This is a genomic window from uncultured Winogradskyella sp., from assembly GCF_947498345.1.
Lineage (GTDB): Bacteria > Bacteroidota > Bacteroidia > Flavobacteriales > Flavobacteriaceae > Winogradskyella.
Map to the genome: position 1 here is coordinate 1 of NZ_CANMJY010000008.1, position 115343 is coordinate 115343.

Below are 115343 nucleotides of genomic sequence, written 5' to 3' on the forward strand. Positions count from 1 at the left end.
TATCTCTGTTAAACCATCGGGTACTCCATCGTCACAAACCTCTAATACCGTAGGTACTACGACTGTGGGGAGGGGGTGAGCCATAAATTCAACAATACTGCTATTTGAGCATATTCCTGAAGTTACATACTCTATAAAATAGGTCTCACCTGGCGTTCCGTTGGTGACATCTCCTGTATTAGGATCTATAACGGCAGCATCAACAGGTGCTGGATTAAAACTAAATGTACCGCCTATAGTGCCTGTTATAGTTACCAGACCTCCATCACAAGTTGGCGCTACTGAGAAACTTGCATCGTCAATTGGTAAGGCATTAAAGGTTACTATTTGTGTATCTGAACATACCCCTACTGTAGTGTAGGAAATAGAATAAGAAGCCCCTGGACTACCACCTGTTACTTCACCTGTAGTTACATCAATAACAGCACCATCACCTGGGTCTGGGTTAAAACTAAATGTACCACCTGTAGTACCTGTGATTGTCGCTGTACCACCATCACAAGTTGGTGTTATTGTAAAAGATGCATCATCCGAGGTAAGTACAGTCACATTTTGTGTTGATGATTGTGGACAATTGCCTGCTGTGGTATATTCTACCGTATAAGTCGTACCTGAAACGCCATTGGTTATCGTCCCCGTAGCTGGATCTATTGTCGCACCATCCCCTAAATCAGGATTTAAAACAAATGTACCGCCTGCATCACCTGTTATTATTGCTGTCGCTCCGTCACATGTCGCTGTTAATGTAAAACCTGGGTCATCTAATGTTAATACTGTTAAAACCTGAGTGCTTGATGCAGGACATGTGCCTGAGGTAAGATACTCTATCGTATAACTATCACCTGGGGTTGCATTGGTAACCTCACCTGTAGTAGGGTCTATAACTGCCCCATCTGTTGGAACAGGATTAAAACTAAAGATACCTCCTGTATCACCTGTTATTGTGACTGTACCACCATCACAGGTAGGTGTTACTGTGAATGATGGGTTGTCAATATCAATGACATTAAAAGTTTGAGCATTTGTTGAAGGACACACACCATTTGTAGTATACTCAATTGTATAGGTTGCACCAGAAGTACCACCAGTAACTAAGCCCGTATTAGGGTCAATTACCGCACCATCAGTTGGTGCAGGGTTAAATGTAAATGTCCCGCCTGCTACTCCAGTTACGTTTACAGTAGCTCCATCACAAGTTGGTGTTACAGTAAAAGACGCATCATCTCTTGGGTTAACTACAAGGTTAAATAAAGGGTTTGCAGTAGCATTGTAACAATTAGAATCTCCAGCACTTTCGACTCTAACATAAATTGGTTCAGGATTTATACTATTAGTGTATAAATTTGGGAGTACTCCCGTACCAACATCAGCATCAGCAAAACTTAAATGATAAGTAACATTAAAATCTGTAGCTGCTTGTGATCCTAAAATCCCTAATGTTTGTAAGCTTAAATCAAACTCCTCAAAGCCATCGTTAGAAGGGTCATCGCATAATACTAAATCTGGCACAGCATTAATATCTGGTTGCCCCGCGACATTTAATGTAAATGAAAGTACTTCGTAGCAATTAGAATTTAAATATTCTACTCTTATATATATGATTTCACCATCAGTACCTGAGTAATTATTCAACCCAGCAATGGCTCCTGTATCTGCATCTGCATCTGCTAATGAATTATGGTAGGTCACTACCATATCAGCAGGAATCGTTGAGCTGGCTAATACAACAGCTGTATTTGTTTCTAAATCAAAAATATAGGGAGGCATACCTGTATCGCACACAAATAAATTACTTGGTGTTTCCGTCACAATTTCTGGCAGTACATCTATACACACTTCTTCAGTGTACTCACAACCAAAATCATCCGTAACCCTATATGTATAACAATATTGACCTGCATCTGGTGGCGTTACCGTAATAATATTACCTGCTGTATTTGTAATCGTAGGATCAGCATCCCAAGCTTCATTATCTATAATAGGAGTAAACGATAGCTCAGGAGGTTGAATTGTAGGATCAAAATTTAAAAACCATTCAAAAATATAACCATTATCAATAGCTAAATTGTCAACAATTCTAATACACCAATCGCCATTCAAAGGACTTCCAACAAGACCATTAAAATCTTCGAAAGGTAAATATGTTCCTGGAACCCATGAATTACCAGGAGGGTTTGTACCATTAGTTTCGGTAGGAGCATTAGCTAATAATACCGCTGCACTCATAGAAAAACAATACAACTCACCTGTTCCAGGTGTATTAGTTCCGTCATCGTTTGCACCACCAAAATATGTACCGCCTCCTGCTTGATCAAATAATCGTACTTCCTGTCCATTAGGGCTTTGAATAAAAATATCTAAATCCCCAGAAAACGAGTGCTCCATATTAACACATACCTCAATTAGCTGATTAGGGTCTGTAAGTGTTTGCATAGAATCAAAACAATCTACAGTAATACATGTCTCATATTGAGCACCTGAACCATCAGGCAAAAAGGTAGTTCCACTAACTGGCGGTGTACAATCATTTATAAAAGGTACTGGATTTACTATACCTTCAATAGTGGTTGACTCACCGAAACATATAGTAGATTCAGCAGCAGCAGTACCAGTAAAGTCTGGTTCTGTAGCCACTTGAATAACCTGATTTATTAAATTGGTATTTGAGCACCCATCAGGATCTATGGATGTATTTGTATCACGTATATTTAAGTTAACAATATATACACCAGGATCAGGGTATGAAAATGTAGCAGTTTGTCCAGCTACGGTATTACCATCACCTAAATCCCATTCGTAAGTAGCGCCTGTACCATCAATTTCAAAAATTCCACTTCCATTTAGTGTAATCTCTTCATTAGGGCATACTCGAATATAACCATCACCATTGGGAACAGGCGAGGAAGAATCTATTTGAGAATTTATAACTTGACAGGGCGTTCTACATGAAATGTCTGCAGCCCAGCCTGTAGAATTACCAGTACCGTTTGAAGTAAACTCTAGTGTAAGACATCCACTTGTATTGGCTTCAGTTGCAGATACAAAACCTGGGCTAGTTACTCCTGAAAATTGACCAAATGCTTCTGCAGGATCATTAGTATCACTATTATAAATGGTTAAAACATCAGCGTTAAGCTGTGTTGTAAATTCAGTAAAATCTAATTGAACTCTTTGTCCTGGGTTCTCAGGACATATAGTAAGAATGAAAGTTTCGTCGTTGCCATAATTTCCAAACTCTCCTCCCGAATCGTACAAAACACCACCACATTGATTAAACGTTCCATTTTGCATACTGATATCTTGTGCTATCAATACCGATGAAAATACTATTGAAATTATTGTAAATAAATTCTTCATGCTTAAGTTTTTATTGATATTGAGATTTGATGATGATATAATAATTAGTGCCATCAACTTGGTACATTGAGGCATTTATAGAATGAAATTCAAAATTATACTTTAAAGGATTAAAAGTATTTGGATTAAATTCAGTATCTCGTTTTAAATCTGAGACAAAACTGGTAAATAGAGGGATTTCAGATAGTTTTGGGCAAACTTTTCTTTCGTTCTCATCAGTTATTTGTTTAATTACAACCCTATTCCTAAGAAGTTGTTTCATACTTTTTAACTGAAATGGTTTACTAAAAACATACTTCTCTGCATGTTCACCATATACTTCTGTAATCTGGGCTCGTTCTTTTGAACTAAGTGGTAGTTTAACATTATCATTAAACTTTGCCAAAGGTAGAGGTTGCTTTTGTTTTGTTTGTTGCCCAAATACAGACATAGGCAATAGTAATACAACAAGAATAGTTAGTAATTTGTTCATAGCTTAACCGTAATTTTTAAAGTTTCGAAAATTAAGAAAATTTTGGTAAAACCGCTGTTAATTCGTCAATGTAATTAGCATTTTAACGGTTTTACACATATAACAAGTTCATTTATAAATCTCCTACCCCTTACATGCTATTTTTATTACGTATCTTTGCGCTTTGATTTTTAGAATTTGATTCATAATTTTTATTATAATGAAAATCGATAGTGATTTTAATGATATAGATGCTTTAGGTGATGACCATATTGGTTCTGCAAGTGATACACCTTTAAGGGATGATGCTTTTAAACTAACTAATAGCGAAAAAGTAGAAATTATACAAGATGATGTGAGACACATCATGGAAACTTTGGGACTTGATCTTAATGATGATAGCCTTAATGGCACACCAAATCGTGTCGCTAAGATGTTTGTAAATGAAATTTTTGGCGGTTTAGACCCTAATAAAAAGCCAAATGCTTCAACCTTTGAGAATAAGTACAAGTATGGTGAAATGTTGGTGGAAAAAAATATTACAGTGTATTCTACTTGTGAGCATCACTTATTACCTATTGTAGGCCGTGCCCACGTAGCTTATATTTCTAATGGTACAGTAGTAGGCTTATCTAAAATGAATCGTATTGTAGATTATTTTGCTAAACGTCCTCAAGTGCAGGAACGTTTAACGATTCAGATTGTAAAAGAACTTCAAAGTGTATTGAATACTGAAGATGTTGCCTGTGTCATTGACGCTAAACATTTGTGTGTTAATTCTCGTGGAATTAGAGATATTGAAAGTAGTACTGTAACCTCGGAATTTGGCGGGAAATTCAAAGAAAAAGAAACACGAAGAGAATTTTTAGATTACATTCAATTAGACACTCAATTTTAATTTTATTTTCTCAGACTAGTATTAATTTTATTTTAGATTTTTCATATTTACAATATGCCATTATACAACGATCAAACCCTAAGGATATACAACTCACTTTCTGGCGAAAAAGAAGTTTTTAAACCTATAAGCGATGGCTATGTTGGTATGTATGTTTGCGGCCCTACCGTATACAGCAATGTACATTTAGGTAACGTAAGAACCTTTATGTCTTTTGATATGATTTTTCGTTACTTTAAGCATTTAGGGTATAAAGTACGGTATGTGCGTAATATTACCGATGCTGGTCATTTAGAAAATGATGGTGATGTTGGAGAAGATAAAATAACTAAAAAAGCTAAGTTAGAAGCCATAGAACCGATGGAAATTGTACAACGCTATACTGTAGATTTTCACAATGTATTAAATACTTTTAATTTTTTACCGCCAAGCATTGAACCAACTGCAACAGGTCATATCATTGAACAAATAGAGCTTATTGAAACTATTATTGAGAATGGATTTGCTTATGTTACTAATGGCTCAGTATATTTTGATGTGCATAAATACAACACATCTAATACTTATGGCATTTTAAGTAAGCGAAAACTTGAAGACCTAATACACAATACACGTTCATTAGACGGACAGAGTGATAAAAAGAATCCTCAAGATTTTGCCCTTTGGAAAAAGGCAGAACCTACACACATTATGCGATGGCCTTCTCCATGGAGTGACGGTTTCCCTGGCTGGCATTTAGAATGTACGGCTATGAGCACAAAGTATCTTGGTGAACGTTTTGATATCCATGGTGGTGGAATGGATTTAAAATTTCCTCATCACGAATGTGAAATTGCACAAAACCAAGCTGCTAAGGGAAAAGACCCTGTGAAATATTGGATGCATGCTAATATGCTTGAGCTTAATGGTGCCCGAATGAGTAAATCAACCGGTAATTATATTAACCCTGCAGAATTATTATCTGGTGACAATGATAAAATGTCTAAAGGTTATAATCCTATGGTTGTTCGTTTTTTTATGATGCAGGCCTCGTACAAAAGTATTTTAGATTTGACTGATGCAGGATTAAAAGCAGCTGAAAAAGGTTTTAATAGATTAATGGATTCTATTAATCTAATTGAAAAATTAAAAACTAGTGATTATACTTCGTCTTTTGATGTTAATGTATGGAAACAGAAATGCTATGACGCCATGAATGACGATTTTAATACTCCAATTTTAATCGCCACACTTTTTGATGCTGCTAAATTTATTAACCAAGTTAAAGACGAAAGTGCTAGTATAACTAAAGAAGATTTAGAATTGCTAAAGCAAACCATAGAGACCTTTACTTTTGACATTTTAGGTTTGGTTAATGTCTCAAAAGAAAATTTCGGGACTGATAAATTATCTGGTGCTGTAGAAATTTTAATTAACCTTAGAAAAGAAGCAAGGTTAAATAAAGATTTTGCTTTATCTGATAAAATCAGGGATGAGCTAGCTGAAGTTGGTATTCAATTAAATGATAGTAGGGAAGGCACAACATTTACGACGAATTAGAAGCCAACCCTAAAACCCTATGCTAAGGAAGATTTTACCATTGCTATGAAAAAAATTCTGATTGCGCCTTTTCTATTTTTAATTAAAGTCTATCAAACCTTAATTTCCCCAATTACTCCAGCAACATGTAGATATGAACCCACTTGTTCACATTATACAAAAGAAGCCTTGGAGGTACATGGGCTTTTTAAAGGTGGAAAATTGGCTGTAAAACGTATTTTTAGCTGTCATCCCTTCGGCGGAAAGGGTTATGATCCGGTTCCTCCAAAAGAAGATTAATATTACGTTAATCTCAATTTCAATCATATTCAAAATATTATATTTACAGCATAAATAGAATATATATATGCATCTATTAAAAATATACTGGGATCCTATAAAGTCTATTGATTTAGGTTTTTTTGAACTTCATTTCTACAGTGTTATGTGGATTGTAGCCTTTGTTTTAGGCTTTCAAGTTATAAAGCGTGTTTGGAAAAACGAAAGAGAATCTAATGACTCTTTAGATTCTTTATTTATATATTCTGTTATAGGAATTATGTTAGGTGCAAGATTGGGGCATGTAATCTTTTATCAATCAGAATTAATCTCAGAAGATTTCTTTAGTATCTTTTTGCCTTTTAGTTTTAAAGACGGTATACGGTTTACAGGTTTTCAAGGGTTGGCAAGTCATGGAGCTGCTATTGGTATGATTATTTCAATGTACCTATACAATAAAAAAGTCTTGAAAAAATCTGTGATGTGGATTTTAGATCGCGTTGTAATACCTGTAGCTTTAGGTGCTGTGTTTGTTAGAATAGGTAACTTTATCAATTCAGAAATTATTGGTAAATATACGGGTAGCGATTTTGGTGTCGTCTTTAGACAATTGAGTGAAACAGAACCTAGACATCCTGCACAATTGTATGAAGCATTCTGTTATATTTTTGTGTTTTTAATCCTTTTATATTTCTATTGGAAAACTAAAAAATCTGAACAGCAAGGCTTTTTATTTGGATTGTTTCTTGTTTTACTTTGGACTGTTAGATTCTTTGTAGAATATGTAAAAGAAGCTCAAAATATTGAACGCGCAGATTGGTTGCTAAATACAGGTCAGTTATTAAGTATTCCTTTTATCTTAATTGGTTTGTATTTTATGTTTTTATATAAACCAAAAACCGAATTGAGTTAATGCAGTTAAAAGCTATATTAAGGTATCCTTTATTATTTATTACTCTTGCAACACTTTTTGGTTGTAATGAGAGTAAAACTAATAAAACTGAAGATAAAGTCATTGTCAGTTTTAAAAAGGAAGGTGTATTACATCTTAAAAAAGCAGAATCGGATTCTATTATTAAAACTTTAGATATTGAAATAGCAGATAATGATTATGAGACTCAAACTGGTTTAATGTACAGAACCCAACTAAAGACTAACCATGGTATGCTATTTATATTTCCAGATATGGATTATAGAAGTTTCTATATGAAGAATACTAAAATTCCTTTAGATATTATTTATATAGACGAAAACTATAAAATTGTAAGTTTTCAAAAGAATGCAAAACCTTTTAACGAGGCGTCTCTCCCTTCTGAAGCTCCTGCCCAATATGTATTAGAAATCAATGCCGGGCTTTGTGATGAATGGCAGTTAGAAATAGGTGACCGAATTGCGTTTCTGACTTTAGAGTAATCTAAAATTAATCATTCTATTTTTTAATGATCTTTTTTATGGTTTTTAGACCTATATCTTCATTGTAGATTTCTAAAAAATAATATGCATCTTCCAGTTCATCAATTGAACTTATTGTGATTAGATTATTAGTATTAGAATAAGTTTCCTGAAAAACTAATCGACCGCTTAAATCATAAATATTCACATTTAAGTTTCTACCCAACATTGCTTCTGGCATATCAATTTTTATTAAACTTGTAAATGGATTCGGCAATACTTTTATTTGGTTAGTATTAACATCAACTATACTAAGAAGGTTTCCATCTACTCCATCACAATTTTCATCGATTCCATTACCTTCAGAATCACTAGCATCAGGATTTATTTGATTATTTGAATCGTTACAATCTAAACCATTAGTAACATACCCAAAAGGCGGATTATCAGAACAATCCTCGATAGTATTATCGGAATCACCATAGCCGTCACCATCTAAATCTTCGTAAAATGTTGTAGGTGGTTGACCTTCAGCTGTCATTATTACGCATACCTCCTGAGTATATTCACAACCAAATTCATCTATGGTTCTAAATGTGTAACAATGTTCACCCGCAAAAGATGGTGCAACAGTAATGCTATTACCATTTACTTCAGTAATACTTGGATTAGAATCCCAACTTTGAGAAGCAAAAGTAGGGACATACTCAAAATCTTCTTGTGGTACACTAGAATCAAAATTGAGCTCCCATGAAAAAATATAACCATTATCTATGCCTAGGTTATCTATAATTCTAATGCACCATTCACCATTTAATGGACTACCTATTAATGCATTAAAACTTTCATAAGGAAGATAAGTTCCAGGCACCCAGGAATCACTCGGTGGATTGATTCCATTTATTTCTGTAGGTGCATCAGCTAATAATGTAGTAGCACTCATGGAAAAACAATAATCTTCACCTTCACCTGGCGTAAGCGATTCATCGTCATTTGCACCACCAAAATATGTACCACCTCCAGCTTGATCAAACAATTTAATCTCTTGACCACTAGGACTTTGTATATAAATATCTAAGTCCCCAGAATAAGAGTGCTCAATGTTCATACAAATATCTAGTATTTGCGAAACATCTGTTAATACAGCATCATCCTCAAAACAAGTAACATTTATGCATGTACTATATGCCACTCCGCTTCCATCTGGTAAAAATGTTTCTTCACTTTCTGGTGGTGGACAATTATAAAATAGCAACAAAGGTGTAACAACACCTTCTATTGTAGTTGTATCACCAAAGCATAATGTACTATCAACTGCTTGAGTACCTGTAAAATCTGGTCGCCCAGAAACTCTAATAATTTGATTTATTGTATTTGTATTAGGACAACCATACATAAAATTATCCATGTTAGCATCTCTAATATCTAAGTTTACTAAATATACTCCAGGTTGATTATATGAAATACTAACATTCTCACCTGATGCCGTATTTCCGTCTCCTAAATCCCATGTATAGCTGGCACCAGTTCCGTCAACTTCAAAAATTCCGCTTCCATTTAAATTTATGATATCATCAACACAAACTTCAATTATCCCTTCAGCATTATCTACAGGCATTGTTGAATTTAAAACTGCTGTTATATCTTGGCATGGAGTTGCACAAGAAATATTAGCAGACCATCCTGCAGCATTTCCAGAGTCATTAGAAGTAAATTCTATAGTAAGACAGCCCGTAGGGTTATCAAAACTTGCAAAGGCTAATCCAGGCGATACTGCTCCAGAAAATATACCAATAAGGTCTGCTGTTGTATCATCTCCATCATAAACAGCCATTATATCGGTATCAAGTTGAATTAAAAAATCTTGAAATTCTAACCTAACACGCTGACCAGCTTCTTCAAGGCAAATTGTTAAGATATAGCTTTCGTTATCACTATAATTAGAAAATTCACCACCTGAATCATAGAATATCCCTGAACAAGTAGTAATAGTACCATTTTGCATTAGCACATCCTGACTATAACAATAAGTAAACACAAATGAGAATACAAAGAGTAATACTTTTTTCATATAAAAGTTGATGATTTAGATATTCCCTAATATAGCTCTTTTTTGTATTACTTTTCTTAATGATAGATAAAATGTAAAAAAGGTTTGTTGAGTAACAAAAAATGCCTTTCTTTTCAGAAAGGCATTTTTTATTTTAAACCAGAAAACGATACTTATTCTTGGTCATCTTCTTTAACTTTTTTCTTTAAAGACTCGGCTGCATCTCCTTTCTTAGCTGTATCATACATTAATGGTGTAGCAATAAACATCGATGAATATGTACCCACAATTACACCTACAATTAAAGCAAACAATAAACCTCTTAATGAATCTGCTCCGAATATAAACATAGCTAACAATACCACTAAGGTTGTTACAGATGTATTTAAAGTTCTGCTTAATGTACTGTTCAATGAAGCGTTAATCGTTTTACCAAACTCCCAAGACGTGTGTTCATTTAAGAATTCTCTAATTCTATCAAACACTACAACCGTATCATTAAGCGAGTAACCAATTACAGTTAAAATTGCAGCAATAAAGGCTTGATCGATTTCCATACTAAATGGCATAAACTTCCAGGTTAACGAGAAGATACCCAATACGATCAATACATCATGGAAAACAGCAGCTACTGCACCTAATGAAAATTGCCATTTCTTAAATCTAAATAAGATATAAAGGAATACAACCACTAAAGATCCTAAAACAGCCCAGAACGAAGATTTTTTAATGTCATCTGCAATTGTTGGGCTCACTTTACTCGATAGCATTTTACCTATTTTAGCTTCGCCAGAACCATCCTGAAACTGCGCATAGCTCATACCTGAAGGTAAATAAGGCTTTAAAGCTTCAAATAGTTTGGCTTGTACTTCGTCATCTGCTTCAACAGAATTATCTTCAACTTTATACTTAGTAGATATTTTTAACTGATTTGCGGCACCTATAGTTTTTACCTCAGCACTACCAAATACCGCTGGATCATTCAATACATTGGTAATCTCTTCTGTGCTTACAGGCTGCTCAAAACGCACCTGATACGTTCTACCACCAACAAAATCGATACCTTGGTCTAATTTATTTGTAAATAAAGAAACAACACTTGCAGTTAATAATACGCCTGAAATCACATATGCAATTTTACGTTTCTTTAAGAAGTTAATATTTACATTCTTAAACAACCCTTTAGTCATTGCTGTAGAGAAATCTAATGTTCCTCCTCTATTTACCCACCAATCAATTAATAAACGTGTAATAAATATTGCCGTGAATAAAGACGTTAAAATACCTATAATTAAAGTTGTTGCGAAACCTTTAATTGGACCTGTACCAAATACAAATAAAATTAAAGCGGTTAAACCCGTTGTGATATTGGCATCTAAAATAGATGATAAAGCATTAGAGAAACCATCTTTAATAGATTCCTTTTGAGATTTTCCTTTTGCTATCTCTTCTCGTATACGCTCAAAAATAAGCACGTTAGCATCTACCGAAATACCTATTGTAAGTACAATACCTGCGATACCAGGTAAGGTTAATACAGCACCTAAACTTGCTAATACACCAAAGATTAATAAAATGTTTAATAATAAAGCAATATCAGCAAAAATACCAGCCTTGCCATAATAGAAAATCATCCAAAGTAAAACAAAAGCTAATGCAATAAGGAACGATTTCATTCCACTATCAATCGCTTCTTTTCCTAAAGATGGCCCAACTTCATCAGCTTGTACTATCTCCGCAGATGCTGGTAACTTACCAGCTCTTAAAACGTTGGCCAAATCTACTGCCTCTGTTAATGAAAAAGCACCAGAAATTTGAGAGTTTCCACCTGAGATTCCACCTACTTGGGTTACACCAGGAGCAGAATAAACAATATCATCTAAAACGATAGCAATATTACCATCTTCTTCATTAGCTTTTTTAGTTATTTCTTCCCATATTTTAGCTCCTTTAGCATTCATTTGCATGCTTACTGCAGGTCTGCTTATTTGATCGTAATCTTGTCTAGCATCTGTAATCACAGCACCACTAAGTTGTGGTTCTCCATCTCTATTTCCCTCAATTGCGTATAGTTCTGCCAGTTCAGAATCCTTTTGCTGAATTCCCCAAACAAATTTTGCATAACGCATTTCTGCAGGTAGTTTCGATCTATTTTCTGGAGCATTAAGCGCTTCCATAACTTTCTTCTTATCCTTTGCTAAGAAGTAAGCAACTACAGGACCTCTACCAGGACTTTGTATTCCTAACGGATTAATATCAGCAACATTAGTAGTATCTGATTCTATTTGACCTGTTAATTCATCAATAGCACTAGATGTTGAGTCTTGCTCAACTTCATTAACCTCAGCAACTTCGTCTTCAGAACTATCTTTAGCAGCTTCAACCATAGCTTGGTTCACTTGAGCCACATAGCCAAATATCTCTTGTGCTTTATATGTTTCCCAAAATTGTAATTGTGCTGTCTTAGTAATGATATCTACAACACGTTTTTTATCACGTGCTCCTGGTAATTCAATTAAAATACGACCAGAGTTTCCTAAGCGTTGAATATTTGGCGACGATACACCAAAACCATCAATACGATTACGTAACACCTCAAAAGCTGATACTATAGACTCATCTATTTTACGTTCTAAAACAGTTTTTACTGCATCATCAGACATATCAAATGTTATGTCGTCACTTAAATCTCTATTTGCAAAAATATCAGGAGACGCTAATTTGGTATCTCCTTTAATAGCATCAAATGCTCTAAAAAATGATTCTAAATACGATTCTTGAGCATCTTTCTGTAGCTCTTCTGCATCTGCTAATGCTTTATTAAAAACCGGATCCTTACTATTATTAGCTAATCCAAGTAAAATATCTTTAACGGAAATTTGAATGATCGCATTAATACCACCTTTAAGGTCAAGACCTAATTTCATGGCATTATCCTCAACTTCATTGTAAGTATATTGAGAAACACCAAGGTTATAAACCTCAATAGGCTCTAACTTATCATCAACTTCAATTTTAGAAGTTTTTAAAGAATCTAAGTAATTTATTTCGGCTTGTGTTCTTAATTCTTGATAATCCTTTACTGTTTCGTCGTATTTTGCTACAGCAGCCTGCTTTGCATCATCTTCTATTTGGTTGGCCTTAAATGTAAAGGACAATTGGTAAATACTTACCAAACCAAATAAGATTGCAAACAGTTTAATTATTCCTTTGTTTTGCATTTTGTAATTATTTTATGTCGAAATTTAATCGCGCAAATATAGAGTTTACAACGACATTCGACAATTATTTTTTATTGTATAAATGAATTGTTTATTAGTCTTTTGATTGACTGTTAAGCTATTTTGAAAAAAGGGAGTTATTTAATGATTAAGTCTCCCTTAAACATTAGGACCTGCTCTAACCTCTGGTATCTTATAAGACCCATTGTCAATTACTAAAGCAATATTATGGCTATACTTAACACGGACTTTAATAAGATGGTCTAATGTCCTTAATTTGAATTGAGTATTAGCATTATAATCTTTAAGATTATTAAACCTATCGCTCTTATGGTGTAGCTCTATAGTTTTAACACCTTCAAAATCCCAAGTGTTAGTATTGCTATTATTGATCTCAGAAATATTGAGTTCGTAGTCTTTTGTGTGTTTTTGCTCCAGAGGATTATTAGGATAGTCCCTATTAACATTATAGGCAAGCTCAAAATCTTTACCATCAGACAGAACATCTTTGATATGCTGAATATCTGTTTCGCTATAGTAAGTAATTTTAAGTTGTCCTTTTTGATTCTGACCAACTTGAATGTCCTTAACTCCTATAGTTTTGAGCTTTAACTGAATGGCTTCAATAGCCTCTTGAGATTCACTTTTAGTAATTTGTAAATCTGAAAACTGTACAACAATTTGTTGGTTGTGTACAACTGAAGATTCTAAGTACCTCCCTAAAAAGGTCATTAGAATAATTAAAATACCAAAATGCAGTTTGGTTTTCATGCGGCAAATATAGAAAAAATAAAGACCACATCTCTGCAGTCTTTAAATCATTATATATGTAAGCTTAAATTTTACAATTCTAAAAGTCCGTTGGTTTTTTTAACACCCTCAGCACTTTCAGCCATGTGTGCTTTTTCAGCGTCACTTAATGGCACATCAATGATTTTTTCAATACCATTTCTGCCTAAAATTACAGGTACACCAATACAAAGGTCGCTTAATCCGTATTCTCCATCTAACAATGTAGAGCATGGGAACATTTTCTTTTGATCACAAGCAATAGCTTGTACCAATCCACTTACTGCAGCACCTGGAGCATACCAAGCAGAAGTTCCTAATAACTTGGTTAAGGTCGCACCACCAACTTTAGTATCTTCTTTTACTTGATTTAGTCTATCCTCGGATAAAAACTCAGATACTTTAATACTGTTTCTGGTCGCATGCGATGTTAATGGCACCATACCTTTGTCACTATGTCCTCCTATTACCATTCCGTCTACATCACTTATCGGAGCTTCTAAAGCTTCAGCTAATCTATATTTAAAACGTGCTGAGTCTAAAGCTCCTCCCATTCCTATAATCTTATGCTTTGGTAGATCTGTAGTTTTATGAGCCAAATAGGTCATCGTATCCATAGGGTTACTTACTACGATAAGAATTGTATTAGGAGAATGTTCTACTAAACTAGAAGAAACCGTTTTTACAATACCAGCATTGATACCAATTAATTCTTCACGTGTCATACCAGGCTTACGTGGAATACCAGAAGTAATTACACAAATATCACTGTTAGCAGTTTTTGAATAGTCGTTTGTGCTTCCTGTTATTTTTGTGTCAAAACCATTTAAAGATGCGGTTTGCATTAAGTCCATTGCTTTACCTTCTGCATAGCCTTCTTTTATATCTAACAAAACCACTTCTGAAGCAAAATTTTTAATGGCAATATATTCTGCACAACTTGCGCCAACTGCACCTGCACCAACTACTGTTACTTTCATTTTTTATAATTTTTTAATGTGAAACTTAGTATTTTAAAACGATTGCAAAATTACAAATAAAATTACTGTAAATGAAGAAAGCACAGGATTTACTCCTGTGCTTTCTTAGCAGTATAAAAACATTACCTATTTATCTAAAGCTAAATGCAATTCCTACAGTTGCAGTATTAAATTTTTGAAACGTATAATCACCAAATATTTTAAAAAACCCTAAGTTTAATCTTGTACCGATTGTGCCTCTTATACCATTAGCTTCAAAATCTAAATTAATAGGATTACTAATGGTCTCATCTACTGTTCCTATAACATTTCCATTACTATCCTCAATATCGTAAGTTAAAGTATAGTCTCCTTTCATTTTCGCAGTGGTTTTACCATTATTATATCCTAAACCTCCATAGAATGTTATTATTTTAAAATCTAAGGAAGCTAATGCTTGTATGGTCCATGTATTCATTTTAAACTCTGCCTCACCATTATTTACAGCTACGTCATCTGATGAATCTTCGTCTTTAATTGCATAAGTAACTTTCATATTAGTAAATGCGCCAAGAATAGAAATACTCAAAGGTAACTTATCTAAAGGTCCAAGATATTGTGTTAAATCATGCTGTAAACCAAATCCAATCAGGTTGGCTTCTACATCATCATCAAAGTTTAAATTTGGAACAAAACGAGCTTTTATATCTGTTTTAAATGGTAAACCAAATCCTATTTGAACTGTTGGAGCTGGCACAGCATTTACTGGCAAATCATCGGTTATTCCGCCCGGCATATCAAAACTTGCGACTTTAAACGTACCATCTCCGACTGGGACAGAGACATCTACGGTTGTTTCTCTATCATTTTCACTCATAACTGTTTGCAATCTTGTCTCACCATTAGGTAATGACAAAAAAGAATAATCACTTGGCACAAAAGCAAAGGTTTGAGAATCATCTGGTACAAAAGATCCATTAAATCCTATAGTAAGATCGAATCCAAATTTTTTATGGACTTTAGCCGTTGTTGCCCAACCACCATTCATACTATACATTAACCCCTCCATTGCTGGACTGAGATAGTTCTCAGTTAATAAACTTGCATCATCTGAGGCTAATAAAATTGTTTCGAGCTCTTGCGCATTAACTATCTGAAAACTAGAAATAGTAAAAATTACAATTATTAAATTTTTCATCATGTAAAGGGTTAAGATTTAATATAAAACTAAGAAAAATATTTTAAAAAATGCACTTTATCGATTTTTATTGTATTTAAACGACACTCCAATAGTGTTGATTTTTAATAAATCTTAATACATTAATACTATCAATTCTATAACTTTGCAGAAAGATTAATTGCATAATGAACTTAGAAGAATTAAAACCTATAATAAAGTCAATAACGGCTAAAAACAACTTCACTTTCCATGAACGTTTAATGCAGATTTGCGAACTTTTAGAATCCAATGTTCTTTATTATAATTGGGTTGGTTTCTATTTTAAAAATGGGAATAAAAATGAACTAAAACTTGGACCCTATGTTGGTGAACCTACCGATCATATTATCATTCCTTTCGGAAAGGGCATTTGTGGGCAAGTAGCAGTTAGTAATGAAAATTTTGTAGTACCAGATGTATCAGCTCAAGATAACTATATAGCCTGTAGTATAACGGTTAAAGCCGAAATAGTGATACCTATATTTATCAATGGTAAAAATATTGGCCAAATAGATATTGATTCTAACACACCAGATCCTTTTACGGAGGCTGATGAGCAATTTTTAGAGTTCGTATGCTTAGAAGTTGCAGCTATGCTTTCGTAAATTTCACATACCTGTTCGTATGGCTTCTACAGGATCTAATTTAGATGCTGAAATTGCAGGTATAAGTCCAGAAATTAAACCAATAAAGGTTGAAAGCGCAAAGCCTAAAAACATATTACCGAAAGAGAGTACAAAATTAAAATCATCACCAACAACTCCGTTCATAACCTTGGCAATTATATATACAAATAGTAAACCAAATAAACCACCAACAATAGCTAAAATAACTGCTTCGAATAAAAATTGAAACAATATAAATCTATTTTTAGCACCCAGCGACTTTTGTATGCCAATAAGATTAGTCCGTTCTTTTACACTAACAAACATAATATTAGCAATACCAAAACCACCTACAAGAAGTGAAAATCCACTAATTGCCCAACCAATACCATTTAGTACACTGATAATTCCGTCAATAGCATCTTTTAATCCTGAGATCACGCTAATAAAAAAGGTATTTATTTCATCTGGTTTAAGACCTCTTTTGCCTCTAAGAATTTGAACAACTTCGGCTTTTAATCCTTCTATATCTGCATCTTCTTCAGGCTTTATAATAACTACGTTTATAATATTGGGATTGTTATCACCAAAACGGTTTCTAACATAATTTGCTGGTAAAAAAATAGACACGTCATTACTGTCACCAAAAAGCCCTGACCCTTCTTTTTTAACCACACCTATCACAGTAAATTTCTGACCATAAATTCTCACTTTCTTTCCAATTGGCTCTAAGTCACCAAACAAAGATTTAGCAATAGATGAACCAATAACCACTACAGCTTTTCCAGAATTAGACTCAGATTCATTATAGAATCTTCCTTTTTCAAACTCTAACACCTGAATATCAGTAAACTCATGTGAAACGACTACAGTATTAACACTGCTTACCAACTCGGCTTCATATCTAATATTTTCGCGCCTAACAAATAACTGAAAAGCGACATGTTTAGCATCAGAAAGCGTGGATTTTAAATGTTTATATTCATTATAGGATATATCTTCGAATTGCTCACGTTTCCACCTTGGCACATCAGTTGGGGCAAAAGATAGTCGGGAAAGGTACATGGTATTACTGTCTAAGCTTGATAAACTTTCTTTAATATTCCTATCTAAAGAATCTACAGCAGCCAAAACAGCAATGATAGAAAATATACCAACCGTTACTCCTAATAAGGATAGAAAGGTACGAAGTTTATTTTTTCTCAGTGCATTTAAGGCAAACGAAAAGCTCTCCTTGAGTACTCTTAAATAAATTAGCATTGGCTGGTACTATAAAATTAATTTAAAGATAAGACGTTTTCAACAATTTATTGTTACAAAAAACTTAAAGAAACTAAAGTTATCAAGGAAATAATCCTAATGAATATTTTATTTTTGCACCTTAAAATCACAACACAATATTATGAGCACCAAAACCATATCATCAGCCTTAATTTCAGTTTTTAGTAAGGATGGATTAGCACCAATTGTAAAAAAGCTTAATGATCTCAACGTTACCATTTATTCTACAGGCGGTACAGAAAAATTCATCAAAAATTTAGGTATTGATGTTGTACCAGTTGAAGACGTTACATCTTACCCTTCAATTCTGGGTGGACGTGTTAAAACATTGCATCCAAAAGTATTTGGAGGTATTTTAAATCGTCAAAATCATGATGGTGATATTGCTGAGTTGGCTGAGTTTGAAATCCCTCAAATCGATTTAGTAATTGTTGACCTCTACCCTTTTGAAAAAACCGTAGCTTCGGATGCTGATCATCAAGACATAATAGAGAAAATTGATATTGGTGGTATTTCGCTAATTAGAGCAGCAGCAAAAAATTATAGTGATGTTACATGTGTGTCTTCTGTAGTTGATTATACCGAATTCTTGGATTTGCTAGAAACTAAAAATGGAGAAACAACCGAAGACGATAGAAAACGTTTTGCCGCTAAAGCTTTTAATGTTTCTTCGCATTACGACACAGCAATCTTTAATTATTTCAATAAAAATCATGAAGAAGCAGCTCTAAAGATAAGTGAGATTAATGGTAAAGTGTTACGCTATGGTGAAAATCCACATCAAAAAGGATTTTTCTTTGGCGATTTTGACGCTATGTTTACAAAACTTCATGGTAAAGAATTAAGTTACAATAATTTACTCGATGTAGATGCGGCCGTAAATTTAATTTCAGAATTTAAAGGTGAAGATCCAACATTCGCTATTTTAAAGCATAACAATGCTTGTGGTTTTGCACAACGCGGTACAGTTTATCAGGCCTATATAGATGCCTTAGCAGGTGATCCGATTTCTGCTTTTGGTGGTATTTTAATTTCTAATACAGAGATTGATAAAGTTACCGCCGAAGAAATCCATAAGTTATTCTGTGAGGTAGTTATTGCTCCTTCATTTAGTGATGAAGCCGTGGAGATTTTAAAAGGTAAGAAAAATAGAATCCTTTTAATTTTAAATGATATAGAATTACCAAGAACTACTGTAAGAACATGCTTAAATGGCGCTCTGGTTCAAGAACGTGATGCTAAAACAGATAATCTAGACGACCTAAAAACAGTTACAAATACATCACCATCGCAAAGTGAATTAGAAGATTTAATCTTTGCTTCTAAATTGTGTAAGCATACCAAATCTAATACTATAGTTTTAGCAAAAAACAAGCAATTATGCGCAAGCGGAACAGGGCAAACAAGCCGTGTTGATGCATTAAATCAAGCTATACATAAAGCAAAATCATTTAGCTTTAACTTAGACGGAGCCGTTATGGCGAGTGATGCATTCTTTCCTTTTCCGGATTGTGTTGAAATCGCAGATAAGGCAGGTATTAAAGCAGTTATTCAGCCTGGTGGCTCAATAAAAGATGAATTAAGTATTAATTATTGTAATGCTAATGATGTTGCAATGGTATTTACAGGAACGCGTCATTTTAAACATTAAATTTCCTTTATAAAAAGGAATCTGACGTAAAAATTTTATAGAGTTGAAACCAACTTTATAAAAAAGATATAAGAAAACATCTATAACCGCATAAATAACGTATAATTTATTACATTTACGCTTAGTCATAAAAATTGACAAGAATAACCCAAATAATATTAGAATAGCACATGGGATTTTTTGATTTCCTAACAGAAGAAATAGCCATAGATTTAGGAACCGCAAACACCTTAATTATACATAACGATAAAGTAGTTGTTGACAACCCTTCTATAGTAGCCAGAGACCGCATAAGTGGAAAAATCATAGCCGTAGGCAAAGAAGCCAATATGATGCAAGGTAAAACGCACGAAAATATAAAAACCATTCGTCCACTAAAAGATGGTGTTATCGCAGATTTCGATGCTTCGGAACAAATGATTAGTTTGTTCATTAAAAATATTCCTGCATTGAAAAAGAAATTTTTCAATCCGGCATTAAGAATGGTGGTTTGTATTCCTTCAGGAATTACAGAAGTAGAAATGCGTGCTGTAAAAGAATCTTGCGAACGTGTTAATGGTAAAGAGGTATACCTCATCCATGAGCCCATGGCAGCGGCAATTGGTATTGGTGTTGACATAATGCAACCTAAAGGAAATATGATTGTAGATATCGGTGGTGGAACCACTGAAATTGCAGTTATTGCCCTTGGCGGAATTGTTTGTGATAAATCTGTAAAAGTTGCTGGTGATGTGTTTACTAATGACATCATTTATTATATGCGTACACAACATAATTTATATGTTGGAGACCGAACTGCTGAAAAAATTAAAATACAAATAGGTGCTGCTACCGAAGATTTAGAATTGCCCCCAGAAGATATGAGTGTTCAAGGGCGTGATTTATTAACTGGTAAGCCTAAACAAGTTCAGATTTCTTATCGTGAAATTGCTAAAGCATTAGATAAGTCTATACTTCGTATTGAAGACTCTGTTATGGAGACTTTATCTCAAACTCCTCCAGAATTAGCTGCAGATATATACAATACTGGTATTTATCTTGCAGGTGGTGGGTCAATGCTAAGAGGATTAGACAAGCGTTTATCGCAAAAAACCGATTTACCAGTTTACATTGCCGAAGATCCACTAAGAGCTGTAGTTAGAGGTACAGGAATTGTACTTAAAAACTTACCAAAATATAAAAGCGTATTGATTAAATAAAGCGTAAATAATGCAACAAATTTTCAATTTTGTTATAAAGAACAAAACGTTTCTGTTGTTTTTATTGCTTTTTAGTATTGCTCTTACCTTAACTATACAGTCTCATTCTTACCATCGAAGTAAATTCATAAACTCTGCCAACACACTTACAGGAGGTGTTTATGGTACGGTAAATTCTATAAGCAAATATTTTGATCTAGAGCGCAAAAATGATATTCTCTTAGAGGAAAACAAACGCTTAAGAGCACAACTTTTTAACTCTAAAAACAAATTAGATTCCTCATATATAGACTCAACATTTTCTAAGGGACAATACAAGGTCATTAATGCCAAAGTCTATAAAAACAGTTATTCATTAACTCACAACTATCTTACCATAAATAGAGGTGAAAAAGATAGTATAAAGCAAGATTTTGGAGTTATTACATCAAAAGGAATAGTTGGGATTATTGATCAAACTTCTTCTGGTTATGCTACTGTGCTCTCTATTTTAAATAAAAAAAGTAGAATAAATGCAATGCTAAAAACAACTGATCATATTGGCTCTTTAAAATGGAATAGCGCCTCGCCTTTTTATGTTCAACTTGAAGATGTATCAAAATTCGCTCCAGTAAGAGTTGGTGACACCATAATTACAGGAGGGCAATCTGCAATTTTCCCAAAAGGTATTGGTATTGGCGTAATTGAAAGTTTCGAAACTGATATCGGAGGTGACACATATACCATAGAAGTTAAATTGTTTAATGACATGACCAATATAGGATCAGTCTATATTCTCGAAAATCTTGACCGAAATGAAGTAAAAACACTTGAAAGCTTAAGTAATGAATAGTGTTGTTATATCAAATAGTATCCGGTTTATAGTTTTGCTTTTGGCACAAGTTATTATTTGTAACAACATCAATTTTCTTGGTTACATTAATCCATATATATACATCATTTTTATCTTTTTGTTTCCCATTAGAGATAATAGACTTGTACTATTATTAGTAAGTTTTTTATTGGGTATGTTAATAGATATGTTTTCTGATTCTGGCGGAGTACACGCAGCTGCTTCAGTATGCTTAGCCTACGCTCGTCCAGTGTTACTAAAGGCTTCATTTGGTATGTTATACGAACATCAAAGTATAAAGTTTAGCAATACCGATTTAGGTAGCCTAATCACTTATGTTAGCTTTGGCACATTGATACATCATTTTATACTGTTTTCGTTAGAAATTTTTAACGTCTCTAACATACTTTTAATTATTAAGAAGACGTTATTCTCTAGTATTTTTACTGTAATACTCTGTGTACTTATTATCATTTTATTTAGTCGAAAAAAGAAATGAGAAAACTATTACTCTTAACTACTGTTATTCTTGTCGGCCTTGTATTTATAGCACGTTTGTTTTATCTTCAAGTCTATGGTGGTTACGAATATGATATTTTTGAAGACAGCGCCATTAAAAAGGAGTACAATTATCCCAAACGAGGCTACGTCTATGATAGAAATGGAAAGCTTTTAGTGGCTAACCAACCTTCATATGATGTTATGGTGATTCCTAGAGATGTTGAGTTCATGGACTCTATAAAACTCAATGAATTTTGCAAGCTATTAAAAATCACCAAAGAGACGTATTACAAAAGGCTAGAAAAAGCTTCAAATTACTCGCCAAGATTGTCTTCACCATTTGTTCAACAATTATCTAAAAATGATTATGCCGTTCTACAAGAAAAAATGCGAAAGTATACTGGTTTTTATATTCAAAAAAGATCATTACGTTTTTACCAGACCACTATAGGCGCTAATGTTTTAGGAGACATTGGAGAGGTAAATCGTAATATTATTGCTAAAAAACCCTATTATAAGTTAGGTGATTTAATAGGTAAACAAGGTATTGAAAAAACCTATGAAAATATATTAAGAGGAATTAAAGGTATAAAGTTTATACAAAAAGATCGTTTTAATAAAAATATTGGACCCTACAAAAATGGAATTTTTGACACATTACCAAAACCTGGAAAAGACATTACCATAACAATAGACGCTGAGCTTCAAGCTTATGGTGAGCTATTAATGACTAATAAGCGAGGTGGTATTGTAGCTATTGAACCTAGCTCTGGTGAAATTTTAGCTATGGTTTCCGGGCCATCTTATAACCCAAACTTATTGGTAGGTAGAGAACGTTCCAAAAATTTTAATATACTCTACAAAGATAGTATAGCAAAACCATTATTTGATAGAGGTTTGCAAGCTATGTACCCTCCAGGATCCCCTTTTAAAACCCTAAATGCTTTGGTCGCTTTACAAGAAGGAGTAGTGACTACCGAAGAGCGTTTTAGCTGCGCTATGGGATACCGTTATGGCAACAGAAAAATGGGATGTCATGCGCATAGAAGTCCTGCTAATATGAATATAGGCATCTATGAATCATGCAATGCTTATTTTGCAAATGTTTATCGAAGAATTATTGACAAATATGATTCTCCTGCAGAGGGTATGGATAATTGGAGCAAACATATAAAAAGTTTTGGCCTAGGTAATTACCTTAATAACGATTTATCCGTTGGACAACCTGGTAAAGTACCTACAGCTTCAACATACAATCGTGGTTATGGTAAAAACAGATGGTACACTACTTTTACTATTTCTAATGCTATAGGTCAAGGTGAAGTATTAGCTACACCTATACAACTAGCAAATATGGCTGCAGCTATTGGTAATCGTGGTCATTATTACACACCACATATCATTAAAGAAATTGAAGGTGATACAATTCCATCAAAATTCACAACACCTAAATATACCACTATAGATAAGCGTCATTTTGAACCTGTTGTGCAAGGTATGTTTGATGTTTATAATAAAGGAACAGCAGATATGTTGCAAGTTAAAGGTATTGAGATATGTGGCAAAACAGGAACTGCTGAAAATTTTGCCATTATTGATAGTGTTAAAACCCAACTAACCGACCACTCAATTTTCGTAGCATTTGCTCCAAAAGATAATCCCAAAATTGCCTTGGCTGTTTTTGTAGAGAATGGTTATTTTGGAAGCCGATTTGCAGGTCGAATGGCAAGTTTAATGATTGAGTATTATCTAAGAGGTGAAATTACAAGAAAGGATATGGAAAATTTTGTGCTCCGTTATTCTCTAGAACACGAGTACCAAAAACCTTTTTCTAACGAACCCTTTGGAATCAATAGACAAACGACTCTTGAAGCTATTGATGAAAAAGAGTTTCAAAAACTATTACAACTTAAAGCTGAAATCCCTAAGTCGTAATCTATGTTAAGAGAAAACCAAAGACGTTTTAAATTTGACTGGATTACTATTATCCTCTTTTTGTTATTAATAGGTTTTGGTTATCTTAATATTCTCTCTGCTTCTCATGTTGGTGATGTTACCAGTTACTTTGACACTTCTCAACTTTATGGCAAGCAACTTATTTTTATAGGTTTAACTCTTATCTTAATTATTCTCATACTTTCTTTTGAAGCTAAGTTCTATGAGAGATTTGCTAGTATTATATATATAGTTGCAATTTTAGCATTATTGGGTTTATTTCTTTTTGGTAAAGATGTCAATGGCGCACGCTCATGGTATGGGATTGGTAGTATGACAATACAACCTAGTGAGTTTGCAAAATTTGCTACAGCATTGGCAGTAGCAAAATATATAAGTGATTTGCAAACCAATATGCAAACTCTAAAAGATCAAATTCGTGTTGCAGCAATAATATTTATTCCGGCATTACTTATATTACTTCAAAATGATGCTGGTAGTACAATGGTGTATCTAGCTTTTTTCTTTGTATTCTATCGAGAAGGTTTGCAGCAAATTTATCTTATTGTGGCACTTTCATTAATAGTTTTAGCGGTACTATCTTTAAAATACGGTATAGCTATTACAGCGATAGTTGTCACTTTAGTTTTGGCAATACGCTACTTCTTTAGAAAAAAGAAGCGAGCATCAATCCCTCAATATATATTGGTTTTGCTATTGGCTGTTAGCTTTTCTTATGGTGTGAAATTGTTTTATCAACATGGGTTAAAAACACATCAACAAAACAGAATTACCATATTTTTAAGGCTAGAAAAAGATCCTGTTAAGTTAGAACAAATGCGAAAAAGAGAAGCTTATAATCTAATTCAATCTGAACAAGCAATTAGCTCTGGGGGGTTAACAGGCAAAGGCTTCCTACAAGGTACAAGAACAACAGGGAAATTTGTTCCAGAGCAAGAAACAGATTACATTTTTAGTACTGTTGGTGAAGAATGGGGTTTTTTGGGTAGTAGTACTGTTATTATTCTATTCGTTCTTTTGATTATACGAATTCTTTATCTGGCTGAAGCTCAAAAATCACAGTTTAGTCGCGTTTATGGTTATGGTGTGGCTTCTATACTATTTATCCATTTCACTGTGAATATTGGCATGGTTATGGGGCTAATTCCAACAGTGGGTATACCACTACCCTTCTTTAGTTATGGTGGTTCTGGACTTTGGGGATTTACCATTTTACTCTTCATCTTTATAAAACTAGATAGCAATAAAATTAACGAGTGGTAAATAAAAAAAGACTGCCTTTAAAAACAGTCTTTTATTATGACATGTATCATTACCGCTACTAATCAATATATGTCATATTATTTGTTTTAAATGTAATGGACATTATATAAAAAAAGACACCAAGCACAGGTAAAAACAATAACAATACTAACCAAACTATTTTACTCTTAATTTTCCTCTGTGACTTAAGCACAACAATACACAGAAGCAGAATAATTAGTATGTAACAACCTATGAAAAAATTTACCAATTCTGTATCTACCAATGTCATGGTGTCTTTATATTTTAACTTACATCCCTAGACCTTACATTACTAACTTTCTATTTTAGTCCTGGAATGTAAGTTCTTTGAAAACTTTTACTTACTGTCCTTGTCCTAATGAGTAACCCCTTACACCATCGAACGTGTATAAGTTTTCTGTTTTTATCGCATCTATATCGTGCTCCATAGCTGCTTGTAAAACTTCTACTATTTTTCTTTTTGACAATTCTTTCCCATCCTTAGTACTATATCTACATCTCCAATGATCTGTACAAAACGTTTCTTCAAATCCATTTGGCCATACCTTAATACCCCTGTTAGTAATCATTGACAATTCTAATTCATCATTGTTTAGCTTCTTTAATTGTTCTGCAAGAATATTAGCATCATAACCATTCCAGTCTACAAATAAATCTACCCCTACTGCTTTTTTATCTTTAGATGGTTTTCTCTGGTATTTTGGTAATATTAATGGCGTACTATCTTCAAAATGAACTTCTGGCAACTGCTTTGGTTTATTGCCCAAATTAGCTATAACTGCTTCTGCAAATTCTTTTGTACCTACAGGTTTTGTACTCATTACAGAATCATAAATATCGTTGGTATGTATACCATCTTCAATTGTTCTTAACCACGCGTTCTGTATTTTTTCTGCAACTTTACTTTGCCCAACATGATTCAACATCATAACAGCTCCATTAATTAAACCAGATGGGTTAGCTACATTTTTACCGGCTATATCTGGTGCAGAGCCATGAATAGCTTCAAACATAGCACATTCTTGACCTATGTTTGCTGAACCTGCTAAACCTACAGAACCTGTAATCTGAGCAGCTATATCAGACACTACATCACCGTATAAATTTGGCATAACTATGACATCAAAATCTTCTGGAGAATCTGCTAATAATGCAGAGCCAATATCTACAATCCAATGTTCATTTATAATATCTGGATATTGCGAAGCTACCTCATCGAACACTTTATGAAATAAACCATCTGTCTGCTTCATAATATTATCCTTAGTAAAACATGTGACTTTTTTTCTTCCATACTTTTTAGCATATTCAAAAGCGTATGTCACAATTTTTTCACAACCTGGACGGCTAATCAATTTTAAACATTGGACAACTTCATCTGTTTGTTGATGTTCTATACCTGCATACAAGTCTTCTTCGTTCTCTCTTATGATGACGACATCCATGTCCGGGTGCTTAGTTGTTACGAAGGGGTATAGACTACGACAAGGTCTTACATTAGAATATAACCCTAACGTTTTGCGCATCGTTACATTAAGACTTTTGTACCCTCCTCCTTGAGGTGTTGTAATTGGTGCCTTAAGAAGTATTTTATTTTTTCTTATTGTATCCCATGCATCATCTGAAATCCCAGTAGAATTGCCAGACAAATATACTTTCTCACCTACTTCGATTTCCTCAAAAATTAAATCTGCACCTGCAGCAGAGAGTATATTAAGTGTTGCGTCCATTATTTCTGGACCTATGCCATCACCTTTTGCTAATGATACTTTTATCATGATTGTATGTTGTTTTAATTACACCACAAAGATGATATAGATTTTTCATATATTTTTATATATGTTTTTAATAATATGTATAAATGAAAGTTATCGAAAACGTTTTCGCAATAGAGCTGCTTTAGAAATTTGACGTTCTAAATGAATAAACAGAAAGGAAGTTTTTAAGAAATTTTAACTAATTAAGACTATTTAGGCTTGCTTTAATCGTTTCGATTTTTGCTAAAGCATCTGCTTCTTTTTTCTTTTCCGAAGCTACTACTTGCTCTGGTGCATTGCTTACAAAGCGCTCATTAGCAAGTTTTTTCTGTACAGATCTTAAGAAGCCTTCTGTATAGTTTAACTCTTCTATAAGTTTCTTTACTTCAGCTTCGATATCAATGTTACCTTGCATTGGAATAAAGTATTCGTTTGACTTTACGCGAAATGTCAAAGCACCTTCAATAGGACTATCTACATAATTAAATTTATCAATATTTCCTAGTTTAATGATAGTTTCATCAAAATTACCTGTAGTTTTTTCATTATTAATTATCGATAAATCTATAGTATTTTTGTTAGCAATATTTTTCTGCTTTCTAACATTTCTAACCCCAGAAATGACCTCAGAAGCAAAATCAAACTCTGAAATTATAATATCATTAATTAATCTTTTCTCTGGCCATTGGGATATGATTATAGCTTCTTCTGGTGTTCTATTAGTAATGTATTGCCAAATTTCTTCTGTTAAGAATGGCATAAATGGATGAAGAATCTTTAGATTATTTTCCAGCAATTCAATGGCAGAGCTTAGTGTATTTTTGTCAATTGGTTTTTGATATTCTGGTTTAATCATTTCCAAAAACCATCCACAAAAATCATCATAGATCAACTTGTACATAGTCATAAGAGCATCACTAAGTCTATATTTATTAAAGTGATCTTCAATTTCTAATATGGCCTTTTGAAATTTTGATTCAAACCAATCAATAGCTATTTTATTGGAATTAGGTTGTACAATAGACTCATCTATATCCCAACCTTTAATTAATCTAAATGCATTCCAAACTTTGTTAGCAAACTTTTTACCTTGGTCACATAAATCTTCATCAAACATTAAATCGTTTCCAGCAGCGGAGCTCAGTAATAATCCAACTCTGACACCATCTGCACCATACTCTTCAATCAATTTTAATGCATCAGGTGAATTCCCTAACTGTTTAGACATTTTACGACGTTGCTTATCTCTAACCAACCCAGTAAGATATACATTTTCAAAAGGCTTATCGCTTCTATACTCATAACCTGCAATAATCATTCGTGCTACCCAAAAGAACAAAATATCTGGCCCTGTTACTAAATCATTTGTTGGGTAATAATACTTTATCTCTTCGTTCTCTGGATTTCTTATACCATCAAAAACAGACATTGGCCATAGCCATGAGCTAAACCAAGTATCTAGCGCGTCAGAGTCTTGTGTTAAGTCCGAAGCCTGAAGCTTGGAATTTGAAGTCTTAACTTGTGCTAAAGCTACTGCTTTCTCAATGGATTCTGCAACTACAAAATCCTCCTTCCCATCTCCATAATAATAAGCAGGTATTTGTTGTCCCCAAATTAATTGTCGAGAGATATTCCAATCTCTAATATTTTCCATCCAATGACGGTATGTGTTTTCAAACTTTTTCGGAAACAGTTTCACATCTCCATCTTCTAAAACCGCTTTGATAGCTGGTTTTACTAAATCTTGCATTTTTAGAAACCACTGGTCACTTAAACGTGGTTCTATAATCGCTTTAGTACGTTCAGAGATTCCAACACGATTGTTATAATCTTCTATTTTATTGATATGTCCTAATGATTCTAACTCTTTAACAATAGCTTTACGAGCATTAAAACGATCTTGTCCTTGGTAATGTAACCCATAGCTATTAAGTGTTGCATCTTCATTAAAAATGTCAATAACTTCTAAATTATGTTTATCGCCTAAAACTTTATCATTTTCATCATGAGCAGGTGTTACTTTTAAACAACCCGTACCAAACTCAACATCCACATAATCATCTTCTATTATCGGAATCACGCGATTACAAATTGGCACAATCGCCTTTTTACCCTTTAGATTTTGATGTCTTGGATCATTAGGATTAATGCAAATTGCTGTATCACCCAAAATAGTTTCAGGACGTGTGGTAGCAATAGTTATTATTTCCTCAGAGTCTTCAACTTTATAATTTACGTAATAGAGTTTTCCTTGCTTTTCTATATACTCAACTTCTTCATCAGATAATGTCGTTTTGGCTTCGGGGTCCCAATTTACCATTCTATAACCACGATAAATCAATCCTTTATTGTATAAATCGACGAACACCTTAATTACGGACTCAGACATATCAGCATCCAATGTAAACTTAGTACGATTCCAATCGCAAGAACATCCTAATTTTTTTAATTGTTCTAAAATTACCCCTCCATATTTCTCTGTCCAATCCCAGGCATGATTTAAAAATTCTTCTCTGGTTAGGTCATTTTTATCAATGCCTTGATCTTTTAATTTAGCAACAACTTTAGCTTCTGTCGCTATAGAAGCATGATCTGTACCTGGCACCCAACATGCATTCTTACCCAATAAACGCGATCGACGAATCAATACATCTTGTATTGTATTATTAAGCATATGTCCCATATGTAATACACCTGTTACATTTGGAGGAGGTATAACAATAGTATAAGGCTCTCTTTCATCTGGTATAGAGTGAAAATAGTTGTGCTCCATCCAGTAGTCATACCATTTCTTTTCTACTGACAATGCATTATATTTTGATGGGATTTCCATATTTTGGTATCGTTTTTGCTAAGTAACTGACAAAAGTACTTATATTTCTTTTTTTGAAAAATTATTAGGTGATTAATATGGATATAAAACTCTAAATACTGTTAAATGCAGTGTATTACATCTAATTAATTTTGAGGAGAATTAAAAAGTAAGTAATTTTGATAGTATCAATTTAAAAATTTAAATGATGAAAAATTTAATAGCAATTTTATTTGTAGGACTAATTAGTTTTGGATCTTTTGCTCAGGCAAAGATTGAATTTAAAACTAATGTTATAGATTATGGTACCATAGAAAAAGGTGCTGATGGGGTAAGAACATTTGAGTTTACTAATACTGGTGATGCTCCACTAATAATTTCTAGTGTAAAATCAACTTGTGGTTGTACTGTGCCTAAAAAACCTAAAGGGCCAATTATGCCTGGTGAAACAGGTGAAATAGAAGTAAAATACGACACCAAAAGAGTAAACCCAATAAGAAAAACAATCACTGTTATTTCTAATGCCGATACTCCTACAGTCGCACTAAAAATAAAAGGTTTAGTGATAGACCCAAATAAGACAAGTGTTTTAGAAAAAAAAGAAAAAAGTATGATTGAGCAATAAACACTCTAATCAAAACTAGTCTAATAATCAGCCCTCTGTATGAGGGCTTATTTTTTTAAAGGCATTATCAAGCTTAAATTTAAATGTTTTGTCTTCACCATTTCTTTCTACCCTTAACTTAATACTCTTACCAGTTTTTCCATGAAAAATCTCATTGAGTTCAGGTAGTTTGTAATCATAAGCATACCTCCCATTAATACTTATAAGGATATCACCAACTCTTAGACCAGAAGCAAATGCATTTGATGATGATCTTAATTCAACAATTTTATAGACTGGTTTTAATACCATTATATGCTTTACAGAAAAATCTATTCTTACAGCATTAAAATCTGTGTTAGTTTTTTTGTCATTACTAGGTGACATACTAATTTGCTCTCTTACAAACATGGTTCCATGATGCTCTAATACTACACCACTATTATTGTATGTAAAAGGCTCTTTAAAAAACCTATTCTTTTTTAAGTGTAATTTTTTATTATTATAATCAAAGAAGAGATTAAATCGTTTTAAGATATTACCACCTAAACTTCCACTACGCTCTTTGTAAGCTCTTGCGGCTTGGACATAGTTAGAGTCTGGAAATGCAACGTTAACATCATTAAGATTAAAATCACTTAAGCTAAAACTATTAGCTTTAGACCTGCTACCATAAACAGATCCGCTGAGTCCTTTCCCTAGATAATCCTCAAAAAATAAATCTTTTTTTGGCACAAAACCTTCATTTTTATTTTCAAATAACCATAGTGCATCACCACTACCGGTATCTATAAGTAACTTAACTGGTTTTTCGTCCTCGTTAATGGTAATTTTAGCGTCCAGATATGGCTTATTTCTATAAATACTAACTGGTATGGTTCTCCATTTTTTAGACGATTTCGGTTTAAACGTTTGAGTCTTATGCAACCTAATGTACCTAGACATATAATTAATTTCTACAACAAAATCCTTGAAAACATCATACCCTATAATACCATGGACCAAAACCCCTAGACGTGGAGTAAAATTAATTGACTTATCAAAAACAACATACAGATCCTTATTTACACTTACAGCATTACCAATTTTAAACCTATTGTGGCTAGATTTTATAGCTTTAATACGCCCATCACCACCTAGACCATGTAAATAAAAGGATTTTGTGTTTTTTAAATCAAGTGAGTCTCGTTCATCGAGATTGAAAAGAATAGGCTTACTTACACCACTGTCTAAAACAAAAGATAATGTAACCCCATTAATTTCAACAGGTATAATAATAAGATTGCTTGTAAACTCAAAATCTATTTTATGGCTTACTTCACCTTTGAGAAAAAAACTATCTTGAGCAATCAACAAACTACTGTTAACGGCAAAAAAACATAGAATTAAGTATCTTAAAAGCAATCTCAATGTTGGTTAGTTTTAATTGAATTTACAAATCTTTATCTTATAATATATTTTAAACGTTATTTTTTACATAAACTTTAAGAAATTTCAGAACTTAGCACTTTATAATTTACGACCATGCCAAAAATTTCAAAAAAAGGTATAGATATGCCAGAATCACCAATTAGAAAATTGGTGCCTTTTGCTGAAGAAGCAGAAAAACAAGGAAAAACAGTTTACTACCTTAACATAGGCCAGCCAGATATTAAAACACCGCAGGTAGCTTTAGATGCTTTAAAAACACATTCTCTAGACATATTAGCATATTCAAGATCTGAAGGTTCTGAAAATTACAGAATTAAAATTGCCAACTACTATAAGAAAAATGACATTCATGTCACGCATAACAATATTATTGTAACTACAGGAGGAAGCGAAGCTTTATTATTTGCTTTTGGTAGTATTATGGATGAGGAAGATGAAATTATAATTCCAGAACCATTCTATGCCAATTATAATGGTTTTTCAACAGCATCTGGTGTTAAAGTTGTACCTGTAATTTCTAAAATTGAAGACAATTTCGCTTTACCACCAATTGAAGAGTTCGAAAAGTTGATTACATCTAAGACTAAAGCTATTTTAATTTGTAACCCAGGAAATCCAACAGGTTATTTATATTCTAAAGAAGAAATAAAAAAACTATCTTCTATTGTTAAAAAACATGATTTGTTTTTAATCGCTGATGAAGTCTACAGAGAATTTGTCTACGATGGGATAACACACTATTCTATTTTACAAGAACCTAGTTTAGAGGATCATGCTATTGTTATCGATTCGGTATCGAAACGCTATAGTATGTGTGGTGCACGTATCGGTTATTTAGTTTCAAAAAATAATCACGTTATTAAAACAGCACTAAAATTTGCTCAAGCCAGGTTAAGCCCACCAACCTTAGCACAAATTGCAAGCGAAGCTGCCTTAGAAACACCTCAAAGTTATTTTGATGATGTTATCGACGAATATGTTAAACGTAGAAACATATTGATTTCCGGGTTAGAAAACATTGAAGGGGTTAAAGTTGCCAAACCCAATGGTGCATTTTATTGTATTGCAGAATTACCAGTAAAAAACTCTGATGATTTTGCACGTTGGCTACTAGAGTCTTTTAGTTATGAAAACAATACTATTATGGTAGCACCTGCTGCTGGATTTTATTCTACATCTGGCGTAGGTTTAAACCAAATTCGTATTGCTTATGTTCTTAACGAAGACAGTTTAAAACTCGCAATAAAAATATTAGCTGAAGCTTTAAAAGTGTATAAAGACTAAATGGTGATAGAAAAAAATGTTTCATTAAAACCATTTAATACTTTTGGTATAAATACAACGGCTACATTATATTGTGATGTTTCTACCATTGAGCAATTAAAGAATATTTTAGCTGAGCATCATACCAATCCACTTTTTATACTTGGTGGAGGAAGTAATATGTTACTAACAAAAGATATTGAAGCTCTGGTTTTGCACATTAACCTTAAGGGCACCTCAATTTTAAATGAAACTGACGATAAGGTTATAATAAAAGCCATGGCTGGTGAAAATTGGCATGAGTTTGTACTTTGGTGTTTAGAGCATAATTATGGTGGTATAGAAAACCTATCGCTTATTCCTGGTAATTTAGGCACTGCTCCTATTCAAAATATTGGAGCTTACGGAGTTGAATTAAAAGATGTCTTTGTGAGTTGTGAAGCGCTTCATATTAAGAGTCAAAAAGTAAAAACATTCACAAAAGATGATTGTAATTTTGGTTACAGAGAGTCTGTTTTTAAACAAGATTTAAAAGGACAATATATTATCACAAGTGTTAACTTTGAGCTCACTAAAACCAACCATAGATTACATATGGATTACGGAGCTATAAAAGACCAACTAAAGGCCTTTAATATTTTAGAACCTACTATTCAAGATATCTCAAAAGCAGTCATTGCAATTAGACAAAGTAAATTACCAGATCCTAAAGTCATTGGTAATAGTGGTAGTTTCTTTAAAAACCCGATTATTTCAAAAGATGAATTTGATATCTTAAATGATAATTTCCCAAACGCTCCCTCATATCAAATCTCTGACACTGAAGTAAAAATACCAGCGGGTTGGCTTATAGAACAAGCTGGTTTTAAAGGTAAGCGCTTCAACAATTATGGAGTACACAGTAAACAAGCTCTAGTTTTAGTTAATTATGGTAATGCTAAAGGGAAAGATATTTTTGAATTGGCAAAACTCATTCAAAAAACAGTGAAACGTATCTTTAACATAGAAATTGAAATCGAAGTAAATATTATATAAAAACATAAGTCGCAATAAATATTGCGACTTATGAATTGGGATAATTTTTTTTGAAAATGCTATTAATCAACTCTCTAAATGGAAGAAAAATTATACCAATAAATTGTGCTTTTAATCCAATAAAAGTGTATTTGAGTATATTTACGTTTACAAATCCATTTTGGATGTCTTAAAACCAAATAAAACAAGATTTTAACATTTTGAGCATAACACCAACAGAGCAAAAAATAATCGCTTATCTCAAAAAAGGAGATAAACGTGCATTAAATCTACTTTACGAAAATTATTCCGCTAGTCTTTATGGTGTTATTTTAAAGATTACCATTAATGAAGAAATTGCAGAAGATGCTTTGCAAGAGACCTTTATTAAGGTATGGAAGAATGCTCACAAATATGACTCTAGCAAAGCCAAATTATTTACCTGGTTATTCCGCATAGCAAGGAATACTGCTATAGATAAACTTAGAAGTTTTAACAATCGTTATAAAAAGGAAGTCCAAATTGATACTTCTAACGTATATATCTTACCAACAAGTAATTTAAACCAAGATGTTTTGGATATTAAAGCGCATGTTGGGCGACTAGAAGAAAAGTATCAAATTGTGTTAGATGCCCTTTTTTTTCAAGGCATGACGCAACAAGAGGCTAGTGACGAACTAGATATTCCTCTTGGTACAATTAAGTCGAGATTAAAAATAGGGTTGAGAGAATTAAAAAAAGTTTACGACCCTTAAAAGTATTTATTATGGAAACAAAATTACATAGTTTTTTAAATTCTAACCTACTTAATAAATATTTGGTAGGTGAAACTTCTGCTGAAGAAACAACAGAGGTAGAATTTTTCATCAATAACTATCCTGAAGCGGCTATAGCTTACGAAAAGCTTCAGGGTAATTTAGAACTCATTGCTAAAGCTGGTGCTGTTGATGTACCAAATAATGTATTATCAAATATTTTAGAAGCTTTGGAAGAATCTAATGATACTAAAGTGATTCAATTAATACAGAATAAGAAGACTCCTTGGTATAGTATTGCAGCTAGTGCTGCTGCTATTTTATTTGCGGTTACATCGTTTATATTGTATCAGAAAAATCAAATGCTGAATGATGAGAATAATGTTGTCATTGAAGAAATCTTTGATTTAAGGAGTGATATTGAAAACAATAATGCTAAACTAGATGAATTGTCTAGAGAATTAAACAAATTGAATAATCCTGATGCCAGAAAGTATGTCATTAATGGTAATGAGCGTGCAAAAAATTTAAAAACAGTTGCCTACATTAATCCTGTAGAAAAAACATCTATGATAGATGTGATTACATTACCACAACTACCTAAAGAACAGCATTATGAAATTTGGGCAGAACTACAAGATAGAATGGTTAATCTAGGTATAATTGACGAATCTGACCGCAAATTAAAACCAATACCATATATGGAAGATGCATTAGCATTGAGTATTAAAATTGGAACAAGTGGCAAAACTGACGAGAACAATACTGAGGTTGCAGAGATTTCACTGAAAGAAAAATAAGGTACATAAACTTAAATAAATTAAAAGAGGCACATAATATTGCGCCTCTTTTTTATGCTTATTACTTTAATTTCTATTCATTCTCAAAAAGTGCCTTGTGTATAATCCCACCAATAACAGCACCTGCTATTGGGGCAACCCAAAATACCCATACCTGTGATAAGTATGCACCATCAGCAAATAAAGCCTGACTTAAAGATCTTGCAGGGTTTACAGATGTATTTGAAATAGGTATACTGATTAAGTGGATTAACGTTAATGCCAAACCAATAGCTATTGGAGCAAACCCTTTGGGTGCTCTAGTATTTGTACTTCCTAAAATGACGATTAAGAAAAACGCCGTTAAAATAATCTCAGCGACTATTACTGCCATCATGCTGTAATTATCTGGTGACAAATCACCATATCCATTCGCTGCAAATCCACCTAATGTGTCAAATCCAGCTTTGCCAGAAATAATTGTTTTGAGCGCCAATGCAGCAACAATAGCACCAACAACTTGGGCTAGAATATAACCTATTAAATCTTTTGCTTCAAATTTCCCTCCTGCCCATAGGCCTATAGATACAGCAGGATTAAAATGTCCGCCAGATATGTGCCCTACAGCATATGCCATAGTAAGTACAGTTAAACCAAAAGCGAGTGCAACACCTACAAATCCAATACCCAATTCAGGAAATCCTGCAGCGAAAATTGCACTACCGCAACCCCCAAAAACAAGCCAAAACGTTCCAAAAAACTCAGCAAATAATTTTTTCATAATTGATAATTAATTAGTTAGTTAATAAATGTTTAATACTAATGTGACACAAGATTTATTTGTAAAGTCACAATTGAAAAAGGGGCATTAAATAAATGTAAAAGCTTTATCTTTGCATTAAATTTAAGCATTAAAAATGAAATTGTTACTTCTTACACTTGGATTGTTAGCTTTAGCCATTGCAGGAATTGCTATAAAACTTTGGGCAAAAAAGGATGGTGAATTCGCAGGTACTTGCGCTAGCCAAAACCCAATGCTTAACAAAGAAGGTGAAGCTTGTGGTTTTTGTGGTAAGACTCCAGATCAGTTCGAAAACTGTAACGAACCTCAACATTCATAGGTCTTAATGAGCATTACTACAATACTATTTTTTGCTTTTGTAGTAATAGTTGGTATTCAAATTGTATACTACCTCACATTTCTTTTTTCTTTTTCAATTAAAAGATTAGAGTCACGATTAAAAAAGCATATTCCCGTCTCTGTAATTATATGTGCAAAAAACGAGGCAGAAAATTTAAAGCAGAATCTTCCACTTATTTTAAATCAAGACTACACAAACTTTGAAGTTGTTTTGGTCAATGACAGTTCTTCTGATGAAACTTTTGAAGTAATGAAACAGTTTGAAGCTAATCACCAAAACATAAAATTGGTAGACGTTAAAACTATTGAAGTATTTTGGGGAAATAAAAAATATGCACTTACCTTAGGTATAAAAGCGTCTACATATGATTTTTTAGTCTTTACTGATGCTGATTGCAAACCAAAATCCAATAAATGGTTAGCTCATATAAGCAGTAAATTTTCTAATCAAAAAGCTATTGTTTTAGGGTATGGGGCTTATGCTAAAAAACGTTTTTCATTATTAAATCATCTCATTCGGTTTGAGACTGTAATGACAGCTTTGCAATATTTCTCTTATGCTAGTTTGGGAATACCATATATGGGAGTTGGCAGAAATATGGCTTATAGAAAGGAACTATTTTTTAACAATAATGGTTTTAACAATCATATGTCTATAAAGTCTGGTGATGATGACTTATTTATCAATGAAGTTGCTGACAATAAGAACACTATTATTTGTACTTCTACTGAAAGCTTTACAATTTCTGAACCTAAAAGTTCTTTTAAAGACTGGATAATACAAAAACGTAGACATGTTAGCACAGCAAACTTTTACAAAACTAAGCATAAGCTTCTTTTAGGCTTGTTTTACGCCTCGCAGTTTTTATTCTGGGTTTTGGGGACTTTATTATTTGTATTGGTTTATGATTGGATGTGGGTTGTAGCGTTAATTACTTTACGTTTTATTGTTCAACTCATAAGTTTAGGGTTTGCTGCAAAAAAATTAGATGAAGTTAATCTTATCCTCTTAACACCTTTTCTAGAATTATTTTTAATTACTGCACAATTAAGTATCTTTATTGCTAATCTTATATCTACACCTAATCATTGGAAATAAAAGACGCGATTATAAAAGCCAAACAGAATGACCAAATTGCGTTCAATTTCCTTTTGGATACCTTTTGGAATGATGTGTATACATTTCAACTCAAGCGTACAAAAAATGAAAATGATGCTGAAGATATAACCATCCAAACATTTTCCAGAGCTTTTGATAAGATAAACACTTATAACAAAGATTATAAGTTTAAAACGTGGTTGATAACTATTTCAAAAAATATCCATATAGATTTAATTAGAAAGCAGAAAAAAACAATCAGAAATGCATCTAAAGATGATGATGAGCATTATTTTGATATTGTTGACGACTCACCTACTCCTGAGGATAAGATCATAACGGAGCAAAATCTTGCTAATCTCTTAAGAGATATCAAAAAATTAAAACCTCATTACCAGGAAGTCATTAACTTAAGGTATTTTCAGGAATTCAGTTACAAGGAAATATCTCAAGAGCTTAAAGAACCTATTAATAATGTTAAGGTAAAGCTATTAAGAGCAAAAAAACTATTAGCAGCCATTATTACTAAAACTTAATGCTTTCTACCTTTAAAAAATTAGGGCCCGGATTATTATTTGCAGGCGCTGCTATTGGTGTATCACATCTGGTACAATCTACTAGAGCTGGAGCAGATTATGGGCTAGGATTGCTTTGGGCTTTATTACTCGTTAACTTATTTAAATATCCTTTTTTTCAATTTGGTCCCAGATATGCCTCAGCAACTGGTGAAAGTTTACTTGAAGGATATTATAAACTAAATAAAGGTATATTAATTGCTTATTTTATTTTAAGCTTGGCGACAATGTTTACCATTCAAACAGCCGTTACTATTGTTACCGCTGGTTTAGCCTACTCCCTTTTTGGAGATGTTAGTTTTTTAAACTTTGGTGTTGAGAGTATCAGCAGTGTAGAAATTTGGACCGTTATTATATTATTTATCTGCTTATTAATACTTTTCTTAGGTAAGTATAATACTCTAGATAAGTTAATTAAAGTTATCATTATTGCTCTAACCATAAGCACCTTAGTAGCTGTTAGCTTTGCATTTTTGGAGTTTAACACACCCATTTCTTTAGTACAGGTGCTGCCAGAAGACCCTACTGAAATTGCTTTTCTAATTGCTTTTATGGGTTGGATGCCTGCTCCATTAGATATTTCTGTTTGGCACTCTATTTGGGCAATAGAAAAGAAAAAGGACGAAGGTACATTTTCTCCAAAAACTGCATTATTAGATTTTAACATAGGTTATTTTGGCGCTATAATTTTAGGTATCGCTTTTGTTTGTCTTGGTTATTTTGTGATGTTTAATACTGGTAATTCCTTTAGTGAAAAAGCAGCAATTTTTTCAAATCAGCTTATTGATTTATACACCAAAACTTTAGGGAACTGGTCTTATATAATTATTGGTATTGCAGCCTTTACAACCATGTTTAGTACAACCATTACCACTTTAGACGCATCGCCTAGAGCTATGGCTAAAAGCTTAGCGATACTTTCTAATCAACATAAAAAAAACGCCTATTTATATTGGGTTTTGATTTTGACCTTTGGTACTATTTTTATCTTTTTTGCTTTCGCTTCAGAAATGGGGTTATTCATTAAGATAGCAACTATTCTCTCATTCTTAACAGCTCCTTTTTATGCCATTATTAATTATAAGCTAATTTCCAGTAAACACACACCGAAAGATTGGAGACCTAGCTTAAAGCTTCATATTTTATCATGGTTAGGCATTGTATTTTTAATTGGTTTTAGCATCTGGTATCTCACACTGCTGTAGGCTATTTTAATTATTTACTTTGTATCTTTGCTTTCTCGAAATTGAAAATGCATGGAAACCAAAGTAGTTTCAAATATTTTACCAGAACGCAAACCAAAATGGTTGCGTGTTAAGTTACCTACTGGTAAAAAATACACTGAACTTAGAAGTCTTGTAGATAAATACAAACTCAATACAATCTGCACATCAGGAAGTTGTCCAAATATGGGTGAATGTTGGGGAGAAGGAACGGCAACATTTATGATTTTAGGGAATGTATGCACACGTTCTTGTGGGTTCTGCGGAGTAAAAACCGGACGACCTGAAACTGTAGATTGGGATGAGCCTGAGAAAGTAGCACGATCCATTAAAATTATGCAGATTAAACATGCGGTTTTAACAAGTGTGGATAGAGACGATCTTAAAGATATGGGAAGCATTATGTGGGCAGAAACGGTTAAAGCTGTTCGTAGAATGAATCCCGAAACGACACTTGAGACTTTAATCCCTGATTTTCAAGGTATAGAAAAACATATCGACCGTATTATTGATGTAGCTCCAGAAGTGGTTTCACATAATATCGAAACCGTTAGACGATTAACACGCGAAGTCCGTATACAAGCCAAATACGATCGTAGCATGGGAGTCTTAAAATATCTGAAACAGCAAGGACAACGTAGAACCAAATCTGGTATTATGTTAGGTCTGGGAGAAACACGAGAAGAAGTTATCACTACACTTCACGATTTAAGAGATAATGACGTTGATGTGGTTACTATAGGTCAATACCTGCAACCCAGTAAAAAGCACTTACCTGTAAAACGTTTTATCAATCCAGATGAATTTGACGAATATAAAACCATAGGTTTGGAACTTGGTTTTAGACATGTAGAAAGTAGTGCTTTAGTAAGATCTTCTTATAAAGCACAAAAACACATTAATTAATGATTAAAGTCGCCATAAACGGATTTGGTAGAATTGGTCGACGTGTATTTAGATTAGCGCTTCAACACCCGCAAATACAAATTGTTGCCATAAATGATTTGGCAGATGCTAAAACCTTAAGTCATTTATTAAAATACGATAGTATTCATGGAGTGCTAAATGAAACTATTACATATAACCATGATCACATTATCGTTAATGAAGTTTCTATTCCTCTATACAATGAGAACCATCCAAAGTCTATAGATTGGTCAATCGTTCAACCAGAATTTGTCATAGAATCCACTGGAAAATTCAAAACTAGATCAAAATTACAGCATCATATAAATAATGGTTCTAAATGTGTAGTGTTATCAGTTCCTGCTTTAGATGATAATATTAAAACTATAGTTCTGGGTGTCAATGACCATAATATAGATGGCTCAGAAACCATAATATCTAATGCTTCGTGTACAACTAACAATGCCGCTCCAATGATTGATTTAATCAAAACGCACTTTGGTATTAAGCAAGCTTATATCACAACCGTACATTCTTATACTACCGATCAAAGTTTGCACGATCAACCTCATCGCGATTTAAGACGTGCCAGAGCAGCTGGACAATCTATAGTTCCTACCACAACAGGAGCAGCTAAAGCTCTAACTAAGATTTTTTCTGATCTATCTAATGTTATTGGTGGTTGTGGTATAAGAGTACCAGTAGCCAATGGTTCGCTTACAGACATCACCATTAATGTAGAAAAGAGTACAACTATAGAAGAAGTAAATAAGATTTTTGAAACGGCCTCAAAATCTAAATTAAAAGGAGTTTTAGAATATACTGAAGACCCAATTGTCTCTATTGATATTGTTGGTAATACACACTCATGTATTTTCGATGCGCAGATGACTTCCGTCATCGGAAACATGGTTAAAATAGTAGGTTGGTACGATAACGAAACTGGGTATAGCTGTAGAATTTTAGATTTAATTTGCGATTTATCGGATAAAAAAGCACTTTTGTCGAATAAATAATTATATTTGTTCAAATAAAAGTGAGCTGAAATGTCCCGAATCAAATATTACATATTTGTTTTTTTAGCGTGTTTTTGCAGTCTGGTTTTCGCACAAATAGATAGTGTCGAAGATGCAGATATGCTATCTATGAGAATACAAGAGCGTGTTACTCAAGCTAAATTAGAGAGCGATCGCGGTGATTATTACAACGCTTTAGGTAATCTGGAAAAAGCGCTTGCAATTGCCGAAAAAATTAACGATAAGACTAACCAAGGTAAGATTCATACCAAAATTGCAAAAGTTAGATATCTGGTAGGAGAAACAGATAAAGCGAATATTTCTTTAAATAAAGCACTTCAAATTCAGCGAGATATTGATGACTATGGCAACCGGGCTATTAGTTATAATATTAAAGGTGTTATATTAAGTACAAAGGAAGAATATGATAATGCTCTTGATTACTATAAATCGGCAAAAAATTTATTTGAACAAGAAGGCTTAGAAGAATACATCTCTGAAGTTACCTTAAACGAAGCTAAAGTATACATTTCGCTCAAACAATTCGATAAGGCCAAATCCCAACTCGACAAGACCATAATTATTGCTAAAAAGTACGAACAAAGGCGAAGGCTAAGTAGTGCTCTAATAGAAAGTGGTAAAGTTTCTAGTGCTCTTAACAATAATGATTTGGCACTAACCCAAGTCGAAGAAGGGCTTTCTATTGCTAAAGCCTACAACATTTTAGAAAATGTTAATGAAGCCTATTTAACATTAAGTGCTATACATAAAGCGAAGGGAGATTATAAAAGCTCCTACGATTTCATTACCAAACATATTAAGCTGTCTGATTCTATTTTAGATGTTAAACGCGAAAATTTAGCTCCTGGTATTACCGGCAAGTATATATACCAATATAAAGATGCTCAAAACGCACAATTAAAGCAGCAGATAGACGAAGTTAGTGCAGAAAGTAATTTCACAAGAATTACTACCATTCTGAGTATTGCATTAATTACAATCTTATCGCTATTGACCTTATCACTCTACAAGAATAATAACATAAGGTTAAGAACCAATAATATGCTACAAACCAAAAATGATGAGTTTATTGTAGCAAAAGAGAAGGCAGAGTTAGCTTCTAAAACAAAGGCAAATTTTTTGTCTACGGTAACACACGAATTGCGCACACCGTTATATGCAGTTACAGGCCTTACTAATATGTTATTAGAAGAAGACCCTAAAGAACACCAAATACCCCATTTAAAATCATTAAAATTCTCAGGCGATTACTTATTAACCTTCATAAACGACATCCTTCAAATCAATAAAATTGAAGCTAATAAAGTTGAATTAGATCCTGAGGTATTCAACCTTAAAAATAAACTCGAAAATATAATCTCTGCACTTAGTAATTCTGCTAAGGACAATGATACAAACCTACATTTTGACTATGAAGACGGTTTACCAGAATCCTATAATGGTGACCAATTAAAAATTTCCCAAATCTTAATTAACCTGCTTGGAAATGCCATTAAATTTACAAAAGATGGAGACATCTGGGTGAGAGCATACAAAATTGACCATAAGGACAATATGTATACGCTACGCTTCGAAATTGAAGATAATGGTATTGGTATTACAAAAGAAAAACAAGATCAGATGTTTGATAGCTTTTCTCAAGGCTCTGTTCAAATCAACAGAAAATATGGTGGCACTGGTCTTGGTTTATCTATTGTAAAAGGGCTTATCAAAATTCTTAAAGGTAAAATCTATTTAAAGAGTGAGCTAGGTAAAGGCACAACATTCTTTTTTGAAATTCCTTTAGAACATGTTGAAGAAGTTAAAGCTCCACAAGTAGAAGAAATTAAAAAATCTAATAAAATGGAAGATTTGGATTTAAGTGATGTTAAAATTTTGATTGTTGAGGATAACAAGATTAATCAAATGATTACCAAAAAGATTCTTAACAAGATGGGATTAAACTGTGATGTAGTAGATAATGGTGAAGCTGCTGTAGAACAAGTTAAATCTACCGACTATAATATTGTATTGATGGATATCCACATGCCTGGTATTAGCGGCTTAGAGGCCACAAAAATTATTAGAACTTTCGATAAAGATTTAATCATCTTTGCACTTACAGCAGTAACTATAGAAGATAAAATGCAAGAGTTTGGCGAGGCTGGCTTTAACGACATCATTTCCAAACCATTTAAAAAAGAAGATTTTGAGACCAAACTATATGATGTCCTTTCAGGAAAAGAAGTAATCTCCAGCTTCTTTTAATGAACAAAAGATAAAATCGTACTTTCAAAAGCCTCAGCATTATCAATCTTCATTTCTATTGGCAAATAGTACAAACTGTTTTCAAAAACTTCATTATTAGACAACCTCACATAGTCCTTTTCTGTAGTTATAATTAATGCTTTATTTTCTAATTTTTCGATATCTACAGGTCTAAAACTATAATGATCAGGATATTCTAAATGATCAAATTCTAATCCTTTGTTAGTTAAGAAATTAACCAATGGTGTGGCATTAGCAATACCCGTAACCAAAGTAAATTTGGGAAGCGTACTTAAAGCTAACGCATTATGCTTTGAAATTACTTTTTCAGAATACTCAATATGACTAAAAAATAATTGCTGATATGATTTCAATTTTAATTTTGAAGACATCGCGCTTTTCTCAGCTTTAGAAATAGCTTTAGGACATTTTGTAACCACAATGATATCTGCTCTTTTTGACCCAAAACGTGGTTCTCTTAAATTTCCTGTAGGTAAAACTATGTCCTCATAATAAGGTTTGTGGTAAGCCGTCAATAGAATACTAAATCCGGCATTAACTTTTCTATGTTGATAGGCATCATCTAGTAAAATAACTTCTGGTTTTTCTTCTAAAGCCATTAACTGTTCAATACCATTTTGACGATTTCCATCAACAGTAACTTTTATATCTTCAAATTTTTTAAAAAATTGATAAGGTTCATCTCCTATAGTATCAGCAGTCGCATTTTCATCTGCTAGAACAAAACCATCTGTTATACGTTTATAACCTCGGCTTAAAGTAGCAATAGATTTTTGACCTTTTAATAAGCGAATTAAATATTCTATCATAGGTGTTTTACCTGTACCACCAGTACTTAGGTTTCCAACGCAAATGATAGGAAGATTATAATTTTTTGAGGATTTAACCCCTTTATCATACAACCAATTTCTAAACCAAGTTACAACATAGTAAATTGGTACAATAGGAAACAATATGATGCGGATAAATTTCAAGAGTACTAAAATATGTATTTTTGAAACAAATATACACTTATGAATGTTCAAGATGTAATTAATCAACTACATGATTTAGCCCCACTAGCCTATGCTGAAGATTTTGATAATGTTGGGCTTTTGGTAGGTAATAAAAACCAATCGGTTTCAGGAATCCTAGTTACATTAGATACACTAGAAGCTGTTGTTGATGAAGCCATTGACAATAACTGTAACCTCATCGTTAGCTTTCATCCTATTATTTTTAAAGGTTTAAAAAAGCTAACAGGCAAAACTTATGTTGAACGTGTGGTTATAAAAGCCATTCAGCATAATATAGCTATCTTTTCAATTCATACAGCTTTAGACAATGCTTTGCAGGGTGTCAACTCAATCATTTGTGACCAACTAGGTTTAAAAAACAAACAGATTTTAATACCTCAATCTGGCACTATAAAAAAATTACAAACTTATGTCCCAAAAAGTAGTGCCGAAATTTTACGCTCAGCATTATTCAAAGCAGGAGCTGGTAGTATAGGCAATTATGAATCTTGTAGTTTTAATGTGGATGGAGAAGGCACTTATAAAGGCAATGAAGATTCTAATCCTGTTATTGGTGAAAAAGGAAAATTACATTCTGAAAGTGAAACGGCTATTTCTGTAACCTACAAAAAACACTTAGAATCTAATGTTTTAAAAACTTTATTTAAAACACATCCTTATGAAGAAGTAGCTTATGAAATTACAACTTTAGATAATACCAACCAAAATATTGGTATGGGAATGCTAGGTGAGCTCGAGAGTGAAATGGATGCAACCGCATGCCTTCACTATATAAAGCAGAAAATGAATACAGAATGTGTAAGGCATTCAAAACTGTTAGACAAACCCATAAAAAAGATTGCTGTTTTGGGAGGTTCAGGAAGTTTCGCTATTGGTGCTGCTAAAGCTTCAGGCGCAGATCTTTTGGTAACAGCAGATTTAAAATACCATGACTTTTTTAGTGCAGAACATACTATTGTTATAGCAGATATTGGGCATTACGAAAGCGAGCAATTCACAAAATCATTTTTAGTAGACTATCTCTCAAAAAAAATTACTAATTTTGCAATCATTTTATCAAAGACAAATACAAATCCGGTAAAGTATTTATAATTATGGCAAAGAAAAAGGCTGAAGCTACTGTAGAAGAACGATTAAGAGCGTTATATGATTTACAATTAATTGATTCTAGAGTAGATGAAATAAGAAATGTCAGAGGTGAACTGCCTTTAGAGGTTAGAGATTTAGAAGATGAAGTTGAAGGGCTAAACACCAGATTAGAGAAATTAAATGATAGTCTAGCAGTTATTGATGATGAGATTAAAGGCAAAAAGAATTTAATTGAAGAAGCTAAAGCTTTAATCAAAAAGTATAGTGAGCAGCAAAATAATGTTAGAAATAACAGAGAATATAACTCATTGACTAAAGAAATTGAGTTTCAGGAGTTAGAAATTCAATTAGCCGAAAAACATATAAAAGAATTTAAGGTTCAGATAGAACAAAAGAAAGAAGTTATTTCTGAAACAAAAGACAAATTAAAAGATCGTCAAACGCACTTAAAACATAAAAAAGGAGAGCTAGACGAAATTTTAAAAGAAACTGAAAAAGAAGAAGAAGCGCTTTTGGGTAAATCCGAAGATTTTCAAAAGAAAATTGACGAGCGTTTGGTAAAAGCCTATCTAAGAATTAGAAATAATGTTAAGAACGGTTTAGCTGTTGTGCCAATTGAACGTGGAGCTTCAGGTGGTTCTTTCTTCACTATTCCACCTCAGGTACAAGTAGAAATTGCATCTCGTAAAAAAGTGATCACTGATGAGCATAGCGGACGTATTTTAGTTGATGCTGTACTAGCTGAAGAAGAAAAAACAAAAATGAATAAGTTATTTGCTAAACTAAGTAAATAAACTTCCCGAAATAAATAAAAAAGCCTTCACAATATGTGAAGGCTTTTTTATTTGGCTAATAGTATATTTAAAAATTAATAACAATCTTCGTGTACCATAGCTACAGCTCTACCAGAAGGGTCGTTCATGTTTTTGAAAGCCTCATCCCACTCTAAAGCAATTTTAGTACTACAAGCTACACTTGGCTCTTGAGGCACGCTTAAAGCAGCTGTATCACTTGGAAAATGCCCTTCGAAAATGGCTCTGTAGTAATACTCTTCTTTATTTTGTGGTGTCTGTATCGGATAACGGAAATGTGCATTTGCCAATTGCTCATCGGTGATTTGGTCTTCAACAAGTTCTTTTAATGTATCAATCCAACTGTAACCTACTCCATCGCTAAATTGTTCTTTTTGTCTCCAAGCAACACTTTCTGGTAACATATCTTCAAACGCTTTGCGCACCACCCATTTCTCCATACGTTCTCCATTAATCATTTTATCTTGTGGGTTAATGCGCATCGCGACATCCATAAACTCCTTATCTAAAAACGGCACTCTGCCTTCAATTCCCCAAGCCGCTAAACTCTTGTTAGCCCTTAGACAATCATACATATGCAGCTTACTCAATTTCCGTACAGTCTCTTCATGAAATTCCTGCGCATTTGGTGCTTTATGGAAGTACAAATAACCTCCAAATAATTCATCAGCACCTTCGCCAGACAGTACCATTTTAATTCCCATAGACTTAATGACACGTGCCATTAAATACATTGGTGTGCTTGCCCTTATCGTAGTGATGTCATATGTTTCGAGTTGGTAAATAACATCTTTAATAGCATCTAAACCTTCTTGAATAGTAAATTTAATTTCGTGATGAACCGTACCAATATGATCTGCTACTTTTTTAGCTGCAGCCAGATCCGGCGATCCTTCAAGTCCTACAGAAAAACTATGCAGCTGTGGCCACCATGCTTTTTCTTTATCATCTGCTTCTATACGTCGTTCTGAATATTTCTTTGCTATTGCAGATGTCACTGAAGAATCTAATCCACCAGATAATAATACACCATATGGCACATCGCTCATTAATTGCCTGTGTACAGCATCTTCCAAGGCTTGCCTTACTTCGGCAATGCTTGTTTCGTTATCTTTCACAGCATCATAGTCAGTCCAATCGCGTTTATACCACTGTATCAATTCTCCATCTTTACTACTCATGTAATGTCCAGGAGGAAACAATTCAATTTTTGTACAAACACCTTCTAAAGCTTTTAATTCTGAAGCCACATAAAATGTCCCTTGTTTATCCCAGCCTATATATAATGGAATAATTCCCATGTGGTCTCTGGCGATAAAGTATTCATCTTTATCTACATCATAAATAGCAAAACCAAAAATACCATTCATATCATCTACAAATTCATGTCCTTTTTCTTTATAAAGTGCCAAAATAACCTCGCAGTCACTCTCAGTTTGAAATTCATAATCCGGAAACTGAGAACGTAATTCTTTATGGTTATAGATTTCACCATTAGCTGCTAAAATCAATTTTTTATCCGCACTGAATAAAGGTTGCTTTCCTGAGGCAGGATCTACAATTGCTAATCGCTCATGGGCCATAATCACTTTTTCATCACTGTAGATACCACTCCAGTCTGGTCCACGATGCCTAATGGTTTTTGCCATTTCTAAGACTTGAGGTCTTAGTATTTCTGATTTTTGTTTTATATCAAACGCACATACTATTCCGCACATAATTTTAGTTTTTATGTTGAATGCAACTTCGATTATCTCAGTCTAACACTCTATTATTAGTAATTATGAAGCAAATATGATACTAAACTTTAAATTATTAAACACTATACTATTAATAAGTATCAATTTAAAACTTAAAACAACAAATAAAATAAATTTTGAAACTATAACACAAAGAATTAAAAATTTAACTAATAATCTGTAAACTTTGGTTTCTCTTTTCGACCACAATAGGCATAATCTATAACAACAATAAATCTATATCACTTATTATGAAAACAACGCGACTAATTACAACCTTCGCTTTTGCATTTTTAATGTTACTATCATTTAATGCTGGAGCTCAAGATTTTTCAGGACTTGATAAAAGCCCTATGGATGCTGCTTCTTATCCTAGCAGTTATAAAGAGTCTAACAAACTTATTAAGATTGTTTACAGTAGACCTCAACTAAAAGGCAGAGCTATCTCTAAGCTGGCTAAGCCTGGTAAAGTATGGCGACTTGGAGCAAACGAAGCTGCTGAATTGCAGGTTTATACCAATATGAAACTTGATGGAAAAGACATAAAAAAAGGTACTTACACTGTATACGCTATTCCTGGTGAGAAAGAATGGACTGTAATTGTTAGCAGTGATCTTAATGTTTGGGGAAGCTATTTCTACAATCAAGATAATGATGTAGCCAGAATTACAGTACCTGTTACTAAAGATGATGAGTCTCTTGAAGCCTTTTCAATAGCTTTTGAAAAATCGGATGATGGTGTGCACATGCACATGGGATGGGGAACTATAAGAGTTGCTGTACCTTTTACTAAATAAATTTAAAAGCATGCTAATTAAAAAATGCCTTGAGAAATCAAGGCGTTTTTATTATGGTATATTCAAATACTTATGTGTCTGAAGCGATACTTTCCATTTAGGATTCGCCATGACATAGTCTACAATCTGAGGCATCATCTTTTCGCGTTTGCTCCACTCTGGTTGTAAGTACAAAATACAATCGTCATTAACTTTAGAAGCTTGTTCTTCAGCAAACTTAAAATCGTCTTTGTTGTATACGATACATTTTAGCTCGTGAGCCTTATCATAAATTTCTTCAGTCGGTAACTTTACTTTTTTAGGAGATAAGCAAATCCAATCCCATTGTCCAGTCAGTTTATAAGCACCAGAGGTTTCAATATGTGTTTGCACTCCCTTAGCTTTCAGCTGTTCCGTTAAAGGTCCCATATCCCAAGTTAAGGGCTCACCACCAGTAACTACAATGATATCACTATACTTAACCGCATTTTCAACAATTTTTGTGGCTTCAGTAGCAGGATGCAATTCTGGCAACCAACTTTCTTTTACATCGCACCAATGGCATCCGACGTCACAACCACCGATTCTTACAAAATACGCAGCTGTTCCTTTATGATAACCTTCACCCTGAATGGTATAAAACTCTTCCATTAAAGGCAACAAATGGCCTTGATCTATTAATTGTTGTCGTTCTCTTCTAGTCATAATTGGCAAAGATAGTTTATTCGTTTAAAGTATAATTACTTTGCAGCAATAACATCAATTTCAATACTAGCTCCACCTGCCAAACCTGAGGCAGCAAATGTGGTTCTGGCTGGTTTCTTAGTAAAATAGGTCGTATACACCGAATTAAAAGTTTTAAAATCATTAATATCCTTTAGAATTACAGTGCACTTTACTACATTATCTAATGACAAATTATGATGTCTTAAAACAGCTTTAATATTTTCAATAACCTGCTTAGTTTCTGCCTCTATACCACCAGCAACCAATTTCCCTTTTTTGTGATCTTTCCCTATTTGCCCTGTCAGAAATAATAAATCATCTGTTTCTACCACATCACTAAAAGGCACATTTGCTCTGCTTGGTTCGTGAGATTTGTGAAAAATGATTTCGGATTTAGAATTATAACACGATTGAAGGCTTATAAACATTAAAAAACAACAAATAGAAAATACAGGTTTCATGGTATTAGGTTTTTACACTTGACTATATAATCGAGATTAGAATACAATAAATTAACTTCAAAATTTAAGACTTTTGCATTATATACCTCATAAGTTTGCGCTGAGGTAGTTTGCTAAAATTACATTATTTTTATACAAAATTTTCTGATCGATGACGAATTCTGATAAATTCATAAAAGACATAACTGATGGCAATACTTTTAAAGGCGATTATATCACTTTAGGAGCAGCAATGCTAGATGGTGAAACCAAAACTAATGCTTATGTAAATGTACCCTTAAAGACCATGAACAGACATGGTTTAATTGCTGGCGCCACGGGAACAGGAAAAACAAAAACGTTACAAGTCTTAGCTGAAAACTTATCCGAAAAAGGAGTTCCTGTTTTATTAATGGACATCAAAGGGGATTTAAGTGGCTTGGCTAAACCAAGCCCTGGACATCCAAAAATTGATGAACGTCACGAAAAAATAGGCTTACCATTTGATCCTAAATCATTTCCTGTTGAAATTTTAACGCTTTCTGAACAAGATGGTGTGCGACTACGTGCTACAATTAGTGAATTTGGTCCTGTATTGATTTCAAGAATATTAGGAGTTACCGAAACTCAAGCTGGAATTATATCAGTTATTTTTAAGTACTGTGATGATAACAAATTACCTCTCCTAGATTTAAAAGATTTCAAGAAAATTCTCCAATATTCAACAGGAGAAGGGAAAAAAGAATTCGAAGAGGCTTACGGACGCATTTCCACAGCATCAACTGGTGCAATTCTTAGAAAACTTATAGAAATAGAACAACAAGGTGGGGACTTGTTCTTCGGAGAAACTTCTTTTGATACTCAAGATTTATTACGAATCGATGAAAACGGTCGCGGTTATATCAATATTATCAGATTAACCGATATTCAAGATAAACCAAAGTTGTTTTCAACATTTATGTTGAGTTTATTAGCTGAAATCTATTCTACATTTCCAGAACAGGGAGATAGTGGTAGACCAGAGCTTATTATGTTTATAGATGAAGCACACTTAATCTTTAATGAAGCTTCAGATGCACTTTTAAATCAGATTGAGAGTATTGTAAAGTTAATCCGTAGTAAAGGTGTGGGCTTATATTTTGTAACGCAAAACCCAACAGATGTTCCAGAAGCAGTTTTAGGGCAATTAGGATTAAAAGTTCAGCATGCCCTAAGAGCTTTTACTGCCAAAGATAGAAAAGCGATTAAATTAACTGCGCAAAATTATCCAGATACAGACTACTATGATACTGCTGAAGTATTAACTTCTCTGGGAATTGGTGAAGCTTTGGTCTCTGCGTTAAACGAAAAAGGGAAACCTACTCCTTTGGCAGCAACTATGATGCGTGCACCAATGAGTCGAATGGATATTTTAACTGAATCAGAGCTTAGTGCTTTACTGGCTCAGTCACAACTTGCAAAAAAGTACAACAAGGAAATTGATAGAGAAAGTGCGTACGAAATGCTTAATGAGAAAATTAAGCAAGCTGAAGCTGAGGAAGCTAAACAAAAAGCTAAAGAAGAAAAGGAAGCACTAGAGCGTGAAGAAAGCAAACAGAAGTCGCGCTCAACCCGAAGACGAAGCAATAGACAAAACCCAATTGTTAAGGTATTATCTAGTCCAACTGTAATACGAAGCGTTTTGGGAATATTAACCAAAATGCTAAAATAAACTAAGCCCAAAATCAAAACTATGAGAAACGCACTTTTCACGTTATTAATATGTACATTATTAGTAATGAGTTGCACTAAAGACACAAAATCAAACCCTTTTTTAATTAAGAAAACCCATATAGGTTTATTAACGGATTCTACCCAAGTAAAAGAATTAGACTCTGTATTCATTAATGATTCTGTAGTACGTTATATTGCTGGCGATGAATTCGCAGGTTCGATTAATACCATAGAAATCTATGCAAAAGGAGGAAAAAAATTATTAAACTTATCCCCCAAAGAAGCCTTAGATTCTACATCTGTAATCTCAAGTGTTCGTATTATTGACGAACGTTACAAAACAGAAAAGAATATATCTACTCTAAGTACATTTAAAGCTATTAAAGAGGCCTACACAATTTCTAAAGTTGATAATTTGATAAATTCTGTCGTTGTTTCAGTGAATGAAATCAACGCTACATTTACTATTGATAAGAAAGAATTACCTGGAAGCTTACGATTTAATATGGAAGCAACAATAGATCCTATTCAAATCCCTGAAAAAGCTAAAATAAAATTCTTTATGATACATTGGTAAATACTCATTGAGTAAATACAGGCAAGTAAGTAGTACATATGAAAGAGGGAAAAAAATATACACTACAGACTTCACCATTTGTTGTACCAACAGATGATGGTAAAGTTATTAAAGAACATTTTGGGCTGGCAAGTGATGGCAACACCAACATTAGTATTGCTCATATGATTGCACCTCCAGGTTGGAGTGAGCCATTTCAAACACCAGAGTTTGATGAGTATACCTTTATTATTAAAGGGAAAAAACAATTTATCATAGAAGGTGAAACCATTGTTCTTAAAGCCGGACAATCCATAAAAATAGAAAAACATACAAGATTGCAATACTCTAACCCATTTGCAGAACCTTGTGAATATATTGCCATTTGCTTACCAGCATTTTCGATAGATTCTGTAAATAGAGAAAACCAATAGTATGAGTAGTTTTGTTATTAAATCCATTGGCAATGCATTAAACGCAACAAGCCTAGTTTCATCTAAATACGCTTCAAAGAAAGCTTTAAATTTATTCGCATCTCCAAGAAAAGGACGATATACAGATGAGCAAAGAAAAGTTGTTAGTTCAGCGTTATTTGAAGAGATAACATACGATGGTCTCGATATTGCTACTTATCGTTGGAATGGTAAAGGGAAAACGATTTTATTAGTACATGGCTGGGAAAGCAATGCTTCGCGCTGGGATTATATCTTAGAGGATTTAAAAGCTCAGAATTATAATATCATAGCTTTAGATGCACCTGCTCATGGACGCTCTGGTGGTAAGCAATTTAACGCTGTTCTTTATTCTGAATTTATAAATATTGTAGCTCAAAAATTTCAACCAGAAGCAATGATAGGGCACTCGGTTGGAGGTATGGCCAGTGTCTTTTTTATGCACAGCTATCCGTTAGATTCTGTTAAAAAAATGATTTTGCTTGGTGCACCTGCGCACTTTACAGGAGTCTTTGCCCGATACAAGTCCATGATGGGTTATAATAGACGCATATCTAATGGTTTAGACAGAATAGTATTGGAACGCTTTGGCAAATCTGTAGACTACTTTTCTGCGGCAAACTTCACTAAATCTATAAAAGCTAAAGGCTTAATCATTCATGATAAAAAGGATAAAATTATTCCTTATGAAGATGCACAATTGTTTGCTAACCGTTATAAAAATGCTGAATTGATTAGTACATCTGGTTTTGGCCATGGTTTAAAAGATAAATCTTTGACGCCAAAGGTTATTGAGTTTATTAATAGCTAGAATATGTCTATAGGAAGAATTCAAATTTTAATTACTATTTGCATCGGAGTTGTCTCATTACCTAAAGTTGAATCTAAATTTCTTAAACTTATATTATTAGGTTTTATTTTAAGTTTTTTATCATCATTTTTTGAAAATTCATTAGTTAATAAATTTTCTATGTTAAGCTTTGGCTTATTAGTACTTGCATACTCTATATACGCAATCTATAATAAAAAAGTATTAACCATGTTAATAAGCATTTTCGCTTTAGCATCATTTATTTTTAAAATTCAACATTGGCCGTATGGTTCTGAAATTAGAGCATCAATGCTAATCCCTTTTATCATATTTCTCGTTATCCTTTTTAATCTCAATAAATATAAAGACCACATTTATATCACATCAATTATAGTAGCCTACGAAGTTTCAGAATTACTAAACCTTTTTGGCTTTAATCCGTCCTTAAGTTTCTAGTTCCTTTATCGTATTTTTGCATTATGTCAGACAACCTAATAAGACTTAACAAATACCTTAGTGAAGCGGGTTATTGCTCACGTCGCGAAGCCGATCGCTTAATTGATACTGGTCGTGTAACGATTAATAATACCGTCCCAGAAATGGGGACCAAAGTAACATCTGGCGATGTGGTAAAAGTAGATGGAGAAATTATTGGCGGACGAAAAGAAGACTTTGTTTACTTAGCCTTTAACAAACCTGTAGGTATAGTTTGCACCACAGATACGCGTGTAGAAAAAGATAATATCATTGATTATATCAACTATCCTAAACGTATTTTCCCTATTGGTCGTTTAGACAAACCAAGCGAAGGTCTAATTCTTTTAACAGATGACGGAGATATTGTCAATAAGATTCTTCGTGCTAGTAACAACCACGAAAAAGAGTATATTGTTACGGTAGACAAGCCCATTTCTCAAACTTTTGTTCAGCGAATGGCTGGTGGAATCTATATTGAAGAGTTAGGAAAACGCACCAAAAAGTGTGAAGTTAAAAAGATAGATAAGTATACCTTCAGCATTATTTTAACTCAAGGTCTTAATCGGCAGATTCGCCGAATGTGTGAGTATCTAAATTACGACGTACAAACACTAAAACGTGTACGGATAATGAATATTAAGCTCGATACACCCATAGGCAAATATAGAACACTAACTAAAGATGAATTTAAAACATTAAGTGAACTCATTAGTGATTCTACGAAAACCTTCACCCCAAAACAGAATACAACACGAAAAAACAAACGTTAAATGAACTTTTTGAGCTATATAAAGGATTATAAAGGTATTATTGTACTTATTCTTTTTGTTCTCTTTTTAACGGTAACTTTTGAAACATCACAACAATTATTTTATCTTAAACGCTTTAATCTCAGTGATGAAGCAACCTTCTTTTACTTATTAAAAAATCAAGCTTATCGCTGGATAATTTGGTTACTTCTATCAGGTTTTATTTTTTGGTATGTAAAATCTAATAGTAATGCTTCCAAGATATCCGCTTCATTAGTTTTTAAATATTTAGGGTTGATTATTGGCTTAGTAATAATGAATATTTTCATTATTTCTGTCAGCCAATTAATTACTTATGATATTAAATTTTCGCTTCAATCATTTATAAGCGAATACATGCAATTCTTTATGTATCAAAAAGCACCAATGTATACTTTGGGCTATATTGCTATTACTGTAATTATGCATTTATATTATGCCAATGAAAAACTGCATGTTAAAATTCAAAATTTGTCGGAGCTAAAAGTTACTAATGAAGAATTATATAGACAGCTAAAGCGTCAGATCGATGATAAATCTTCAATTTTAAATATAAAAATTGGTAATAAAAGAAAAATTGTACCTGTAATCGATATTACCTGGATCGAAGCAGATGATTATTGTGTAAAAGTTCATACAATAACTAATGAAACTTACACCATGCGTAGCTCCTTAAAAGCGTTAGAAGAAAAGTTAGACACTAATTTTATAAGGGTACATAGAAAAGCATTGGTGAATATGAACTTTACAGAAGAACTTTATACATCTTCTAGCTCAACCCATTTGACGCTTAAAAATAAGATACAAATACCTGTCTCTAAGAAAAACCTAAAAATCGTTAGAAATTTCATTAATTAGTATTTCATTAACTTATTTTACTGCAAAATCAATACAGTTCTCTGCATTTGCTTAGCAATAGTGATACTTTTTCATTTGATTTGATTTCAACTTAAAAGCCTAATACCCATGAAACTTTTCTACTGCCTTTGTTTTATTTTATTGATTATTACAACTTCTTATTCGCAAGACAAATATAAGGTCTCCAAAGATGCACCTTATGGATTACCAAACCCAAAAGCACCAGAACAAATTAAAGACTTTAAGGGATTAATAGGAAAGTGTAACTGCAAATCTATATCAAGAAATCAAGATCAAAGTTGGGCTGATCCTGTAGATATGACCTGGGAATGGAAATATATTATGAATGGTATGGCTGTACAAGACGAGACTATAAAAGAGGATGGTGGTCATTCGGGCAGCATTAGACAGTTTATTGCAGATAGCAGCAAATGGTACGTACATTATTATTCATCTAATTTCCCTACTACGTCATTACCTACCTGGGAAGGTGGTAAAAAAGAAAATGGTAACATCGTTCTCTATCGCGATCAAAAAGCACCAAATGGCATGGAAGGCTATTATAGGTTGACGTTTTATGACATCAGCGACTCAGGTTATAAGTGGATTGGTGAATGGACAGATAAAACCGAGAAGATCATATTCCCTACCTGGAAAATTGATTGTAAAAGAGAAACAGAAGCTAATTCTGATTTAAACGCTATACAAAAAAACACTATTGCATTCTCAAAAGCCTATATGGATGGAAACATAGACTCCTTAGTAAACATGTACACAGAAGATGGAAAAATATTTCCTAACAATAGAAAGATCATGGTTGGTAAAACAGATTTATTATCGTATTGGACTATTCCCGAAGGCGTTAAAATTCTTCATCATAAAGTAACACCAACTGAAGTTCATATTGAAAATGATACCGCTTATGATTATGGGTATTATGAAGGAAAAACTTTAACTAAAGATAAAAAGGAAATATCCTGGCAAGGCAAGTACATTATCGTTTGGAAAAAAGTTGATGGTGATTGGAAAATTTACTTAGATATATGGAATAATGTTGCTGACTAATTAGAGATACTTTTAGTAAATATTTATAATACTATACCTTAGTAACTGCTATTTACTTACTTTAGTCTTGCATGCAACAAACGCCTTCTTTTGATACATGGACTTCTGGTTTTCTATTTGCAGTAGCAATGGGTGTTTTTTTATGTGTCATTTTATTTGGCAGCAAAAATAAACGCAATTTTCCCATAGCTTTATTTGTACTATCATTTTCTACAATTCTATTTTGTTATGTTTTGTATTGGACAAAGTATATTAACGCTTTATCCTATTTAAGTCCGCTTCTATTCATTGGATACTATGCTGTTGGTCCATTACTTTACATGTATATACTTGGACTTTATAATAAAAAGATGAAGTATCTTATAATGCATTTTGTAATGGTTTTCTTCTACATAGGTATAACATTAGTACTATGGTCTGGATGTATATTTAATTACGAAGTACAATTGGCTTTAATATTTAGTGTAATGTCAAATTATATTTTAATAATACTCCACTTGGTATTTTATTTATCTCTAATGTTACTTCTTATTAAAAAAAATGATGCCACAAAAACCGAATTTCAAAAAATACGCTATAAATGGGCAAAGGTTTTAATAATACTTTACACCACGTTTTTATGTGCTTATATTTCATATTATATTTTAATAAATTTTTCATTCTTCAATGATCAATGGGATTATATGGTGTCTTTTTCAATGACCATTACCATCTATACGATTGGGTATTTTGTATATAAAGAGCCTCAAATTTTTGATGGCGAATTTTTTGCGGAGTTATTTCTACCAATAAAAAATAAAGAGGATAGCTTTGAAGATAATTTAATCAATGAATTTTACAATAATCTGATTAATTATATTGAGCGCGAAAAGCCTTTTAAAGACAATGAACTTAGATTGGCCAATTTGGCAGATAAAGTGGGTTACTCTACGCATTTGTTATCGAAAGTAATTAACAAAAAATCCGGAAAGAATTTTAATAGTTTCATTAATGATTATCGTCTCATAGAAGCCGAAAAACTATTAACCACAAAAAGCAGCTATAATATTAAGACCATTTATTTTGATGTCGGTTTTAATAATAAAGTTACATTTTACAAAGCTTTTAAAGAAAAACATAATTGCACACCTACTGAGTATAAAAGAAGTAAACATTTATAAATATATACTTACTATCTCTGCTTTTTATATTGATTTAATTTGAAATTAAAACCATTAGCAATGAAAAACTTTTTAGCTTTAGTAATTACACTTTCTTTATTTACAGGGATTACTGCACAAAACAATAGTCCATATCAACCAGACTTTAATAATAAAGCTTATAAGAAGGTAATAGAAACAGCTGAGAAACAATTAAAAGCCAACCCTAAGGACTCAATAGCAAATTACTTTATGGCATTTAGTTATGCTAGTTTAAAACAGCACAAAAAAGCTATAAAAAACTTTGAAATCGTAAAGCAAAGAGGATTAAAAGGCCCTAGTGTGCTACTCTGGTTAGCAAAAAGTTATGCAGCAGAAAACAATACGAAAAAAGCACTAACCGAACTGGAAGCTTTAGATAGCTTACAAGTCCCTTTTTCTCGTCAATTAGAAGATTCTATTTTTAATACTATTAAAAACAATGTGAGGTTTAAAAAAATAAAAGAGAATATGTACAAAAGAGCTAATCCCTGCAAATTTGATGTCAGCTACAGAAAATTCGATTTTTGGGTTGGTGAATGGGATGTCTATTCGCAAGGTCAGAAAATTGCAGAAAGTAGCATAACAAACACCAATGGAGACTGTGGTATCTTAGAAAATTGGCGACCAAAAAGTAATAATGGTGGCAACTCTATAAGCTATTATGATTCTGCAGATAAAAAATGGAAACAGAATTGGGTAGCAAATGGAAATGTCAGTCATTATGAGGAACCAGAAAATTATGAAGATGGAGATATGCAGCTAATTGCTAAAAGTAATAACATATGGTACAAAATGGTATACACTCACAACAAAACGGAAGATACTGTGAGACAAACCTTAGAGTCTAGTACAGACAAAGGAAGTACGTGGACTATGTCGTTCGATGGATTATATAAAAGAAAACAGAAAGATTGATTGATGGTTAGATCGATTTCCTGTTCTGGCTTACTAAAATTCTATGTTTTAGTAAGCCTTTTTAATGCCGTATTAATAAAATCATATTTTGATTATCTTTAAATCACAATTAACCAATCATCATGGCTAAACTTTCACCTTTTCATCTGGCAATTCCAGTTTATAATATAGCAGAATGTAGAAATTTCTATACTAATGTTTTAAATTTTGAAGAAGGACGACATAGTAAGTATTGGGTGGATTATAACTTTTTTGGGCATCAACTTGTTATACACTACAAACCCAAAACTGAAACATATACTCATACCAATAGTGTAGATGGAAAAGATGTTCCTGTACCTCATTTTGGTGTGGTTTTACCATGGGAAACCTTTGAAGAATTTGCCGATTTGTTGAGGTCTAAAAGCATCAAATTCATTATAGAACCCTATATAAGATTTAAAGGGCAAGTTGGTGAACAAGCTACAATGTTTTTTAAAGACCCATCTGGTAATGCTTTAGAATTTAAGGCTTTTAAGGAAATAGGGCAATTGTTTGCTAAATGATCTTTTTATTAGTGAGATAAAAGGGCAAATAAATTAACATAAATAAAGGAATGATAATCAACTGTCCTGCCAAAATATAATATGGCCATTCCCCAAAATAATCTAAAAGTGATGCCGATTTGGGTTTTTCATTTAAGTAAAAATAATTAGCATCTAAGACATAGTTTAATACCATCATAAGTGCAATATATACCTGAAGCGCAATAAACGATTTAAATACACTCCTTAGCTTAGGTCTCATCTCAAAAACAAAAATGAAATAGAAAATTACAGATAGTAATCCTAAATGAACTATCCAATATCTAAAATAATCGAAGCTAGGAAAACCAATAATTATATCTGGCGTAATGACACCTTGTAGTGTCCCTCCAATAATCCAAAAGATTAAAATCTCAAACATCCAGTATTTTCTATAATATGTGAAAACCGGAATTATCAATGCCAATAAACTACAGAGGTACAATGGCAGGTCTATCTTAAAATTATAATTATCGAAAAACATACGATATCCATGAAAAGCAACTATAACAAACGATATAAAACATGCCAAGCTATGTACTGCTTTCTGTTTCTCAATGTCATTAAAATTTCGATTAGAATAATTTATAAAACAAACTATAAAGCCAACAGCTATAACTATTGGTAAAATATGTTGTAAACTTCCTATCGAAACTGATCTTGAAATGATAAGAAGTAGTTGAAAAAACATAAAATGATCTTATCTATTATGAAGTCTATGCTGTTCTCTTGCTAATAATGTATTCTTTAACAACATCGCAATAGTCATAGGTCCGACTCCACCTGGAACAGGTGTAATATAACTTGCTTTTTTGCTTACATTTTCAAAATCAACATCACCAGTTATGTAATACCCTTTTTCAGAATCGTCTGGTACACGTGTAATACCAACATCAATAATCACAGCATCATCTTTTACCATCTCAGCCTTCAAAAAGTTTGGTATACCTAAGGCAGAAATTACAATGTCTGCTTGCGAAGTAATTTGAGTAATATTTTTTGTGTGACTATGTGTTAAGGTTACTGTAGAATTGCCTGGAAAGCCTTTTCTTCCCATTAAAATACTCATTGGACGACCTACAATATGAGAACGACCAATAACAACCGTATGTTTTCCTTTGGTTTCTACTCCATAACGATCTATAAGTTCTAATATTCCAAATGGAGTTGCAGGAATAAACGTAGACATATCTAAGGCCATTTTTCCAAAATTAGTAGGGTGGAATCCATCAACATCCTTATCTGGGTGAACAGCCATTAATACCTTTTGAGTATTTATTTGAGGAGGTAATGGCAATTGAATAATAAAGCCGTCTATATTGTCATTATTATTTAACTCCTCAATCTTATCAAGCAATTCTATTTCACTGGTTGTGTTTGGTAATCGTACCATTGTAGATTCAAAACCAACACGTTCGCAAGCCCTTACCTTACTACCAACATAGGTTAAACTAGCTCCATCATTACCAACAATTACAGCAGCAAGATGAGGTACTTTTTCACCATTGGCTTTCATTTTATCAACTTCAGCCTTTATTTCATCTTTAATGTCCTTGCTGGTTTTTCTTCCGTCTAAGATTGTCATGTTAGTAGTTTTCTATTAATTATGTTTCAGAAATTATCTTGGCATATTCTTCATGGCCTGCATCATACGTTTTCCACCGCCACCTTGCATCATTTTCATCATCTTACTCATTTGAGTAAATTGCTTTAGCAGCTGGTTAACTTCTTGCACCGAAGTACCAGAACCTTTACCAATTCGTTTTTTACGGCTTGAGTTTATGATTGATGGATTAGAACGTTCTGCAGGTGTCATAGAATGAATAATAGCTTCAATGCCTTTAAATGCATCGTCATCAATATCGATATCTTTCATCATTTTACCAGCACCTGGAATCATTCCGATAAGATCCTTCATGTTACCCATTTTTTTGATTTGTTGAATCTGTTTTAAGAAATCATCAAATCCAAATTGGTTTTTGGCTATTTTCTTTTGAAGTTTACGTGCTTCCTCTTCATCAAACTGTTCTTGAGCACGTTCTACAAGAGATACCACATCTCCCATTCCTAAAATACGATCTGCCATACGAGATGGATAGAAGACATCGATTGCTTCCATCTTTTCCCCTGTACCAATGAATTTTATTGGTTTATTAACTACAGATTTAATAGAAATCGCTGCACCACCTCGAGTATCACCATCTAACTTGGTAAGGATAACACCATCAAAATTTAAGATATCATTGAAGGCTTTTGCTGTATTTACTGCATCTTGACCAGTCATAGAATCCACTACAAATAGTGTTTCTTGTGGTTGAATAGCTTTATGAATATTAGAAATTTCATTCATCATAGCTTCATCAACGGCTAGACGACCAGCTGTATCTATAATAACTACATTGAACCCATTAGCTTTAGCGTGCGCAATACCAGCTTGTGCAATAGCAACCGGGTCATTATTACCTTTATCACTATAAACCTCAACATTGATTTGATCTCCAACTACATGCAATTGATCTATTGCAGCTGGACGATAAACATCACAAGCTACCAATAATGGTTTTTTAGTCTTCTTGTTTTTAAGATAGTTAGCAAGTTTACCTGAGAATGTTGTTTTACCAGAACCCTGAAGACCAGACATTAAAACTACACTTGGATGACCCGAAAGGTTGATACCTTCTGCATCCCCTCCCATAAGTTCGGTTAATTCGTCCTTAACGATTTTAACCATTAACTGTCCTGGCTGAAGTGTTGTTAGTACATTTTGACCTAAAGCTTTCTCTTTAACTCTGTTGGTAAATTGTTTTGCAATTTTAAAGTTAACATCTGCATCTAAAAGCGCACGTCTTACTTCTTTTAAAGTTTCGGCCACATTAACTTCTGTAATGCTACCATGACCTTTGAGAACATGTAACGCTTTATCTAACTTATCGCTTAAATTATTGAACATAATCGTTATCTCTTTTTGAAGTTGCAAATTTAAGAATTTACGAGAGATAAACGAATGGGATATTTATAATTCTATGCTTATGATTTTATGAATTATACAAGATCTCGCATTTTTTCGGGATTAATTAAGATTACAAATTTCAATACACCTTGCTGGCTTCATAGATTTACTTCTCTAAAAAGAAAAGAGCTACCTAGCGGTTGGCAGCCCTCTTCATCAACTTAAACTTACTAAATTACTAACTTATTCAGCGGTTTTTTATTAATCACAGTTTCGTTCTAAAACTAAAATATCGTCTCCTCTATGTAATTCTAATCTATTTTCTTCACATTCTACAACCAACCACTCACCTGTTATAGCCTGTATATTAGGACCTGTTACATTTGTAAAGGTCACTATAACACCATCATTAGATTGCGATGTGGTCCATGTAGCATCAATGGTTTCAGTGTCTGTATAAATAACCACGATTTGGCTGTTTTCTTCAAAGTCAAAATTCCAATTCATCAAATTATCACTACCATTATAGTTTACAGCATTCCAAATACATTCAGTTAAATAGTCATCAACATCTTCTTCAGAACAACTGTCTCCATCACAATCTTCGACTTCGAGTTCTACTTCAAAAATCTCATAGATACTTGGATTACCTGCGAGAGAAACTCTTGCATAAATTGTTTGCTCGTACGCAATAGTATTAGTGTATGGACTTGGCAGTGCTCCTACTTCATTTTCAGCATCAGCTAAAGTCAAATAAAATGAATATTCTACATCATCATTTGGACAATCTGAAAAGATAAGATTTAAATCAAAAACACCTGTTCCGTCTTCAAAACCGTCGGCTTGATCACAAACTTCAAGTTCTGCATCTTCAAAGCATTCAAAAGGATTTTCTTCATACTCTTGGCAAACTAATATTAACTCTCTATCACCTTGATAAAATACCATACCATCGTCATCACATTCAGACAAATACCATTGTCCATTATAATACTGATCAATAAAAGGAGTAAAATTTATAACTATAAAAATCCCATTATCATCAGAGCTAATATCCCATGTACCATTATGAGGAAGATCTCCTTGATACATTGTAAATAGACTGTTGTCTTCAGAAAACTGGAACGTAGTTAAAGGAGAAGTGTAATCATCTACTGTAGGCACTATATTACAAGACAGTAAATAATCAATAACCTCTTCTTGTGTACAATTGGGTTCAATATCACATTCTTGCTCTAACTCTATGTAATTATTACCACTCATTAAATATAATTCATCATCTTCGCACTCTATAATTTGCCACTGACCCGTTAATTCATTCAGCATTTGTTGTAAAGTCAACTCAATAAAAACATCTCCGGCAATAAGCATCAATTCATAGGTGCCTATTTGACTTTCTGTTCCATCATTATTATTTATTAAAACTTGTCCATTTGGGGTAAAATATACATGAATTGGCACAAGAGAATCTATAAGATTAGTTTCTAGCTCCCAGGCACATTCTCCAAGAACTTCACTTATATTTGTTATAGAACATCCCAAGTCCCCTTCGCAATCTTGCTCTAATTCGATCTCATAGTCTCCTCTAACAATTTCAATTTCGTCATCATCACATTCAACAATTAACCATTCTCCACCTAAATCTTCTTGAAATGCCGTTAGATCGAACAAATTCAAAATTAAACCTTCAGTGGTTGAAGATAAACTCCATGCACCACCAATGGCTGATGTGGTTTCACCTTCTGTAATCGCTAAACTTCCGTCTTCATTAAAAATAATTTGATAGGTTTCAAAATCACCGTTTTCATCCTCAATATCCCAAGGACATTCTACTAGTAAATCTTCTATATCATCTTCATTACATTGGTAATCGTCGTCGTCACAATCATCTTCTACAGCTTCAAGGGCTTGTGCTAATTCTTCGTTAGAGTTAACTTCTATGGTTTCGTCATTAGCATATACTAAAGTTACAGGATAATTTAAACTTACAATTAAGGCATTTTCATCGTCTTCTAAATCATCTATAAATTCATAAAGTGTTTGATCGTTTTCAATAGTTACAGTTTCAATAAGATTAAATTCTGAATTAAATACCGAAAATGAAATAGGATATTCAAAATCTACACATTCAATTATGTCTTCTTCCTCTTCATCCTCGCAGCCTTCTATAAAATCTTCGAGCTGCTCTTCGTCTTCGATAACAATTTCTGTGTAATCATTAAAAATTATGGTTATTGGGAATACAAAGTCTAAAATATCTTCATCGTCCTGTATATCTTCAAACACATCTTCTAATTGTTCTAAATCTGCTTCAGTTTCAATAACAATAGTGATATCGCTTACAATAATGGTTACTGGTAATTCTACGGAAAAACAACTAGCATCATCCAATATATCATCCATTGTACCATGGTTAGCTGTTGTTCTGCTCATTAGCTCAACTAATTCAGTACCAGATTGAATAATTTCTTGTTGCTCAGTATTATTAACTTCTAATGCTTCATCCTGACATGCTGTAAAACTTATCAGAGCAAAAATGATGAAGAGAAATACATGATTGATTTTAGTTTTCATAAAATTGGAGCTTTAATTTATTATGTAACAGCCATAATATAAAAATCCCTACCCTAAAATTTCAAAATATTATTTATAATTTGTGAGGCGAAAATATGAGTCAACCACTAAACAATAATATATGCCAAGAGCAACTATTTGAACGTTTTTATAAAAAACATTCAAAGAACTTGCATGACTTTTTGTACTACAAATTTGGAGAGCATTTAAATCCACAGGATAAAGTACAAGAAGCGTTTATAAAGTTATGGCAAAATTGCGGAAAAGTTTCGGCTGATAAAGCGAAAAGCTTTTTATTTACCACGGCTAACAACCTAATGCTTAATGCCGTAGCGCACCAAAAAGTTGTTTTAAAATATCGAAAATTACCTCAAAAGCATTCTACAAACGAATCGCCAGAATTTGTAATGCAAGAAAAAGAGTATCATCAAAAATTACAAAATGCCTTAGCCAATTTAACCGAAGCTCAACGCGTTGCTTTTTTAATGAATCGGGTAGAAGGCAAGCGATTTAAGGAAATTGCAACACTTTTAGATATTTCTACTAAGGCCGTAGAAAAACGCATTTATGGAGCGTTAAAGAAGTTAAGAGAAGAAATTGACGACATATGATTTGGTATACAGTTATGATATTGAATTTATAAAGGGGTAGGAATTTTTATATTATAACTGTTATATATTTGAATGTACGACTATGACAAGAGAAGAACTCATAAAAAAATGGTTGGATAACAACCTTAATGCTAAAGAGCAAAAAGCTTTTGGGCAACTAAAAGATTATGATGAATTAATCCTAATGAATAGTGCTTTAAAAGATTTTAAAGCTCCCGAGTTCTCTGTGGATAATAATTACGATAAATTAAAACCTAAACTTGAACGCCATATTCAAAAATCTCGCAATTGGTTAAAGCCTTTACTCAGAATTGCCGCTATTTTGGCTATATGCTTTAGTGTTTATTATTATTCAACAAGTTTAGATACAGAAATTAGCACACAAATTGCGCAAAGTACTGAAGTTAGATTACCAGATGCCTCAACAGCACATCTTAATGCTAATTCTACCTTAAGTTTTAATGAAAAAAGCTGGGAAAATGACCGCGAAGTATTATTAAATGGTGAGGCCTTTTTTAAGGTTGCTAAAGGTCAAAAATTTGATGTTATAACAACCAATGGAACTGTTAGTGTTTTAGGAACTCAGTTTAATGTAAAACAACGTAATGACTACTTTGAGGTCACTTGCTATGAAGGTCTGGTTGTAGTTACACATAATGAAGAATCTGTAAAATTACATCCTGGAGATACCTTTAAAATAATAGATGGGAAATTATTTGCTACTGAAAAAGAAATCATCTCGCGACCTACATGGTTGCATGGTGAAAGCAGTTTTAAAACTGTACCACTAGTACTTGTTATCGCTGAGCTTAAAAATCAGTACGATATCGAAATATTAGCTCCAAAAATCGATACTCAGCGTTTATTTACGGGAAGTTTTACGCACAAAAATCTGGATCTGGCATTGCAGTCTGTTACAATACCCTTAAATTTAAGCTATAGTAAATCTGGAAACTCTATTGTACTAAAGCGTGAATAAACGGTTACAACGTGTTATTTTATATGTTTTTATTATTGCCTCTTGTGGTCTAGCTCATAGTCAAAATGATGAGGAACCGCAACCACTTGTCCAAATTCTTAACCAGTTAGAAAAACGCTACAATGTAAAGTTCTCTTACGAAAACAAAACTATTGAAGGCATTTTAGTATCACCTTTATATCCAGAACTTTCTCTAGAACAAGCATTAAATCAACTTCGCCTAATAACTCCATTAGATTTTAATGTTCTTAGTAGTCGATTTATAGCTATATCTCCAAAAGATAATACTATTGAGCGCTTAGAAGAAGTTGTGGTAACTAACTACCTTACAAAAGGTATTTCCAAAACTAATAATGGTGCTGTAGAGGTAGATAGTAAAGCTTTTACTATGCTACCTGGTTTAATAGAACCCGATGTGCTACAGATTATACAAAGTTTACCTGGTATTATTAGTGTAGACGAGCTGATTTCTAACATTAATGTTAGAGGTGGTACAAATGATCAAAACCTTGTCATCTATGAAGGGATTAGAATGTATCAAACTGGTCATTTTTTTGGTTTAATTTCTGCATTTAACCCATATTTAACTGATGAAGTACGCATTTCAAAAAACGGCACTAGTGCTTTATTTGGCAATGGTGTTTCTAGTACTATCGCTATTAAAAACACGAATAAAACAAGTAATACATACGATGCAGGTTTGGGTACTAATCTTTTGAGTATAGATGGTTATGCAAAAATTCCCTTGAGTAAAAAAACAGAGCTACAAATATCAGCCAGACGCTCATTTACAGATGTTTTTGCTTCTACCACATATGATGCATATTTCGATAGAATTTTTACAGACTCTGAGCTTAGTACATCAAATAATATTGATACCGTTTTAAGTTTAGATGAACGTTTTCTATTTTATGATTTTACAGCAAAATTTTTATACAATATTAATAAAACATCTTCATTACGAATCAACCTGCTCAATATTTATAACAGCTTAGATTACAATCAAATATTCACCAATACTAGCAATAACTTTCAAGAAACTAAAAGCACGTTAAATCAGGTGAGTTATGGAGCAAGTGCTACGTATTCCAAAAAATTTAAAGATGGTATAAATACTTCTGCGCAAATTTATTATTCAAATTACGATTTAGATGCCCAGAATAATGATCTTACGAATCAGCAACTTTTAGTTCAAGAAAACAAAGTAGAAGATTACGGGCTTCGACTAGATATTTCTAAAATTATTGACAATAATATCGAATTAAGAGGTGGTTATCAATTTAACGAGGTAGGTGTTACAAATTTTGAAGATGTCACCAATCCAAATTTTACAAGTTTAATAAAAGAGATTAATAGAACACATGCTTTTTTTGGTGAGACTGAGCGTTATTCAAAATCACGCAATACCTATATTAGGTTAGGTGCAAGAATCAGTTATTTTGAAAAACTTAAAGAACTTGTTATTGAGCCTCGTTTTGCTTTTAATCAAAAAATTTCGGATCATATTAGGTTAGAAGTCTTGGGCGAACTAAAGAGTCAATCTATATCTCAAGTTATTGATCTACAGCAGGATTTTTTTGGAATTGAAAAAAGGCGTTGGCTATTGTCTAATACTACAGACGTGCCATTAGTTAAGAGTCAGCAGATATCGCTTGGTGTAAGCTACAATCAGAATAATTTACTGGTTTCACTTGAAGGCTATTACAAAAATGTTGATGATATTAACGCTCGCAGTCAGGGATTTCAAAACCAATTTCAGTTTGCAAACGACATTGGGTCTTACACCATAACTGGCCTCGATTTTCTTATCAATAAACGCTTTAATAATTTTAGCACCTGGTTAAGCTACACCTTAAGTAATAACGATTATAAATTTGACAACTTAAACGATGGAGAGGCTTTTCCTAGTACTTTGGATTTAACGCATGTTGCAAATGCATCGTTAACTTATAATTTAGATAACTTTAAAATTGGTCTTGGTATTAACTGGCATTCCGGACGACCCTATACGCAACCGTCCCAAATTCAAAATAATGCAAATTCTACCATAGAGTATAATTCACCTAATAGTTCTAGACTCAACGACTATTTTAGAACAGATATCTCAGCTGTTTATAATTTCTATCTATCAAAAGGAAAAGGGACAAAAGCAGAGGTTGGCGCTTCTGCATGGAATATCTTTAACCAAAATAACATTATTAACCGTTATTATTTACTAAATTCTGAAGGTAATATTGTTGAGATTAACAACCAATCCTTAAAATTTACACCCAACTTAAGTTTTAGAGTCAATTTTTAGTTGTTAATTGTAGTACCAACTAAATATAATAAATGCAAAATTTTAACTATTTAAGACTTTCCATTTGTTCTGTGTTACTCTTTACATTTTATACAGCTAAGGCACAAATGGCTAATGCAGATGAAAAGAAATCAATATTTTTCATTCCCGAAATACTCATTGGAAAAACCTTAGAAGCCAATACAGGCTTCCCAGAAACTGAGCTTCAAAAAAACCTGTTTTTTAGTATTGGTAAATACAATTTTAACCCAAATAAAGAATGGGCTGCAAGATTAAGCTACCCAAAGACTGGTATATCATTAGGGTATACAGATTTTGGCAATACAGATAAGATTGGAAGAGCATATACCATAATGCCTTTTATGGAAGTAAGTATTTTAAGGAAGTATATATCTGGTTTAAATTTACAAATAGGTATTGGCGGATCTTATACAGATACTCAATACAATATAAACACCAATCCTTTAAACCGCGCAATAACCACAAAACTCAATTGGTCTTTTCGATCTTTTTTATATTATGATATTTTTAAATCTAGAAAAACAGATTGGAGATTTGGATTGGGTTATCTACATCACTCAAACGGTCATACAAATTTACCTAATCAAGGATTAAATTCGTTGGCTGCCAGTTTCTCTGCAAAGATTGATAATAAGATCATTGAAAAGACTAAGCTAAAAAAACCTGCGTTTTCATCAAAATCGCAATATTACCTTTCGTTTAGATTAGGATTAGGTCAAAACGTTTTATCAGAAAAATTCAACTCAAAAAAAGAAGTGTATACTTTTTCAGCATCTGCAGGAAAAATAATAAACAATACCTTTAAAATCGGTGCTGGTTTTTATTACCGTTTTTATGAGCATTATTATGATTATATAAAAGGAAATAAAGCATTGGTTGCTGAACAGTACCCACACTTTGCAGATAATCCTTATGGCTATGCAACAAATTTTGGATTATTTGCATCATCCGAATTATTGATGGATCATTTTGGTTTTGAATTCGATATCGGGCTTAATATATACAAACCATTCTATAAAATAGATTGGCAACTCAATCAAGGCTTTTCTTATGAAAATGGAAATGGTGAAACTGTTGATGTTTTAGGCGAATTAGACTGGTATTACGAAATAAAGAGAACCATTTCGGCAAGAATGGGCTTAAAATATTACCTATGGACAACAAATAAAGCTCCTAAGCATAATATTTTTTTAGGAGCACATATAAACGCAAACCTTGGTCAAGCTGACTTTACCGAATTAAGTATTGGCTATGTATATCGCTTTAATTTAAAAATAAAAGACAATTGATTATGACAGAACAAGACTTATATAAACTGAGATTTCCTATAGGTGAATTTAAAAAACCCGAACACATTACCCAGCAACATATAAATCAATGGATCAACTCAATTGAAACATTACCTCAACGGATATTTTCAGTCACAAAAAATCTCAGTGAAACTGAGTTAAATTACAAATATAGACCAGATGGCTGGACCATAAAACAAGTAGTACATCATTGTGCAGATAGCCACATAAATAGTATTATTAGATTTAAACTTGCAATGACAGAAGACACACCAACTATTAGACCGTATTTTGAAGATCGTTTTGCAAAACTTATAGATTATTCTGAGCCTCTGGATGCATCTATTTCGATTCTTAAAGGTGTGCACGCTAAACTTGGTGTTTTACTAAAAAGTTTTTCTGAAGACGATTTAAAACGTGAATTTGTACATCCAGAACATGGTAAGCACTTTACACTTGAAGAAACTATTGGCACCTATGCCTGGCACAGCAATCATCATTTTGCACATATAGAGCAAGCAATACAACACAAAGGGATGTTTAATTGATTAAAGTAACAACCATAATTAATAAATCTAAGTAAAATTAGTTAAGGCGTACCATTTGCTGTTTCTTGTCGTCTTTCTTTTTCTTTTTGCTTTTCCAGGTTCTTCCTTATCTTTTCAATAGCAGATTCAATAGATTTGTCAGGTTCAATTAAATTATAAGCTCCCCAAAAATTTGGATCAGAAAATCCCGAAATAGCATCGGTGATAATTACTGACGGTCTAAGCCTGTTCTTACCTTTTATTTTTCGCTCTTCGGTATTGATTTCCCAATCAGTTACAGCCATTTCACTAGATAATGTATATATCTTATTGAAAATTTCCCGCTTCTTTTTTACCTTAAATTTTAAATTTAGGTTAGAATAGCTATAATACCACTTATTGCCTTTGGCTTTATAATCAACTTTATAAGTTGCCACTAATGGGTAGACAACAATACTACTAGGCTTCTTTTTTACCAGCAAATTTTTACTTTTACTTTTATTACTTACATCTAAAGCATAATTTGCACTTACTAATGCCAGTGATTGTGAGTCTATATAAAGTTTACCACTATAGTTTAGATTTAGTCCATTATTTTTTGATTTAAAATCTACCACATACACACTTCTATTATTCACTGTGGAGGGCTCATTAAAAGTAAAGCTATAACTACTTATGGTTTCGTCTGTGAAAATATATTCAGGATATTTCATAATATCTAAATATATCGTTGAAAATGGTCCTCCTTGCAGTTTTACAGATACAGTATCTAAACGTTTATAATCTGTACTCTTCCTTGCCTTATTTAACTTTATAGCATCACGAACTAAGGATTGATTTGGGTATTTTAAAATATTAACCACAGCTTCAGTCAATGACACATTTCTATTACGTCGTTTAATGGTTTCTCTGTAAAACGCAGTCATATAAACCGATTGGTCTTGGTGGTTTTTGTCTTTATTCTTAAACACCTTTCTAACTAAACCTTCAGCACTTTTATATGCAGATATATTAACGGTAGAAAGCTCAGTAACTGCTTCATATAGTTTTATAGTATTATCACTTTTAGATAATTCAGATAAAGGTAATACTCTTGTATTATAACCCAACAGGCTAATTATAACCTTAGAATCTAAATTCTCATTAGGAACTTTGAGTACAAAATCACCCTCTGAGTTTGTAATAGTACTAATATTGGTCTCGTTAATACTAAGGCTGGCAGCATCTAATGCTTTATTAGATTTTCCGTCAATAACCCTTCCGCTATATTCGGTAAGGTTTACTTGAGCAAGTAATGAAAAAGGCACTAACATTATAGTAATACAAAAAACACTATAACGCCTTTTAAAGTCTAGAATTTTCATGATGGTAATATTTAAAATTTGGCCTATCACCAAGATACGTTAAATAGGCGGAAAATTCTATAAATCAAAATGTTAAACCGTACACTTTAAAACTTTTTAACGCATTTTATGAGGAATTTACATACGTTCTGGCACATCAATGCCTAAAACACTAAATGCATTCTTAATGGTTTGCCCTACAGTTTTAGATAATGCCACTCTAAACGTTTTTTCCTCTTCAGTATCGGCTCCAAGAATAGATACATTTTGATAAAAAGAATTAAAATCTTTCACCACATCGTATGTATAGTTGGCAATCAAAGCCGGACTATGTTGCTCTGCAGCATTCTGAATTACATCCGGAAATTGTTCTAACTGCTTTAACAACTGCTTTTCTTTGTTATGAAGAGACACGCCGACCGCACTCATTATACCATCATCTTTAATATCAGATTTTCTTAAAATAGACTGTATTCTTGCATAGGTATATTGAATAAATGGTCCTGTATTACCTTGAAAATCTATAGATTCTTTTGGATCGAATAAAATACGTTTTTTAGGATCCACTTTTAAAATGTAATATTTAAGTGCTCCCAAACCAATGGTTTTATAGAGTGCTTTCTTCTCATCTTCTGAGTATTCTTCAAGTTTTCCTAATTCTTTAGAAATCTCCTCGGCAGTATCTGCCATTTCTTGTATTAAATCATCAGCATCAACTACAGTTCCTTCTCTACTCTTCATTTTTCCACTTGGTAAATCTACCATACCATAACTTAAATGGAATAGATTTTTAGCCCAATCAAAACCAAGTTTCTTTAAAATTAAGAATAAGACCTTAAAGTGATAATCTTGCTCATTACCAACCGTATAAACCATACCGCCAACATCTGGGTAATCGTTGATTCTTTGTATGGCAGTACCAATATCTTGTGTCATATACACCGCAGTACCATCACTACGTAATACTATTTTTTCGTCTAATCCATCCTCAGTTAAATCGCACCAAACTGAGCCATCATCTTTCTTAAAAAAGACTCCCGTTTTTAGACCTTCTGCAATGAATTCTTTTCCTAAAAGATAGGTTTGACTTTCATAATAATATTTATCAAAATCAACACCTATGTTCTTGTAAGTCACTTCAAAGCCATCATAAACCCAACCGTTCATTTTTTTCCAAAGCGCAACCACATCTTTATCTCCAGCTTCCCATTTTTGAAGCATAGTATATGCTGAAGTCATGATTTCCGTTCTATTTCTTGCAAAATCATTTATCATCGAAACCTCTTTTTCAATCTTCTTATCAATTGAATTAATTTCATTGACATCATTGCTATTTTCTATAATTGCTTTCTTTTTTTCTTTTAGTTCTTCTATCAATTCAACACTTTGTTGAATTACGTGTCCTCCAACAACTGGTGGAGCAATTATTCCAGTAATATAGTTGTTAAAAATGCGTTTAGCTTGTTTTCTTAGTTCTTCCTCAAATCTCACATAATAATTCCCAACCAGCTTATCGCCTTTCAATCCAGTAGATTCTGGTGTTTCTCCATTTCCATATCGCTGCCAGGCCAACATACTTTTACAAATATGAATTCCTCGGTCATTGATAATTTGGGTTTTGTAAACTTTCTTTCCTGAAGCTTTTAAGATTTCAGCAACAGAATAACCTAAAAGCACATTTCTTACATGGCCAAGATGTAAAGGCTTATTTGTGTTTGGTGAAGAATATTCTACCATTACAGCTTTATCATCTTTTATATCTGAAAAACCATAATTAGCTTCATTTTTAATACTGTTGAAAAAATTAACGTAGTAAGAATCATCGATTTCAATATTCAAGAAACCTTTAACAACATTAAAACCTTTAACTAAATCTACATTATCTTGTAAGTACTGACCAACTTGTTCGCCAATTACAGCAGGATTACCTTTAACCACACGCAACATTGGAAACACAACAACTGTAATATCTCCAGCAAACTCTTTGCGAGTCGCCTGAAATTCTACAGTTTCTAATTCTGATTGAAACAAGGCTTTTACAGCTGTTTTTACATGTAATTCTAAAGTATCTTGAAGCTTCATATTCGGCTTATGCTTTGGTATTTAAAACGCTTGCAAAGATAGGAGTTTTATTATTTTATTAAGATTTTAAACATCTTAATTCTTTATTTTTAAAGTTGTACAAACGCGTCAATCAAAATGGATAGAAAAGAACATTTACTCAGAGGTATTCCTGTTTTAGCTTCACTTAATATCAAAAAAACGGTAGAGTTCTATAAAACGAAACTAGGCTTCAATAGGCAAGGCTATTTAGACGATAACTATGCTATTATTGCGAGAGATAATTTTGTAGTTCATTTTTGGAAATGTAATGATAAAATTCATCCAGAAAACACAAGTTGTTATGTCGATGTAAAAGATATAGACACGCTTTACAAAGAATTAAAGCCTCATGGTGTCATTCATCCTAATGGGCAATTAGAAGATAAACCATATGGAATGAGAGAATTTGCCATATTAGATGAAGATGGAAATTTAATTAAATTTGGACAAGAACTTTCTGAATGATTAGTACTAAAACATAAAATGCTTCATGAAACCGTTAAAAATTACTTTTATTGCTCTTCTTATGATATTGGTTTCTTGCTCTAAAAGTGACGAATCTATTAGTACGAATGAAGATTCTAAGTTCTATAAAGGCATGGACTTGTCATTTCAAAGTGAATTAGAAGATTATAATATAGACTATAAAGATGCTGATGGTAATGCTATTGAACTATTAGATTTTATAAAATCAAAAGGAACAAATCTGGTTCGCCTAAAACTCTGGCACACACCTCAGGATGGAGAAAATAGTCTAGAAGATGTAAAAGCTTATGCACTTAAAGTAAAAGCAAAAAACATGGACTTTTTATTGAACTTTCACTACAGTGATTATTGGGCAGATCCAGGGACGCAAACACCACCTGTTGCATGGCAAGGTATGACTACAACTCAAGTAAAGGTTGGCATATACAACTATACAAAAGATGTTGTTACACAATTAAAAGCACAAAACACGTTGCCAGATATGATTCAAATTGGTAACGAAACCGATAGCGGCTTTCTTTGGGATCATGGTAAAGTATGGGATGAATTCAGCAATAATTGGATAAATTACGCCAACTTAGTTTCTGAAGCCATAAGAGCAGTCAGAGAAGTGGATACCGAAAATAAAGTGCGTATAATGCTTCATCATTCAAGTGTAGAAAATGCGATATTTTTCTTTAACGAACTGCAGCCTTATACTATCGATTTTGATATTATTGGCTTGTCGTATTATCCGCAATTTCAGATTAGAGATCTCAATTTGGTAGCTTCAAAATTAAATACACTGGCTACTACGTTCAATAAAGATATTCTTATGGTAGAAGTGGCATATCCTTTCACCTTAGAGTGGAATGACAATCTGACCAATTTCATAGGAAGTGTTGACCAAACAATACCAGAGTTTTCGCCAACTCCTCAAGGTCAGAAAGCTTATTTTGAGTGGCTCGCAACAACCATAAAAAATATTCCAAATAATAAGGGCATTGGTTTTTGTTACTGGGCACCTGATTGGGTTGCTTTTAATGGTAATGAAAATACTTCAACAAATGGCACATCTTGGGAAAATCAGTGTCTGTTTGATTTTAATCTTAAAGCCCTTCCTGCTATAGATATATTTAATTATAACTAATTGATATACAGATAATTAATAGTTTTGTGCATTTCATCGATAAAAGTGTAGTTTTTCTATGATTTTTGCCGTTAATCGATTTAGCATTTTTTTTATGAATTTCAACCCTCAGTTCATCTAATTTATTGGTATTAAATCCTAATAATTAGTGTATTTGAGCGCATTATGGCATTTTTGGTAGGCTATTAATCAATGTCCCAAACATTAATGAGGCTTAATTATCAAACATTAACAACGTTGTTATTGTTTTGTGTTAACTTACTTTTGACGTCCCTCTATAAAAGTTTTTCACACCAAAACATTACAGTTCGTCTAATCTTAATTCGTAGATGAAACAGTTACTGACATTAGCTGTTTGTCTGGCGTCTCTTTTTGTTTTTTCTCAAAACGAAAAGATAGATGACCTTACGGTAAAATTGGCTTATCAAAACCAAGACTCTACCAAGGTAGACATGTCACTAATGCTCATTGAAGAACTCTTTGCCGTTAAAGATTATAAAAAGGCTTTGCTTTATGTTAACCAAACAGCAAAACTCTCAGAAAAGTTAAATTACACCAGAGGATTGGCTGAAAGTACTTATTACAGAGCACTAGTTTACAGTCAACGTAACGATTACTATAACGCCATTGATAATTATAATAAATCCCGAAAATATTACCTTCAGTTAAGTGATACCTTAGGAGTTGCCAAAGTAAGCAATAGTATTGGGCTCATTGAAATAAAACGTGGCAACTATGCCATTGGATTAAAAAATTCATTATCTGCTATTGATATATTTGAAAAACAAGGGCTTAAAGATGAGCTCAGTTCTGCATACAACAACTTAGCTGAGGCGTATTTTAAAACCAATCAAATTGATAAAGCTATTGATTTTAACCATAAAGCTTTAGAAGTTAGAACAGAAATTAATGATAAAGCTGGTATTATAATATCAACTAAAAATATTGCTAATCTTTATTCTCTGCGAAAAGAACATCGTAAGGCCATTGAATATTACGAAAAAGTATTAAAGCTTATTAATCCAGAAACTGACCAAGATATACGTGGAGAGATTCTTCCAAAACTTGGAAGCGAATATTTAGAATTCAGAGAATATGAAAAAGCTTCGGAATATTTGGTAGAAGGATTAAGGTATAATAGAAAACAAGGAAATCAGGAAGGTATCCTTAGGGCATTAAACGCTATCGGTAACTTAAATCTTCAGAAACGAAAGGTACGATTGGCAGAAATTCAACTTAATGAAGCGTATTCAATTGCTCAAAAAATTGACAATAAAGTCGAACTTCTAGAAAATTACAAACTTCACATAGCTCTAGATTCTACTCGAGGATATTTTCAGAATGCTTTCTTTTGGCAAAATAAATATTATGACTTAAAGGAAACACTTTCTAAGGTTGACCAACCCGTTTTTCCTTCTGATGTTGAGCCGTTAGATTTAAATACAACCAACTCAATAGAAGACGAACTCAATAATTTTGAAGACCAAAACGAAACCACTGAAAAATCGTGGTTAAATAATCCTCTTTTTACATATGGTACATTAGTAGCGTTAGCTGTCTTTTTAACCCTTCTATTATTTAGCTATCTGAAAAACAAAAAACTTAGGACTACCATTATTGCTCAAAAAGAACAACTAGATCATGAGCAAATACGAAACGAAACTATTCTTGAGCAAACACATCATCTTGAAGAAGTAAACCAAGTAAAAGATAAGCTCTTCTCAATAGTTTCTCATGATTTAAAAGATTCTATTTCGTCCATAAAGGCCTTCTTAGATTTATTAAAGGAAGATAGCATTTCAAAAGAAGAGTTTAAAGAATTAATCCCAGAATTGAGTGAAAATGCCAATAACGCATCTTCACTTTTATTTAATTTACTGAATTGGTCTAAGTCGCAAATGCAAAACTTAGAACCTAAACCAGAATTGTTTAACATTCAGGAGGTATTCCATACTAAAATGGCATTGGTAGAACAAAAAGTTGAAGATAAGCGCATTGTACTCATTGACGAATCCCAACGCGACTTTGTATATGCTGATAAGAGTATGGTTGAGATTGTAATTCAGAATTTAATTACCAATGCGGTTAAGTTTAGTAGAACAGGTGATGTTATTACCGTATCTAACCAAGATGTTGATGGCAAAGTATTAATCTGTGTTGAAGATACAGGAGTTGGTATTTCCAGAGAAAATATTGACAAGCTGTTTAATGCCAACAAAAACTTTACGACTGTTGGTACCAAAAACGAAAAAGGTACTGGTCTGGGCTTAACCATAGCTAAAGATTTAGTAGAACTTAATGACGGAAGGATTTGGGTAGAAAGCATTCAAAACGTTGGTAGCAAATTCTTTATAGAGTTACCAAAAGCTGCTCCACGAACTTAATTTATTTTATCTATATTTAGAGCTCTAAAATATAGATATATGAAACGCTTACTCCCTTTTTTAGTCCTAATTATTTCTTTTTTAAGCTGTAAAAATGATGTTAAAACAGATACTACAAAAGAAACAATTAAAGAAGACACCGAGCTCAAAGAGTTATTTACTTTAATGCAGGGGTCTTTTAATTCTGAAGTACAATCGCAAGTCGATTCATCTTACTACAATATCTCATTACATATGTACCCAATTTGGGAAGATAAGGAAGGCCATTTTTTATATGTAGAACAAGCTTTAAATCGCATGCAAGACAGACCTTATCGCCAACGTATTTATGAAGTTACCAGAGCTTCGGACAGCACATTTAGCTCGGCTGTTTACAAATTAGATGTAGATTCACTTTGGATTGGTAAATGGAAGACACCTAAGGCTTTCGACTCTATTTCGTTAAAAGACATTGCTCTAAAAGAAGGTTGTGAAGTCATTTTAAAACGTTTAGCACCAAACCATTATATGGGAAAAACCGGAGACGAAACTTGTGTAAGCACTATGCGCGGAGCATCTTATGCTAGAAGTGAGGTTGAGATTTTAGAAGATAAAATTATGTCTTGGGACCGCGGATTTGATGCTGAAGGTAATTATGTTTGGGGAGCCGAAAAAGGGCCGTATATTTTTAATAAACTCGATTAAGCTTTAGGTAAAAATACTTCGGCCATCATACAACGTGCACTACCTCCTCCACATGTTTCAATGGTATCTAAAGAGCTGGAAAGAATTGGGCAATATTTTTCTATACGATTAATCTGATCTTTAGTTAAACTTTTATGTGCAGCTTCGCTCATTACTAAATAGCGTTGATTCTTATGTCCTTGTAGTTGTAACATATTACCGGCAAATTGATGCATTTGAGTTTCAGTTATAGATATAACCTCTTTTCCATCTTGTTTTAAATGCTTAACAATATTTTTACGTTCCTTTTTGTCATCAATAGCATCTAGACAAATCACAGCAAAGTTTTCTGCCAGGCACATCATCACATTAGTATGATAAATCGCTAACCGTTTTCCGTCTACGGTTTGATTAGCTGTAAAAATTACAGGAGTATATTCAAAATCTTCACAAAACTCTATAAATAAATCCTCATCTGCTCTTGGTGACAAAGCACAATATGCTTTTCTATTTACACGATCCATTAAAATACTTCCTGTACCTTCTAAAAAGACACCCTCATGTTCTGCAGAGGTGTAATCTACAATATTTTCAATCTTAAAACCTTCTTCTTCCAGTCTTATAAACACTTCGTCCCTACGTTCGCGTCTTCTATTCTCTGCAAACATGGGATATTTAGCTACATCACCATTACTATGAAAACTCACCCAATTATTAGGAAAAATTGAATCTGGTGTATCCATTAACTTATCATCTTGCTCCACAATAACATTAATACCTACAGCACTTAATTTTTCAACAAAAGCATCAAACTCTTCTTGTGCTTTTGCATTTATTTCAGCATTCTTAATTTTCATATCTTCCTGAAAATAATTATTAACAGCGGTTTGCTCATTCATCCTAAAATTTACAGGACGAATCATTAAAATAGTATCTGTAGTCTGTTGCATTTTTTAAATTTTGAAAGTGACACAAAATTAGTCTTTTTTCTAATCTGAAAATTATCTCTTGGCTAATTTTTATGACTTAAAATCTGTAAGTTTGAAGTACAATCTAACTCATCATGAAAAAACTTATAATTCTTTTTTTAGTAATAACCTCTTGCTCAGATAAAACGGATAAAAAAACTAACCTAAAATATGATACAGACTTTACAACTGTTTTCGAAAACAGTAATGGTTTAGAAACAGCTACCTACGAACAAACTATTCAGTATTACTCAAATTTAGCTGAGGCTTATGATGAAGTTTCAATACAAGCAATTGGTGAAACCGATTCAGGCAAACCGTTACATATTGTTACCCTAAATATGGACAAGTCTGGTGATGATTTTGAAAAATTAAGAACTGAAAACCGAATTATCCTCATTAATAATGGTATTCATCCTGGTGAGTCTGATGGTATAGACGCAACCATGATGCTTTACAGAGATATCACACAAGGAAAAATTGAAGCCCCGAAACATACTATTCTGGTTACCATTCCTATATACAATATTGGCGGAAGTTTAAATAGAAACTCTGTTACACGCACCAACCAAAATGGGCCTATATCATATGGTTTTAGAGGTAATGCTCGCAATTACGATTTAAACCGAGATTTTATAAAATCTGACACTAAAAATGCCAAAACATTTGCCCAAATTTTTCATTCAATCCTGCCAGATATATTTATTGACAATCATGTAAGTAATGGTGCAGATTATCAATATACCTTAACACATTTGTTTACGCAACATAACAAAATGGGAGGCGTTTTGGGTGACTATATGCATTCGCAAATAATGCCACAATTAGAACAAAAACTTAAAGTGAAATCCTGGGATATAACACCATATGTTAATGTTTTTAATCGTACACCAGAATCTGGTTTTTCGCAGTTTATGGATTCGCCTCGCTACTCTACAGGTTACACTACTTTGTTTAATACCATAGGTATGATGGTAGAAACACATATGCTAAAACCATACAAACAACGTGTTGAAGGGACTTATGAACTTATGAAAAGTATGATTGAAATCGTAGAAGAACAAGGTGAAAGCATTACACAATTGAGAAAAAATCAAGCTAAAACATGGAACGCAGGAGAAACTTATCCATTGACCTGGACAATTGACACAACAAAATCCTCAATTTTAAAGTTTAAAGGTTATGAAGGTAATATGGTAGTGAGTGAATTAACAGGTGCACAACGTTTAAAGTATGATAGATCTAAACCTTTTACAAAGGACGTAACTTACCAAAATTATTTTGTTCCGGTCACCAAAATCAATATACCAAAAGCTTATATAATTTCGCAAGGTTGGTATAATGTGATTGAACTATTAAAATTAAATCAAGTAGAACTAACACGAATTAAAAATGATACAACACTCACTGTAGAGTCTTATAAAATCGATGATTACAAAACGCGTACTTCTGCTTACGAAGGACATTATCTGCATTACAACACTAAAGTAAAAACCTCTGTAGAAAAGCTAATTTTTAGACAAGGAGACTATATAGTAAGCACCAATCAAAAAGCAATACGATATTTATTAGAAACTTTAGAACCAACAGCACCAGACTCATTCTTTAACTGGAATTTCTTCGATACTATTCTTCAACAAAAAGAAGGGTTTTCTCCTTATGTATGGGAAGACAAAGCTCAATTACTTTTAAGAGCAAACCCAAAACTACAGATAGAATATAACATTAAAGTGAGCTATAATGAAGAGTTTGCCAACGATTGGTTTGCTCAACTCGATTGGATACACAAAAAAAGTAAACATTATGAAAAAGCGCATTTGCAATATCCTGTTTATCGCTTGAAATAGGATGATACTTTAGAGTTTAATATTACCAGATTATGATAGGACCAATTGGAATATACGAAGAAGGAAGAATCATTGAATTAGAACCTGGTATTCATGATATAAAAATCTTAGGCAGTTGGTTGGTATCCTTAGATAATTTCAAAATATACTTCAAAGAAATCAATAGTAACAAAATTATCTGCTGGAAAGAAAGAACCTTTCGCACAAATCATTATGTCAGTGGAAAAAAAGCAAAAGTAATAGCCGATGTAGATATAGATAAAAGATCTAAGTATTCCATTCATTTTGAAAACCCTTCTCATATTAAAGTAATATTTATGGGACCTTTTGGGTTGGGGATTTTACTTAATAGAAAAATACCAAACTCTGAAATTAAGATAAGTATAGGGTTTTCTGGATATTAATATTGTATTAAAGAAAATCTTCAATCAAACCAAAACCCTAATATTGGCATAACTATTTTCCAGAGCTTTTTGAGAAGCCTTTTTATCTAACCATTCTACTTTAGTAATCCCTTCACTTGTCTCAGGTAAAAGTTTCCCTTCAAAATCGGTCTGCATTTCAAACCAATAGGTGATTTTTATTTTGTGTTTACCATTACGCTTAAAAATATGATAAGTCGTTGGTAACGGTTTTGTGATTTTCAACCCTTTTACACCAGTCTCCTCTTCCACTTCTCTAATCGCTGTCTCCTCTATAGATTCCTTTTGTTCGGCTTTGCCTTTTGGCAAATCCCATTTATCATTTCTATAAATAAAAAGCACCTCATCATTTCTATTATAAGCTTTCCCCCCACCAGCAATGACATTTGGCAACAATTTAAGAAAGTGTTTTAAAAGCTTATCAGGGTTATTGTGTATTAAATGTACAGCTTTTAAATCTGTATTATTAAGGGTTTTTATAACCTTACCGATATTAACTGACTTAAGGAGGTAGGATTTAAAATTCGTTTCCTTTTCGATTTTAGTAGTTAAAACAATAGGCTTGTCACCAACATAAATAGTGTACATGGATTTGGTCAGTTATACTTTTACAATTGTAAAAGTATTATTTTTTGTAATAAGTATTTAAAATTGAAAATTAAATTGAGATTAAATTTTAAAGCTTTTAAAATTCATTAATTTTGCGACATGATTTTTAATAAAGAAACCGCAAAAAAAACCGCAGAAGTTTTACTGCAAATTAATGCCATAAAACTGCAACCCGATGAGCCTTTCACCTGGGCATCTGGATGGAAATCGCCTATTTACTGTGACAATAGAATTGTATTGTCATTTCCTATGATACGAAATTACATAAGAGAAACTATGGCTAAACACATAGAAGATTACTATGGTAAGCCCGATGTTATTGCAGGTGTGGCTACAGGTGCTATTGGTATAGGAGCTTTAGTTGCTGATTATTTAAACCTTCCTTTTGTTTATGTAAGGCCAGAAGCTAAAAAGCATGGTCGCAAAAATCAAGTCGAAGGGCATATTGAAAAAGGGCAAAATGTTGTGGTAGTTGAAGATTTAATAAGCACAGGAAAAAGTAGCCTTAATGCAGTTGCAGCACTTAAAGAAGCTGAGGTTAATATAAAAGGTATGGTTGCCATTTTCTCATATGGTTTTGATGTAGCAACGAAAAATTTTGAAGACGCCAATATAGAGTTACATACGCTTGGTAATTACACCAACTTATTAGAACAAGCCCTAGACACTAATTATATTACAGAACAACAACAAGACATTTTAGCACAATGGAATGCCAATCCAAGCGAATGGAACGCTAATTGATATATTCATTCCAAAAACATAAAAACATGAATTTAGAATCACCAAAGGTAACTATAGATAAATCAGCAGAAGAAACATTTAATTTTCTATCTGATGTTAAAAATTTCGAAAGTTTAATGCCAGAAAACATTAGCAAGTTTGAAGTTTTAGAAGAAGATAAATTTCTTTTTGCTTTAAAAGGCATGCCAGAAATTATTTTAAAGAAAAAAGAAGCCACACCAAATAGCAAAATAGTTTTAGGGGCTGCCGGTGGAAAATTAGACTTCTCCCTTATAGCAGATATTACAGAAGCTGAAACTACAAAAAGTGAAGTGCAATTAACTTTCAATGGTGAATTCAATGCCATGATGGCCATGATGATAAAAGGTCCTATTAGCAAATTTATTGAAACGCTTGTTAGTAATATGAAAACTACTGTTTAATAAAGTAAAGTCAGGTCTTTTAAATCAAAGGTCTTTATAATTTCATCTTCGGTCCAAACTTTGAGTTTACCAGCTTCAGTAACTCCTCGTATAATACCTAAGAAGATTTCGTTATTAGGCAATCTAAAAGTAGAAGGTTTGTCTTTTCTAAATAGATTGGTTTCATATTCGGCTTTTAAAGCTTTATATTTTTGATTTTCTAATTGTTTAAAATAAACTTGAAGATGTTTCAAAATTTGAGACAGCACCTCATCTTTATTGTATACAATTCCTGTTAATAAGTTCATAGAGGATGCTTGTGGTAAGTCATCAAAAAATTTCTGGTTAACATTAAGTCCAAAACCTATAACCGAACCTTGAAATTTGTTGTTTTTAATGACATTTTCAATTAAGATTCCGCATATTTTTTTATCTGCTGACAAAATGTCGTTAGGCCATTTTATATGTAATTGAGGTATCTGAAACTTATCTAACGCTTTACTAATTGCTAATGAAACCACCATACTAATGTAGAATTGGTTTTCAACTTTAAAATCACTAAAGTGTTTAAACACACTAGCAGTAAGGTTTTTACCAATCTCTGCTTGCCATTTAGTACCCATTTGCCCACGCCCTTTGGTTTGTTGTTCGGCTACAACAACAGTATAGTCTTTAGGTAAATTAACCGATACCATGTCTTTAAGGTAAGTGTTAGTAGAGTCAATGGCATCAAGTTTGATTATATACATATAAAGGCAATTTTATTTTATAGTTTTCTTATGACAATTACAGCATACAAGAACTAAAAAAATAATAACTTTGCATAAAATTAATTTAAATTAATGACGAAAGAAAAAACCAATGCAGACCAACTCATTACAACAATTATAGGAGGTATAGAAGAGGTTAAAGGAAAAGAAATTACAATTTTAGATTTAAGAGATATTGAAAATACGGTTTGCGATTATTTTATTGTTTGTGAAGGTACTTCTAATACACAAGTAAACGCTATCGTCAATTCCATTCAAAAACAAGTTAGTAAAGCCTTAAAAGACAAACCATGGCATATAGAAGGTACTGATAATGCTGAGTGGGTTTTATTGGATTATGTAAATGTCGTGGTACATGTTTTTCAAAAGCATATAAGAGAATACTATGATATTGAAAGTCTTTGGGGAGACGCAAAAACTACACAAATAGAAACAAGTTACTAAAATAAAGATTACCGCATTTGCGGCAACAAGATGGCAAAAGACAATAAAAATTTAAACAAAAAACCTAAAATGAATCCGTATTGGATATACGGAATCATTATAGCGGTTTTTCTATCCATTCAATTATTTTCTGGTGGTTTTGGCGATTCTTCAGGAAGCAAAACAACACCTACCGAATTTTTTAATTATTTAAGAAATGGGGATGTAGATAAAGTTGAAATAATTAATAATCGTATCGCAAGGGTATACTTAACTAAAGAAGCTCAGGAGTTAGAGGTACATAAAAACTCTAAACCTAAGTCTTTTCTTCCATCAGTAACTCCTGTACCAAATTATAAGTTTGAGTTTGGAGATTTAAAATTATTTCAAGAAGAAATAGATAAAATCAAGAGCGAAAACAACCTTGATGTTCCTATTGCTTTTGATACCGAGCAGAATGTTTGGGGAGACCTACTATTAACTTTGTTACCTTTTATATTAATAATCGGTGTATGGATATTTATAATGCGTCGTATGTCTTCTGGTGGAAGCGGCGGAGCTGGTGGGCAGATTTTTAACATAGGAAAATCTAAAGCCAAGCTCTTTGATGAAAAGTCCGACACAAAAACCTCATTTAAAGATGTTGCAGGTTTAGAAGGTGCTAAAGAAGAAGTACAGGAGATTGTAGATTTCTTAAAATTCCCAGAAAAATATACAGCTCTTGGAGGTAAAATACCTAAAGGTGCACTACTTGTAGGGCCTCCTGGAACTGGTAAAACATTACTAGCTAAAGCTGTTGCTGGTGAAGCTAAAGTGCCTTTTTTCTCACTGTCTGGCTCAGACTTTGTTGAAATGTTTGTAGGTGTAGGTGCATCTCGTGTAAGAGATCTATTTAAACAAGCTAAAGAAAAATCACCTTCCATAATTTTTATTGACGAGATTGATGCTATTGGTAGAGCAAGAGGAAAAAATAATTTTTCTGGCTCTAATGATGAACGCGAAAATACATTGAATCAATTATTAACCGAAATGGATGGTTTTGGCAGTAACACTAATGTTATTGTATTAGCTGCCACAAACCGAGCTGATGTCTTAGATAGTGCTTTGATGCGTGCTGGTCGATTTGATAGACAAATTTATGTAGATCTACCTGATGTAAGAGAACGTAAAGAAATCTTCGAAGTACATTTACGTCCGCTAAAAAAGGAAGAAACATTAGATATCGACTTCTTGGCAAAGCAAACGCCTGGCTTCTCTGGTGCTGATATTGCTAACGTATGTAATGAAGCAGCTTTAATTGCAGCAAGAAAAGGAAAAAAAGCAGTCAACAAACAAGACTTCTTGGATGCTGTTGATAGGATTATCGGTGGATTAGAAAAGAAAAATAAAATCATTACACCAGAAGAAAAACGTGCTGTTGCTTTTCATGAGGCAGGTCATGCAACTGTTAGTTGGATGTTAGAACATGCGGCTCCATTAGTAAAAGTAACTATCGTTCCCAGAGGTCGTTCTTTAGGTGCTGCTTGGTATTTACCAGAAGAACGTCTTATTGTTAGACCAGAACAGATGCTAGATGAAATGTGTGCTGCCCTAGGAGGTAGAGCTGCAGAAAAAGTAATTTTCGACAAAATATCAACTGGTGCTTTAAGTGATTTAGAAAAAGTAACAAAGCAGGCAAGAGCCATGGTAACTATTTACGGTCTTAGCGACAAAGTTGGTAACTTAACATATTATGATTCTTCTGGTCAATCTGAATATGGCTTCACTAAGCCATATAGTGAGCAAACAGCTGAACTTATAGATAAAGAGATTTCTAATATTATTGAAGAACAATATGAGCGTGCAATTAAACTCTTAGAAGCTAATAAAGATAAGCTTACAGAACTTGCAGAAGTGTTGTTAGATAAAGAAGTAATATTTAAAGATAATCTTGAAAAAATCTTTGGCAAACGTGCTTTTGACAAAGAAGAAACACTAGCTGAAGAAGAGGAATAACAACTCATACAATCATATAAAAAACTTAAATTGACTAAATGTTAATTTAAGTTTTTTTATATTTGAGAAATGCACTAATTACAAGATTAATAGCAACAATTCAATGAGCTTATTTCGTAAACTCTTCGGAAAAAAATCTAATGAGTCTGAAGAACAAATACCAAATCAAGAGCGTGGCAAATATATGCCAGAAGTTAAGTTGCCTGCTGATGAGCGTTTTACTATAAATTTTAAGGCCAATGGTGGAAAATTTTTGTATTGTGAAAATATGAAAGAAGTTAAGGATAGCTTCAATTCTATACTAGATGAAAACCAATGGCATAACGATAAAGTTTTTATGATAGACGAGCGTTTATCGTCATTGTTTAAAGATTTTAGCCTTAACAGTACAAAAAAAATATCCGAAAGCTCTTATTTTCTATCTACTTGTGAATATCTTATTTCCGATGATGGCTCATTATTGATTTCTTCTAATCAAATTGCCGAAAAAAAATTAAAAGAGCTACCAGATCATTTTATAATCTATGCCACTACAAGCCAATTTGTTGAAAACATTGGAGAGGGTTTAAAAGGTATTAAGTCTAAAAGTAAAACTAGTATTCCTACAAATATTACTACGATAAAGCATTTTAAAACAGCAGATGATAAAGACTTTCTAACATATGGAAGTAGTGCTAAAAACCTATATTTGCTTCTACTAGAAGATTTATAATGAAGGAATTATCTATAAGAGCCATATCTGGTGCTGTATATGTTCTGTTACTTATAGGTTCGCTTTACTTTCAAACCGGACTTGTAATTACCCTCATGCTTTTTGGCATTATTAGCTTAATGGAATATAGTAAATTAATTAAGCTAAAAGGATATTCGCAATACATCATCTTTGTAATTCTTTACAGTCTTTTTTGGTACATATGCCTATACAATACTGGTTTTTTTGATAGTAATGAAGCCATTAACATCTTATTGGTCGTTACTATTTTTGTGAATCTCATTTTAATAAAAGATTTATTTACGTTTAAAAAAATTCCGCTTTTTGAAACCAAACGTTATATAACGACAACATTTTATCTTAGTAGTGGTTTTGTGTTTACGCTACTAATTGCAAACTTTCAAAACGTATTCACTCCTCTATTACTTTTAGGATCCTTTATTCTAGTATGGGTCAATGATAGCGCTGCATATTTGGTAGGTAAGAATTTTGGAAAGCAAAAACTGTTTCCAAGTATTTCACCAAAGAAAACGGTTGAAGGTTTTTTGGGCGGTCTGTTTTTTGCTTGTATTGCTAGTTATTTTATTACCATATATTCAGAAACGCTTAACTCTACTAATTGGTTAATAATAGCAATCATCGTTAGTGTATTGGGTACTTTTGGTGATTTAATTGAATCAAAATTTAAACGTCAAGCTGGTGTAAAAGATAGTGGTGTAATAATGCCTGGTCATGGTGGGCTTTTAGATCGTTTAGATAGCATTATCTTTGCAGCACCATTTATATATTTATTTTTAAGAATTGTAAGTTATGTTTCATAAAGAAGGTCATAAAATCATATTTATAACATTAGTAATTGTCGTTGGTTCGTTTTTCTTAATAGACGAATTTATTGTCAATGAATGGTTACGTAAAGGATTGATGATTATTGTTCTTATCTTTTTTATCCTCATCCTTCAATTTTTTAGAAACCCTAAACGTCATACGCACGTTAATGAAAACCATGCCTTATCACCTGTAGATGGTAAAGTTGTGGTTATTGAAGAAGTAATGGAGAATGAGGTTTTTAAAGATAAGCGTATTCAGGTATCTGTATTTATGTCTCCTCTCAATGTACATGTAACGCGTTACCCTATTAGTGGAAACATTAGTTATAGCAAATACCATCCAGGTAAATATTTAGTAGCTTGGCACCCAAAAGCCAGTGAAGAAAATGAACGTACAACTGTCGTAGTAGAAAATAAAAGCTTTGGAAAAGTGCTTTACAGACAGATTGCTGGCGCATTAGCTAAGCGAATAGTCAATTATGCTACTTTAAATTCTAAGGCCACCCAAGGCGCGGACTCAGGCTTTATTAAATTTGGTTCACGCGTAGATTTATTTTTACCTTTAGATGCAGAGATTAAAGTAGAACTCAATCAAAAAGTTCGAGGTGGTGAAAGCATCATTGCCGAAATGAAATGACACCTGAAGAATTACATAAAGAATTTCTAGATGCCGTTGAACGTGTAAATGCCCATACGGACCCCTTTCCTGCAGATTTTTTATTACGCTTATATGCCTATTATAAAAAAGCGACCAATGATTATGGTAGACCTAGTAGTCGCAAACAAATTATAAATGCCTTTAAAACCAATGCGCTTTTTCAAGTGCAGGATATTAGCGAAGATGAAGCTAAGCAAGAATATATAAATCTGGTAAAAAATTATTTTTTGTACCGCAAATAGTTAATCTCTAATCAAAGGCATTGTAGAACAACGTAATAGACCTTCTTGTTTTGCAATTTCGGCATAAGGCACTTCTTCTACTGTAAAACCATTGTCTCTCAGCCAATTATTTAATCTTGTAAAGTTCTTTTCAGAAATCACAACCTCTTCAGAAATAGAAAACACATTACTATTCATGTTGTACATTTCGTCTTTGGTAATTTCAAAGATATTATCCTTTCCAAAGAAATTAACTAACCATTCGTACTCACTTTCAACTAAAAATCCATTTTTATGAAGAATAGCCTTATTCTTACCTATAGGTTGAAAACAACAATCTAAATGCAACGCATTTTCTTTTGGATTAGTATTGGATTTACGTAGCTCAAAAGCTTTTACAGTTTTATCTGGAAATAACTCCTGAATGGCAATAACGGCATCCATATTAGTACGTGCCGTTATATAATCGGGATAATCTTCACCCGAATAAGTCCCAATAAAAATATAATCGTTCCAAGGCATTACATCACCACCTTCCACGTGGCATTCTTCTGGAAGGATTATTACTTTATCCTTATCTATTTGCTCAATAACGTGCTCAATTGCCTCATACTCACGTTCTCTATCTGGTAAAATATTGGCTTTTATTAGTTTATCCTTAATAACAAAAGCGATATCTCTTGAAAAAATCTGGTTATAATCTTCTATAACTTTAGGTCTGTAAACTGTGACATCATACTTCTTAAAAACCTCAGCTACAGCCTCCATTTCTTTAATCATATTCTTTTCCTTAGGATATGTACCAGCTTTTATATGCTCAATTGATTTAGGGTCATATGCCTCTTCAATTTTTGGTACTGGCCCATTGCTTTTTGCAGTTCCTAGAACAACAGCTCTAAGGCGCGATGTTTCATTTTCTATATTTAAATTCATCTTAGGTAGAATACAAAAAAGCTTCATAATAATTATGAAGCTCTAATTGATTATAGTTTTCACTAGCGCTTTTCAATAGGTTTAAAAGCTCTGTAAGTTTCACCAATATATAATTGTCGTGGCCTGCCAATTGGCTCTTTGCGCATGCGCATTTCGCGCCATTGAGCTATCCATCCTGGTAATCGTCCTAGCGCAAACATTACGGTAAACATCTCCACCGGAATTCCCATAGCTCTATATATGATTCCTGAATAAAAATCAACATTAGGATATAACTTTCTATCTACAAAGTACTGATCTTCTAAAGCTTCTTTCTCTAAGCCTTTAGCAATATCTAAAATAGGGTCTTCAACTCCTAGATCTCCTAATACCTCATCAGCAGCAACTTTTATAATCTTAGCTCTTGGATCAAAGTTTTTATATACGCGGTGACCAAAGCCCATCAAACGGAAAGGATCATTTTTATCCTTAGCTTTTGCCATATATTTTTTAGTGTCTCCACCATCTTCTTTTATAGCTTCGAGCATTTCTAAAACAGCCTGATTGGCTCCACCATGTAATGGTCCCCAAAGCGCAGAGATACCTGCAGCAAGAGATACAAATAGACCAGCATGAGAAGAACCTGTAATTCTTACAGTAGATGTTGAACAATTTTGCTCATGATCAGCATGTAGAATTAATAATTTATCTAATGCATTAACTAAAATAGGATTCTGTTCATACTCTTGTGTTGGGCTTTTAAACATCATTTTTAAGACATTCTCTACATACCCTAAACTATTATCCCCATAATCTAATGGTAATCCATGTTTTTTACGCATGGTCCATGCTACTAATACAGGGAATTTACCTAGTATTCTAACAATAGCATTATACATGGCCTCGTCTGAGTTAACATCAACAGAACTCGGATTAAATGCTGTAAGTGCACTTGTTAGGGAAGATAACACACCCATTGGATGTGCCGATTTTGGAAAAGCATCTAATATCTTTTTAATATCATCATCTACAACCGCGTGAGATTTAATATCAGAGTGAAATTTATCTAGTTCCTCTTTATTTGGTAATTCTCCAAAAATCAACAGATAAGCCACTTCTAGAAAGTCTGCTTTTTCAGCAAGTTCTTCTATAGAATACCCTCTATACCTTAAAATACCTTTTTCACCATCCAGAAATGTTATAGCACTTTCGCAACTTCCGGTATTTTTGTAACCTGGATCTATAGTAATAACACCATTGGTTGCGCCTCTTAAGGCTTTAATATCTATAGCAACTTCGTTTTCTGAACCTATTTTTACAGGAAATTCAAACTTATCGCCATTAATTTCTAAGGTAGCTTTATCTGACATTTTAGTTTATATGTATTTTGTGAATTTTTAAGGACTGTAAATTTACGAAATCTCAAACGATTTCGGAAGTAGATTTACAACGCTTTTAACAATTTCAATATTCTTAAAATCAATAGCAGAAACTATGAGCTCTATTTCTCAAATTATCAATAATATATAATGCTACAGCATTTGAAAAATAAGGATAATCACTAATTTTGTCCTACTTATAATTAACTATGAATTATATTAGAATTTTCTTGTTTCTTATCTCATTTTCTTGCCACTCACAAGTTGTAAATATTGAAACTTTGCGAAAACCAAGTGATTCTGTTAAATGGACAGGTTCGGTTAGTCTAGATGTATCATTGATTAAAAATACTAATGATATTTTTAGAATTGCCAATAAAGCCCATATCCAGTACAACAACAATCTTAATTTTTGGCTATTTGTTAATGATTTAAATCTTCAAAAAATAGAAGATAATTCCTTAGTAAATCGTGGTACTCAACACTTAAGATACAATAGAAGAATCTCTAAAAAGATAAAATGGGAAGTGTTTGCACAGGGGCAATATGATGCCATTTCCGAAATAGGTTTTAGAGGTTTATTAGGAACCGGACCACGATTTAAGCTGTCTAAAAACGATAATTATAGGTTTTATTTAGGCACTTTAATTATGTATGAATACGAAAAAGCATCTAACGCTATTCCCGACCGCATTCAAAATGATATAAGAGGAAGTGCTTATCTGTCTTTTAGCTTATACCCTACTGAAACGATTAGCATTATTAGCACAAGCTATTATCAACCAAAAATTGATATACTTAATGATTACCGCTTTTCCAGCAATACATCAATACTTTTTAAAATCTTTGAAGATTTAGCATTTAAGGCTAATTTTAATTTTTTCCATGATGCTTTTCCTGTGAGTTCAGCAGTACCTAAAACTCAATTTGAGCTAACTAATGGCTTACTCTATACATTTTGAATCTATTATTTTTTGATTAAACGTTCAGTAATAATTCCTGAAGGAGATTGAACCTCTATAAAATATATACCACTTCTATAATCCATGATATTTACTAAAGCCGTAGTTGAATTTAGATTCTGTTGATAGGTGAGTCGACCTTGAATGTCATAGACCTTAATTGAATCCATTAAATTTCTACTTGTAATACTTATATAATCAGTAGTTGGATTAGGATACACTTTAATGGTGTCCTTTAGACTAACTTCATCAATGGACAAGACTTGAAAATTAGTTTGAGCAATGTTGGTTATAATCGGAAAATTATAATCAAAATAGATTTCCGCTTGTTGCGAAACATCATCACCTGTATTTAAAGTATCTAATGATTTAATTTTAAATAAAACATTACCTGTTTCAGCAGGAGCCAGATTGATATCATCAAATATAAACTCTACGCTATTCCCTGTAATTCTGGAATACATATCGTGAGAGGAATTTAATATTTGTAAAGTACTCAAATCATATTGTGCTTCATCAATATCATCTCTAATAACCACAAATGTCGCTGCTGCTGTACCTGTATTTTCAAACCTGACATTATAATGTAAGTACTCTCCTATTATATCTGGCGACACAATATCACCTTCTAAGCATATAATATCATTAGGATCATAAGCCCCAACTACAACCTGCTCTAAATTAAATACATTATCATCTGGAATTTCATCACCAGAAACTGGGTTAATGGTTGCCGTAAATTCTAATACATCATCTATATTAACACTAGGTGTTTCCATTGGTGAATTGACATTAAGCACAAAATCGATTACTCTACTTTCAAATGGGTTTAAATCTAGATAATCCCATGACAGATTTCCAGGATCTTGTACAGAAAGAGCCTCTGATGTTGATATAAGATCTAAAACACTATCATCATAAGCAAAGTCTATACTGCCAGAAAGCACCTGATTCCCCTTATTTTTATAAACTAATTGATACTCTGCATCAAAACCTGGTCGAGCTGGCACAGTTGGAATGATGAGAATTTCTACATCATTATGAACGCCGTTTGCAGTAATACAAAAATCTTGATTGGTCGTATTATTTAAATCTGTAAAATCTATAATTGGATTCAATGGCGAAATATTGAAAAAACTAGGGTTCTCTAATTCTGGTGTTAATTGATAATTACCTACTTCAGTATAAAATATATAGTTGCCTGATTGGTTAGAGAAGGATGAACCTATTGATGCACCATCATCCAAACTGAATCTTAAATTTGGCATCTCATAATCCGAGTCATCGCATCCGCTATTATCCAAATCTAATTTAACGTTTCCTAAAATCGTATTATAATCACCTCCAGGCACAAATGAGCAATAACTACTTATAGGACCTTGATAATCTGTAAACTCTTGAAAGGCTAATATTTCTTCCTCATCCGCACATATAAACTCAATTGGATTGTTTAAAATATTTAATGGAGAAAATATGGCATCCTCATCAAATGAAACTCCTCCGTTTTTTATATTAATGTTTGTGATTTGATTATCATTACAACTCCACCATATTAATTCATTGTGATTACTCAAATCTAATTCTGTCAACTGATTATTGCTACAAATTAAAAGCTCTAAATTATTGTTTTGTGATATATCAAGAGAGGTGAGATGATTAGAGCTACATGTTAAATGCGTCAAATTAATGTTTTGAGTAACATCAATATTGCTAATCTGATTATTAGAAAAATTTAAATATATTAAACCTGAATTTTGAGACACATCTAACATGTTTATATTATTAACGCTACACCTCAAATTCTTAAGATTTATATTTTGAGATATATCTAAGTTAGTTAATTCATTATTAGAAATTTCTAAATACTCCAAATCTATATTTTGGGTAGTATCGATAGTACTAATTGCATTACCATTTGACCATATGGTTTTTAAATTTATATTTTGTGAAATATTAATATTACTTATAGAATTATGTCTACAATTTAAAAATTCTAAATTAGTAAATGATTCAATTCCTGTTAAATCTGATATGTTTTGATTTGCTGGTCGGTTTTGATTTTGTACTCTTAACTCATATACATTTAGAGCCTCAGACACCTCAATCTCACCATTATTATTTGTATCAACGATTATGTCATTACCATTAAAGTCTTTAGCAATATTTATCGCAGGGCTTGCTTGCAATAACCTTGCTTTAAAATTAGGATCTGGGATATTAACGATTTGGGCTTGTATCATTCCACAAATAAAAATGAGGGTGAGAATAGTAAAGATTGATTTCATAGTTTTTTATTTTTAGATGTGGATTTTCTAAAAAGGTTGCGTTATAAAACAATTTAATTTATTATTTTTCTTACAAGAAATACAATCATCATACTAATTATCAATTAGTTTCCCATAAAAAAAACCTACCCAAATTAATGGATAGGTCTTTCAAATTTATTGGCACAAAATATTACTTCACCTTAAACGCATTTTCTTGCGGAAAATAAGCAACATCTCCTAACTCTTCTTCTATACGTAATAACTGATTGTATTTTGCCATACGATCACTACGTGAAGCAGAACCTGTTTTAATTTGACCTGTGTTAAGCGCTACAGCCAGATCTGCGATAGTATTATCTTCTGTTTCTCCAGATCTGTGAGACATTACTGAGGTGTAACCAGCATTGTGTGCCATATTTACGGCAGAAATGGTTTCTGTTAATGTACCTATTTGGTTCACTTTAATAAGAATAGAATTTGCAATGCCTTCAGAAATTCCTCTTCCTAAGCGCTCTACGTTAGTCACAAATAAATCATCACCGACTAACTGTACTTTATCACCTATTTTTTCGGTTAATAATTTCCAACCATCCCAATCATTTTCATCCATACCATCCTCAATAGAAATAATAGGATATTTAGACGCTAAACCTGCTAAATATTCAGCTTGTTCTGCTGATGTTCTCACCACACCAGAATCTCCTTCAAACTTTGTGTAATCGTATTTTCCGTCTACATAGAACTCTGCTGCTGCACAGTCTAATGCAATCTTAACATCGTCACCAAAGGTGTATCCAGCTTTTTCAACAGCAAGTTTAATAGAATCTAAAGCATCTTCAGTTCCTCCTTCTAAGTTAGGTGCAAAACCACCTTCGTCACCAACAGCTGTACTTAAACCTCTATCGTGTAGTACCTTTTTAAGGTTATGGAATATTTCGGTTCCCATTTGCATGGCATGGGTAAAGTTTTTTGCCTTTACTGGCATTACCATAAATTCCTGAAAAGCAATCGGCGCATCACTATGCGAACCTCCATTGATAATATTCATCATTGGTAATGGCAAGGTATTAGCCGAAACACCACCAACGTACCTATACAATGGCATACCCAATTCGTTTGCTGCTGCTTTAGCTACTGCCAATGATACTCCTAAAATAGCATTAGCACCTAACTTTGACTTGTTTGGTGTACCATCTAAATCTATCATTAATTGATCAATAGCATTTTGCTCAAATACTGAAACTCCCAGTAACTCTTGAGCAATTACAGCATTAACATTTTCTACAGCTTTTAAAACTCCTTTTCCCATATACGAATTACCTCCATCTCTCAACTCTACAGCTTCGTGCTCGCCTGTAGATGCACCTGAAGGTACAGCTGCTCTTCCCATAATACCACTTTCGGTAACAACATCTACCTCTACCGTTGGGTTTCCTCTTGAATCTAAAATTTGTCTTGCGTGTACATTAATTATAATGCTCATTGTTATTTTGTTTAATGTTGATTGGTATCAAAATTACGAAAATCTAAAACTTAAAATAGAACATCAATCATATTTACGATTAATATTTACTATAATGTTTTCGTAACTTAAAAAACGCAACAAAACATAAATTTTGTTGCGTTTTTTGTATTTAGTTGTTCTTAATATTCTCTATAAACTGGTCAAACAGATACACTGAATCGTTTGGTCCAGGACTTGCCTCTGGATGATATTGTACCGAGAAACAGTTTTTGTCTTTGATTTTAATACCTGCAACTGTATTATCATTAAGGTGTACGTGTGTAATTTCTACATTACTATTGGCTTCGGTTTCTTCTCTATTAATAGCAAAACCATGATTTTGAGAGGTAATCTCACCTTTACCTGTTACTAAATTTTTTACCGGATGATTTATACCTCTATGGCCATTATGCATCTTATAAGTTGAGATGCCATTAGCTAAAGCAATGACCTGATGCCCTAGGCATATGCCAAATAATGGTTTATTTCTGGATATAATTTCCTTAGCAACTGCTTGTGCTTCAACTAAAGGTTCTGGGTCACCAGGACCATTGGATAAAAAATAGCCATCTGGATTAAAGGCTTCTAAGTCTTCAAATTTTGAATTGTATGGAAATACTTTAATATAGGCATCTCTTTTGGCTAGATTTCTAAGAATATTCTTTTTAATACCTATATCTAAAGCGGCAATCTTATATTTTGCATTTTCGTCGCCAAAATAATACGGTTCTTTTGTTGATACTTGAGAAGCCAACTCTAAACCTTTCATGTCTGGCTGCTCTGCTAATTGCTGCTTTAAACTTTCGATATTGTCTACTTCAGTTGATATTACAGCATTCATAGCGCCATGATCTCTAATATAACTCACCAATGCTCTGGTATCTACATCTGCTATGGCTAAAGTATTATGCTTTTCAAAAAATTCTTCTAGTGATGCATCACCTGCAGGTCTGGAATACTCAAAACTAAAATTTTTACAAATTAAGCCTGCTATCTTAACAGTATCAGATTCTACTTCGTCTTCTTTAGTGCCATAATTACCGATATGTGCATTAGTAGTCACCATTAATTGCCCATAATACGAAGGATCTGTAAAAATTTCTTGGTAGCCAGTTGTACCCGTATTAAAACATACTTCACCAAATGCAGTTCCTTCTTTTCCTATGGACTTTCCATGGAAGATAGTGCCATCAGCCAATAAAATAAGTGCTTTTTTTCTTTGTTTGTATTTCATATTCAATTCGTTATATAGAGTTTTCCGTATAATCGGAAATTTTTGGTTTTACAAAATTCCAAAAAAAAAGGATAAACTTAAAAAGTCTATCCTTTATATTTATTAATGATTATTAACATCCGATAATCGGACCTTATGTATGGCAAAAGAAGTTCTAATTTTTCTATCTGATTTCACTTTAGAACCTGTTTGCCTTTTCAAAATCATTTCTTATTCTTCTTCGTTAGTAGCTTTAGTTTCTACTGGTGCAGCTGCAGCAACACTTTTCTTACCACCTCTTCTACTTCTACGTGTTTTCTTCTCTGGCTTACCAGCTGTATAAAGTTCATTGTAATCAACTAACTCTATCATTGCCATATCAGCGTTGTCACCTAATCGGTTACCTAACTTAATGATACGTGTATATCCACCAGGACGATCAGCAACTTTAGCTGCAACATCTCTAAATAATTCTGCAACCGCCTCTTTTTGTCTTAATCTAGACATCACAACTCTTCTGTTGTGTGTTGTATCTTCTTTAGACTTTGTAATTAAAGGCTCAACAAATTGCTTTAAAGCTTTTGCTTTTGCTGTTGTTGTGTTAATACGTTTGTGCTCTATTAAAGAACAAGCCATATTAGCTAACATAGCTTTTCTATGTGCTGTTTGTCTTCCTAAGTGGTTGAATTTTTTTCCGTGTCTCATGACCTTTGTTTTATCATCTTGCTACCAAACTCAGTTATTTGAGGAGCAAAATATGATTATTATTAATTATCTAATTAGTCTTTATCTAACTTATACTTGCTTAAATCCATTCCGAAGTTAAGACCTTTAACGTTTACTAATTCTTCTAGCTCAGTTAAAGACTTCTTACCAAAGTTTCTGAATTTCATTAAATCGTTTTTATTGAACGATACTAAATCACCTAATGTATCCACTTCTGCAGCTTTTAAACAGTTAAGTGCACGTACAGAAAGATCCATATCAACTAATTTAGTTTTCAATAGTTGTCTCATGTGAAGTGATTCTTCATCATAAGTTTCAGTCTGTGCAATTTCATCGGCTTCTAATGTTATACGCTCATCAGAGAATAACATGAAGTGGTGAATTAGTATTTTAGCTGCTTCTGTTAAAGCATCTTTAGGATGAATAGATCCATCAGTTTGAATTTCGAAAACTAATTTTTCGTAATCCGTTTTTTGCTCAACACGGAAGTTTTCGATACTATACTTTACATTCTTTATTGGAGTATAAATAGAATCTGTAAAGATTGTTCCGATTGGTGCAGAAGCTTTTTTATTTTCTTCAGCAGGAACATATCCTCTACCTTTTTCGATAGTTAATTCCATATTGATGTTTACTTTAGGGTCTAAGTTACAGATCACTAAATCTGTATTTAATACTTGGAATCCTGAAATAAACTTCTGAAAATCACCTGCAGTGATTTGATCTTGTCCTGATATTGAAATCGTAACGGTTTCGTTATCAACTTCATCAATCTGGCGCTTAAAGTTAACTTGCTTTAAGTTTAAGATCATTTCAGTAACATCTTCAACAACACCAGAAATCGTAGAAAATTCGTGATCTACACCTTCTATTCTAACTGAAGTGATTGCAAAACCTTCTAAAGAGGATAATAACACACGTCTTAGTGCATTACCTACTGTTAATCCGTAACCTGGTTCTAAGGGTCTGAATTCGAACTTACCTTCGAAATCAGTAGAATCAATCATGATTACTTTATCGGGTTTCTGAAAATTTAATATTGCCATTTTTCTTCGTTTTAATTGTTATTTAGTTGCGCGGTCTATAGGTTTGAAGAACACCAATAAACCCTTTGGCTAAATACCAATAAGATTAATTTATTATTTAGAGTAAAGTTCAACGATGAATTGCTCGTTGATTTGTTCTGGAATTTGAATTCTCGCAGGAACAGAAACATAAGTTCCTTCCATTGTATCGTTATTCCATGTAATCCATTCGTAAACATTGCTAGAGTTAGTCAATGAATTTTGAATAGCTTCTAATGATTTAGATTTTTCTCTAACACCAACAACATCACCAGCTTTTAATTGGTATGAAGGAATATTTACCTTTTCACCATTCACTGTAATATGTCTGTGAGACACTAATTGTCTTGCACCACTTCTTGTAGGAGAAATACCCATTCTGAAAACAACGTTATCTAAACGCGATTCACATAATTGTAATAATACTTCACCTGTGATACCTTGAGCTGCGGTTGCTCTTTTAAACATGTTTCTGAATTGACGCTCTAAAATACCATAGGTATATTTAGCTTTTTGCTTTTCCATTAACTGGATTGCATATTCAGATTTTTTCCCACGACGACGGTTGTTTCCGTGTTGTCCAGGAGGATAATTTCTTTTTTCGAAAGCTTTATCATCTCCGAAAATAGCTTGCCCAAATTTACGAGCAATCTTTGTTTTAGGACCAGTATATCTTGCCATTTTAAATTGTTTTTGAGAGTAGTTAATGAATTAAGGTCTTAATCTTATCCTTCTATAACCGTTAATCTCTCGTTGATACTTGTTATTTTAAAAATTTCAGTTTGCAAATTTACACATAAAAAAATTAATATCAGCCAAATAAATGACTGATATTAATCTTCATAAAGGTGTAAATTATACACGACGTCTTTTTGGTGGACGACAACCATTATGTGGCATTGGAGTAACATCAATTATTTCTGATACTTCAATACCTGCATTGTGAATAGATCTGATAGCAGATTCTCTACCATTACCAGGACCTTTTACATATACTTTTACTTTCTTTAAACCAGCTTCTTTAGCTACACCTGCAGCATCTTCTGCAGCTAATTGTGCAGCATAAGGAGTGTTCTTTTTAGAACCTCTAAAGCCCATTTTACCAGCTGATGACCAGGAAATAACGTCACCTTTTTTATTGGTTAAAGAAATGATGATGTTATTAAAAGATGCTGTGATATGCGCTTCTCCTATTGCATCAACGATTACTTTACGCTTTTTTGTACTTGACTTTGCCATATTTTTTAGTTTCTAGTTGTTAGCTTTAGTTGTTAGAATCCTAAACTTTTACATTTCAGGCAGATTCATCTAACTTCTAAACTAATGACTAATGTCTGTTATTATTTAGTTACTTTTTTCTTGTTAGCAACTGTTTTTCTTCTACCTTTTCTTGTACGAGAGTTGTTCTTGGTACGTTGTCCTCTTAATGGAAGACCAGCTCTATGGCGAATACCTCTGTAACATCCGATATCCATTAATCGCTTAATGTTTAACTGAGTTTCAGAACGTAATTCACCTTCAATCTTGAAATTTCCAACAGCTTCACGGATCGCTCCAATTTCGTCGTCAGTCCAATCTTGTACTTTTGTGCTTTCGTCAACTTTAGCAGTTTCTAAAATTTCTTTAGCTCTACTTCTACCTATTCCATAGATATAAGTTAAGGATACTACTCCTCTTTTTTGTTTTGGTATGTCTACACCTGCAATTCTTGCCATATAATTTAGTTTTTAGCTGTTAGCTTTTAGTTGTTAGAATCCTAAACCTTTCGATTTCGAACAGATTCATCTAACTACTAATTACTAATGACTTCTTTTATCCTTGTCTTTGTTTAAATCTAGGATTCTTTTTGTTAATTACATAAAGTCTTCCTTTACGTCGTACTAATTTACAATCAGCACTTCTTTTTTTAACTGATGCTCTTACTTTCATCTGTTTCTCTTTATTTGTTTAATACTGTTAGATGGAATCTTACGATTTCATCTTGTTAGTATCTATAAGTTATACGAGCCTTCGTTAAATCGTAAGGACTCATTTCTAATTTTACTTTATCACCTGGTAACAACTTAATATAATGCATACGCATTTTTCCAGATATGTGTGCAGTCACAATGTGACCATTCTCTAATTCTACACGGAACATAGCATTAGATAATGCTTCTATTATCGTTCCGTCTTGTTCTATTGCTGCTTGTTTTGCCATAAATTATTTTTAAGTATTTAATCGTCAATTAACAAATACCTTGCCGAATCATTAACAGATTAAATGCTTTAAATTAAATTTAAATTATGAGGTCACAGATTTTCTGTTTTTACCTGTCTTCATCAAGCCATCGTAATGCTTATTTAATAAATAAGAATTAACCTGCTGCATTGTATCAATAGCTACACCAACCATAATTAAAAGCGATGTACCACCAAAGAATAATGCCCAACCAGATTGTACTCCCATTAACTTTACAATAAATGCAGGGAAAATTGCAATTAATGCTAAGAAAATAGAACCCGGTAAGGTTATCTGTGACATAATCTTATCTAAATATTCTGAGGTTTCTGAACCTGGACGAATACCAGGTATAAATCCTCCACTACGTTTTAAATCATCAGCCATCTTATTAGTTGGCACTGTAATCGCCGTATAGAAATAGGTGAATACAATGATCAATAATGCAAATACAAGATTATACCAAAATCCAAAGATATCTTGAAAATTAGTTTGCATCCATTGACCAACACCAGTGTCTTTTAAGAATGAAGACCCACCTATAAGACCTGGCACAAACATAATTGCTTGAGCAAAGATGATTGGCATTACACCTGAGGCATTCAATTTTAATGGTAAAAACTGGCGTGATCCAAATACATTTTTTTCATAACCACCAGAAGCTGTTCTTCTTGCGTATTGTACAGCAATTTTGCGCACTGCCATTACCAAGAATACCGAAGCAAGGATAATTAAGAACCAAATCACTAATTCTATTAGTATCATCATAAAACCACCATTACCACCTAATCGTGAAGTAAGGTTTTGAGAAAAAGATAACGGCAAATTAGCTATAATTCCAACCATTATTAATAATGAGATACCATTACCAATACCTTTATCTGTAATTTTCTCACCCAACCACATAGCAAAAACACAACCTGTGACTAAGATAATTATCGAAGAAAAGTAAAATACATTTTCCGAAAAACCAGGTAGCAGCATTGCATTTATCGAAGGTAAACCAGATAAAGAAGGTATACTAGCTAAGTAACCTGGCGCCTGCACCAAACAAATACCAATAGTTAACCAACGTGTGATTTGAGTAATCTTCTTTTGCCCGCTTGCTCCTTCTTTTTGAAGTTTTTGCAAATAAGGAATAGCAATACCCATTAATTGTACAACAATGGAAGCAGAAATATAAGGCATAATACCTAATGCAAAAACTGAAGCATTTGCAAAAGCACCACCTGTGAAAGCCACAAGTAAACCTAAAATACCTTCATCTGTACCAGCTTGTAAAGCCCCTAGAGAATCCATATTAATACCAGGCAATACTACCTGAGCACCAAAACGATACACTAGCAACAAACCTAAGGTTAAGATAATTCTATCCTTAAGTTCTGTGATTTTCCAAACGTTTTTTAATGTTTCTATTATCTTCATCCTTTGTGATCTTATAAAGTTACAGCTTCACCACCAGCAGCCTCAATAGCAGCTTTTGCCGTAGCAGTAAATTTATGAGCAGTTACTGTTAATTTAGTTTTTAATTCACCTCTACCTAGGATTTTAACCAGGTCATTTTTCCCAGCTTTACCTAATGATACAAGTGTTTCAAAATCTACAGTATCTTTAATTTTCTTTTCGTCTACTAATTGTTGTAAGGTATCTAAGTTTACACCTTGATATTCTACTCTGTTGATATTAGTAAATCCAAACTTAGGAACACGTCTTTGTAAAGGCATTTGACCACCTTCAAATCCTAATTTCTTAGAATAACCCGAACGTGATTTAGCACCTTTGTGTCCTCTACGAGCAGTACCACCTTTTCCAGATCCCTGACCACGTCCAACACGCTTTCCTTGATTTTTTACTGAACCTTCTGCAGGTTTTAAATTACTTAAATCCATTTTTAAGTGTATATTTTTAAGCTTCCTCTACAGAAACTAAATGTTCTACTTTCTTTACCATACCAAGGATATTTGGTGTGGCATCATGCTCTACTACTTGACCAATCTTTTTTAAACCTAAAGCTTCTAATGTTAGCTTTTGTCTTTTAGTACGATTGATTGCACTTTTTACTTTAGTTACTTTAATCTTTGCCATCTTATCCTAGATTATCCTTTAAATACTTTTTCAAGTGAAATTCCACGTTCTTTAGCTACAGATTTTGCATCCCTTAATTGTAATAAAGCATCAAAAGTTGCTTTTACTACGTTATGAGGGTTAGAAGATCCTTGAGACTTTGATAATACATCATGTACACCAACGGCTTCAAGTACTGTTCTTACAGCACCACCAGCAATAACTCCGGTACCTGGTGCAGCTGGGATAATGTTTACTCTAGCTCCTCCATACTTACCTTTTTGCTCGTGAGGTAATGTTCCTTTAATGATAGGAATTCTTACTAAGTTTTTCTTAGCATCTTCTACAGCTTTAGCAATAGCAGTAGCAACATCTTTAGATTTACCTAATCCATGTCCTACTACTCCTGCTTCGTCTCCTACAACAACGATAGCAGAAAAACCAAATGCTCTACCACCTTTTGTTACTTTAGTTACACGCTGTACACCAACTAAGCGATCTTTTAATTCTAATCCGCCTGGTTTAACTAATTCTGCGTTTTTATATTTTTGATACATAATGTCTTAAAATTTAAGTCCTGCTTCTCTAGCACCTTCTGCTAATGATTTTACTCTTCCGTGATATAAGTAACCACCTCTATCAAAAGAAATAGTTTCAACACCAGCTTTCATAGCTTTTTCCGCAACAGCCTTACCAACTAAAGCAGCAACTTCAGTTTTATTTCCTTTAGACTTTGCAATATCTTTATCTCTCGAAGATGCAGCAGCTATAGTTTTACCAGTTACATCATTCACGATTTGAGCATAAATTTCTTTATTACTTCTAAAAACAGCTAATCTTGGTTTTGTTTCAGTACCAGATACTACCTTACGGATTCTGTTTTTTATTCTTATTCTTCTTTCGTTCTTTGTCAATGCCATAACTTAATTATTAAGCTGATTTACCTGCTTTTCTTCTAATTTCTTCACCAACAAACTTGATACCTTTTCCTTTGTAAGGTTCTGGCTTACGGAAACCGCGAATCTTTGCAGCCACTTGACCAACTAATTGTTTATCGTGAGATGTTAATTTAACGATTGGGTTTTTTCCTTTTTCTGAGATAGTCTCAACTTTCACCTCTGGTGCAATATCTATAACGATATTGTGAGAGAAACCAATTGCTAAATCTAATTTTTGTCCTTGATTTGATGCTCTATAACCTACACCAACTAATTCTAGTTCTTTGGTCCAGCCTTTAGAAACACCTTCTATCATATTAGCAATTAACGCTCTGTAAAGACCGTGTTTTGCTCTGTGATCTTTTTTCTCAGAAGGACGAGACAATGTAATTGTACCGTCTTCTAACTTTATTTCAACATCTGAATACTCTTGAGTTAATTCACCTAATTTACCTTTAGCGGTAATTACATTGTCTTTAATCTCAAGTGTTACACCTTCAGGAACTGTTATTGGGTTTTTACCTATTCTTGACATAATTTCCTGTTTTTAGTAAACGTAACATAATACTTCGCCACCAACGTTTTCTCTTTGCGCTTGTTTACCTGTCATCACTCCATGAGACGTAGAAACAATTGCAATACCTAAACCATTTAAGATTCTTGGCATTTCGTTAGCACCAGCATATTTACGCAAACCTGGTTTACTGATTCTTTGAATTTTTTTGATAACTGACTCCTTAGTGTCTTTGTTATACTTTAAGGCAATCTTAATTGTGCCTTGTGCAGTAGATTTGTCATCAAACTTATAACTTAAAATATAGCCCTGATCGAACAATATTTTAGTCATCTCTTTTTTTAAGTTAGATGCAGGAATCTCAACCACTCTGTGGTTTGCTTTCACAGCATTTCTAACTCGCGTTAAATAATCCGCTATTGGATCTGTGTACATAGTTTTAATTTTTGGAAAATGGTTTTCGATTATTTCGAACCTAAATTCCGATTATACAATAATTATATTGATAATAGTACAGAAGCTAATTCGCTTCCTCAATGTTACCAACTTGCTTTTTTTACACCAGGAATTAATCCTTTGTTAGCCATTTCTCTAAACATTACACGAGAGATACCAAACTGTCTCATATAACCTTTTGGTCTTCCTGTAAGCTTACAACGGTTGTGCATACGTATAGGTGAAGCGTTTTTTGGTAGCTTTTGTAATGCTTCGTAATCTCCAACTTCTTTTAAAGCTTTTCTTTTCTCAGCATATTTTGCAACCATTTTTGCACGCTTTACCTCACGAGCTTTCATTGATTCTTTAGCCATAATTAATTCTTTTTAAATGGTAATCCTAATTCTGTTAATAGTGACTTTGCTTCCTTATCCGTTTCTGCAGAAGTCACAAATGTAATGTCCATACCATTGATTTTATTGATTTTATCAATATCGATCTCTGGGAAAATAATCTGTTCTGTTACACCTAAGTTGTAATTTCCACGACCATCAAAACCTGTAGCTTTGATACCGTTAAAATCTCTAACTCGTGGTAAAGCTGAAGTCACTAAACGATCTAAGAACTCATACATTTGCTCTCCTCTTAAAGTTACTTTAGCACCAATTGGCATACCCTTACGCAACTTAAAAGATGCAACATCTTTTTTAGAAATCGTAGCAACAGCTTTTTGTCCAGTGATTTTAGTTAATTCATCAACAGCATGATCAATTAACTTTTTATCTGCAACAGCAGCACCAACACCTCTAGATAAAACTATCTTTTCAAGCTTAGGCACTTGCATTACATTTTTATATCCAAATTCTTCTGTAAGAGCAGGAATTACTTTATCCTTATACTCTTGTTTTAATCTTGCAACGTAAGCCATAATTAAATTACTTCATTAGATTTTTTAGAAAATCTTACTTTATTGTCGCCATCCATTCTGTAACCAACTCTAGTTGTTTCACCTTTAGAGGTTAACAACGATAAGTTTGAAATATGAATTGATGCTTCTTTCTCTACAATTCCACCTTGAGGGTTTTGAGCACTTGGTTTAGTATGTTTCTTCACCATGTTTACACCTTCTATTATGGCCTTGTTCTTATCTTTTAATACTTTAAGCACTTTACCTTCTGATCCTTTATGATCTCCAGCTATTACTTGTACGGTATCTCCTGATTTTATTTTAAGCTTTGTCATCTTATTTATCAATTAAAGCACTTCTGGTGCTAATGATACAATTTTCATGAATTGTTTATCACGAAGTTCTCTAGCTACAGGACCAAAAACACGTGTACCTCTCATTTCTCCTGTTGGATTTAATAATACACATGCATTGTCATCAAATCTAATGTAAGAACCATCTGGTCGTCTTACTTCTTTTGCTGTGCGTACTACAACTGCTGTAGAAACGGCGCCTTTTTTGATGTTTCCGTTAGGAGTAGCATCCTTAACAGATACTACAATTTTATCTCCAACAGATGCATATCGTCTTTTTGTTCCTCCTAGCACGCGGATAGTTAAAACTTCCTTTGCGCCAGTATTATCAGCTACTTTTAATCTTGATTCTTGTTGTACCATAATTACTTCGCTCTTTCAATTATTTCTACTAATCTCCAACACTTAGATTTACTCATAGGTCTTGTTTCCATGATCTTTACAGTATCTCCTTCGTTGCAGTCGTTTGTTTCATCGTGTGCGACATATTTCTTAGTCTTTAACACGAACTTTCCATACATAGGGTGCTTTACTTTTTTAACTTCGGAAACAACAATAGATTTCTCCATTTTGTTACTCGTTACTATCCCTATACGTTCTTTTCTTAAATTTCTTTTTTCCATCTTTCAGCAGAATACAATTATTGATCGTCTCTTTTAGTTAATTCAGTCGCTACTCTAGCTACAGTACGACGAGCGTGACGTAACTGAATAGGATTTTCTAAAGGAGATATTGCGTGAGCCATTTTTAGGTCTGCATAACTCTTTTTAGTCTCACTAAGTTTTTCTTGTAACTCAGCTGTTGAAAGCTGTTTAATTTCTGATTGCTTCATAATACTCTAATATTAAGCTTCGTAATCTCTAGCTATGATAAACTTAGTTTTTACCGGAAGTTTTTGTGCTGCCAAACGTAATGCTTCTTGAGCTACGTCTAATGGTACACCACTTACTTCAAATAATACGCGTCCTGGTTTTACAACAGCTGCCCAATACTCAACAGCACCTTTACCTTTACCCATACGTACTTCTAGAGGTTTCTTTGTAATAGGCTTGTCTGGAAAAATTTTAATCCATAACGATCCTTCTCTCTTCATGTAACGAGTAGCAGCAATACGTGCAGCTTCTATTTGACGAGCAGTTATAAAAGACGAGTCTAATGATTTAATACCGAAAGTACCATTTGATAACAAATGACCTCTTCCCGCATTTCCTTTCATACGACCTTTTTGCTGCTTACGAAATTTTGTTCTTTTAGGCTGTAACATTTTTTCTTTTCTTTAAAAAATTACTTTCTACGACGTTGGTTTTTGTTTCCACCACGTCCACCTTTTCCTTTTTGCTTAGAAAGACCTACTAATGGAGAAAGTTCTCTTTTCCCATACACTTCACCCTTCATAATCCACACTTTCACACCTAATCTACCATAAGTAGTATGTGCTTCAACAAGAGCATAATCTATATCAGCTCTAAATGTGGATAACGGAATACGTCCTTCTTTGTAGTGCTCAGAACGTGCCATTTCAGCACCATTCAAACGACCACTAATTTGAATTTTAATTCCTTCAGCATTCATACGCATTGCTGCAGCTATAGCCATTTTTATTGCTCGTCTGTATGAGATTCGACTTTCAATTTGACGTGCAACACTTGCTGCAACTAAATGTGCATCTAGTTCAGGTCTTTTAATTTCAAAGATGTTCAATTGAACTTCTTTACCAGTAATCTTTTTAAGCTCTTCTTTTAACTTATCTACCTCTTGACCACCTTTACCGATAATAATACCTGGTCTAGCAGTAGTGATAGTAACGGTTACAAGTTTAAGCGTACGCTCAATAATTACTCTACTTACACTAGCTTTAGATAAACGCGCATGGATATACTTACGGATTTTATCATCCTCAGCAAGTTTATCTCCATAATCATTTCCGCCATACCAGTTAGATTCCCATCCTCTGATAATACCTAAGCGATTTCCGATTGGATTTGTCTTTTGTCCCATATCTCTATCTTAGCTTTGTGTTTTATTTAATGCATCTACAACCACTGTTACGTGATTAGAACGCTTTCTAATTCTGTGTGCTCTACCTTGAGGAGCTGGACGCAATCTCTTTAACATAGATCCACCATCTACTCTAATCTCTTTAATGTAAAGCTTTGCTTCTTCTACGTCTGCATCTTCGTTTTTTGCTTGCCAGTTTGCTATCGCAGACATAACTAACTTTTCTAAACGACGAGACGCTTCCTTAGGGCTAAATCTAAGAATCTGAAGCGCTTTTTCTGCCTTTTGACCTCTTACTAAATCTGCTACTAATCGCATTTTTCTTGGAGATGTAGGACAGTTATTTAGCTTAGCAAAAGCAACTTGCTTTTTCTCCGCCTTAATAGCTTCCGCCATTTGTTTTTTACGACTTCCCATGATTCTTATTTTTTACCTTTATTCTTAGCACCTGCATGACCTCTAAATGATCGTGTTGGTGAAAATTCTCCTAATTTATGACCTACCATGTTTTCAGTAACATATACTGGAACAAATTGACGACCATTGTGAACTGCTATAGTCTGACCAACGAAATCTGGAGAAATCATTGATGCTCTAGACCAAGTTTTGATAACCGTCTTTTTGTTTGAAGCTACATTTTCTGCAACTTTCTTTTCTAATTTATAATGGATATAAGGTCCTTTTTTTAATGAACGTGCCATACTATCTTAATTATTTCTTTCTACGTTCTACAATATACTTGTTACTCGCTTTCGTCTTAGAACGCGTTCTATAACCTTTAGCAGGAATACCGTTTCTAGATCTTGGGTGACCACCTGAAGACTTACCTTCACCACCACCCATTGGGTGATCGACTGGATTCATCACAACTGGTCTTGTACGAGGACGTCTTCCTAACCATCTGCTTCTACCTGCTTTACCAGATACTAACAATTGATGATCTGAGTTAGAAATAACACCTATTGTAGCCATACATGTTGCTAATACCATTCTAGTTTCACCAGAAGGCAATTTAATTGTAGCAAACTTACCATCTCTAGCCATTAATTGAGCAAATGCACCAGCACTACGCGCCATAACAGCACCTTGCCCTGGGCGTAGCTCTATACAAGAGATAATAGTACCTAGAGGTATTTCACTTAACGGCATTGCATTTCCAATTTCTGGAGCGATACCTTTTTCACCAGATACAATTTTTTGCCCTACTTGTAAACCATTTTGAGCGATAACATAACGTTTCTCGCCATCTTGATAGTTTAATAAAGCAATAAATGCTGTTCTGTTTGGATCGTACTCAATTGTTTTAACTTCAGCTGGAACCCCAGTTTTATTACGTTTAAAATCAATGATACGATACTTCTTCTTATGACCACCACCTTTGTAGCGCATGGTCATTTTTCCTTGACTGTTTCTACCACCAGTTCTTTTTTTCGGAGCAAGCAAGCTTTTCTCCGGCTTATCAGTAGTAATGGCGTCAAATCCATTTACTACTCTAAATCGCTGAGCTGATGTGATTGGTTTTAATTTTCTTACTGACATAAGTCTAATTACATGTTAGCGTATAAATCTATTGTTTCACCTTCCGCCAGTTGTACAATTGCTTTTTTAACAGCATTTGTTTTACCATGTTGAATACCAGTTTTTGTGTACTTAGTACTTCTATCTGGACGGACATTTATTGTACGAACCTTAGCTACAGAAACACCATAAGCAGCTTCTACTGCTTTTTTGATTTCTACCTTGTTCGCCTTTGTATTCACCTCAAATGCATACGCATTTAACAACTCACTTTGCATGGTTGCTTTCTCTGTGATGATAGGTTTTATTAAGATACTCATCTGTGTTCTATTTACTTAAGTTCGATTCAATTCCTTCTAATGCACCTTCTAAAAGAATAACTTTATTAGCATTCATTATTTTGTAAGTGCTTAATTCTGAGCTGGTTACAACTTCAGAACCTTTAAAATTGCGTGATGACAAATATACATTATTATTTGAGTCACCCAACACAATAAGAGATTTTTTGTTTTCAACCTCTAATGCCTTTAAAACACTGATAAAGTTTTTAGTTTTTGGAGCATCAAAACTGAAGTCTTCCAATACCATTATCGCCTTATCATTTGCTTTAATACTTAATGCTGATTTGCGTGCTAATCGCTTTACGTTTTTATTTAATTTAAAACCGTAATTTCTTGGTCTTGGACCAAACATACGACCACCACCTTTAAATACACCAGACTTAATAGAACCTGCACGTGCAGTACCTGTTCCCTTTTGTTTTTTAATCTTACGTGTACTACCAGCAATTTCTGCTCTTTCTTTAGCCTTATGCGTTCCTTGTCTTTGATTTGCTAAGTATTGCTTAACATCTAAATAGACTGCATGATTGTTAGGCTCTATAGCGAATACGTCTTTAGAAAGCTCAGCTTTTCTACCCGTATCTTTTCCGTTTATATCTAAAACTGCTACCTTCATTACTTCTCAATAATTACATAAGAGTTTTTGTGACCAGGAACACATCCTTTTACAACAAGTAAATTCTTTTCAGGAACTACTTTATAAACTCTTAAATTTTGAACTTTAACTGTTTCACCACCCATTCTTCCGGCCATTTTCATTCCTTTGAATACTCTCGCAGGATAAGAAGCTGCACCAATAGAACCTGGAGCTCTTAAACGATTGTGCTGACCATGCGTTGCTTGACCTACACCTCCAAAATTGTGACGCTTTACTACACCTTGAAAACCTTTACCTTTTGAAGTTCCTGAAACATCAACAAACTCACCTTCGATAAATTGTTCTACTGTGATAGCATCACCTAATTTGTACTCCGCATCAAAACCTTTAAATTCTACGACTTTGCGTTTAACAGAAGTACCCGCTTTCTTCGCATGACCAATGTCAGCTTTAGTAGCGCTTTTTTCTGTCGCGTCATCGAAACCTAATTGAAGGGCATTATAACCATCAACTTCTTCAGTTCTGACTTGGGTAACGATACATGGCCCAGCTTCGATTACTGTACATGGAACATTTTTTCCATTTTCATCAAAGATGCTGGTCATACCGATTTTTTTTCCAATTAACCCAGACATATTTATTTATTATTAATTATTATTCTTTATTAAAAATTCAAGGCTGAAAAATACGTTTCAGCCTTGAATTGTATTTTTTACCGTTTTTCCTTTGCTCGCAGCTCCAGACATGTATTTGAGAGCATATTATTGCTCAATCTTTCATTACACCTTTATCTCAACTTCAACTCCACTTGGTAATTCAAGTTTCATTAAAGCATCAATTGTTTTAGAAGACGAAGAGTAAATATCTAATAATCTCTTGTAAGAGCTTAATTGAAATTGTTCTCTAGACTTCTTATTTACGTGAGGCGAACGTAACACAGTGAAAATTTTCTTGTGTGTAGGCAACGGAATTGGTCCCGTTACAACAGCTCCTGTGCTTTTTACTGTTTTTACAATCTTATCAGCAGACTTGTCAACTAAATTATGATCGTAAGACTTTAATTTTATTCTAATTTTTTGACTCATTTTCTTTTAGTTTTAAGCTTCTACGCCTTTTGCTGCTGCAATTACTTCCTCTGATATATTTCTAGGAGTTTCAGCATAGTGTGAAAATTCCATTGTTGATGTTGCTCTACCTGAAGATAGTGTTCTTAATGTAGTTACATATCCAAACATTTCTGATAATGGCACTGTAGCTTTTACAGTTTTTGCACCAGCTCTATCTCCCATTTCACTTACCTGACCACGACGACGGTTTAAGTCACCTACGATATCACCCATGTTTTCTTCTGGAGTAATAACTTCAAGTTTCATGATTGGTTCCATAATTACAGCTTTAGCAGCCTTAGCAGCATTTTTGAATCCTAACTTAGCAGCTAATTCGAAAGATAACTGATCCGAATCCACATCGTGATAAGAACCATCTGTTAAGGTTACTTTCATAGCGTCTACTTCATAACCAGCTAATGGACCATTTACCATTGCCATTTTGAATCCTTTTTCAACTGAAGGAACAAATTCCTTAGGAACATTACCACCTTTAATTTCTGAAACAAATTCTAATCCTGTTTTACCTTCTTCAGCTGGCTCTAATGTAAAAACAATATCTGCAAACTTACCACGTCCACCAGATTGTTTCTTATAAACTTCTCTGTGTTCTGCACGTTGTGTAATTGCTTCTTTGTACTCAACTTGAGGTTGCCCTTGGTTAACTTCTACCTTAAACTCACGCTTCAAACGGTCTACAATAATATCTAAGTGAAGCTCACCCATTCCAGAAATAATAGTCTGTCCTGAAGCTTCGTCTGTTCTTGCAGTAAATGTTGGATCCTCTTCAGATAACTTAGCTAATGCCATACCTAATTTATCAACATCTGCTTTAGTTTTAGGTTCCACAGCAATACCAATTACTGGGTCTGGGAAATCCATAGATTCTAAAACAATAGGATGCTTTTCATCAGACATAGTATCACCAGTCTTAATGTCTTTAAATCCTACTGCAGCACCAATATCACCAGCTTCGATAAATTCGATAGCATTTTGTTTATTAGAGTGCATTTGATAGATACGAGATATACGTTCTTTCTTACCTGAACGATTGTTTAAGATATAAGAACCCGCATCAAGACGACCAGAATAAGCTCTAAAGAATGCTAAACGTCCTACGAAAGGATCTGTAGCAATCTTAAATGCTAATGCTGAGAATGGTTCTTTAACGTCTGGCTTACGAATGATTTCGTTACCAGTATTAGGGTCTGTACCAGTAATACCTTCTTTATCAGTTGGAGAAGGCAGGTAACGACATACAGCATCTAATAAGAACTGTACACCTTTATTTTTAAATGCAGAACCGCAAATCATTGGAATAATAGCCATATCCATTACAGCAGCTCTAAGTGCAGCATGCACTTCTTCTTCTGTAATAGAATCCTCATCTTCCATAAATTTTTCTAAAAGATTTTCATCGTAACTAGCAACTTCTTCAATAAGATTTGCTCTTAACTCAGCTGCTTCCGCTTTCAATTCTTCAGGAATATCAATAACATCGAAAGTCGCCCCTTGAGTTTCATCGTGCCATACAATCGCACGGTTCTTTACTAAATCTACGATACCTTTAAAGTCAACCTCATCACCAATATTCATTACAATTGGCACTGCATTAGACTTCAACATATCTTTTACTTGCTGACATACAGCCATAAAGTTAGATCCTTGACGATCCATTTTATTAACGAAACCAATTCTTGGAACTTTATAATTATCAGCTAGTCTCCAGTTAGTTTCAGATTGTGGTTCTACACCATCAACTGCACTAAACAAGAATACTAAACCATCTAATACACGTAATGAACGGTTTACCTCAACCGTAAAGTCAACGTGACCTGGAGTATCTATAATATTAAAGTGATATCCTTTAGTATCTGGAGTTGGCTGACCGTTTTCCATTGGAAAATTCCATGTACAAGTTGTCGCTGCAGAAGTAATTGTAATACCTCTTTCTTGTTCTTGCTCCATCCAGTCCATAGTAGCTGCACCATCATGCACTTCACCAATTTTGTGAGACACACCTGTGTAATAAAGGATACGCTCTGTTGTTGTGGTTTTTCCTGCGTCAATGTGCGCAGCAATACCTATATTTCTTGTAAATTTTAAATCTCTTGCCATTTCTAATTAAAATCTAAAGTGTGAGAATGCTTTGTTTGCTTCTGCCATTTTATGAGTATCAACTCTTTTCTTAACGGCAGCACCTTCTTCTTTAGCTGCAGCTAATATTTCTGCTGCTAAACGTTGTGCCATAGATTTTTCGTTTCTTTTACGTGCGTAGCCAATTA

Annotated in this window: 119 protein-coding genes (1 of these 119 running past the window's edge); 57 read left to right on the top strand and 62 right to left on the bottom strand. The window is 33.3% G+C overall.

Features of this window, described 5'->3' with window-relative positions; genetic code table 11:
• A partial coding sequence (locus tag Q0912_RS11365; RefSeq protein ID WP_299115136.1) for a PKD domain-containing protein occupies positions 1-3357 on the bottom strand: 3357 nt, incomplete at its 3' end.
• 10 nt (positions 3358-3367) lie between these two features.
• On the bottom strand, positions 3368-3829 hold the full coding sequence (locus Q0912_RS11370; RefSeq protein ID WP_299115138.1) for a hypothetical protein: 462 nt from the start codon (positions 3827-3829) through the stop codon (positions 3368-3370).
• Between the two features lie 199 nt (positions 3830-4028).
• Here Q0912_RS11370 and folE point away from each other — a divergent pair, with 199 nt between their 5' ends.
• From folE to Q0912_RS11395, 5 genes are all read left to right on the top strand, one after another.
• Positions 4029-4706: a GTP cyclohydrolase I FolE gene (gene folE / locus Q0912_RS11375; protein ID WP_299115139.1), complete on the top strand. Its 678-nt coding sequence runs from the start codon at positions 4029-4031 to the stop codon at positions 4704-4706.
• 54 nt (positions 4707-4760) lie between these two features.
• On the top strand, positions 4761-6245 hold the full coding sequence (gene cysS / locus Q0912_RS11380; protein WP_299115141.1) for a cysteine--tRNA ligase: 1485 nt from the start codon (positions 4761-4763) through the stop codon (positions 6243-6245).
• Between the two features lie 45 nt (positions 6246-6290).
• Positions 6291-6524, top strand: coding sequence for a membrane protein insertion efficiency factor YidD (gene yidD, locus Q0912_RS11385; RefSeq protein ID WP_299115143.1), 234 nt, complete (start codon positions 6291-6293; stop codon positions 6522-6524).
• A 67-nt stretch (positions 6525-6591) separates the two neighbouring features.
• Positions 6592-7416: a prolipoprotein diacylglyceryl transferase gene (lgt, locus tag Q0912_RS11390; protein WP_299115145.1), complete on the top strand. Its 825-nt coding sequence runs from the start codon at positions 6592-6594 to the stop codon at positions 7414-7416.
• The gene (locus Q0912_RS11395) at positions 7416-7916 is read left to right on the top strand and encodes a DUF192 domain-containing protein (protein ID WP_299115147.1); all 501 of its coding nucleotides are present in this window, start codon (positions 7416-7418) and stop codon (positions 7914-7916) included. Before lgt ends, Q0912_RS11395 begins: the two co-directional genes overlap by 1 nt.
• Before the next feature lie 16 nt (positions 7917-7932).
• Here Q0912_RS11395 and Q0912_RS11400 read toward each other — a convergent pair whose 3' ends face one another.
• From Q0912_RS11400 to Q0912_RS11420, 5 genes are all read right to left on the bottom strand, one after another.
• Positions 7933-9966: a PKD domain-containing protein gene (locus Q0912_RS11400; protein WP_299115149.1), complete on the bottom strand. Its 2034-nt coding sequence runs from the start codon at positions 9964-9966 to the stop codon at positions 7933-7935.
• Between the two features lie 152 nt (positions 9967-10118).
• Complete coding sequence (secDF, locus tag Q0912_RS11405) at positions 10119-13166, bottom strand: protein translocase subunit SecDF (protein ID WP_299115151.1); 3048 nt, start codon at positions 13164-13166, stop codon at positions 10119-10121.
• Positions 13167-13325: 159 nt separating this feature from the next.
• Positions 13326-13937 (bottom strand): hypothetical protein, encoded by a 612-nt coding sequence (locus Q0912_RS11410; RefSeq protein WP_299115153.1) that lies wholly within the window; start codon positions 13935-13937, stop codon positions 13326-13328.
• A gap of 71 nt (positions 13938-14008) precedes the next feature.
• Positions 14009-14935, bottom strand: a complete 927-nt coding sequence (mdh, locus tag Q0912_RS11415) for a malate dehydrogenase (protein ID WP_299115155.1) — start codon at positions 14933-14935, stop codon at positions 14009-14011.
• A 130-nt stretch (positions 14936-15065) separates the two neighbouring features.
• Complete coding sequence (locus tag Q0912_RS11420; protein WP_299115157.1) at positions 15066-16112, bottom strand: DUF6588 family protein; 1047 nt, start codon at positions 16110-16112, stop codon at positions 15066-15068.
• 167 nt (positions 16113-16279) lie between these two features.
• Between Q0912_RS11420 and Q0912_RS11425 the strand changes: the two genes are divergently transcribed.
• Entirely contained in the window at positions 16280-16738 is a 459-nt protein-coding gene (locus Q0912_RS11425) for a GAF domain-containing protein (protein ID WP_299115160.1), read from the top strand.
• A gap of 3 nt (positions 16739-16741) precedes the next feature.
• Here the strand turns inward: Q0912_RS11425 and Q0912_RS11430 are convergent, their stop codons facing one another.
• Positions 16742-17998 carry an ABC transporter permease gene (locus Q0912_RS11430; protein WP_299115162.1) on the bottom strand — a complete coding sequence of 419 codons (1257 nt, stop codon included), beginning with the start codon at positions 17996-17998 and terminating at the stop codon, positions 16742-16744.
• 142 nt (positions 17999-18140) lie between these two features.
• Between Q0912_RS11430 and purH the strand changes: the two genes are divergently transcribed.
• From purH to rodA, 6 genes are all read left to right on the top strand, one after another.
• A complete protein-coding gene (gene purH / locus Q0912_RS11435; protein ID WP_299115164.1) occupies positions 18141-19670 on the top strand; it encodes a bifunctional phosphoribosylaminoimidazolecarboxamide formyltransferase/IMP cyclohydrolase in 1530 nt (509 codons plus the stop codon).
• Between the two features lie 170 nt (positions 19671-19840).
• Complete coding sequence (locus Q0912_RS11440; protein WP_218546887.1) at positions 19841-20869, top strand: rod shape-determining protein; 1029 nt, start codon at positions 19841-19843, stop codon at positions 20867-20869.
• Positions 20870-20879: 10 nt separating this feature from the next.
• Positions 20880-21701 (top strand): rod shape-determining protein MreC, encoded by an 822-nt coding sequence (mreC, locus tag Q0912_RS11445; protein WP_299115169.1) that lies wholly within the window; start codon positions 20880-20882, stop codon positions 21699-21701.
• Positions 21694-22200 carry a rod shape-determining protein MreD gene (mreD, locus tag Q0912_RS11450; protein WP_299115171.1) on the top strand — a complete coding sequence of 169 codons (507 nt, stop codon included), beginning with the start codon at positions 21694-21696 and terminating at the stop codon, positions 22198-22200. The genes mreC and mreD overlap by 8 nt, the downstream gene beginning before the upstream one ends.
• A complete protein-coding gene (gene mrdA, locus Q0912_RS11455) occupies positions 22197-24137 on the top strand; it encodes a penicillin-binding protein 2 (protein WP_299115173.1) in 1941 nt (646 codons plus the stop codon). Before mreD ends, mrdA begins: the two co-directional genes overlap by 4 nt.
• Before the next feature lie 3 nt (positions 24138-24140).
• Complete coding sequence (gene rodA / locus Q0912_RS11460; protein ID WP_299115175.1) at positions 24141-25421, top strand: rod shape-determining protein RodA; 1281 nt, start codon at positions 24141-24143, stop codon at positions 25419-25421.
• A 58-nt stretch (positions 25422-25479) separates the two neighbouring features.
• Here the strand turns inward: rodA and Q0912_RS17500 are convergent, their stop codons facing one another.
• From Q0912_RS17500 to Q0912_RS11470, 3 genes are all read right to left on the bottom strand, one after another.
• Positions 25480-25692 carry a PLDc N-terminal domain-containing protein gene (locus Q0912_RS17500; protein WP_366125133.1) on the bottom strand — a complete coding sequence of 71 codons (213 nt, stop codon included), beginning with the start codon at positions 25690-25692 and terminating at the stop codon, positions 25480-25482.
• A gap of 91 nt (positions 25693-25783) precedes the next feature.
• Complete coding sequence (locus Q0912_RS11465) at positions 25784-27220, bottom strand: NADP-dependent isocitrate dehydrogenase (protein ID WP_299115177.1); 1437 nt, start codon at positions 27218-27220, stop codon at positions 25784-25786.
• Between the two features lie 178 nt (positions 27221-27398).
• A complete protein-coding gene (locus Q0912_RS11470) occupies positions 27399-30032 on the bottom strand; it encodes a valine--tRNA ligase (protein ID WP_299115179.1) in 2634 nt (877 codons plus the stop codon).
• A 187-nt stretch (positions 30033-30219) separates the two neighbouring features.
• Between Q0912_RS11470 and Q0912_RS11475 the strand changes: the two genes are divergently transcribed.
• Positions 30220-30636: a DUF1573 domain-containing protein gene (locus tag Q0912_RS11475; RefSeq protein WP_299115181.1), complete on the top strand. Its 417-nt coding sequence runs from the start codon at positions 30220-30222 to the stop codon at positions 30634-30636.
• Between the two features lie 27 nt (positions 30637-30663).
• Here Q0912_RS11475 and Q0912_RS11480 read toward each other — a convergent pair whose 3' ends face one another.
• Positions 30664-32025: an aspartyl protease family protein gene (locus Q0912_RS11480; RefSeq protein ID WP_299115183.1), complete on the bottom strand. Its 1362-nt coding sequence runs from the start codon at positions 32023-32025 to the stop codon at positions 30664-30666.
• Positions 32026-32139: 114 nt separating this feature from the next.
• Here Q0912_RS11480 and Q0912_RS11485 point away from each other — a divergent pair, with 114 nt between their 5' ends.
• From Q0912_RS11485 to Q0912_RS11500, 4 genes are all read left to right on the top strand, one after another.
• The gene (locus Q0912_RS11485; protein WP_299115185.1) at positions 32140-33330 is read left to right on the top strand and encodes a pyridoxal phosphate-dependent aminotransferase; all 1191 of its coding nucleotides are present in this window, start codon (positions 32140-32142) and stop codon (positions 33328-33330) included.
• A complete protein-coding gene (gene murB / locus Q0912_RS11490) occupies positions 33331-34344 on the top strand; it encodes a UDP-N-acetylmuramate dehydrogenase (protein WP_299115187.1) in 1014 nt (337 codons plus the stop codon).
• A 200-nt stretch (positions 34345-34544) separates the two neighbouring features.
• Positions 34545-35078: a sigma-70 family RNA polymerase sigma factor gene (locus Q0912_RS11495; RefSeq protein ID WP_299115189.1), complete on the top strand. Its 534-nt coding sequence runs from the start codon at positions 34545-34547 to the stop codon at positions 35076-35078.
• 11 nt (positions 35079-35089) lie between these two features.
• Entirely contained in the window at positions 35090-35878 is a 789-nt protein-coding gene (locus tag Q0912_RS11500; RefSeq protein WP_299115191.1) for an RNA polymerase subunit sigma-70, read from the top strand.
• A 73-nt stretch (positions 35879-35951) separates the two neighbouring features.
• Here Q0912_RS11500 and aqpZ read toward each other — a convergent pair whose 3' ends face one another.
• Positions 35952-36638 carry an aquaporin Z gene (gene aqpZ / locus Q0912_RS11505; protein ID WP_299115193.1) on the bottom strand — a complete coding sequence of 229 codons (687 nt, stop codon included), beginning with the start codon at positions 36636-36638 and terminating at the stop codon, positions 35952-35954.
• A gap of 136 nt (positions 36639-36774) precedes the next feature.
• Here aqpZ and Q0912_RS11510 point away from each other — a divergent pair, with 136 nt between their 5' ends.
• The 7 genes from Q0912_RS11510 to Q0912_RS11540 are packed head-to-tail and all read left to right on the top strand — an operon-like array spanning position 36775 to position 44085.
• Positions 36775-36978 carry a membrane or secreted protein gene (locus Q0912_RS11510; RefSeq protein WP_299115194.1) on the top strand — a complete coding sequence of 68 codons (204 nt, stop codon included), beginning with the start codon at positions 36775-36777 and terminating at the stop codon, positions 36976-36978.
• Positions 36979-36984: 6 nt separating this feature from the next.
• Positions 36985-38097: a glycosyltransferase gene (locus Q0912_RS11515; RefSeq protein WP_299115195.1), complete on the top strand. Its 1113-nt coding sequence runs from the start codon at positions 36985-36987 to the stop codon at positions 38095-38097.
• Positions 38088-38633, top strand: coding sequence for a sigma-70 family RNA polymerase sigma factor (locus Q0912_RS11520; protein WP_299115198.1), 546 nt, complete (start codon positions 38088-38090; stop codon positions 38631-38633). The genes Q0912_RS11515 and Q0912_RS11520 overlap by 10 nt, the downstream gene beginning before the upstream one ends.
• Positions 38633-39877: an Nramp family divalent metal transporter gene (locus Q0912_RS11525; RefSeq protein WP_299115199.1), complete on the top strand. Its 1245-nt coding sequence runs from the start codon at positions 38633-38635 to the stop codon at positions 39875-39877. The genes Q0912_RS11520 and Q0912_RS11525 overlap by 1 nt, the downstream gene beginning before the upstream one ends.
• Positions 39878-39928: 51 nt before the next feature.
• Entirely contained in the window at positions 39929-40801 is an 873-nt protein-coding gene (lipA, locus tag Q0912_RS11530; RefSeq protein ID WP_299115200.1) for a lipoyl synthase, read from the top strand.
• Positions 40801-41817, top strand: coding sequence for a type I glyceraldehyde-3-phosphate dehydrogenase (gap, locus tag Q0912_RS11535; RefSeq protein WP_299115202.1), 1017 nt, complete (start codon positions 40801-40803; stop codon positions 41815-41817). The genes lipA and gap overlap by 1 nt, the downstream gene beginning before the upstream one ends.
• Positions 41818-41847: 30 nt before the next feature.
• Positions 41848-44085: an ATP-binding protein gene (locus tag Q0912_RS11540; protein WP_299115204.1), complete on the top strand. Its 2238-nt coding sequence runs from the start codon at positions 41848-41850 to the stop codon at positions 44083-44085.
• Here the strand turns inward: Q0912_RS11540 and lpxK are convergent.
• The gene (gene lpxK / locus Q0912_RS11545) at positions 44082-45080 is read right to left on the bottom strand and encodes a tetraacyldisaccharide 4'-kinase (protein ID WP_299115206.1); all 999 of its coding nucleotides are present in this window, start codon (positions 45078-45080) and stop codon (positions 44082-44084) included. The genes Q0912_RS11540 and lpxK overlap by 4 nt on opposite strands.
• Before the next feature lie 39 nt (positions 45081-45119).
• On the opposite strand from lpxK, the gene Q0912_RS11550 reads away from it, so the two are divergent.
• Together Q0912_RS11550 and Q0912_RS11555 are read left to right on the top strand one after the other, a co-directional pair.
• Complete coding sequence (locus Q0912_RS11550) at positions 45120-46214, top strand: Nif3-like dinuclear metal center hexameric protein (protein WP_299115208.1); 1095 nt, start codon at positions 45120-45122, stop codon at positions 46212-46214.
• 2 nt (positions 46215-46216) lie between these two features.
• Positions 46217-47005, top strand: a complete 789-nt coding sequence (locus Q0912_RS11555) for a C4-type zinc ribbon domain-containing protein (RefSeq protein WP_299115209.1) — start codon at positions 46217-46219, stop codon at positions 47003-47005.
• A 74-nt stretch (positions 47006-47079) separates the two neighbouring features.
• Here the strand turns inward: Q0912_RS11555 and asnB are convergent, their stop codons facing one another.
• Positions 47080-48741 carry an asparagine synthase B gene (asnB, locus tag Q0912_RS11560; protein ID WP_299115210.1) on the bottom strand — a complete coding sequence of 554 codons (1662 nt, stop codon included), beginning with the start codon at positions 48739-48741 and terminating at the stop codon, positions 47080-47082.
• A 272-nt stretch (positions 48742-49013) separates the two neighbouring features.
• On the opposite strand from asnB, the gene Q0912_RS11565 reads away from it, so the two are divergent.
• Complete coding sequence (locus tag Q0912_RS11565) at positions 49014-49559, top strand: DUF2911 domain-containing protein (RefSeq protein WP_299115211.1); 546 nt, start codon at positions 49014-49016, stop codon at positions 49557-49559.
• 51 nt (positions 49560-49610) lie between these two features.
• On the opposite strand, the gene Q0912_RS11570 is transcribed toward Q0912_RS11565, so the two are convergent.
• The gene (locus Q0912_RS11570) at positions 49611-50243 is read right to left on the bottom strand and encodes a 7-carboxy-7-deazaguanine synthase QueE (RefSeq protein WP_299115213.1); all 633 of its coding nucleotides are present in this window, start codon (positions 50241-50243) and stop codon (positions 49611-49613) included.
• Between the two features lie 35 nt (positions 50244-50278).
• Positions 50279-50725: a Rid family detoxifying hydrolase gene (locus Q0912_RS11575; RefSeq protein WP_299115214.1), complete on the bottom strand. Its 447-nt coding sequence runs from the start codon at positions 50723-50725 to the stop codon at positions 50279-50281.
• 151 nt (positions 50726-50876) lie between these two features.
• Between Q0912_RS11575 and Q0912_RS11580 the strand changes: the two genes are divergently transcribed.
• The 10 genes from Q0912_RS11580 to Q0912_RS11625 all read left to right on the top strand — a co-directional run bounded on the left by Q0912_RS11580 (position 50877) and on the right by Q0912_RS11625 (position 60065).
• Positions 50877-52415: a helicase HerA-like domain-containing protein gene (locus Q0912_RS11580; RefSeq protein ID WP_299115215.1), complete on the top strand. Its 1539-nt coding sequence runs from the start codon at positions 50877-50879 to the stop codon at positions 52413-52415.
• Positions 52416-52436: 21 nt separating this feature from the next.
• Complete coding sequence (locus Q0912_RS11585) at positions 52437-52994, top strand: hypothetical protein (protein ID WP_299115216.1); 558 nt, start codon at positions 52437-52439, stop codon at positions 52992-52994.
• Between the two features lie 38 nt (positions 52995-53032).
• Entirely contained in the window at positions 53033-53407 is a 375-nt protein-coding gene (locus Q0912_RS11590) for a cupin domain-containing protein (protein ID WP_299115218.1), read from the top strand.
• A gap of 1 nt (position 53408) precedes the next feature.
• The gene (locus tag Q0912_RS11595; RefSeq protein WP_299115220.1) at positions 53409-54236 is read left to right on the top strand and encodes an alpha/beta hydrolase; all 828 of its coding nucleotides are present in this window, start codon (positions 53409-53411) and stop codon (positions 54234-54236) included.
• Positions 54237-54715: 479 nt separating this feature from the next.
• On the top strand, positions 54716-55483 hold the full coding sequence (rluF, locus tag Q0912_RS11600) for a 23S rRNA pseudouridine(2604) synthase RluF (RefSeq protein ID WP_299115222.1): 768 nt from the start codon (positions 54716-54718) through the stop codon (positions 55481-55483).
• The gene (locus Q0912_RS11605) at positions 55484-56359 is read left to right on the top strand and encodes a LytTR family DNA-binding domain-containing protein (RefSeq protein ID WP_299115224.1); all 876 of its coding nucleotides are present in this window, start codon (positions 55484-55486) and stop codon (positions 56357-56359) included. It begins immediately after the preceding gene.
• Between the two features lie 108 nt (positions 56360-56467).
• Positions 56468-57424 carry a nuclear transport factor 2 family protein gene (locus tag Q0912_RS11610; RefSeq protein WP_299115226.1) on the top strand — a complete coding sequence of 319 codons (957 nt, stop codon included), beginning with the start codon at positions 56468-56470 and terminating at the stop codon, positions 57422-57424.
• Between the two features lie 71 nt (positions 57425-57495).
• A complete protein-coding gene (locus Q0912_RS11615; RefSeq protein WP_299115228.1) occupies positions 57496-58584 on the top strand; it encodes a helix-turn-helix domain-containing protein in 1089 nt (362 codons plus the stop codon).
• A gap of 60 nt (positions 58585-58644) precedes the next feature.
• Positions 58645-59520, top strand: coding sequence for a hypothetical protein (locus tag Q0912_RS11620; protein ID WP_299115230.1), 876 nt, complete (start codon positions 58645-58647; stop codon positions 59518-59520).
• Between the two features lie 122 nt (positions 59521-59642).
• Entirely contained in the window at positions 59643-60065 is a 423-nt protein-coding gene (locus Q0912_RS11625; RefSeq protein ID WP_299115232.1) for a VOC family protein, read from the top strand.
• Here the strand turns inward: Q0912_RS11625 and Q0912_RS11630 are convergent.
• The 4 genes from Q0912_RS11630 to Q0912_RS11645 form a co-directional block, all read right to left on the bottom strand.
• Entirely contained in the window at positions 60058-60774 is a 717-nt protein-coding gene (locus Q0912_RS11630; RefSeq protein WP_299115233.1) for a TIGR02206 family membrane protein, read from the bottom strand. The two genes, Q0912_RS11625 and Q0912_RS11630, sit on opposite strands and share 8 nt — an antisense overlap.
• A 9-nt stretch (positions 60775-60783) precedes the next feature.
• A complete protein-coding gene (locus tag Q0912_RS11635; RefSeq protein WP_299115235.1) occupies positions 60784-61668 on the bottom strand; it encodes a bifunctional 5,10-methylenetetrahydrofolate dehydrogenase/5,10-methenyltetrahydrofolate cyclohydrolase in 885 nt (294 codons plus the stop codon).
• A 33-nt stretch (positions 61669-61701) separates the two neighbouring features.
• Entirely contained in the window at positions 61702-63033 is a 1332-nt protein-coding gene (gene ffh / locus Q0912_RS11640; protein WP_299115237.1) for a signal recognition particle protein, read from the bottom strand.
• A 261-nt stretch (positions 63034-63294) separates the two neighbouring features.
• Positions 63295-65607, bottom strand: a complete 2313-nt coding sequence (locus Q0912_RS11645) for a hypothetical protein (RefSeq protein ID WP_299115239.1) — start codon at positions 65605-65607, stop codon at positions 63295-63297.
• A gap of 95 nt (positions 65608-65702) precedes the next feature.
• Here Q0912_RS11645 and Q0912_RS11650 point away from each other — a divergent pair, with 95 nt between their 5' ends.
• The 5 genes from Q0912_RS11650 to Q0912_RS11670 all read left to right on the top strand — a co-directional run bounded on the left by Q0912_RS11650 (position 65703) and on the right by Q0912_RS11670 (position 71354).
• Positions 65703-66218 (top strand): RNA polymerase sigma factor, encoded by a 516-nt coding sequence (locus tag Q0912_RS11650; RefSeq protein WP_299115241.1) that lies wholly within the window; start codon positions 65703-65705, stop codon positions 66216-66218.
• 82 nt (positions 66219-66300) lie between these two features.
• Positions 66301-67197, top strand: coding sequence for a FecR domain-containing protein (locus tag Q0912_RS11655; protein ID WP_299115243.1), 897 nt, complete (start codon positions 66301-66303; stop codon positions 67195-67197).
• Positions 67190-69496 (top strand): FecR domain-containing protein, encoded by a 2307-nt coding sequence (locus Q0912_RS11660; protein ID WP_299115245.1) that lies wholly within the window; start codon positions 67190-67192, stop codon positions 69494-69496. Before Q0912_RS11655 ends, Q0912_RS11660 begins: the two co-directional genes overlap by 8 nt.
• Positions 69497-69528: 32 nt before the next feature.
• Positions 69529-70806, top strand: a complete 1278-nt coding sequence (locus Q0912_RS11665) for an acyloxyacyl hydrolase (RefSeq protein WP_299115247.1) — start codon at positions 69529-69531, stop codon at positions 70804-70806.
• Positions 70807-70808: 2 nt separating this feature from the next.
• Positions 70809-71354, top strand: coding sequence for a YfiT family bacillithiol transferase (locus Q0912_RS11670; protein ID WP_299115249.1), 546 nt, complete (start codon positions 70809-70811; stop codon positions 71352-71354).
• A 41-nt stretch (positions 71355-71395) separates the two neighbouring features.
• Here Q0912_RS11670 and Q0912_RS11675 read toward each other — a convergent pair whose 3' ends face one another.
• Together Q0912_RS11675 and argS are read right to left on the bottom strand one after the other, a co-directional pair.
• Positions 71396-72697, bottom strand: coding sequence for a carboxypeptidase-like regulatory domain-containing protein (locus Q0912_RS11675; protein ID WP_299115251.1), 1302 nt, complete (start codon positions 72695-72697; stop codon positions 71396-71398).
• A 117-nt stretch (positions 72698-72814) separates the two neighbouring features.
• Positions 72815-74758 carry an arginine--tRNA ligase gene (argS, locus tag Q0912_RS11680; protein ID WP_299115253.1) on the bottom strand — a complete coding sequence of 648 codons (1944 nt, stop codon included), beginning with the start codon at positions 74756-74758 and terminating at the stop codon, positions 72815-72817.
• 117 nt (positions 74759-74875) lie between these two features.
• On the opposite strand from argS, the gene Q0912_RS11685 reads away from it, so the two are divergent.
• The 4 genes from Q0912_RS11685 (at position 74876) to Q0912_RS11700 (ending at position 79462) form a co-directional block, all read left to right on the top strand.
• Entirely contained in the window at positions 74876-75244 is a 369-nt protein-coding gene (locus Q0912_RS11685; protein WP_299115255.1) for a VOC family protein, read from the top strand.
• A 25-nt stretch (positions 75245-75269) separates the two neighbouring features.
• Positions 75270-76394 (top strand): glycosyl hydrolase 53 family protein, encoded by a 1125-nt coding sequence (locus tag Q0912_RS11690; protein WP_299115257.1) that lies wholly within the window; start codon positions 75270-75272, stop codon positions 76392-76394.
• A gap of 329 nt (positions 76395-76723) precedes the next feature.
• On the top strand, positions 76724-78778 hold the full coding sequence (locus Q0912_RS11695) for a tetratricopeptide repeat-containing sensor histidine kinase (RefSeq protein WP_299115259.1): 2055 nt from the start codon (positions 76724-76726) through the stop codon (positions 78776-78778).
• 39 nt (positions 78779-78817) lie between these two features.
• The gene (locus Q0912_RS11700) at positions 78818-79462 is read left to right on the top strand and encodes a chromophore lyase CpcT/CpeT (RefSeq protein ID WP_299115261.1); all 645 of its coding nucleotides are present in this window, start codon (positions 78818-78820) and stop codon (positions 79460-79462) included.
• Here Q0912_RS11700 and ctlX read toward each other — a convergent pair.
• Complete coding sequence (gene ctlX / locus Q0912_RS11705) at positions 79459-80391, bottom strand: citrulline utilization hydrolase CtlX (protein WP_299115263.1); 933 nt, start codon at positions 80389-80391, stop codon at positions 79459-79461. The two genes, Q0912_RS11700 and ctlX, sit on opposite strands and share 4 nt — an antisense overlap.
• A gap of 113 nt (positions 80392-80504) precedes the next feature.
• On the opposite strand from ctlX, the gene Q0912_RS11710 reads away from it, so the two are divergent.
• Both Q0912_RS11710 and Q0912_RS11715 read left to right on the top strand, forming a co-directional pair.
• Positions 80505-82256, top strand: a complete 1752-nt coding sequence (locus Q0912_RS11710; RefSeq protein WP_299115266.1) for a M14 family metallopeptidase — start codon at positions 80505-80507, stop codon at positions 82254-82256.
• A gap of 32 nt (positions 82257-82288) precedes the next feature.
• Positions 82289-82660 carry a hypothetical protein gene (locus tag Q0912_RS11715; RefSeq protein ID WP_299115270.1) on the top strand — a complete coding sequence of 124 codons (372 nt, stop codon included), beginning with the start codon at positions 82289-82291 and terminating at the stop codon, positions 82658-82660.
• A gap of 24 nt (positions 82661-82684) precedes the next feature.
• Here the strand turns inward: Q0912_RS11715 and Q0912_RS11720 are convergent, their stop codons facing one another.
• Positions 82685-83266, bottom strand: coding sequence for an NUDIX domain-containing protein (locus tag Q0912_RS11720; RefSeq protein WP_299115272.1), 582 nt, complete (start codon positions 83264-83266; stop codon positions 82685-82687).
• A gap of 120 nt (positions 83267-83386) precedes the next feature.
• Between Q0912_RS11720 and pyrE the strand changes: the two genes are divergently transcribed.
• The gene (gene pyrE, locus Q0912_RS11725) at positions 83387-84031 is read left to right on the top strand and encodes an orotate phosphoribosyltransferase (RefSeq protein WP_299115274.1); all 645 of its coding nucleotides are present in this window, start codon (positions 83387-83389) and stop codon (positions 84029-84031) included.
• Between the two features lie 26 nt (positions 84032-84057).
• On the top strand, positions 84058-84453 hold the full coding sequence (locus Q0912_RS11730; protein WP_299115275.1) for an SRPBCC family protein: 396 nt from the start codon (positions 84058-84060) through the stop codon (positions 84451-84453).
• Here the strand turns inward: Q0912_RS11730 and Q0912_RS11735 are convergent.
• The gene (locus Q0912_RS11735) at positions 84450-85181 is read right to left on the bottom strand and encodes a biotin--[acetyl-CoA-carboxylase] ligase (protein WP_299115277.1); all 732 of its coding nucleotides are present in this window, start codon (positions 85179-85181) and stop codon (positions 84450-84452) included. The genes Q0912_RS11730 and Q0912_RS11735 overlap by 4 nt on opposite strands.
• A 93-nt stretch (positions 85182-85274) precedes the next feature.
• Here Q0912_RS11735 and rsfS point away from each other — a divergent pair, with 93 nt between their 5' ends.
• From rsfS to Q0912_RS11765, 6 genes are all read left to right on the top strand, one after another.
• Positions 85275-85646: a ribosome silencing factor gene (gene rsfS / locus Q0912_RS11740; RefSeq protein WP_299115279.1), complete on the top strand. Its 372-nt coding sequence runs from the start codon at positions 85275-85277 to the stop codon at positions 85644-85646.
• Positions 85647-85676: 30 nt separating this feature from the next.
• A complete protein-coding gene (gene ftsH / locus Q0912_RS11745; RefSeq protein ID WP_299115281.1) occupies positions 85677-87620 on the top strand; it encodes an ATP-dependent zinc metalloprotease FtsH in 1944 nt (647 codons plus the stop codon).
• A gap of 103 nt (positions 87621-87723) precedes the next feature.
• Complete coding sequence (locus tag Q0912_RS11750; protein WP_299115283.1) at positions 87724-88332, top strand: LUD domain-containing protein; 609 nt, start codon at positions 87724-87726, stop codon at positions 88330-88332.
• Complete coding sequence (locus Q0912_RS11755) at positions 88332-89153, top strand: phosphatidate cytidylyltransferase (RefSeq protein WP_299115285.1); 822 nt, start codon at positions 88332-88334, stop codon at positions 89151-89153. The genes Q0912_RS11750 and Q0912_RS11755 overlap by 1 nt, the downstream gene beginning before the upstream one ends.
• Positions 89143-89796, top strand: a complete 654-nt coding sequence (locus tag Q0912_RS11760; RefSeq protein ID WP_299115288.1) for a phosphatidylserine decarboxylase family protein — start codon at positions 89143-89145, stop codon at positions 89794-89796. Before Q0912_RS11755 ends, Q0912_RS11760 begins: the two co-directional genes overlap by 11 nt.
• Complete coding sequence (locus Q0912_RS11765) at positions 89793-90059, top strand: acyl-CoA-binding protein (protein WP_299115290.1); 267 nt, start codon at positions 89793-89795, stop codon at positions 90057-90059. The genes Q0912_RS11760 and Q0912_RS11765 overlap by 4 nt, the downstream gene beginning before the upstream one ends.
• Here Q0912_RS11765 and Q0912_RS11770 read toward each other — a convergent pair whose 3' ends face one another.
• On the bottom strand, positions 90060-90971 hold the full coding sequence (locus tag Q0912_RS11770; RefSeq protein WP_299115292.1) for an arginine deiminase family protein: 912 nt from the start codon (positions 90969-90971) through the stop codon (positions 90060-90062). It abuts the gene before it with no gap.
• A gap of 62 nt (positions 90972-91033) precedes the next feature.
• The gene (locus tag Q0912_RS11775; protein ID WP_299115295.1) at positions 91034-92320 is read right to left on the bottom strand and encodes a citrate synthase; all 1287 of its coding nucleotides are present in this window, start codon (positions 92318-92320) and stop codon (positions 91034-91036) included.
• A 218-nt stretch (positions 92321-92538) separates the two neighbouring features.
• Between Q0912_RS11775 and Q0912_RS11780 the strand changes: the two genes are divergently transcribed.
• Positions 92539-93291, top strand: a complete 753-nt coding sequence (locus tag Q0912_RS11780; protein WP_299115297.1) for a DUF481 domain-containing protein — start codon at positions 92539-92541, stop codon at positions 93289-93291.
• Positions 93292-93296: 5 nt separating this feature from the next.
• Here the strand turns inward: Q0912_RS11780 and Q0912_RS11785 are convergent, their stop codons facing one another.
• The 34 genes from Q0912_RS11785 to rpsG all read right to left on the bottom strand — a co-directional run.
• A complete protein-coding gene (locus Q0912_RS11785) occupies positions 93297-95576 on the bottom strand; it encodes a T9SS type A sorting domain-containing protein (RefSeq protein WP_299115299.1) in 2280 nt (759 codons plus the stop codon).
• 172 nt (positions 95577-95748) lie between these two features.
• A complete protein-coding gene (eno, locus tag Q0912_RS11790; RefSeq protein ID WP_299115301.1) occupies positions 95749-97041 on the bottom strand; it encodes a phosphopyruvate hydratase in 1293 nt (430 codons plus the stop codon).
• 151 nt (positions 97042-97192) lie between these two features.
• Positions 97193-98296: a glutamine-hydrolyzing carbamoyl-phosphate synthase small subunit gene (gene carA, locus Q0912_RS11795; RefSeq protein WP_299115303.1), complete on the bottom strand. Its 1104-nt coding sequence runs from the start codon at positions 98294-98296 to the stop codon at positions 97193-97195.
• A 210-nt stretch (positions 98297-98506) separates the two neighbouring features.
• Positions 98507-98980 (bottom strand): 50S ribosomal protein L17, encoded by a 474-nt coding sequence (gene rplQ / locus Q0912_RS11800; protein WP_299115305.1) that lies wholly within the window; start codon positions 98978-98980, stop codon positions 98507-98509.
• 74 nt (positions 98981-99054) lie between these two features.
• Positions 99055-100047, bottom strand: a complete 993-nt coding sequence (locus Q0912_RS11805; protein ID WP_218546985.1) for a DNA-directed RNA polymerase subunit alpha — start codon at positions 100045-100047, stop codon at positions 99055-99057.
• Between the two features lie 93 nt (positions 100048-100140).
• Positions 100141-100746 (bottom strand): 30S ribosomal protein S4, encoded by a 606-nt coding sequence (gene rpsD / locus Q0912_RS11810; protein WP_299115309.1) that lies wholly within the window; start codon positions 100744-100746, stop codon positions 100141-100143.
• A gap of 174 nt (positions 100747-100920) precedes the next feature.
• Entirely contained in the window at positions 100921-101304 is a 384-nt protein-coding gene (rpsK, locus tag Q0912_RS11815; RefSeq protein ID WP_282044241.1) for a 30S ribosomal protein S11, read from the bottom strand.
• A gap of 101 nt (positions 101305-101405) precedes the next feature.
• Complete coding sequence (gene rpsM / locus Q0912_RS11820; RefSeq protein ID WP_185790329.1) at positions 101406-101780, bottom strand: 30S ribosomal protein S13; 375 nt, start codon at positions 101778-101780, stop codon at positions 101406-101408.
• Between the two features lie 97 nt (positions 101781-101877).
• The gene (ykgO, locus tag Q0912_RS11825; RefSeq protein ID WP_008269159.1) at positions 101878-101994 is read right to left on the bottom strand and encodes a type B 50S ribosomal protein L36; all 117 of its coding nucleotides are present in this window, start codon (positions 101992-101994) and stop codon (positions 101878-101880) included.
• 55 nt (positions 101995-102049) lie between these two features.
• On the bottom strand, positions 102050-102265 hold the full coding sequence (gene infA, locus Q0912_RS11830) for a translation initiation factor IF-1 (protein WP_007094967.1): 216 nt from the start codon (positions 102263-102265) through the stop codon (positions 102050-102052).
• An 84-nt stretch (positions 102266-102349) separates the two neighbouring features.
• Positions 102350-103711 (bottom strand): preprotein translocase subunit SecY, encoded by a 1362-nt coding sequence (secY, locus tag Q0912_RS11835; protein ID WP_299115314.1) that lies wholly within the window; start codon positions 103709-103711, stop codon positions 102350-102352.
• Positions 103712-103722: 11 nt separating this feature from the next.
• On the bottom strand, positions 103723-104175 hold the full coding sequence (rplO, locus tag Q0912_RS11840) for a 50S ribosomal protein L15 (protein WP_299115316.1): 453 nt from the start codon (positions 104173-104175) through the stop codon (positions 103723-103725).
• A 16-nt stretch (positions 104176-104191) separates the two neighbouring features.
• Positions 104192-104371, bottom strand: coding sequence for a 50S ribosomal protein L30 (rpmD, locus tag Q0912_RS11845; RefSeq protein WP_114300031.1), 180 nt, complete (start codon positions 104369-104371; stop codon positions 104192-104194).
• Between the two features lie 11 nt (positions 104372-104382).
• Complete coding sequence (gene rpsE / locus Q0912_RS11850; RefSeq protein ID WP_299115318.1) at positions 104383-104907, bottom strand: 30S ribosomal protein S5; 525 nt, start codon at positions 104905-104907, stop codon at positions 104383-104385.
• A 6-nt stretch (positions 104908-104913) separates the two neighbouring features.
• The gene (rplR, locus tag Q0912_RS11855) at positions 104914-105270 is read right to left on the bottom strand and encodes a 50S ribosomal protein L18 (protein WP_299115320.1); all 357 of its coding nucleotides are present in this window, start codon (positions 105268-105270) and stop codon (positions 104914-104916) included.
• 10 nt (positions 105271-105280) lie between these two features.
• Positions 105281-105823, bottom strand: coding sequence for a 50S ribosomal protein L6 (gene rplF / locus Q0912_RS11860; RefSeq protein ID WP_299115322.1), 543 nt, complete (start codon positions 105821-105823; stop codon positions 105281-105283).
• A 12-nt stretch (positions 105824-105835) separates the two neighbouring features.
• Positions 105836-106237 (bottom strand): 30S ribosomal protein S8, encoded by a 402-nt coding sequence (rpsH, locus tag Q0912_RS11865; protein ID WP_218547003.1) that lies wholly within the window; start codon positions 106235-106237, stop codon positions 105836-105838.
• Between the two features lie 104 nt (positions 106238-106341).
• Positions 106342-106611 carry a 30S ribosomal protein S14 gene (gene rpsN / locus Q0912_RS11870; RefSeq protein WP_299115325.1) on the bottom strand — a complete coding sequence of 90 codons (270 nt, stop codon included), beginning with the start codon at positions 106609-106611 and terminating at the stop codon, positions 106342-106344.
• Between the two features lie 2 nt (positions 106612-106613).
• The gene (gene rplE, locus Q0912_RS11875) at positions 106614-107165 is read right to left on the bottom strand and encodes a 50S ribosomal protein L5 (RefSeq protein WP_299115327.1); all 552 of its coding nucleotides are present in this window, start codon (positions 107163-107165) and stop codon (positions 106614-106616) included.
• A gap of 2 nt (positions 107166-107167) precedes the next feature.
• Positions 107168-107479, bottom strand: a complete 312-nt coding sequence (gene rplX, locus Q0912_RS11880; RefSeq protein WP_299115329.1) for a 50S ribosomal protein L24 — start codon at positions 107477-107479, stop codon at positions 107168-107170.
• 12 nt (positions 107480-107491) lie between these two features.
• The gene (gene rplN, locus Q0912_RS11885; RefSeq protein WP_155089961.1) at positions 107492-107860 is read right to left on the bottom strand and encodes a 50S ribosomal protein L14; all 369 of its coding nucleotides are present in this window, start codon (positions 107858-107860) and stop codon (positions 107492-107494) included.
• Between the two features lie 2 nt (positions 107861-107862).
• A complete protein-coding gene (rpsQ, locus tag Q0912_RS11890; protein ID WP_299115335.1) occupies positions 107863-108120 on the bottom strand; it encodes a 30S ribosomal protein S17 in 258 nt (85 codons plus the stop codon).
• 17 nt (positions 108121-108137) lie between these two features.
• A complete protein-coding gene (gene rpmC, locus Q0912_RS11895; protein ID WP_218547009.1) occupies positions 108138-108329 on the bottom strand; it encodes a 50S ribosomal protein L29 in 192 nt (63 codons plus the stop codon).
• Between the two features lie 12 nt (positions 108330-108341).
• Positions 108342-108761, bottom strand: a complete 420-nt coding sequence (gene rplP, locus Q0912_RS11900; protein ID WP_218547011.1) for a 50S ribosomal protein L16 — start codon at positions 108759-108761, stop codon at positions 108342-108344.
• A gap of 20 nt (positions 108762-108781) precedes the next feature.
• Positions 108782-109495 (bottom strand): 30S ribosomal protein S3, encoded by a 714-nt coding sequence (gene rpsC / locus Q0912_RS11905; RefSeq protein ID WP_155089965.1) that lies wholly within the window; start codon positions 109493-109495, stop codon positions 108782-108784.
• A gap of 9 nt (positions 109496-109504) precedes the next feature.
• Positions 109505-109912 (bottom strand): 50S ribosomal protein L22, encoded by a 408-nt coding sequence (gene rplV / locus Q0912_RS11910; RefSeq protein WP_299115339.1) that lies wholly within the window; start codon positions 109910-109912, stop codon positions 109505-109507.
• Positions 109913-109917: 5 nt separating this feature from the next.
• A complete protein-coding gene (gene rpsS / locus Q0912_RS11915) occupies positions 109918-110196 on the bottom strand; it encodes a 30S ribosomal protein S19 (RefSeq protein ID WP_008269180.1) in 279 nt (92 codons plus the stop codon).
• Between the two features lie 10 nt (positions 110197-110206).
• On the bottom strand, positions 110207-111034 hold the full coding sequence (gene rplB, locus Q0912_RS11920; protein WP_299115341.1) for a 50S ribosomal protein L2: 828 nt from the start codon (positions 111032-111034) through the stop codon (positions 110207-110209).
• A gap of 8 nt (positions 111035-111042) precedes the next feature.
• Complete coding sequence (gene rplW, locus Q0912_RS11925; protein WP_299115343.1) at positions 111043-111333, bottom strand: 50S ribosomal protein L23; 291 nt, start codon at positions 111331-111333, stop codon at positions 111043-111045.
• A 7-nt stretch (positions 111334-111340) separates the two neighbouring features.
• Complete coding sequence (rplD, locus tag Q0912_RS11930; RefSeq protein ID WP_299115345.1) at positions 111341-111970, bottom strand: 50S ribosomal protein L4; 630 nt, start codon at positions 111968-111970, stop codon at positions 111341-111343.
• On the bottom strand, positions 111970-112587 hold the full coding sequence (rplC, locus tag Q0912_RS11935) for a 50S ribosomal protein L3 (RefSeq protein ID WP_299115348.1): 618 nt from the start codon (positions 112585-112587) through the stop codon (positions 111970-111972). The genes rplD and rplC overlap by 1 nt, the downstream gene beginning before the upstream one ends.
• A gap of 144 nt (positions 112588-112731) precedes the next feature.
• Positions 112732-113037, bottom strand: coding sequence for a 30S ribosomal protein S10 (rpsJ, locus tag Q0912_RS11940; protein ID WP_007650482.1), 306 nt, complete (start codon positions 113035-113037; stop codon positions 112732-112734).
• 12 nt (positions 113038-113049) lie between these two features.
• The gene (fusA, locus tag Q0912_RS11945; RefSeq protein ID WP_299115350.1) at positions 113050-115176 is read right to left on the bottom strand and encodes an elongation factor G; all 2127 of its coding nucleotides are present in this window, start codon (positions 115174-115176) and stop codon (positions 113050-113052) included.
• 6 nt (positions 115177-115182) lie between these two features.
• Positions 115183-115343, bottom strand: the final stretch of a protein-coding gene (rpsG, locus tag Q0912_RS11950) for a 30S ribosomal protein S7 (RefSeq protein ID WP_299115352.1). Its footprint extends 316 nt past the window's final position; the window shows 161 of its 477 coding nt (coding positions 317-477); its start codon lies beyond the right edge, outside the window; its stop codon occupies positions 115183-115185.

Excerpts from the sequence above, each read along its gene's own strand:
- rplX (WP_299115329.1), bottom strand. The coding sequence starts at position 107,479 with ATGACAAAGCTTAAAATAAAATCAGGAGATACCGTACAAGTAATAGCT.
- rsfS (WP_299115279.1), top strand. The coding sequence starts at position 85,275 with ATGACGAAAGAAAAAACCAATGCAGACCAACTCATTACAACAATTATA.
- Q0912_RS11440 (WP_218546887.1), top strand. The coding sequence starts at position 19,841 with ATGGGATTTTTTGATTTCCTAACAGAAGAAATAGCCATAGATTTAGGA.
- rplF (WP_299115322.1), bottom strand. The coding sequence starts at position 105,823 with ATGTCAAGAATAGGTAAAAACCCAATAACAGTTCCTGAAGGTGTAACA.
- rpsQ (WP_299115335.1), bottom strand. The coding sequence starts at position 108,120 with ATGGAAAAAAGAAATTTAAGAAAAGAACGTATAGGGATAGTAACGAGT.
- Q0912_RS11420 (WP_299115157.1), bottom strand. The coding sequence starts at position 16,112 with ATGAAAAATTTAATAATTGTAATTTTTACTATTTCTAGTTTTCAGATA.
- Q0912_RS11715 (WP_299115270.1), top strand. The coding sequence starts at position 82,289 with ATGATAGGACCAATTGGAATATACGAAGAAGGAAGAATCATTGAATTA.
- Q0912_RS11780 (WP_299115297.1), top strand. The coding sequence starts at position 92,539 with ATGAATTATATTAGAATTTTCTTGTTTCTTATCTCATTTTCTTGCCAC.
- Q0912_RS11590 (WP_299115218.1), top strand. The coding sequence starts at position 53,033 with ATGAAAGAGGGAAAAAAATATACACTACAGACTTCACCATTTGTTGTA.
- Q0912_RS11630 (WP_299115233.1), bottom strand. The coding sequence starts at position 60,774 with ATGTTTTTTCAACTACTTCTTATCATTTCAAGATCAGTTTCGATAGGA.
- Q0912_RS11565 (WP_299115211.1), top strand. The coding sequence starts at position 49,014 with ATGAAAACAACGCGACTAATTACAACCTTCGCTTTTGCATTTTTAATG.
- secY (WP_299115314.1), bottom strand. The coding sequence starts at position 103,711 with ATGAAGATAATAGAAACATTAAAAAACGTTTGGAAAATCACAGAACTT.
- carA (WP_299115303.1), bottom strand. The coding sequence starts at position 98,296 with ATGAAATACAAACAAAGAAAAAAAGCACTTATTTTATTGGCTGATGGC.
- rplC (WP_299115348.1), bottom strand. The coding sequence starts at position 112,587 with ATGTCTGGGTTAATTGGAAAAAAAATCGGTATGACCAGCATCTTTGAT.
- rplN (WP_155089961.1), bottom strand. The coding sequence starts at position 107,860 with ATGGTACAACAAGAATCAAGATTAAAAGTAGCTGATAATACTGGCGCA.
- rplP (WP_218547011.1), bottom strand. The coding sequence starts at position 108,761 with ATGTTACAGCCTAAAAGAACAAAATTTCGTAAGCAGCAAAAAGGTCGT.
- lipA (WP_299115200.1), top strand. The coding sequence starts at position 39,929 with ATGGAAACCAAAGTAGTTTCAAATATTTTACCAGAACGCAAACCAAAA.
- Q0912_RS11585 (WP_299115216.1), top strand. The coding sequence starts at position 52,437 with ATGAGAAACGCACTTTTCACGTTATTAATATGTACATTATTAGTAATG.
- rpsS (WP_008269180.1), bottom strand. The coding sequence starts at position 110,196 with ATGGCACGTTCATTAAAAAAAGGACCTTATATCCATTATAAATTAGAA.
- Q0912_RS11485 (WP_299115185.1), top strand. The coding sequence starts at position 32,140 with ATGCCAAAAATTTCAAAAAAAGGTATAGATATGCCAGAATCACCAATT.
- rpsM (WP_185790329.1), bottom strand. The coding sequence starts at position 101,780 with ATGGCAAGAATTGCAGGTGTAGACATACCAAAACAAAAAAGAGGAGTA.
- rluF (WP_299115222.1), top strand. The coding sequence starts at position 54,716 with ATGTCAGACAACCTAATAAGACTTAACAAATACCTTAGTGAAGCGGGT.
- Q0912_RS11770 (WP_299115292.1), bottom strand. The coding sequence starts at position 90,971 with ATGAATTTAAATATAGAAAATGAAACATCGCGCCTTAGAGCTGTTGTT.
- gap (WP_299115202.1), top strand. The coding sequence starts at position 40,801 with ATGATTAAAGTCGCCATAAACGGATTTGGTAGAATTGGTCGACGTGTA.
- mreD (WP_299115171.1), top strand. The coding sequence starts at position 21,694 with ATGAATAGTGTTGTTATATCAAATAGTATCCGGTTTATAGTTTTGCTT.
- Q0912_RS11500 (WP_299115191.1), top strand. The coding sequence starts at position 35,090 with ATGGAAACAAAATTACATAGTTTTTTAAATTCTAACCTACTTAATAAA.
- purH (WP_299115164.1), top strand. The coding sequence starts at position 18,141 with ATGAGCACCAAAACCATATCATCAGCCTTAATTTCAGTTTTTAGTAAG.
- rpsK (WP_282044241.1), bottom strand. The coding sequence starts at position 101,304 with ATGGCAAAGTCAAGTACAAAAAAGCGTAAAGTAATCGTTGATGCAATA.
- Q0912_RS11580 (WP_299115215.1), top strand. The coding sequence starts at position 50,877 with ATGACGAATTCTGATAAATTCATAAAAGACATAACTGATGGCAATACT.
- rpsD (WP_299115309.1), bottom strand. The coding sequence starts at position 100,746 with ATGGCAAGATATACTGGTCCTAAAACAAAGATTGCTCGTAAATTTGGG.
- Q0912_RS11675 (WP_299115251.1), bottom strand. The coding sequence starts at position 72,697 with ATGAAAATTCTAGACTTTAAAAGGCGTTATAGTGTTTTTTGTATTACT.
- Q0912_RS11695 (WP_299115259.1), top strand. The coding sequence starts at position 76,724 with ATGAAACAGTTACTGACATTAGCTGTTTGTCTGGCGTCTCTTTTTGTT.
- rpsC (WP_155089965.1), bottom strand. The coding sequence starts at position 109,495 with ATGGGACAAAAGACAAATCCAATCGGAAATCGCTTAGGTATTATCAGA.
- Q0912_RS11540 (WP_299115204.1), top strand. The coding sequence starts at position 41,848 with ATGTCCCGAATCAAATATTACATATTTGTTTTTTTAGCGTGTTTTTGC.
- Q0912_RS11750 (WP_299115283.1), top strand. The coding sequence starts at position 87,724 with ATGAGCTTATTTCGTAAACTCTTCGGAAAAAAATCTAATGAGTCTGAA.
- rpsE (WP_299115318.1), bottom strand. The coding sequence starts at position 104,907 with ATGTATCAAAAATATAAAAACGCAGAATTAGTTAAACCAGGCGGATTA.
- Q0912_RS11425 (WP_299115160.1), top strand. The coding sequence starts at position 16,280 with ATGAACTTAGAAGAATTAAAACCTATAATAAAGTCAATAACGGCTAAA.
- Q0912_RS11775 (WP_299115295.1), bottom strand. The coding sequence starts at position 92,320 with ATGTCAGATAAAGCTACCTTAGAAATTAATGGCGATAAGTTTGAATTT.
- Q0912_RS11595 (WP_299115220.1), top strand. The coding sequence starts at position 53,409 with ATGAGTAGTTTTGTTATTAAATCCATTGGCAATGCATTAAACGCAACA.
- cysS (WP_299115141.1), top strand. The coding sequence starts at position 4,761 with ATGCCATTATACAACGATCAAACCCTAAGGATATACAACTCACTTTCT.
- Q0912_RS11735 (WP_299115277.1), bottom strand. The coding sequence starts at position 85,181 with ATGTATATAATCAAACTTGATGCCATTGACTCTACTAACACTTACCTT.
- mreC (WP_299115169.1), top strand. The coding sequence starts at position 20,880 with ATGCAACAAATTTTCAATTTTGTTATAAAGAACAAAACGTTTCTGTTG.
- rplE (WP_299115327.1), bottom strand. The coding sequence starts at position 107,165 with ATGGCTTACGTTGCAAGATTAAAACAAGAGTATAAGGATAAAGTAATT.
- Q0912_RS11635 (WP_299115235.1), bottom strand. The coding sequence starts at position 61,668 with ATGACAATCTTAGACGGAAGAAAAACCAGCAAGGACATTAAAGATGAA.
- Q0912_RS11550 (WP_299115208.1), top strand. The coding sequence starts at position 45,120 with ATGAATGTTCAAGATGTAATTAATCAACTACATGATTTAGCCCCACTA.
- Q0912_RS11615 (WP_299115228.1), top strand. The coding sequence starts at position 57,496 with ATGCAACAAACGCCTTCTTTTGATACATGGACTTCTGGTTTTCTATTT.
- Q0912_RS11690 (WP_299115257.1), top strand. The coding sequence starts at position 75,270 with ATGAAACCGTTAAAAATTACTTTTATTGCTCTTCTTATGATATTGGTT.
- Q0912_RS11525 (WP_299115199.1), top strand. The coding sequence starts at position 38,633 with ATGCTTTCTACCTTTAAAAAATTAGGGCCCGGATTATTATTTGCAGGC.
- rplO (WP_299115316.1), bottom strand. The coding sequence starts at position 104,175 with ATGGATTTAAGTAATTTAAAACCTGCAGAAGGTTCAGTAAAAAATCAA.
- Q0912_RS11670 (WP_299115249.1), top strand. The coding sequence starts at position 70,809 with ATGACAGAACAAGACTTATATAAACTGAGATTTCCTATAGGTGAATTT.
- Q0912_RS11620 (WP_299115230.1), top strand. The coding sequence starts at position 58,645 with ATGAAAAACTTTTTAGCTTTAGTAATTACACTTTCTTTATTTACAGGG.
- infA (WP_007094967.1), bottom strand. The coding sequence starts at position 102,265 with ATGGCAAAACAAGCAGCAATAGAACAAGACGGAACGATAATAGAAGCA.
- Q0912_RS11465 (WP_299115177.1), bottom strand. The coding sequence starts at position 27,220 with ATGATAAAAGTATCATTAGCAAAAGGTGATGGCATAGGTCCAGAAATA.
- Q0912_RS11470 (WP_299115179.1), bottom strand. The coding sequence starts at position 30,032 with ATGGAAATCCCATCAAAATATAATGCATTGTCAGTAGAAAAGAAATGG.
- Q0912_RS11410 (WP_299115153.1), bottom strand. The coding sequence starts at position 13,937 with ATGAAAACCAAACTGCATTTTGGTATTTTAATTATTCTAATGACCTTT.
- pyrE (WP_299115274.1), top strand. The coding sequence starts at position 83,387 with ATGATTTTTAATAAAGAAACCGCAAAAAAAACCGCAGAAGTTTTACTG.
- Q0912_RS11685 (WP_299115255.1), top strand. The coding sequence starts at position 74,876 with ATGGATAGAAAAGAACATTTACTCAGAGGTATTCCTGTTTTAGCTTCA.
- ctlX (WP_299115263.1), bottom strand. The coding sequence starts at position 80,391 with ATGCAACAGACTACAGATACTATTTTAATGATTCGTCCTGTAAATTTT.
- Q0912_RS11765 (WP_299115290.1), top strand. The coding sequence starts at position 89,793 with ATGACACCTGAAGAATTACATAAAGAATTTCTAGATGCCGTTGAACGT.
- Q0912_RS11730 (WP_299115275.1), top strand. The coding sequence starts at position 84,058 with ATGAATTTAGAATCACCAAAGGTAACTATAGATAAATCAGCAGAAGAA.
- rpmD (WP_114300031.1), bottom strand. The coding sequence starts at position 104,371 with ATGGCAAAGATTAAAGTAACTAAAGTAAAAAGTGCAATCAATCGTACT.
- mdh (WP_299115155.1), bottom strand. The coding sequence starts at position 14,935 with ATGAAAGTAACAGTAGTTGGTGCAGGTGCAGTTGGCGCAAGTTGTGCA.
- Q0912_RS11755 (WP_299115285.1), top strand. The coding sequence starts at position 88,332 with ATGAAGGAATTATCTATAAGAGCCATATCTGGTGCTGTATATGTTCTG.
- Q0912_RS11370 (WP_299115138.1), bottom strand. The coding sequence starts at position 3,829 with ATGAACAAATTACTAACTATTCTTGTTGTATTACTATTGCCTATGTCT.
- Q0912_RS11645 (WP_299115239.1), bottom strand. The coding sequence starts at position 65,607 with ATGAAAACTAAAATCAATCATGTATTTCTCTTCATCATTTTTGCTCTG.
- argS (WP_299115253.1), bottom strand. The coding sequence starts at position 74,758 with ATGAAGCTTCAAGATACTTTAGAATTACATGTAAAAACAGCTGTAAAA.
- rpsJ (WP_007650482.1), bottom strand. The coding sequence starts at position 113,037 with ATGAGTCAAAAAATTAGAATAAAATTAAAGTCTTACGATCATAATTTA.
- Q0912_RS11555 (WP_299115209.1), top strand. The coding sequence starts at position 46,217 with ATGGCAAAGAAAAAGGCTGAAGCTACTGTAGAAGAACGATTAAGAGCG.
- Q0912_RS11515 (WP_299115195.1), top strand. The coding sequence starts at position 36,985 with ATGAGCATTACTACAATACTATTTTTTGCTTTTGTAGTAATAGTTGGT.
- rpsH (WP_218547003.1), bottom strand. The coding sequence starts at position 106,237 with ATGTACACAGATCCAATAGCGGATTATTTAACGCGAGTTAGAAATGCT.
- ykgO (WP_008269159.1), bottom strand. The coding sequence starts at position 101,994 with ATGAAAGTAAGAGCATCAGTTAAAAAAAGAAGTGCTGATTGTAAATTA.
- mrdA (WP_299115173.1), top strand. The coding sequence starts at position 22,197 with ATGAGAAAACTATTACTCTTAACTACTGTTATTCTTGTCGGCCTTGTA.
- Q0912_RS11475 (WP_299115181.1), top strand. The coding sequence starts at position 30,220 with ATGAAAAATTTAATAGCAATTTTATTTGTAGGACTAATTAGTTTTGGA.
- murB (WP_299115187.1), top strand. The coding sequence starts at position 33,331 with ATGGTGATAGAAAAAAATGTTTCATTAAAACCATTTAATACTTTTGGT.
- rplD (WP_299115345.1), bottom strand. The coding sequence starts at position 111,970 with ATGAAGGTAGCAGTTTTAGATATAAACGGAAAAGATACGGGTAGAAAA.
- Q0912_RS11395 (WP_299115147.1), top strand. The coding sequence starts at position 7,416 with ATGCAGTTAAAAGCTATATTAAGGTATCCTTTATTATTTATTACTCTT.
- fusA (WP_299115350.1), bottom strand. The coding sequence starts at position 115,176 with ATGGCAAGAGATTTAAAATTTACAAGAAATATAGGTATTGCTGCGCAC.
- rplB (WP_299115341.1), bottom strand. The coding sequence starts at position 111,034 with ATGTCAGTAAGAAAATTAAAACCAATCACATCAGCTCAGCGATTTAGA.
- Q0912_RS11665 (WP_299115247.1), top strand. The coding sequence starts at position 69,529 with ATGCAAAATTTTAACTATTTAAGACTTTCCATTTGTTCTGTGTTACTC.
- yidD (WP_299115143.1), top strand. The coding sequence starts at position 6,291 with ATGAAAAAAATTCTGATTGCGCCTTTTCTATTTTTAATTAAAGTCTAT.
- rplV (WP_299115339.1), bottom strand. The coding sequence starts at position 109,912 with ATGGGAAGTCGTAAAAAACAAATGGCGGAAGCTATTAAGGCGGAGAAA.
- lgt (WP_299115145.1), top strand. The coding sequence starts at position 6,592 with ATGCATCTATTAAAAATATACTGGGATCCTATAAAGTCTATTGATTTA.
- Q0912_RS11700 (WP_299115261.1), top strand. The coding sequence starts at position 78,818 with ATGAAACGCTTACTCCCTTTTTTAGTCCTAATTATTTCTTTTTTAAGC.
- Q0912_RS11510 (WP_299115194.1), top strand. The coding sequence starts at position 36,775 with ATGAAATTGTTACTTCTTACACTTGGATTGTTAGCTTTAGCCATTGCA.
- ftsH (WP_299115281.1), top strand. The coding sequence starts at position 85,677 with ATGGCAAAAGACAATAAAAATTTAAACAAAAAACCTAAAATGAATCCG.
- Q0912_RS11785 (WP_299115299.1), bottom strand. The coding sequence starts at position 95,576 with ATGAAATCAATCTTTACTATTCTCACCCTCATTTTTATTTGTGGAATG.
- asnB (WP_299115210.1), bottom strand. The coding sequence starts at position 48,741 with ATGTGCGGAATAGTATGTGCGTTTGATATAAAACAAAAATCAGAAATA.
- Q0912_RS11760 (WP_299115288.1), top strand. The coding sequence starts at position 89,143 with ATGTTTCATAAAGAAGGTCATAAAATCATATTTATAACATTAGTAATT.
- Q0912_RS11650 (WP_299115241.1), top strand. The coding sequence starts at position 65,703 with ATGAGTCAACCACTAAACAATAATATATGCCAAGAGCAACTATTTGAA.
- Q0912_RS11805 (WP_218546985.1), bottom strand. The coding sequence starts at position 100,047 with ATGGCAATATTAAATTTTCAGAAACCCGATAAAGTAATCATGATTGAT.
- rpmC (WP_218547009.1), bottom strand. The coding sequence starts at position 108,329 with ATGAAGCAATCAGAAATTAAACAGCTTTCAACAGCTGAGTTACAAGAA.
- Q0912_RS11575 (WP_299115214.1), bottom strand. The coding sequence starts at position 50,725 with ATGAAACCTGTATTTTCTATTTGTTGTTTTTTAATGTTTATAAGCCTT.
- Q0912_RS11400 (WP_299115149.1), bottom strand. The coding sequence starts at position 9,966 with ATGAAAAAAGTATTACTCTTTGTATTCTCATTTGTGTTTACTTATTGT.
- eno (WP_299115301.1), bottom strand. The coding sequence starts at position 97,041 with ATGAGCATTATAATTAATGTACACGCAAGACAAATTTTAGATTCAAGA.
- folE (WP_299115139.1), top strand. The coding sequence starts at position 4,029 with ATGAAAATCGATAGTGATTTTAATGATATAGATGCTTTAGGTGATGAC.
- aqpZ (WP_299115193.1), bottom strand. The coding sequence starts at position 36,638 with ATGAAAAAATTATTTGCTGAGTTTTTTGGAACGTTTTGGCTTGTTTTT.
- Q0912_RS11625 (WP_299115232.1), top strand. The coding sequence starts at position 59,643 with ATGGCTAAACTTTCACCTTTTCATCTGGCAATTCCAGTTTATAATATA.
- ffh (WP_299115237.1), bottom strand. The coding sequence starts at position 63,033 with ATGTTCAATAATTTAAGCGATAAGTTAGATAAAGCGTTACATGTTCTC.
- Q0912_RS17500 (WP_366125133.1), bottom strand. The coding sequence starts at position 25,692 with ATGACATTGGTAGATACAGAATTGGTAAATTTTTTCATAGGTTGTTAC.
- rpsN (WP_299115325.1), bottom strand. The coding sequence starts at position 106,611 with ATGGCTAAAGAATCAATGAAAGCTCGTGAGGTAAAGCGTGCAAAAATG.
- Q0912_RS11655 (WP_299115243.1), top strand. The coding sequence starts at position 66,301 with ATGACAAGAGAAGAACTCATAAAAAAATGGTTGGATAACAACCTTAAT.
- rplQ (WP_299115305.1), bottom strand. The coding sequence starts at position 98,980 with ATGAGACACGGAAAAAAATTCAACCACTTAGGAAGACAAACAGCACAT.
- secDF (WP_299115151.1), bottom strand. The coding sequence starts at position 13,166 with ATGCAAAACAAAGGAATAATTAAACTGTTTGCAATCTTATTTGGTTTG.
- Q0912_RS11570 (WP_299115213.1), bottom strand. The coding sequence starts at position 50,243 with ATGACTAGAAGAGAACGACAACAATTAATAGATCAAGGCCATTTGTTG.
- Q0912_RS11720 (WP_299115272.1), bottom strand. The coding sequence starts at position 83,266 with ATGTACACTATTTATGTTGGTGACAAGCCTATTGTTTTAACTACTAAA.
- Q0912_RS11610 (WP_299115226.1), top strand. The coding sequence starts at position 56,468 with ATGAAACTTTTCTACTGCCTTTGTTTTATTTTATTGATTATTACAACT.
- rplR (WP_299115320.1), bottom strand. The coding sequence starts at position 105,270 with ATGGCATTGACAAAGAACGAAAGAAGAATAAGAATAAAAAACAGAATC.
- rodA (WP_299115175.1), top strand. The coding sequence starts at position 24,141 with ATGTTAAGAGAAAACCAAAGACGTTTTAAATTTGACTGGATTACTATT.
- Q0912_RS11430 (WP_299115162.1), bottom strand. The coding sequence starts at position 17,998 with ATGCTAATTTATTTAAGAGTACTCAAGGAGAGCTTTTCGTTTGCCTTA.
- Q0912_RS11605 (WP_299115224.1), top strand. The coding sequence starts at position 55,484 with ATGAACTTTTTGAGCTATATAAAGGATTATAAAGGTATTATTGTACTT.
- Q0912_RS11710 (WP_299115266.1), top strand. The coding sequence starts at position 80,505 with ATGAAAAAACTTATAATTCTTTTTTTAGTAATAACCTCTTGCTCAGAT.
- rplW (WP_299115343.1), bottom strand. The coding sequence starts at position 111,333 with ATGAGTATCTTAATAAAACCTATCATCACAGAGAAAGCAACCATGCAA.